Here is a 114999-nt window from a genome sequence, read left to right on the forward strand (position 1 = left end):
TCGGGCACACCACGGCACGGCGACGCTCGGGCACACCACGGCACGGCGACGCTCGGGCACACCACGGCACGGCGACGCTCGGGCACACCACGGCACGGCGACGCTCGGGCACACCACGGCACGATGGCGCTCGGGCACACCACGGCACGCCGGCGCTGGGACACGCCCCTGGGCGATGGCGCTGGAGCCTGCCCACGGTGGCACGTTTTGCCGTGTCGACCAAACGCGCCCCCGACCCCCTGCCCGGCGTACGCTTTCCCCGTGAGCAGCCAGCCGTCCCGCGCGCCCGAAGCCCCCGCACTCTCGCTGACCGAGCGCCGCAAGGCGGCGACCCAGCTCGACATCGCGCGCGCGGCCGCGGAGCTCTTCACGGAGTACGGTCCGGACGGCACCACGGCGGAGGACATCGCCCGCCGGGCCGGCGTGGGACTGCGCACCTTCTACCGCTACTTCCGCAACAAGCAGGACGCCGTGGGCCCGCTGCTCGCCGCCGGAGGCGACCGCTGGCGGGCGCTGCTCGCCGCGACGGAGCCGGGAACGGCGCTCCCGGAAGCGCTGGAGCGGGCGCTCGCGGAGGCGCTGTCCGCCCCCGACCCGCACGCGGCCGAACGGCTGGAGCAGACCCGCACCCTGCTGCGGGCAGCCGTCGGCGATCCCGCGCTGCGCGCCGTCTGGTACCGGGTGAACCAGGAGTCGGAGGAACGGCTGGTACCGGTGGTCGCCCTGCTGTCCGGCACCGGCGCGGACCCGCTGGAGACCCGGCTGACGGCCGCCGCGGCCACGGACGCGATCCGGATCGCCCTGGAGACCTGGGCGGCCACGGACGCGACGGCCGACGGACCGGGTTCACCCTCCGAGCTGGCGGTCCGCTGTCTGCGTCATCTCATCGGCGGCCCGCGCCCGTTGCCCGCCCGCGACGAGAACTGATCAGAGCGGGCGCCCCATCAGGACGTCGTCCACGTAGACCCCGTCCAGCAGGAACTCCCCGGGCAGGATCCCCTCGACGACGAACCCCTCGGACTCGTACAGCGTGCGTGCCGGGGTGTTGTGGCCGAGCACGCGCAGCGTGATGCGCCGGGCGCCCTGGCGGCCGGCCTCCTCGCGCGCCGCCCGCAGCAGCGCGCGGCCCACCCCGGCACCGCGCGCCTCGTCGGCCACGGCGAGTCCGAGGATCTGCCGGACGTGCGCGTTGCTGGCGAGCGGGGTCGGGAAGCCGAGCCGGATGTACCCGACCAGGCGGCCGTCGAGCTCGGCGACGAAATGATCCCGGGGGCCGAACCGCTCGCTGTAGAAGGGCTCGTACGGCGGCCGGGGGCGCGGCATGACGGCGTGCAGCGTGGACCAGGTGTCGCGGTCGAGCCGGCCGAGGGCGTCCTCGTCGTCGAGGGTGGCGGTGCGTATCCGCGGAGCAGCTGACATACCGGTCACTGTACTTCCGCCGCGCTGGGGCCCGTTCCGTGAAGTACGCGGCGGCGCGGGCAGGATGGACCCATGAGCGAATCACCGCTGCCCCCGGGTTCCCGCATCGTGATCGCCGGCGCGTCCGGCCTGATCGGCTCCGCACTGGCTCGTTCCCTGAGCGCCGAGGGACACGAGGTGGTCCGGCTCGTGCGCCGGGAGCCGCGGTCGGCGCACGAGGTCCGATGGGATCCGCAGCGGCAGCGGATCGACGCGGTCGGTCTCATCGGCTGTGCCGCGGTGGTCAATCTGGCGGGGGCCCCGGTAGCGGCGCGGCCCTGGACACGAACGTACAAGCGGATGATCCGGGACAGCCGGGTGCTCGGGACGGCGACGCTCGCGGAGGCGGTGGCGTCGCTCGACGAACCGCCACGCGTCTTCGTCAACGGGAGCGCGATCGGGTTCTACGGGGACACGGACGGCCGTGCGGTGGACGAGTCGGCGCCGCCCGGGGACGGGTTCCTGCCCTCGGTCTGCGTGGAGTGGGAGGAGGCGACGGCTCCCGCGCAGGAGGCGGGGGTGCGTACGGTGCTGCCCAGGACCGGGCTCGTGGTGGCCCGCGAGGGCGGGGCCTGGGCCAGGCTGATCCCGCTGTTCCGGGCCGGTGCCGGGGGGCGGATGGGGAACGGGCGCCAGTACTGGAGCTACATCGCCCTGCACGACGAGGTGGCCGCGATCCGGCATCTCATCGATACGGAGTCCCTGTCCGGGCCGGTGAACCTGACCGCCCCCGACCCGCTCACCAACGGCGAGATCACCGAGGCGATGGGCCGCGTGCTGCGCCGCCCGACCCTCCTCACCGCGCCCGCCCCGCTCCTGCGCCTCGCCCTGGGCGACATGGCCGAGGACATCCTGGGCAGCCAACGCGTCCTCCCCACCCGCCTCCTGGAGTCGGGCTTCACCTTCGCGTTCCCCTCGATCGAGGGAGCACTGCGCGCCACGCTGGACTGAGCGCCGGCCCTCCGGGGAACCCCGGAACACCTCCACCTCCCCCGCGGGGCGCAGTCGCCTCGGTGACGGGGACGGCCGGGGTGGGTGTGCCGCCTTCGGCGGGTTCGGCCGGCCCCGCCGGGCGGGTACATGCACCCCCCATGCTCCCGTGCACGGCCGCCGCGCGACTTCCCCCTCGGGTCCGCACCTCGCACCCTCGATCCGAACTCGGGTATCCCAGGAGCCTGTTGGGGGCATGACGTCCCCACCGGCCGCGCAACCTCGAGGAGGGGCACGTGCTAGAGCCCGCACGCCAAGCCGCGCACATGGCGGAGATCGCGGAAGACGTGGACGTCGTCGTCGTGGGAGCCGGTGTCGCCGGTCTCGCGGCCGCACGGCATCTGACCGGGGCGGGGCTGAGGACCGCCGTCCTGGAGGCCGCCCCCCATGTGGGCGGCCGTATGTCCACGGAGAAAATCGACGGCTTCCGGCTGGACCGGCTCGGCCGGCTCCTGTCCACCTCGTACCCGGAACTGCGCCACACCCCGGGCCTCGGCGCCCTCGTCCTGTGCCCGTTCTCCCCGGGCGTGCTGCTGCACAGCGACGGGCAGCGCCACCTCGCGGGCACGCCCGGCACTCCACGGAGCGCGAGGGGCGCACTCACCACCGCGCGCGCCCTCGCGAGCGCCCCCCGGCTGCCGCTGCCCCGGCCCGCACGCGGAACCACCCGTCCCGGACCGCTCGGCGGCCCCCTCGACCAGTCCCGTCTCAGCACGGCCCTCGCGCGTCTGGCCGCCACCCCGCCGGAGCGCCTGCTCGCCCGCCCCGACCTCACCGCGGCGCGGGCGCTGACCGCCCGGGGCCTCCCGCCCCGCACGGTCGACGCCTTCCTGCGCCCCCTCCTCGCCGCCCTGCTGTGCGACCCGGAGCTCCGGACGTCCAGCCGTAGCGCCGACCTCGCGCTGCACTCCTTCGCGACGGGCCGGCTGTGTCTGCCGGAGGGCGGCGCGGACGCGCTCCCCGAACTGCTCGCGGCCGCCCTTCCGCCCGGCACCGTGCACACCGGCGTCGAGGTCACCGCCGTCTCCACGACCCGCGTGACGACGAAGGACCACGGCGAACTCCGCTGCCGGGCCGTCCTGTTGGCGACCGGGGCGCGCGCCGCCGCCCAGTTCCTGCCCGGACTGCACGTCCCCGCCTTCCATCCGGTGACCGTTCTGCACCACACCACGGACGAACCCCCGCTCACCGAACCGGTGTTGCTCCTGGACGCCGACCGGAGCGGTCCGGTGGCGCACACGGCGGTCGCCAGCCAGGTCGACCCCACCCGGGCACCCGCGGGCCGCGCCCTGATCTCCTCGACCGTGCTGGGCACTCCGCCCGCCGCGGCCCATCTCGACGCGACGGTCCGCGCCCAACTGGCCCGCCTCTACGGCACCTCGACGTCCCGCTGGGAACTGCTGGCGGTCCATCACGAACCCGAGGCGGTCCCGGCGATGCCGCCACCGCACGATCCGCGCCGCCCCGTACGGCTGCTCGCGGGCCTGTACGTGTGCGGCGACCACCGGGACACGAGCACGGCGCAGGGCGCGCTGCACTCGGCCCGGCGGGCCGCCCACGCCCTCCTGACGGACCTGGACGTCCGCCCGGCCCCGTTAGCGGAGCCCCTGGAGTCCGCCGCCGCCTGACCCCGGGACCCGGGGCACAGGAACCGCGCGCCTCCCCGGTGCCGCCTGCCCACCGGGGAGACACCAACGCCGTTCCACGGAAGCCACGGAACCCACTCCCCGACGAACGGACCGGCCCTCCCGGCGGGTGAACCGGCCGTCCGTGGCGGGTGAACCGGCCCTCTTGGTCGGGTGGACCGGCCCTCCCTGGCGGGGCCACCGGCCCTCCCGGGCGGGGCCACCGGCCCTCCCGGTCGGGTGGACCGGCCCTCCCGGTCGGGTGGACCGGCCCTCCCGGTCGGGTGGACCGGCCCTCCCTGGCGGGGCCACCGGCCCTCCCGGCGGGCGGACCGGCCGTCCCGGGCAGGCCCACCAGCCCTCCCGGCCGGGCGGACCGGACCTCCCGGCAGGCCCACCGGCCCTCCCGGCGAACAGGTCGAGCCCCGGCCGGGCGGGCCGGGGCCCGGCGGACGGACAGGGCTCCTGCAACGGGCCGGACTCCCCCGAGGGACAGCTCGCCCCCCGCGGGAAGGACCGCGCCCCCGGGCGAGCGCATCGAGCTTCCCGGTCTCCGGTACCCCAGGCCGGAGACCGGGGACGCCCCGGCCCCGCTCAGTTCAGCGCGGCCACCTTGTCGCGATAGCCGCGCACGGGCGCGGCGTCCCTGTACGGTTCGAGCCGTTTCTCGAAGTCCCGTACGTACTCGACGGCCCGCGCCGACCGCATCTCCGCCGCCTGCCCCGCCGCCTCCGCGCCCAGCAGACAGGCCTGGTCGAGCTCTCCGAGCCCGAGCCGTGCCGAGGCGAGCACCACCCGGCAGAACAGCCGGCTCCGGGCGTAGCCGGGCGCCCTCAGTTGCAGCGAGCGTTCGGCGTGCTGCGCGGCGGCCCGGAACTGCTGAAGGTCCCGGTGGCAGTGCCCGAACTCGTCGGCGAGCTGCGCCTCGTCGAAGTACCGGGCCCACTGCGGGACTTCGTCGCCGGTCCGGGACGTCTCCAGCGCGCGTTCGGCCCGGACCAGGGAGGCCGTGCAGGCCCGCACCTCTCCGAGCACCCCGTGGCCGCGCGCCTCGACGGCGTGCAGCAGCGCCTGCACCACGTGCGGGCCCCCCGAGCCGAGGCCCTGCTGGGCGACCCGCGCGAGCTGCACGGCCTCGCGCCCGTGCCCGAGGTAGACGGCCTGCCGGCTCATCGTGATGAGCACGTACGAGCCGTACACCCGGTCGCCCGCGGCCTGCGCCAGGCGCAGCGCCTGGACGAAGTACCGCTGCGCGAGCCCGTGCGCGCCGATGTCGTACGACGTCCAGCCGGCGAGCCGGGTGAGGTCGGCGGCGGCGGCGAACAGGTGCCGGCCGGTCTGCTCCCCGTAGGTGCCGCGCAGCATCGGCTCGGCCTCGTGCTCCAGATAGCGGACCAGTGCCTGGCGGGCGTGGCCGCCGCCGTAGGCGTGGTCCAGGGCGCGGAAGAGCTCGCCGACCGAGCGGAGCGCGGCGATGTCCCCGCCGCTGACCCGCTGGCCGGGGCCCCGCTCGGTCCGGCCGCGCTGCCGGGCCGAGGGTCCCCCCTGCTCGGGCGGTGCCGTGAGCTTGGGCGACGCCGGGCGGCCCTGGGCGGGCACCCGGGAGGGCTGCTCGCCGCGGGAGACCCGGTCGTCGGCCCGGCCGATCAGCCAGTCCCGGCTGGGCACGACGAGCCCGGCCGGGGTGAAGGCGATCTTGCGGAGCTCGGCGTGGCTGCCGGAGTCCTTGCGCCACAGGCCGCTGACGATGTCCACGGCCTCCTCGGGGGTCGCGGCGAACTCCAGCCCCGCGTACACGGGTGCGCAGGCGTCGAGCCCGAGGTCCTGCGCGCTCAGACGCCGGCCGAGGCGCCGGGTGAAGACCTCGGCGATGAGCGCGGGAGTGGTCCCGCGGGGCTGCTGGCCCCGCAACCACCGGGTGACGGATGTCTTGTCGTATCTCAGGTCCAGTCCGTGTTCGAGCCCGAGCTGGTCCACGCGACGGGCGAGACCTGCGTTGGAGAACCCCGCTTCTGCGATGAGCGCGGCGAGCTGTCGATTGGGAGTGCGCTGCGCGGGTCGTTCCGTCATCTGCGGTGCGGTCTCCTGCCTTCGGGTCCCCAAGGGGCCGCGGGGCGGCGTGGAACGTGCTTGCGCCTCCCCCGAGGAGCCCTTGTGCCCGGATTGCCTGTGAGCAGCCCTTATGGCCTCGTGAACGGCGCGAATGTAGCGGAGCGTAAGCACCGCTTCGCACAGATCGACATTCATTCATCCGATCGTGTGAGGATTAGCTGTCGGGCTGACGCGGATCGGACGGACGTACAGTGGCGTGGGCGCGCCACGGACCTGGCGAAAGGTTCCTCCGCGTGCCCCGCACGGGGACCACCACGTGCCCGAGGAAGCTTCTAGGGAGGCGCTTGCCGTGAGTGAGTTGCGGTTCGTCCGCATGGGATTCGGTGCCGAGGCCGTCGAGTACCAGGAGGCCTGGGACGAGCAGCGCCGCGTGCACGCCGCCCGGTTCCTGGACGAGATCCCCGACACCTGTCTGCTCCTGGAGCACCCGCCGGTCTACACCGCGGGCCGGCGCACGGCGGACAACGAGCGGCCCCTGGACGGCACGCCCGTCATCGACGTGGACCGCGGCGGCAAGATCACCTGGCACGGTCCTGGCCAGTTGGTCGGCTACCCCATCCAGAAGCTCCCGCGCCCGGTGGACGTCGTAGCGCACGTACGCCGTCTGGAAGAGGCGCTCATCCGCACGTGCGCGGAGTTCGGCCTGGAGACGAGCCGGGTCGAGGGCCGCAGCGGCGTGTGGATCCTCGGGGACACCAAGGACCCCGCCGAGCGGCCCTCCGCGCTCGGGGGCCTCTCCCTGGACTTCGACCCCCGGCTGCAGGACGACGAGTTCGACCCGCGGCTCAACGGCCCGGAGTACGCCCCGTCCAACGCGGGCCAGCGCCGCGAGGACCGCAAGATCGCCGCGATCGGCATCCGCGTCGCCAAGGGCGTCACGATGCACGGCTTCGCCCTGAACGTGAACCCGGACAACGCCTGGTTCGACCGGATCATCCCGTGCGGCATCCGCGACGCGGGGGTCGCCTCCCTCGCGGGAGAGCTGGGCCGCGACGTGACCATCGCCGAGGTCCTCCCGGTGGCCGAGAAGCACCTCGGGGACGTCCTGGCGAACGCGGACCTGAAGCCGCGCGTCATCGAAGCCGCGCCGGCCTAGGACCCGCACCCCCACCGAGGGAAACCCCCGGGAATGCACCCCCGCTCCCGAAGGTTGCCCACCTCGGGGGCCGAGAACCGCACGGGCGTACCCTGGTGTACGCCGAAGAATCGAAGTTACAGGGAGCCGATGTGTCCGCAGTCGCACCCGACGGACGCAAGATGCTGCGCCTGGAGGTCCGGAACAGCCAGACCCCCATCGAGCGCAAGCCCGAGTGGATCAAGACCCGGGCGAAGATGGGCCCCGAGTACACGAAGATGCAGGCACTCGTGAAGAGCGAGGGCCTGCACACGGTCTGCCAGGAGGCGGGCTGTCCCAACATCTACGAATGCTGGGAAGACCGCGAGGCCACCTTCCTCATCGGCGGTGACCAGTGCACCCGGCGCTGCGACTTCTGCCAGATCGACACGGGCAAGCCCGAGGCGCTGGACCGTGACGAGCCGCGCCGGGTCGGTGAGTCCGTCGTCACGATGGACCTGAACTACGCCACCATCACCGGCGTCGCCCGCGACGACCTGGAGGACGGCGGCGCCTGGCTGTACGCCGAGACGGTCCGCCAGATCCACGCGCAGACCGCGGGCCGCGAGGCCGGCCGCACCAAGGTCGAACTGCTCGCCCCGGACTTCAACGCCGAACCCGAGCAGCTCGCCGAGGTCTTCTCCTCGCGCCCCGAGGTCTTCGCGCACAACGTGGAGACGGTCCCGCGGATCTTCAAGCGCATCCGTCCGGGCTTCCGCTACGAGCGCTCGCTCAAGGTCATCACCGAGGCGCGCGACTACGGTCTGGTCACGAAATCGAACCTGATCCTCGGCATGGGCGAGACCCGCGAAGAGGTCAGCGAGGCGCTCCAGCAGCTCCACGAAGCGGGCTGCGAGCTCATCACGATCACGCAGTACCTGCGCCCCTCCGTGCGCCACCACCCCGTGGAGCGCTGGGTCAAGCCGCACGAGTTCGTGGAGCTCAAGGAGGAGGCCGAGGAGATCGGCTTCTCCGGCGTCATGTCGGGCCCGCTGGTCCGCTCCTCGTACCGGGCCGGCCGCCTGTACCAGATGGCCGTCGAGAAGCGGGGAGCGTACGTCGCCTCCCAGGCGGTCTGATAGGCCGAACGGATCACGTTGCGAAACGAAAGCGGTGGCACCGAGTGCCACCGCTTTTGTGTGAATCCGGGCACAAGCGGCCTTGCTTTCACAAGGGGCCGTTCACATCCGCCTCGGCATCCGTGCAGTTGAAGACACCGTACGGCCCAGCTCAGCAAGAAGACCCGCCGTATCAAGGCTTCACTGGTGTTTGACCGGTCGGTCACGCCCTGGTAACACCAATCAGTGACCCTGGTCCTACGTCACGCACCGCCCCGTCCGAGCCGCCGATCCCGAGGGGGGACCTCCATCATGCAGGCCGCGCCCGTACGCGCCACCGCGATTCCGTCGTTCACCGATGCACTCCGTGCCGTCGAGTCGATCCTCATGAGCAGCGGGCAGCGCACCGCTCGCCGCAATGCCTGGACCTCCGTCCTGGAGGACCGCCGCCGGGCCAAGGACCGGTTCGAGGCGCAGCGCGTGCTGGAATCCGTCTCGCACTCCTGATCGACGCACTCCCGACCGCCGCTCCCCCGGTGCAGCGGTCCCGCCCGCCGGTACTGCCGTCGTCGGCGCGTCGCGGGCCACGTAGACTCGTGGCATGGCGAGGAAGGAACCCGCAGCGGACGCTGCGAACCCCGGGCGACTCAAGCAGATCGCTCAGACGTACAAAATGACCCGCAGGGCCGATTCCAAGATCGGTCTTGTACTCGCGGCTGTCGGAATTCTCACCCTCGGTGTCTTCCTCGCGATCGGCTTCTTGATCGGCCACCCCGTCTATCTCGGGATTCTCGGGCTTCTGCTCGCTTTCCTCGCGACGGCGGTCGTCTTCGGACGCAGGGCCGAGCGGGCCGCCTTCGGGCAGATGGAGGGCCAGCCCGGCGCGGCCGCGGCGGTGCTCGACAACATCGGCCGAGGCTGGACCACGACCCCGGCGGTGGCGATGAACCGCAGCCAGGACGTGGTGCACCGCGCGGTCGGCAAGGCCGGCATCGTGCTGGTCGCCGAGGGCAACCCGAACCGGGTGAAGAGCCTGCTGGCCGCCGAGAAGAAGAAGATGGCGCGGATCGTCTCGGACGTCCCGGTGCACGACATTCTCGTGGGCACCGGCGAGGGCCAGGTGGAGCTGAAGAAGCTCCGCACGACGATGCTGAAGCTGCCGCGCGTGCTCGCCGGCCCTCAGGTCACCGCGACCAACGACCGGCTGCGCGCCATGGGCGACCTGATGAGCAACATGCCGCTGCCGAAGGGCCCGATGCCCAAGGGCATGCGGATGCCGCGCGGCGGCCCGAAGGGCTGACCCTCCAGCTACGACCTTCTACGCGGTACTAGGCACTTGTACGACGATGGGGCGCCCGGAGATTCTCCGGGCGCCCCATCGTCGTCTTGGCGGATCCTTCCGCCCCATCGTCGTCGTAGGGAATCGTTCCGCCCCATCGTCGTAGCGGATCGCTCCGCGCCGCGGAAGCTCGTCCCGCTTCGCGGAGGATCGTTCCGCGCCGTCGCCGTGCGCCCTCGGGGCGTACGGGAGGGGCCCGGCGGGCGGTCGGACGCGTCAGATACGGACCTCGATCGTGCGGGCGAGACGGTCGTGCAGGCCGCGGCCGTCGCGGTCCCAGATCAGCGCCGGGACGGCCACGCACAGGAGCGCGGTCCGCGCCAGGACACGCAGCGGGTTCAGTCGGCCGCCGCCCTCGGGGACGACGCGCAGACCGAACAGACGCTTGCCCGGCGTGAAGCCGACGGTACCGACCGTGAGCAGGCCGAGAACGAAGAAGACGAGCAGGGCCCAGTTGCCCGTCGCCTGGTCGTAGCCGTCGGTGAGCAGCCCGTATGCGATCAAGAGGCACAGGCCCCAGTCGACGGCGAGGGCGCCCAGACGGCGGCCGGGGCGGGCGATCGAGCCCGGTCCGTGCTCCGGGAGACCGAGCTGTTCGCCCCGGTATCCGAAGTCGGCACCGGCTTCCTCCGCCGCCGCGCGGGGGCCGGAGAGCCACGATCCGATTGCTTGCCTGTTGTCCACCCGCCCACGGTACTGTGCCCGTTTTGCCATACGGACAGGAGGGGCCGGGACGACCCGGGTCGGTTAACTTGGGCGAAACAAATGGGTCACGCTTGAGAAATCCCCCGTCCCTATGGTCGGCTCCAGCGTGTGCCACCGCACTGGCCGCACGAACGAACTACCACCCCGGTCCACAGTGGGCGGGAGTAGGAGGAGCTGGATGTTCCAGAACGCCGACGAGGCCAAGAAGTTCATCGCGGACGAGGGCGTCAAGTTCGTCGATGTCCGCTTCTGCGACCTGCCGGGTGTGATGCAGCACTTCACGATTCCGGCCGAGGCCTTCGACCCCACCGAGGAACTCGCGTTCGACGGGTCCTCCATCCGCGGCTTCCAGGCCATCCACGAGTCCGACATGGCGCTCCGCGCCGACCTGTCCACCGCGCGCGTCGACCCCTTCCGCCGCGACAAGACGGTCAACATCAACTTCTTCATCCACGACCCGATCACGGGCGAGCAGTACTCCCGTGACCCGCGCAACGTGGCCAAGAAGGCCGAGGCCTACCTCGCCTCGACCGGTATCGCCGACACCGCGTACTTCGGTCCCGAGGCCGAGTTCTACGTGTTCGACAGCGTGCGCTTCAAGACCTCCGAGAACGAGGCCTTCTACCACATCGACTCCGAGGCCGGCGCCTGGAACACCGGTGCGGTCGAGGACAACCGTGGCTACAAGGTCCGCTACAAGGGCGGCTACTTCCCCACCCCGCCGGTCGACCACTTCGCCGACCTGCGTGCCGAGATCTCCCTGGAACTGGCCGCCTCCGGCCTCCAGGTCGAGCGCCAGCACCACGAGGTGGGCACCGCCGGCCAGGCCGAGATCAACTACAAGTTCAACACGCTGCTCGCCGCGGCCGACGACCTCCAGCTCTTCAAGTACATCGTGAAGAACGTCGCCTGGCGCAACGGCAAGACCGCGACCTTCATGCCGAAGCCGATCTTCGGTGACAACGGCTCGGGCATGCACGTCCACCAGTCCCTGTGGAGCAACGGCGACCCGCTGTTCTACGACGAGGCCGGCTACGCGGGCCTGTCGGACACCGCCCGCTTCTACATCGGCGGCATCCTCAAGCACGCCCCGTCGCTGCTCGCCTTCACCAACCCGACGGTGAACTCGTACCACCGCCTGGTCCCCGGCTTCGAGGCCCCGGTCAACCTGGTGTACTCGCAGCGCAACCGCTCCGCGGCCATGCGTATCCCGATCACCGGCTCGAACCCGAAGGCCAAGCGCGTCGAGTTCCGCGCGCCCGACTCCTCCGGCAACCCGTACCTGGCGTTCTCGGCCCTCCTGATGGCCGGCCTCGACGGCGTCAAGAACAAGATCGAGCCGGCCGAGCCGATCGACAAGGACCTCTACGAGCTGGCTCCCGAGGAGCACGCGGGCGTCGCCCAGGTCCCGACCTCGCTCCCGGCCGTCCTCGACCGCCTGGAGGCCGACCACGAGTTCCTGCTCGCGGGCGACGTCTTCACGTCGGACCTGATCGAGACGTGGATCGACTACAAGCGCACGAACGAGATCGCGCCGCTCCAGCTGCGTCCGCACCCGCACGAGTTCGAGCTCTACTTCGACGTGTAAGCCCGTCGCTGACGAGCGAGCCCGTCGCTCCAGCAGCACACCACCGGCCGTGCCCTTCCTCCGGGAGGGGCACGGCCGGTGCGCTTTCCCGGCGACGAGAACGCCGAGGCCGCTCCGGGTGCGTCCACTTCGCGGGGACGGTGCGTCCGCTCCGCGTAAGTAAGGGGTTCTTGACAGGGAAGTTCTTTGCCCACCGCGGGGCCGATCGGCACCTGTTCATGGGGAACCGCGGGCGCACAATGGAAAGCGGGACGAGTGCCTGACAGCGGGATGGTGCGAGATGCAGAGTCGATTCCGGAACGATCGGCAGCTGACCGTGCGGATGACGGTCACGCTGTTCCTGCTCGGATTGCTGTACGTGGCCTTCGTCGCCGCGCTGATCGTTCTGCTGAAGTCCTGGGTGCTCGTCGTCGTGATCGCGGCCGGGCTGCTCATCGCGCAGTACTGGTTCTCGGACCGGATCGCGCTGTACGCCATGCACGGGCGGATCGTGGAGCGGGAGGAGTATCCCCAGCTGCACGGCGTCGTCGACCGGCTGTGCGCCGTGGCCGACATGCCCAAGCCGCTCGTCGCCGTGTCCGACATCGACATGCCGAACGCGTTCGCGACGGGACGCAACGCCGATCACGCCGTGCTGTGCGTGACCACCGGGCTGCTGCGCCGCCTTGAGCCCGATGAGCTCGAAGGCGTCCTCGCGCACGAGCTGTCGCATGTGGCGCACAAGGACGTCGCCGTGATCACCGTGGCCTCGTTCCTGGGGGTGCTCGCCGGGCTGATCGTGCGGTTCGCCTTCTACTCGCAGCTCTTCGGCGGGCGGGGCCGCAAGGACCAGAACACCGTCGCCATCTTCATGGCGGTGATGGCGGTGTCCGCGGCCGTGTACGCCATCAGTTTCATGCTGATCAGGGCGCTCTCCCGGTACCGCGAGCTGGCCGCCGACCGTTCCGCGGCCCTGCTCACCGGCCGCCCCTCGGCGCTGGCGTCCGCGCTGACCAAGGTGACCGGGGACATCGGCCGCATCCCGACGAAGGACCTGCGGACCGCGCAGGCCTTCAACGCCTTCTACTTCACGCCGGCGCTCGGCGCCCAGCCGGGCATCGCCAACCTCTTCTCCACCCACCCGAGCCTGGAGCAGCGGCTCGAACAACTGGCCCGCATCTCCGTCGAGCTGGGCGAGCCCGCACTGCCGGACGCGAGCACCCCGACTCCCGGAGAGGCCGTCTGACCGCATGGGGTTCCTGGACATCCTGCTCGGCCGCAGCAAGCCCGCCGTACCCGACCTCGACCAGCTCTTCGGCCTGCCGTCGGCGGCCGTGACCCTCCAGGCGGCGGCCGGGTTCACCCCGACCGGCACGGGCGCGGTGTGCTTCTCGTCGGTCGAGGGCGCGGCCTTCGCCGAGGCGTACCAGGAGGCACAGGCCCTGCTCGACGCGGACAGCGGGCGGACGGGCTCGCCGGTGGAACTCAGCAAGGACGAGTACGGATACTCCTGGCTCGTCTCCCGTCGCGCACCCGACGACCTGCCGGCCCTGGTGAGCGACCTGCACGCGGTCAACACCTCCCTGGAGAGCACCGGCTTCGGACCCCAGCTGCTCTGCTCCGTGGTGGGTTTCAGGGACAACACCCAGCGACGGCTCGACCTGGTCTATCTCTACAAACGAGGAACCTTCTACCCCTTCTCGCCGCTCGGCGACGAAGGTGAGCGGCGCGACAACGCGCTGGAACTCCAGATCAAGGCGGCGCTCGTCGACGACCTGCGCATCGAGCAGGACCTCGCCCGCTGGTTCCCGATCTGGGGTGCCCCGGGACTGTGACGCCCCGGGGCTGGGGTCAGGACCGGGCAGGTCCTACTTCTGGCGTTCCTGGCGGCGGGTCTGGAGGGGGCGTTCGCGTCGGTAGCGGCGCTCCCATCTGGCCTGGCGGTCACGGCGGTCGCGGTACGCCCGGTAGCTGGTGTCCGGGCGGCCCCCGGCTCCGCCGGAGCCCGGAGCGGCGGAGCCCGAGGACCCCGCGGCGGACGCGCTCCCCCCGGTGCGGCCGTAGCGGACGTACAGGAAGAGCAGGACGATCGCCGCGAGCCACAGGGTGTGGTTGGAGAAGCCCATGACGACCAGGATCGCGGTCGCGGAGAAGATCAAGGTGCCCATGACGGGACTCCTTGTATGCGTGAGTGAAAAGGCCTTGACGGCTTTCTGGATGTGCCGGCGGGGCGCTGGGGGAGGCGGCCGTCCGGCGGTGCGTAGAGAGTAGCCCCGAGACCGCCAACTGATGCCCGTCCGGCGGAAACCGGTGTGCCGCCGCACCGGAACACGCCTTCAGCGTAGGGAGCGTGACCGACCGTACGCATCTGGATTTCTCCCGACTGCACCCAACCCCATATCGCTATAAAGTCGAACGGAATCGACATAAGGGGTGTCCCTCATGAGCAATCTGTTCGTCATCGCCTACGACGATGTCGCGACCGCGAGTCAGGTGCGCGACAAACTGTTCGAGCTGTCGAAGCAGCATCTCGTCGAGCTGGAGGACGCGGTCGTCGTCGAGCGGAGCGAGGACGGCAGGATCAAGCTGCACCAGGCGGTCAGCCACACGGCCGTCGGCGCGGCCGGGGGCGCGCTGTGGGGCGGGGTGATCGGGCTGCTCTTCCTGGCCCCGCTGCTCGGCGCGGCGGTGGGCGCGGCGGCCGGTGCCGCCGGTGGCGCCATCACGGACACGGGGATCGACGACAAGTTCATGAAGGATCTCAGCCAGAATCTGCGGCCGGGCGCCGCCGCGCTGTTCGTGCTGGTCAAGCAGGCGGCCGGGGACAAGGTGATCCCTCAGATCGCCGAGTTCGGCGGCCAGTTGGTGCAGACCTCGCTGAGCCAGGAGCAGGAGGACGCGCTGCGCCACGCGGTCGCCGCGGCGCGGGCGAAGACGGCCGGTGGCGCCGCGGCGCCGGAGACGGCCGGTTCGGCCGCACCGGCAGCGGGTGCGACGGCCGCTCCGGAAGCGGGCACGACGGCCACCCCCGGAACCGGCCCCGCGGCCACCCCTGGCACCGGCCCCGAAGCCACCCCCGGAGCCGGTGCCGCAGCCGCTTCCGGATCCGGCCCCGCGGCCGCCTCGCCGACGGTGAGCACCACGAAGCCGGACGCGAGCGGCGCTCCCGCCTCCTCCTGAGCCGACGGTCCCGCCGGTCGCCGGTCAACCACCCGTCCCGGAAACGGAGTCGGCCCAACACTCACGTCACCCGCATGACGTCCGGGTCGCGCCGCACCCACCCGGGGAGCGGCGCGACCCGCGTGCGCCATTGGGGAGATGCTCTCTTCCTGACTCGGCGACCGACGCGTCACGGCCGCCGTCGCCTGAACAGGTGTGACGGCGGCGGGAGTTCGGGGGACGGGGTGTCTCACACGCCGGGGGCCGCCGGGACCACGCCCGCGATCACTGCGGCGCCCAGTGCCGCGTGGTCGGTGGCGTTGCGGTCCGTGTAGCGCAGCGCGAACTCCGCGACGGCGCGGTCGAAGGTGTCGGCGCCGCCGAGATAGGCGGCGATGGCGACCCGGTCGCCGGAGCGGGCGTGCGCGCGGGCCAGGGCGGTGCCGCACAGCCGGGCGTAGGCGCGCAGTTCGCCCGGGCTCATGCCGGCGATGTCCGCGGACCCCTTCATGTCGTGCAGCTGGCGCCAGTAGAACGCCCGCCCCTCGGGGCCGGTCGTCCAGCCGAGGAAGATGTCTCCGGCGGCCTGCATCAGGCGCTGCCCCGCGACGACCCGGCGCCCGGGATGGACGTACGGGCCGCTGGGCAGATGCTCTTCGAGTACGGACCGTCCCGCCTGCTTGATCTGCAGGAACAGCGGGTCGTCGGCGTCGCGCCCGGCGAGCAGCACGATGAAGCAGCGGGTGCCGACACTGCCCACGCCGACGACCTTGCGGGCCGCGTCGACGAACCGGTAGCGGTCGAGGAGCAGGCGGCGTTCCTCGGGGAGCGTGGAGCGGTAGTCGCTGAAGATCTTGCGGAGCGAGGCCGTGTCGAGGGATCCGGCCGGTTCGAGCAGGGGCGGGTCGTGGACGATGCGGCGGCGTCCGTCGACGGTCTCGGTGAGTTTGCCGAGCGCCTGCAGGCTGGTGCGGCGGCGGGCCCGGGTGAGGGTCGCCTCGGCGCGCCGGCGCTGTCGCCCCGAGCGGACCAGCGGCAGCAGCAGATCGGCGTCGATGTGCTGGTACCAGACGGTCAGTTCGCCCTGCCGGGCCAGCCGTCGCACGACCTCGCGGTACTGGCCGGCGGCGGCCCGTGCCGCGCCGAAGACGTGCTCGTCCTTGTGCCCGTTCTCCCGGGCCGCGACCGCGACGCTGGCCGCGAGCCGTTTGACGTCCCACTCGAAGGGTCCGGGGAAGGTCTCGTCGAAGTCGTTGAGGTCGAAGAGCAGGGAGCGTTCCGGGGAGGCGTACAGGCCGAAGTTCAGCAGGTGGGCGTCGCCGCAGAGCTGGACGGTGAGCCCGGTGTGCGGCTGTGCGGCCAGGTCGGCCGCCATGACGGCGGCGGCCCCGCGCAGGAACGCGAGCGGTGACGCGGCCATCCGCGCGTACCGGATCGGCAGCAGTTCCGGCAGCCGGTCCCTGCCCTGTGTCTGCAGGAGGCCGACCGGGTCGGGGCGGTCGGCGGCGGGGATCCAGGTGCCGTGCGCGGAACGGGAGACCCGCTTGCGGGCGGCCCGGCCCCGGGCGGCGCGGTCCTCCGAGGTGGCCGTGACGCTGTTGCGGAGCACGGCGGTCAGTGCCTTACTGCGCGGGCGACAGTGGTCTTGACGTCGCCGGTGAGGGAACGGTTGCTGCGGGCGGTGGCGTCCTTGGAACCGTTCCCCGCGACGTCGTTCACCGTCACGGCGGTCGTGTCGAGGAGGTTGCCGCTCTGGTCGCGGAAGTCGACCTGGACGACGTACGACTTCGCCGAGGAGGTGGGGTTGGTGACGGTCACCTTGACCGTGGCGCGCCCGTCGGAGTCGGGGCTCGCGTTCCCGTCGATCTTCACCTCGTCCTTGGCGTCCGCGCCGCCCTTGAACTCGTCGAACTTCCGGCCGGCCTCGGCGGTCGCGGAGGCGAGGGCGTCACCCGCCTGGGTGGCGGCGGACGCGGCCTGCGAGACGGCGGAGGCGGCCTTGGAGGCGGCGGACGCGGCCTTGGAGGCGGTGTCGGAGGGGCTGCTGTCGTCCGAGCAGGCGGCGAGCTGCGTGGCCAGGGCCGCCACCACGAACACGGCCAGAATCAGTCGGACCGGTCCGCGTATGCCGTTCCTCTGATGCATCGTCTCTCCCCACGTGGTCCTGGTTCGCCTCCGGATCCCGCTTCCTCGCGGTGGCCCCAGTCAAGGGCGCGGGCGGGGCCGCCGCATGCCCGGCTACGTCGAACGGGTGAGTCTCGTCCTGCGACGGGCGGACGTTCGAGAGGATGAGGAGCGCGAAGCACGGAGCGCGGAGTACGAGGCGACCGGACGGAGGCGACGTGACGGGGAAGCCGCGGCACATCGGGGTGGCGGAGCGGCGGGCACGGCTCGGGCTGCGGCAGCGGCTCGTGGGCGCCGCGCGGGCGGCGACCCCCGAGGAGGTGGCGGACTCCCTGGTCGCGCTGCACGGCACCGACCCGGCGACGGTGTATCTGGCGGTGGGCGCGCGTCTCGCGGACGCCGGGGAGACGGTGGCGCAGGTCGACCGGGCGCTGTACGAGGACCGGTCACTCGTACGGATGCACGGCATGCGGCACACCGTGTTCGTCCTCCCCACCGGGCTGGCCGCCGTCGTGCACGCCTCGACGGGGCTCGACATCGCCGCGAAGGCCCGGGCCGGACTGGTCAAGGACATGGTCACCGGAAGCGACGGGCGGCTGACCCAGGCGTGGCTCGACGAGGTCGAGGCGTCCGCGCTCGCCGCGCTGGCCCGCCGCGGACAGGCCACGGTGAACGAACTCACCCGGGACGAGCCGCGGTTGAGGGAGCAGTTCGTCTACGGGGCCGGGAAGAGCTACGAGAGTCCGCAGACCGTGTCGTCGCGGCTGATGCGGGTGCTGGGCGTCGAGGGCCGGGTGGTGCGGGGGCGCCCGCTCGGGTCCTGGACGTCGAGCCAGTTCCGCTGGGCGGTCGCGCCGCCGCATCCCCCGCTCCCGCCCGCCGAGGCCAGGTCCGAGCTGCTGAGCCGCTGGCTCACGGCGTGCGGGCCCGCCACGGAGGCCGACCTGAAGTGGTGGACGGGGTGGAAGGTCACCGACGTACGGCGGACGCTGACCGCGATCGGGGCGGTGGCCGTCTCGCTGGACGACGGGCTCACGGGGTATGTGGCCGCGGGCGACGAGAACCCGGTGGACGGGCCGGTCGCGCCCTGGGCGGCCCTGCTGCCCGGCCTCGATCCGACGCCGATGAGCCGGCAGGAGCGGGACTGGTATCTCGACCCGTCCCTGCGGGCCGCCCTCTTCGACCGCAGCGGCAATGTCGGACCGACGGTGTGGTGGGACGGCCGGGTGGTCGGGGGGTGGGCGCAGCGGCCCGACGGTGAGATCGTCTGGCGGCTGCTGGGCACCGGGGGCGTCGGGCGCGAGGCGCGGGACGCGATCTCGGCGGAGGCCGGGCGCCTTCGGACGTGGGTGGGCCACACCCGCATCACTCCCCGCTTCCGGACGCCCCTGGAACGGGAGCTGTCGGCGGGGTGACGGCGTCGGTGCGGGAGCGGAGTCGCCGGCCGATCGACGACCGGCGCGAACGCCGGTCCCGGCGGCCCCGTGGATCCCGGTGCGGGGGTCGAGGTCGGCGCCGTCGCCGGGGTTGGTTCCGGGGTCACTGCCGAGACCGGTGCCGGACCCGGTGCCGACGCGCGACCCGTGGCCGGGTCGGGATCGGCGCCGTGCCGGAGTTGGGTCGGAGCCGGAGCCGAGGTCGAGGTCCGCGCCGGAGCCGAGGTCGGGTCCGCGCCGCGGCCGGTGCCGGGTGTGCCCCGCGGCGGGGCGGAATCACCCGGCACCGGTGGATCGGCGGCGCTCAGTTCCTCAGCGTGCGTACCTCATCAGCGCACGCACCATGTGGCACGTGGTGTCCGACGGCGGGTGGACGCCGATGAGTTGGGCGGTGCTGCGGATCTTCTCGTCGCGGGCCAGGTTCGGCACGTACACACCGGAGTCGAGCAGGGCGATGGCGAGTCGCATCGCCTTGAGCCGGCGGTTGTGGGTGACGTACCAGTCGCGGGGGCGCCCCGGCGGCAGCGGGCTCTTCTCCACGGGCTCGTACGGCAGGTCCAGCGGGACCGCCCTCTTGGATGTGGACTGGGTGGGCAGCGGCGTCAGTGCGGCAGCGGGCACAGGCATCCTCCTGTCGCGGTCAGGGGGCCGTCCGGACCGCCCGGCGACACCCTCGAACACTGCTTCTATTCTACCGCCGGGCACTGACAAAAGCCGCTGGCCACAAGGGCTTTGGGGGTGCCGTGACAGCAGGACACGGAGGTGTCTCCCGTAACGTGTGCGGCATGGAGATCTGGATCAACCCGGCCTGTTCGAAGTGCCGCGGCGCCATCAGTCTGCTCGACGCCGAGGGCGCCGAGTACACCGTCCGCCGCTATCTGGAGGACGTGCCCGACGAGGACGAGATCCGCGGCGTCCTCGACCGTCTCGGCCTCGAACCGTGGGACATCACGCGGACCGAGGAGGCCGACGCGAAGGAGCTGGGGCTCAAGGAGTGGGCGCGGGACGCCGGTTCACGGGACCGGTGGATCAAGGCGTTGTCGGAGCACCCGAAACTCATCCAGCGGCCGATCATCACCGCGAACGACGGGACGGCACTGATCGGCCGCACGGAGGAGGCGGTACGGGACGCGCTGTCCCGGTAGCGGGCGCCCGCAGGGTCGGTCCCATCCGGCCGGCTCAACTCCCGTGTGATCCAGGTTACTTAAGTGAATGCGGTAACCGTTGAGTAACCGCGTTCGGCATCTCGTACATAGCGGCGTAACGCCCCCCACCGCTCTGGAGGCGCGCATGTCGCGTAGGAGAAGGACTCTCAGCACCAAGAAGAAGATCGCTCTGCTGGTCAGCGCGGCGACCGTGGCGGGCGGCGGGGCCTTCGCCCTGGCCGCCACCTCGAACGCGGCGTCGGTGCAGACCGCTCAGACTTCGATCGCGTGCAAGGGCCTGGCCGTCGCGCTCGGCAACAACCAGGCGTTCATCGCGGACCAGCAGGCCCACCCGGACTCGCAGTCGGCGGCCAGGATCGCCAACCGCCAGGCCGTCATCGCACAGATCAAGGTTCAGCAGCAGGCTTCCGGCTGCGCTGTCGGGGAATCGGCTCAGGACTCCCAGACCGCTCAGCAGCCGGCCCAGTCCGCACCGGCCAAGGCCGCGCCCGCCCCGGCGGCCCCGGCGAAGACCGCCCCCGCGAACAACGCCGGCGCCGGCGCCGCCACCGGTCAGCAGGTCTGCACCGGTTCGACCGTCACGCTCTCCGGCGAGGCGGGCGCGCCGGCCGCGTCCAGCAACCAGTTCCCGGCCGGAACGAAGCTGAAGGTCACCAACCTGGACAACAACAAGTCCACGACCGTTCAGGTCACCTCGGTCTCCGGAAGCTGTGTCCTGCTGAACAACGCGGCCTTCGAACAGGTCCGCGAGCCGGGCAAGTTCCTCATCCGCAGGGCCCGTATCGAGAAGGTCGGATAAACGGGCGGACCCTACCGAAGGCCCTGCCGTCGCCGATCCCCTCCCGGTCGGAAGCGGCAGGGCTTTCCCATGGACGGGCCACCCTCGCCCGTACAGGCAACCGGGGCGGAACCGGGCCACATCCCCCGTACCGCTTCCACGCGCATCGCATACGAGCGGTCCCCCGCCGGGCCCCCGGGACCCGGCCGGGCGACGGGCCGGCCGATCGCGGTCGCGAACGATCACGCGTGGACGACCGCGAAGGTGCAGGTCGTGTGAGACCGAGCACACACAGCCCAGGTAACACGGGGTTCACATTCGGGCAACGCTCGGGAAATCGCTGGTTGACAGGCTGCCCGGCATATCAGCGGCGCCCCAGTGCCGCAGCGCCGCAGCACCCGCAAGTGCGATCAAGACCCACCCCGAAGGATGTGGCCCGTGAGCTTCAAGGCTGAGTACATCTGGATCGACGGCACCGAGCCGACGGCCAAGCTCCGTTCCAAGACGAAGATCCTGGCCGGCGACGCCAAGGGTGCCGAGCTGCCGATCTGGGGCTTCGACGGCTCCTCGACGAACCAGGCCGAGGGTCACGCCTCGGACCGCGTACTCAAGCCCGTGGCCAGCTTCCCGGACCCGATCCGCGGCGGCGACGACATCCTCGTCATGTGCGAGGTCCTCAACATCGACATGACGCCGCACGAGTCCAACACCCGTGCCGCGCTGGCCGAGGTCGCGGAGCAGTTCGCCGCGCAGGAGTCGATCTTCGGCATCGAGCAGGAGTACACCTTCTTCAAGGGCGCGCGTCCGCTCGGCTTCCCCGAGGGCGGTTTCCCGGCCGCGCAGGGCGGCTACTACTGCGGTGTCGGCGCGGACGAGATCTTCGGCCGTGACGTCGTCGAGGCGCACTTGGACAACTGTCTCAAGGCGGGCCTCGGCATCTCCGGCATCAACGCCGAGGTCATGCCCGGTCAGTGGGAGTTCCAGGTCGGCCCGCTGGCGCCGCTGGAGGTCTCGGACCAGCTGTGGGTCGCCCGCTGGCTGCTCTACCGCACCGCCGAGGACTTCGGCGTCTCCGCGACGCTGGACCCGAAGCCGGTGAAGGGCGACTGGAACGGCGCGGGCGCGCACACGAACTTCTCGACCAAGGCGATGCGCGAGGGCTACGACGCGATCATCACCGCGTGCGAGTCGCTCGGCGAGGGCTCCAAGCCGATGGACCACGTCAAGAACTACGGCGCCGGCATCGACGACCGTCTGACGGGCCTGCACGAGACCGCCCCGTGGAACGAGTACAGCTACGGCGTCTCCGACCGCGGTGCCTCGGTCCGCATCCCGTGGCAGGTCGAGAAGGACGGCAAGGGGTACATCGAGGACCGCCGCCCGAACGCGAACGTCGACCCGTACGTGGTGACGCGCCTCATCGTCGACACCTGCTGCACCGCTCTGGAGAAGGCCGGCCAGGTCTGATCCGCGCACACCCACGAAGGGGGCGCCCACCGAACCGGTGGGCGCCCCCTTCGGCGCATCCCGCGCCACCGGGACGTCCGCGCGCCGGAACGGCTCCCCCGGGACCACGATCCGCGTCCCGGGGCCGACTTGGCACAGGCGCCCGGTCGCACAGCGGTTCACACGGCCGGGTTCACGCCAAGGAAGTGTCCGGCCCTTGCCATGAGGCTGCTGCCGGGCCCCGGACTCTGCTTCAATAGGGTCATGGCCAGCTTCCGGAAGTGCGACGCGACGGGTCGCCATGACCTCGAGCCCTTCTGGCCCTCTCGTCAGCACCACGACTTCGACCGGGTGTGTTGTCGCGCGACAAACGCGCGGGCCCTCTAAAGCCGTACACCCCGGCCTTCGGCCAGCGCGCACGACGTACGTCCTCGACGGCCTCGACCACGAACTCGCGGTCGTCGACCTTCCCGACGAACTTCTCGCGCGAAAGAGCTGACCTCTCATGGCGACCACACGTTCCTTCTCCTCCGTCGCGACGGCCCCCACCCCCTCGACCGATCCCGGACGGCACCGACTGCGTGCCGTCGACCGGGACGAGGATTGGGGCCTCCCCCGCTCGAACCAAGTTGAGAGCTTGGGGACCGACGTCGCCGACTTCCTGCCGCCGGGTGCCACCTGGCTGCCCGCCCCCCAGCACGCGCTGCCGGTCCTGCCGGGGCAGCCGCCGATGATCGGCTACCTGGTCCTCGTACCGGCGGACCGGCAGCCCCTGTTGCCGGTCGCGCCGACGGGCCGGGCCGAACCCCCGGCCGCCACCGACGGCGGTGCCGAGAGTGCCGCCGACCCGCTGGTGCGCATCGACAGCGTGCGGCGCACCGCCGAGGTCGACGGGCGGGTGCTGGACCTCACCTACCTGGAGTTCGAGCTGCTCGCGCATCTCGTCCGGAATCCGCACCGGGTGCACACCCGCGACCAGTTGGTCTCCACGGTGTGGGGCTACGGGCACGTCGGAGACGGGCGGACCGTCGACGTCCATGTCGCCCGGCTGCGCCGCAAGCTCGGCGCCCAGCACCGGCTGGCGATCCAGACGGTGCGCCGGGTGGGGTACAAGTACACCCCGCCGACCGGCCGTTGACCCCTGCGAATCTCCTGTCGGCAGATTCGCGTTCCACCGGGTGGGCCGTCGGTGCAGAGTCGTCCGCATGACACGGAGACTTCTGATGCTGGGCGGTGCGGAGTTCGTGGGGCGCGCCGTCGTGGAGGCGGCGCTCGCCCGGGGGTGGGAGGTCACCGTCTTCCACCGCGGACTGCATGAACCCCCGTCCGGGGTGCGGTCGTTGCAGGGCGACCGCACCGCGCCGGACGGGCTCGCGGCGCTCGCCGACGGCACGGACACGTGGGACGCCGTCGTCGACACCTGGTCGGCGGCGCCGCGGGCCGTCCGGGAGGCGGCCCGTCTGCTGGCCGGGCGGGTGTCCCGCCATGTGTACGTGTCGAGCTGCTCGGTGTACGCGTGGCCCCGGCCGGCCGGGTACACCGAGGACGCCCCGCTGGTGGAAGGGGCGTCGGCCGGCGCGCACGCGACCGACTACGCCCGGGACAAACGGGGCGGGGAACTGGCCGCCGTCGAGGCCTTCGGCCCGGAACGTTCGCTGCTCGTGCGCTGCGGGCTGATCCTCGGGCCGTACGAGAACATCGGGCGGCTGCCGTGGTGGCTGAACCGGATCGCGGCGGGCGGTCCCGTGCTCGCTCCCGGGCCGCGCGATCTGCCGCTCCAGTACGTCGACGTCCGCGACCTCGCGCAGTGGACGCTCGGGGCGGTGGAGGCGGAACTCCACGGGGCGTACAACCTGGCCGGTCCCCCGGGGCACAGCACGATGGGGGCGCTGCTCGACGCGTGCGTGGAGGCGACCGGGGCGCGGGCCGAGCTCCGCTGGACCGACCCCGAGGTGGTGCTCGGCGCCGGGATCGAGCCGTGGACGCAGTTGCCGGTGTGGGTGCCGGCCGGGAGCGACCTTCATGCCGCGGTGTACTCGGGGGACGTCTCCCGGGCGGTGCGGACGGGCCTGCGGTGCCGGCCCGTCCAGGAGACCGTCGCGGGCACCTGGAGCTGGCTCGGGTCGCTCGGCGGTCCGGCACCCAGGCGCGCCGACCGCCCGGCGGTGGGACTGGATCCGGCGGTGGAGGCGAAGGTTCTCGGAATCTGAGCCCCCGGGAATTCCGGGTCCGGGCGTTCCGGCCGCCGTGGGAGTGGCGTCGGTCCGCCCGTCGGGGGATTCGGTTCGGCTACCGGTTCCCGTAGGCCGGCGGGCATCTTCCTGGCGCCTGCCGGTCGGGGCCGGCCGCTTCCGGCGTACGGCCTTGAGACTCCGCGACGGTCGGGGCCGATTCCGAACTTGGCTCCATGATCGGCGAGTTGGAGCCCGGTGTGAGCACCGGTCGACGCACGGCGACGACCCCATTCGGGCGGTCGCCTACTGAATATCAGTCAAAAAAGCGCCCTCAAACCTGAATAGCGAGATCAACTCTCGTGAATTCGCGGGCTTCTGGGACCATTGTGCCCGAATTGGCCTCAGGAACTTCTAATTTTTCTTCGGGACCCCTGAACACCTCACACACCTCCCGCGTATGGAAAGGAGCCGCTTCACTCCTGTCGGGCGCCTCGCTGCCCCGCAAGGAAGTCAGAGGAGTTCCATGGGACGCAACATTCGAAAACGCCGTTCGCCGCTGGCCGTTCGCGCGGTTGCCGCGTCGGCAGCGCTCGCGATCGGCGGGGGTGGCCTGGTCTGGGCGAATTTCTACGCCTCGGCACACGAGAGTCACTCGGCCGCCAACACCACCAAGGCCGCGACCGCGCAGGTCGCGACCATCACCTGTCCGGATGTCGGCCAGAAGCTGACCAACGTTCCGAACCAGGCGCGGGGCCAGGTCGACGGAGAGCTGGCGACGCTCGACCAGCAGATCACCGCCGCCTACCAGCGGCTCGCCACCACCCGTGACGCGCAGACGAGGGACGCGAGCTTCGTCCAGAACGCCATCCTCGGCCCGCTGAAGAACAACCGGTCGGTCATCATCGACCGGATCAAGCTGGAGATCAGCCGCGTCGGCGGAAAGGTTCCTGGCTGGCTCGACGGTCTCTCCACCTGCGCCGGACAGCCCGCCGACCAGACGAACGCCGGCGGACAGAACAACGGCGGCGCCGCCGCCAGCCCGTCCGCCAGTGCCAGCGCGGGTGCCGGTGCCGGTGCCGGTGCCGGTGCGTCCGCGAGTGCCAGCGCCCCTGCCGGTGGCGCGCAGGCCGGGAACGGCGGCCAGGGCGGGAACGGTCCGTTGGCGACCGACTTCGTCGACATCACGAAGGTCCAGCCGAACGTCACCGCCAAGGCCAAGGCCGGGGCGGCCGGTTCGACCGGTGTGTTCTCGACGGCCTGTGGTGTCAACGCGAACAAGAAGTTCAACACGGACAACGTGATCGTGGCGCCCGGTGTCACCAACGGTGCGCACCACCTGCACGACTACGTCGGCAACCAGTCGAACGACGCCTTCGCCACCAACGACACGCTCGCGGCGGCCCAGACGACCTGCGCCAACCAGGGGGACAAGTCGACGTACTACTGGCCGGTCGTGCGTGTCCAGAACGGTACGCAGGACTTCGACCAGAACAACCTGGGCGGCGGCAAGGAAGGCAACGTCGGCGCGATCCAGCAGGTGAGGCAGGCGCAGATCAAGTTCGTCGGCAGCCCGACCAGCAAGGTCGTCGCGATGCCGAAGTTCCTGCGCATCATCACCGGTGACGCGAAGACCACGACCAACGGTCTCGCCAACGCCAACGCCCACTGGAGCTGCACCGGCTTCGAGAACAAGGTGCAGCTGACGCAGCAGTACCCGATCTGCCCGCGGGGCAGCACCGTGGTCCGCACCTTCGCCTTCCAGAGCTGCTGGGACGGGGTGAACATCGACAGCGCGAACCACCGCACGCACGTGGCCTTCGCCGACGCCCAGGGCAACTGCGCCAACGGGTTCAAGGCGATCCCGCAGCTGACGATGCGCCTCGTCTACAACTTCCGGGCTCCGACCCTCACCAACGGGCAGATCAAGAACGCCTACGCGGTGGACGGTTTCCCGGAGCAGCTGCACAAGCCGGCCACCGACCACGACGACTTCATCAACGTCTTCGACGACAACCTGATGAACAAGATGGTCACCTGCATCAACAACGGCCAGCGTTGTAGGTAAGCCCCCATGAGGAAGCCGGTGGCGGGAACTCCCCGCCACCGGCTTTCTTTTGTGCCCTCATTGTGTTGTCTTGTGTCCTCACCCGCGTGGCCGCGCGGTCGGTCCCGCGGCCCGCGCGGTCAGCCGCTGTGCTCGTGACCGGAGTGCGAGGCGTGCGAGGCCCCTTCTTCGAGGGTTCCGCCGAGCCGGCCCCGCAGCGTCGTGACCATCTTCTGGTCCCCGACGGCGACCCACTTGGCACCCACGAGATACGAACCGCCGTAGTCCTTGGCCCCGTTGAGCCACTCGCGCTGGCCGCGGTCGGTGGCGAAGGTCGCCAGGATGAACTTGCCGGTGCTGATCTGGCAGACGCCCTGGCGGATCTCGTCCGCGTCGGTCTGGATGCTCGGCTTGCACTTCACCTCGGCGGCCAGGTCCTCCAGGCTGCCGGTCGCCGTGGGCGGGACGGTCTCCTTCGCCGCCGCGCCCTTGCCGTCCGATCCGCCGCCGCAGCCGGTCAGTGCCAGCAGAGCGGCCACGGCCGCCCCGGTCAGAAGCTTCCCGCGTGTCAACCTCATACGTTCCTCCGGTACCTGTCGGCGTTCACGCCGAGGAGAGCCCCGGCGAGGGCTCTGCCTTCGATACGGCTCCGGGCCGTCCCGTGCTCAATCGGCCGTCGTCACGGGTGGGGAACCCGGTACCGCCGGAGGTACGGCTGTGCGAGGGTGGCACCCGTGAACGAGGACTGGAAAGAGCGTACGGCGGCGGCCTGGGCCGGCTTCGACGACTACGAGGAGGAGCGGGCGGCGGACTTCCGGGCGGTGATCGACGCGCTGGTCGCCGAACTGCCCGCGGACAGCCCCCTCGGCCCCTTCGAGCAGGCCTGCGCCTGGGACTCGACGGGCCACTCCGACAAGGCCGTGCCCCTGTACCGGGAGGCGCTGGCCCGCGGTCTGAGCGGATACAACGGCCGGCGCGCGAAGATCCAGCTCTCCAGTTCGCTGCGGAACATCGGACAGGCGGACGAGGGCGTCAAGCTCCTCACCCCCGAGCTGGAAGCTCCCTCGGACGAGTTGGACGACGCGGTGCGGGCGTGTCTGGCGCTCTGTCTCGCCGACCTCGGCCGCGAACGCGAGGGCCTGTCCCTGGTGATCGGCGCCCTGGCTCCCCATCTGCCGCGCTACCAGCGGTCGATGGCGAACTACGCGCGCCTGCTCGTGGAGCCCGGGGAATCCGGGGACTGAGCCCTCGGCGGAGCCGGTGACCATCCATCGATTCGCTCGTTTTGCTGAACGTGCAGTCACAGGATGTAGCCCAGCGCCCAGCAGGCTCCGCCGGAGCGGTCGTCGACGTCGAGCAGGCCGAGGCCGCGCTCGTCGAGCACTACCCGCGATTGGTCCGGCTCGCCTATCTGGTGCTTCCGCCGAGCCTCGGCCGCAATCGCAGGGTGCTCACCGCGCACGCCCTCACCCAGCGCGCGCTGCCGCGGGGCCGGGCGTCGGGTGACGCGTCGGCGATCCCGGCCCAGCAGAGCGGCGGCGGCCGCGACGGCGACCCGGGCTACTCCTTCGTACGCCTCCAGGTGGTGCGGACGGCAATGGAGGCGGGGCTGCCGCTGAAGCGGCGTGCGTGGCCCAAGCGGTCCCAGCTCCCGCCCCTCCTCCCCCATGTGTGGGGTCTGCGGCTCTTCCCGCGCTCGGGCGGCGCCGACGAACTCGCCCTGGACCAGCGGCTGTCCGCGCTCTCGGGACCGGCCCGCGCCGCGTATGTGCTGCGCGGCCTGGAGAAGCTGCCCGACGCGCATCTGCGCAAGGTGCTGGCGGCGGCGGGCGTCGAGGACCCGGCCGCGGCGCTGAAGGAGGCCGCGGGCGTCGAGGCGCGGGACGCCCTGCTCGACTCCCCCGAGTTCGACCCCTGTTCGCTGCACGCCCGGCCCACCGACCTGATGCGGCGCAGGCAGCACATGAAGGCCGGGCTCGCCGCCACCGCCGCCGTGATCGTGTGCGGCGCGCTGATCGCACTGCCCGGCGACGGCTGGGGCCCGGACGGCGCCGCGGCCCCCTCCTACGCGCAGAACCCGGCCGCCGAGGCCGCCCTCGCCCCGGCACGGCTGGAGCGGGTGCCGGCCACGGCCTGGGAGTCCTCCGCGCGTACCGACTTCTCCGTGTGGCCCGCGCGCGGCAACCTCGTCCGGGACACCGCGCTGCTGCGTCGCGCGCTCGCCGTCTGGGCCCGGCCCGGCGAGTCCGTCCAGGTCGCGGCGACGCCCGACACGCCCACCGGCGCCCCGCCCGGACCACCCCAGCTGCTGTACGCGGGTGAGGTCGACCAGGCCCGCGTGGTGCTCCTCTACGACGGTCTGCGGATCGTGCGCTACGCCGAGCCGAGGGACGGCACGGCCCGCGCGGCCCTCGACTTCGCGCGGGCCGACGGGGCGAGCGGGGCCGAGGCGAGCGTGGTGCTGCTGAGCCGGGCCGACGGCAACGTCCGCTATCTGACGGCGCCGTGGGTGACCAAGGCCGCCGAACTCGACCTGCTGAAGCCCTCCGCCGGGGCGATGGACCTCACCCTGGCCGCGGACGGCGCCACCTCTCCCCTGGCCGGACCGCCGCGGACCGGCGCGTGCACCTCGTGGAACGTGCTCCAGATCAAGGACGGTTCGGGCACCCATCTGCTGACCGACCTCGGCGAGCTGCTCCCTGCCCACCTCACCGCGGGCCGGCCCGCCGCGCCCCAGGAGGCGGCGGGCGCCGAGAACCTGCGGGAGTGGGCGCCGTTCGGGTGCTCGCTGGCCTCCATGCGCTCGCAGGGCGTGCGGTCCGTGAACGCCTGGCAGTACGCGCGGCAGCCGCTGCCCGACGGGAGCGGATCGGCCGCGTGGGTGTGCACGCGCGCCGACACCTGGCGGGGCGGCGACACCCGGGTGCTGGCCCAGCTCCGCGTCCCGGGCGGAACCTACGGGGCGGTCGCCGCGAAGGCCGAGAACTCCCCGGCGTGCGGCTCCCGCGATCCGCACGTACTGGCCGGTGTGCTGTGGAAGTCGGGTGCCGGGGCCTGGTACCTCCTCGCGGCCGGCAGCAAGGACACGGCGTCGGTCGCCGCGACGGGCGGGGTGCGCGGGTCGGCGGAGGGGTCCCTGCTCACCGTACGGACGAAGCAGGGGGCGCGGGCCGAGCTGAAGGGCACCCTGGCGGACGGCCGGGGCATCACCGGGCTGCGCTGAGCACCCCCGCGCCTGTGGCCGATACACGGTGCCGGCACACATCGCGGGAGTCGGGCGCGGGATGCGCTCGCGGGAGTCCATCGCGGGACTCGGGTGCGCACCGTCGGCCGGACCGGCCCGAACCGGGTCGGATCCGGTCGGTAAGGTGTTCGCATGACAACCGGGGTACGCCGCAGGATGGGTGTCGAGGAGCGACGGCAGCAGTTGATCGGCGTCGCCCTCGAACTGTTCAGCCGACGCTCGCCCGACGAGGTCTCCATCGACGAGATAGCCGCGACCGCGGGCATCTCGCGACCGCTGGTGTACCACTACTTTCCGGGCAAACTCAGCCTGTACGAAGCGGCTTTGCAGCGTGCCGCCGATGATCTCGCGGGCCGGTTCGTGGAGTCCCGCGAAGGCCCCCTGGGGGCACGGCTGCTGCGGGTGATGCGCCGGTTCTTCGATTTCGTGGACGATCACGGACCCGGTTTCGCCGCGTTGATGCGCGGCGGCCCGGCCGTCGGTTCGTCGACCACCAACGCGCTCGTCGACGCCGTACGGCAGGCGGCGTACCTCCAGATCCTGTCGCATCTGGACGTCGAGAACCCGCCCGCCCGGCTGGAACTGGTGATCCGCTCCTGGATCTCGCTCGTCGAGTCGACCGCGCTGATCTGGCTGGACGGACGGCGGATTCCGCGCGGTGAGCTGGAGGTACAGCTCGTGCACGACTTCGCGGCCCTGGCCGCGGTGAGCGCCGCCTACGACCCTGAGGTCGCCGAGCTGCTGCGCAAGCGCCTCAGGGACGAGCCGGGCGACGGACCGTTCACCGACCTCGTCGTCCGGCTGCTCGCGCTCGCCTCGCCGCCGGAGTCCTAGGCAGGACTACGCCTCGAACTTGCGGTACGACGGGTCGAGGTCGCGTACCTCGGCCGAGGCGTGCAGCACCAGTCCCCCGGGCTGCTTCACATACGTCTTCAGCAGCTCCAGTACGGCCTCGGTCAGCTTCTCCTTGACCGCCTCGGTCCGCCCGGCGAGCAGACCGAGCGTGACGTGGACGACGGCGTGCCCGCCCGTGTCCGCGCCGACGACGGTGTCCTCGGTCCGGCGGAACTGCGTCTTGCACGCGCCGATCTTCGCGGCCGCCGTCTCGACCACCTCCGCGTGCAGGGCCAGGGCGAAGCCGTGCCGGTCGAAGGCGTCTTCGAGCGGCGCGGAGTAGTCGACGGTGATCTGCGGCATGAGCACTCCTGTTCCAGGGGACGGTCGTGGTCACCCTAGCCGCCGCGCGGGAGACCGGGACGACCCCGTGCCGGGCGCGTGGACGCCGGTGAGGGCGGCTCCGGATCCCGGCTCGAACTCCCGGTCTCCGGCTCCGCCCTCATCGGGTCAGCCCGCTGTCACGGTGTCCGGGTGAACACCGCCACCGTGCGGCCCGGAACGGCGAAGGTGCCCGTTCCCTCGGCGTAGGACGAGGACTTGACGACCGGGTCCGCGCCCGCCGCCTGCACCGGGTGCAGCCTGTATCCCGTCCCGGCCAGGGAGCCGACGGTCTGCTCCTGCTTGCCGGGGGTCGCGTTGAAGACGATCACGAGGTCGCCGAGGCGCACGGTGATCACCCCGGGGGTCTCGTCCTTCCCGGACAGCGGGAAGGAGAGCTTCGACTGCACCTGATCGGCCGTGGAGAGCGAGAAGACCTTCTCGGTCGAACGGATCCGCTGCAGGTCCTGGAAGGCGGCCGAAGTGCCGTCGATCTGGGCGCAGCCCACCTTGACGGAGGTCAACAGCGGGGTGGCATAAGGCCACTTGGAGGCGTTGTCGGCGGCCGGCGGCAGCCCGCGTCCGAAGCCGTTGCCGTCCTGGCAGTTCCAGTGGATGGCGTTGAACCAGTCACCGCTGTCGAAGGAGTTGCGGTCCAGGGATTTGGAGCGCAGCAGGTCGGAGCCGGCCTGGGAGAGGGACGGGCCCTGCGAGAGGGTGGCCGTCGCCATCGCCAGGACCTGCATCCGGGCCCGGTCGGCGGCGCTCGTCGTCGCGGGCAGCTTGTACGTCAACGCGTCGTACAGCGACTCGTTGTCGTGCGCGTCGGCGTAGGCGAGCGCGTCACCGGGCGCGGCCGCGTAGCCGGCGGGCTGGCCGTTGTAGTCGATCTCGGAGCCCTTGACCTCCTTGCCGGCGGAGTCGGTGAAGTGGAACGCGGCCAGGTTGCCGGTCAGGCCGACCTTGATCAGGTCCTGGTAGTGCAGCAGGCGGGCCTTCTGCTCGGCCGGAGTGCCGTTGCCGGTCGAGGAGTTGGGGTCGGTGTAGAGGCCCGAGGCGAAGCCCTGGACGCCGGGGTCGGAGTCGAAGGGGCTGCCGCCGCGTACGGCGTCACGGGCGCGGTCGGAGAAGGTCGCGATCCCCGTCCCCGCCATGTTCTTCTGGGTGGCCTGGACGAAACGGGCGTCGTCGGCGACCTCGCCGAAGTTCCAGCCCTCGCCGTACAGGATGATCTTCTTGCCGTCGACGCCGTCCTTCGCGAGGGTCAGCCCGTCGAGGGCCTTCCTGACCGCGAGGATGTTGGCCTTGGGCTGATGTCCCATGAGGTCGAAGCGGAAGCCGTCGACCTTGTACTCCTTGGCCCAGGTGACGATCGAGTCGACGACCAGCTTGCCCATCATGGCGTTCTCGGTGGCCGTGTTGGAGCAGCAGGTGGAGTTGGCGACGCTGCCGTCGGCGAGGAGCCGCTGGTAGTAGCCGGGGACGATCTTGTCGAGGACGCTGGTGTCGGCCTGGCCGCTCGCCGCGGTGTGGTTGTAGACCACGTCCATGACGACCCGAAGTCCGTCCTCGTTCAGGGACTTGACCATCTTGCGGAACTCGACCGTGCGGCCTGTGCCGTCGGGGTCGGTGGCGTAGGACCCCTCGGGGACCGTGTAGTGGTACGGGTCGTAGCCCCAGTTGTAGGCGTCCTTGGCGGCGGTCTTCGCCACGCACTCCTGCTGCTTCTGGGAGTCGGCGGCGTAGGAGGCGAGATCGCAGTCGGTGCTCTGCTGGTCGGCCTTCCTCTCGGGGATGGTGGCGATGTCGAACGCGGGCAGCAGGTGCACGTACGAGGTGCCGGACTTCGCCAGCTGCTTCAGGTGCTTGGAGCCGTCGCTGTTCTTGTCGGTGAAGGCGAGGTAGGTGCCCTTGTCCTTGGCGGGGACGGTCGTGTCCGCCACCGAGAAGTCCCGGATGTGCAGTTCCTGGATCTGCGCGTCCCGCAGCGGTACGGCCTTGGGCTTCTTGAGCGAGGACCAGCCGGACGGGGCCAGGGACTTGGCGTCGAGGTCGACGACCAGGCTGCGCCCCGAGTTCGCGGTCAGGGCCACCGAGTACGGGTCGGTCACCTTGTTGGTGACGATCTTCCGGACGGTCGGCGCCCACACCTTGACGACGTAGCGGTAGGGCTTGTTCGTCCAGGACTTCTTGCCGGTCACGGACCAGACGCCGGTGGCGTCGTTGCGCCGCATGGCGACGCTGGAGCCGTCGAGGTCGAGGTGCACCGACTGGGCGGTCGGGGCCCACACCGACAGGGTGGGAACGCCGTGGTGGAAGACCGGCCCGAGCTGTGCCTTCGTCGCGGGGTACAGGTCGTCGAGGACGCCGGCGATCTGCACGCCGGTCGCCGCGAGCACGGCGCCGTTCGCGGCACGTTGCGAGGCGACGAGCTGGCCGCCGAGCGCCGAACGCACCCGGTCGCGGTCACGCGGGTCCACGGACCAGGCGGTGTACGCCTTCAGATAGGGGAACTTCGCCTTCTGGGCGTCGGTGAGCGTGGTCTTCTCCAGCCGCAGCCAGCGCTCGTCGTCGCTGGTCAGCCCGCCGTCCTTGACGGCGATCGAGCCGTCGCGGGAGGAGAGGAGCTGGGTGGACACGGCGGCGTCGGAGCCGTTCCAGGCGACCGTGTCCCGGTCGATCCAGACCGCCTTGGAGGTGGTCAGGTCGAGCGCGGCCGCGCTGCCCGCGGGCTGCGGCAGCAGGTACTTCTCCTGGCCGTTCAGCAGCCACACCTCGTGGCCGTTCGCCGTGAGGTCGAGCGACTGGTCGGTGGGCAGGTCCTTGTCGTCGCCCTTGTGGAGGATGTAGCTGAGGCTGCCGGCGCCCTCGGCGAGCGGCACCTCGTAGACGGCTCCGTAGGCGTCGGTCCGTACCGGCTCCAGGGGCTTCGTCCAGTCCGTGGGCGTCGCGGCCCCGGTCCACACGTGCAGACCCCAGCCGGCGTAGTCGCCGTCGGCGCGGTGGTAGTGGATGACCGCCTTGGTCTTGTCCTGGGCGGGCAGGTCGGGCCGCTCGGTGAGGACGGTGTCCTTGCCCTGCTCGACCCAGACCTCGCCGGTCTTGGTGACGTCGATCGTGCGGTCGCTCGCGACGTCCTTGTTGCCGTCCTTGTCGATGACCAGGAAGCCCACGCTGGAGGCTCCGGGCTTCAGCTTTACGTAGGCGAAGGCGCCGTAGGCGTCCCGGCCGACGAAGTCGTGTCCGGCCGGCCAGGTGGTGGACTCGCCGTCGGCGATGTCGCCCCAGGCGTACAGACGCCAGTCGGTGTAGTCGCCGTCGGTGCGCTTGTAGTGGACGACCGCGTAGTCGCGCGAGGAGGCCGTCGGGATCTCCGCGGCGGGCGCGGTGCCGGTGACCGAGGCGGCCGTCGCGCTCGCCGTGTGTCCGGCCGAGTCGATGACAACGGCCTTGTAGCGCAGGGCGGTTCCGGCGGGTACGTCCTTGCCGATGGCCTGGGTGACCTTGTAAGGGGCGTGGTCGGCGGAGCCGAGGGTGTGCCAGGCGCCGTTGCCGGTCTGGGCGGCGAAGACGACCCGGTCGAGCTGTCCGCCGGTGACGTCCGCCGACAGGTCGACGGTGCCGGTGGCGCCCGCGTCGGGGGCCTTCAGCGTCAGCGTGGGCTTGGTGGCGGGGGCGGCGAGCCGGCCCGCGGCCTTGAGGACGATCGCGGAGCCGGCCGGGACGGTGACGGTGACCTTCTTGTCGGCATCGCTCTTCACCGAGGCGGAGGTTCCGTATACGGCGCGGAAGTCCATGTTCGCCGAGCCCGTCGCGAACGTGGCCGACTTCGCGTCGCCGGCGTTGTTCACGGCGACGACGTACTCGGTGCCGGTCTTCGCGTCCGTGCGGGAGAAGGCGTACACACCGGCGCCGTCCGCGGCGTACCGCTCCGTCTGGACTCCGTCGGTGAGGGCCGGGTTGTCCTTGCGCAGCTTGGAGAGAGCGCTGATCTCGGCGTAGAGCGGTGCGCTCGTGTCGTACGCGTCGCTCGCGTGCGTACGGTCGGTGCCGATCTCGTCGTCGTCGAGGTAGTCGGCGACCTTGGAGGCGAACATCGTCTGGCGGGCGTCCTTGTCACCGCCGGAACCGGTGAAGCCCTGCTCGTCGCCGTAGTAGACGACGGGGTTGCCACGGCTGAGGAACATCAGCTCGTTGGCCAGCTTGTCCTTCTTCAGCAGCTCGGCGTCGGTCGCCTTGGGGTTGTCCTGGTTCAGGAAGTACCCGATGCGCCCCATGTCGTGGTTGCCGAGGAAGGTGACCTGCTCGTAGGCGTTGGCCTTGTCGGTCGTGTACTTGTAGTCGTCCGCGAACAGCGACGCGAGCTTCTGCGCGCTGCCGCCCTGCGAGGCGTACGAGCGGGCCGCGTCCTGGAAGGGGAAGTCGAGGGTGGCGTCGAGGCGGCCCTGCGTGACGTACGGCGAGGTGATCGACGTGTCGGCGGAGTAGACCTCGCCGAACATGAAGAAGTTCCTGCGCCCGTGCTTGGCGGCGTACGCGTCGAGGGCGGTCGCCCACTGCGTCCAGAACTCCATGTTCACGTGCTTCACGGTGTCGATCCGGAAGCCGTCGATGCCGAAGTCCTTCACCCACCGCTCGTAGATCTTCTCCATGCCGCTGACGACCTCGGGACGCTCGGTCCACAGGTCGTCGAGGCCGGAGAAGTCGCCGTACGTGGTGGACTCACCGGCATAGGTGGAGTCGCCGCGGTTGGAGTACATCGTCGTGTCGTTGAGCCACGACGGGACCTTCACATTCTTCTTCGCGGCGGGAACCGTCGGCGTCCGGGGGAAGGAGCCGGTGCCCACGGAGGGGAACGCGTGGGTGCCGTCGGCGTAGTCCGCGTCGTCGAAGGGCTTCCCGTCCTTGGTCAGATACGGGAAGGCGCCCTTGGAGAGGTAGTTGTAGGACTGCTCCTTGTAGTCGACGACATCGGCCGTGTGGTTGGTGATGACGTCGAAGAAGACCTTCATGCCCTTGGCGTGGGCCTTGGAGATGAGGGTCGACAGGTCCTTGTTCGTGCCGAAGTGCGGGTCGACCTTGGTGAAGTCCGTGATCCAGTAGCCGTGGTAGCCGGCCGAGGCGTCCTTGCCGGTGCCCTGGACCGGCTGGTTCTTGAAGATCGGCGCCATCCAGATGGCGGTGGTGCCGAGGCCCTTGATGTAGTCGAGCCGCTTCGTCAGGCCCTTGAGGTCACCGCCCTGGTAGAAGCCCTTGTCGGTCGGGTCGTATCCGGTCGACAGGCGGGAACCGGTCAGTCCGCCCTTGTCGTTGGACGTGTCGCCGTTGGCGAAGCGGTCCGGCATGACGAAGTAGAACTGGTCACGGGTGGAGTCGTGTCGCGCCGGCTCGGCGGCGAGTTTCGCGTCCGACGGCGGTGCGGGCGGGGTCTGGGCCCGCGCCGCGATGGGTTGCGCAAGCGATACGGCCAGTGCGGCGGCGAGGACGGCTGCGCGCAGCCTGGGGCGGCCGATGCGGCGCGCCGCCCCTCTCGGTATCAGGTCCACAGTCGTGAACTCCTAGCGATTACGGCGTACTCGGGTCCGACCCCGCGCAGCGTTTCGGCCACGATGCCGAACGCCCGCGTGACCGTATCGCTCACGCAAGGTTTACAGCAAGAGTCTTGCAACGTGCGGAAAGACTTTTCAGCAGCTGGACTTGCCCGCATAGATGGCAAGTGCCGTGTTGGCACCCAGCGTGGCCGTGAACTGGCCTGAACTGTTCACCGTGATGCTGGTGTTGTTCTGGACGTTGCAGTACGTTCCCGCGGCGAGCGAGGTGCTGTACGTCCGGCTCAGCGAGGAGGTCTCGTGGTTGATGGCCACGAAGCCCTTGCTGCCGCGGCCGAAGGCGATGGCGTCACCGCCGTCGTCCCACCAGTTGCTGAGGGCCTGTCCGCGGGTGGTGTTGCGGAAGGCGACCATCGACTTGATCTCCGGCCAGGCGTGCTGGCACTTCCAGCCGTCCTGCCAACAGGCGTTGACGGTACCGCCGTTGGGCGGTCCGGCGTCCGCGTCGGACCACTCGTAGCCGGAGTTGATGTCGGGGGCGCCGTAGGGGTAGGCGAGCATGAAGACGTTGGCGAGGGTGTAGTTCGCCCCGTCCTTGTAGTTGAGCGTCGAGCCGTTGCGCTCGGTGTCGTGGTTGTCGACGAAGACGGCCGCGACCGAGCTGCTCATGTAGCCCCAGCCCTCGCCGTAGTTCTTCAGGTAGGCGAGGTTCTCGTTGTTGAAGACCCGCTTGAGGTCGTAGGCGTAGCGGAACTCCTGGACGTCGCCGTTGCCGGTGTACTCGGTGGGCTGGACGGCCTCGCCGGAGCCGTAGATGACCTCCTGCTTCCAGTAGACGGACGGGTTGCTCAGCCGGGACTTGATGTTGGCGAGGTCGGCCGCCGGGATGTGCTTGGCGGCGTCGATGCGGAACCCGTCGACGCCGTAGCCGAGCAGGGTGTTCATGTAGCCGGCGATGGTCGCCCGGACGTACTCCTCGCCGGTGTCCAGGTCGGCGAGGCCGACGAGTTCGCAGTTCTGGACGTTGGCGCGGTTGGTGTAGTCGCTGATGGTGGCCGTGCAGTCGTCCATGTCGGCGGACGAGTACAGGCCCGGGTAGTTGTACTTCGTGTACGAAGAGCCGCCGGTGCCGGTGCCGGATCCGGCGGACATGTGGTTGATGACGGTGTCCGTCACGACCTTCACACCGGCCGCGTGGCAGGTGCTGACCATGTTCTTGAAGGAGGTGGCGTCGCCGAGCCGGCCGGCGATCTTGTAGCTCACGGGCTGGTACGAGGTCCACCACTGCGAGCCCTGTATGTGCTCGGCGGGCGGGGACACCTGGACGTAGCCGTATCCGGCGGGGCCCAGCGTGTTGGTGCATTCCTTGGCGACCGAGTCGAATTTCCACTCGAACAGGACGGCGGTGACGTCCTTGGTGCCGGGCGGCGAGGCCACCGCGGAACCGGGGGGAACGGCCACCGAGACCGCCAGGCCCGCCACGAGGGCGAACGAGGCGGCAAGCGTTTTCCTTGCCATGTGTGGGTACTCCTGCACTTCGTCGTGCGGGTGGGGGGATCGGAACGTACCGCTTGCAGTCAAGTTTCAGCAAGATGTCGAAAGAACTTCCAACTCCCTTATTGACGAGCCCCCTTCAGTGGTCCCACGCTCCACACGGGTCGGCTCACCGCGCCCCGCGGCCGTGCTGACCGGATCCGGAGAGGAGCCGCACCCCCGATGGCCCTACGACGAAGAAGGGTTTCCCGGCTGCTGGTGACCGTCGCGCTGGCGCTCGGCGGACTGGCCGCGCTGCCCGCCCACCAGGCAGCGGCGGCGGACACCGGTGTCGCCAACGGCGATGTGATCGCCAACCTGTGGGAATGGAACTGGAAGTCGGTCGCGTCCGAGTGTACGAACGTCCTCGACCCGGCCGGGTACGGAGCGGTCCAGGTGGCCCCGCCCGCCGAGTCGCTGAAGCAGGCCGACTACTACTGGTGGGACGTCTATCAGCCCTACTCCTACAACCTGAACAGCCGCTTCGGCACCGCGGCGGGCTTCAAGGCCATGGTCGACACGTGTCACGCGGCCGGCATCAAGGTCTACACCGACGCGGTGATCAACCACACCGCCGCGCAGACCGGCACCGGCTACAACGGAACGGTCATCACCAACAAGTACGACACCCCGGACTACGACCCGGCCGACAGCGACGACTGCACCACGACGATCACCGACTGGACCAACCGCTATCAGGTGCAGCACTGCGAACTGCTCGGCCTGCCCGACCTGGACACCGCCGAGAGCAACGTCCGCTCGAAGATCACCGGTTTCCTCAACGCGCAGATCGACCTGGGCGTCGACGGCTTCCGGATCGACGCGGCCAAGCACATCGAGGCCGCCGACCTGAGCGCGATCGTCGCCGGACTGCACACCACGACCTCGGGCTCGGCGCCGTACATCACCCAGGAGGTCTATCCCGGCACCCCGCCCTCGACCGACGAGTACTACGGCACCGGTGACGTCCTCGACTTCACCTTCGCCTCGCAGATCAAGTCCCAGTTCCAGGGCGACATCGCCAACCTGTCGAGTTTCGGGAGCAGTTGGGGGCTTGCGGCCGAGGCGAACTCCAACACCTTCGTCACCAACCACGACACCGAGCGCAACGGCTACTCCCTCAGCTACAAGGACGGCGCCACCGCCGTGCTCGCCAACGTCTTCCAGCTGGCGCGCGGTTACGGCAGGCCGTCCGTGTACTCCGGCTGGACCTTCAGCCAGAGCGACCAGGCCCCGCCGAACTCGGGCGGCGGCTTCGTCACCGACACCGACTGCGCCTCCGGCTGGTACTGCCTCGACCGTGACACCGCTGTCTCCGGCATGATCGGCTGGCACAACGCGGCCGCCGGGTACTCCGTGGCCAACTGGCAGTCCCCCGCGTCCAACGTGATCGACTTCGGCCGGGGCGGCGCCGGGTTCGTGGCCATCAACAACAGCTCGGGCGCCAACACGTACACGTACACGACCGGTCTCGCGGACGGCACCTACCCGAACGTGATCGACGGCGGTGCCACCTCGGTCACGGTCACCGGCGGCAGGGCCTCCCTGACCGTGCCCGCCAAGGGCGCCGTCGCGTTCTACGACCCGGCCTACGTCTGCGCGGTCGACTGCGGTGGCGGCGGCGGTGGTGGCACCGATCCGGGCACGGTCACGGCGACCTTCGGCGAGTACGCGTCGACCGGCTCCGGGACGAACGTGTACGTGGTCGGTTCGGTGGCCGCTTTGGGCGCCTGGAACACGGCGAGCGCGGTCAAGCTGTCCTCGTCCGGCTATCCGGTCTGGAAGACGGACGTCTCGGTGCCGGCGAACAGCACGATCACGTACAAGTACATCAAGAAGGACTCCTCGGGGAACGTCACCTGGGAGTCCAACGCCAACCGGACCCTCACCACCGGCACGGCGGCCGTCGCGGCCGACAACTCCTGGAACGTGGCCGACGCCGACGCGACGGACCTGACCTTCGGAGTGACCGCGACCACCGTCTACGGCACCAACGTCTACGTCGTCGGATCGGTCCCCTCGCTCGGCTCCTGGAACACCGCCGACGCGATCCCGCTGTCCTCGGCGTCGTACCCGTACTGGGGCCGGCTGGTGATCGTGCCCAAGTCGACGTCGTTCACGTACAAGTACATCAAGAAGGACGCCTCGGGCGCGGTGACCTGGGAGTCCGGGGACAACCGGGCCTACACCACCGGCTCGGGCGCCGGGTACTCGGTCGGCGACACCTGGAAGTAAGGGGCCGCACACGGAAGCGGTGCTCCGGCCGTCAGGTTCCGGAGCACCGCTCTCGCACGGTCCGGGCCGGCCATCAGGTGAGGGGTGCTCCGGTGGTCAGGACCGGAGCACCCTTCACGCGTAGGCCGGGCCGGCCGACAGGCGAGCGGTGCTCCGGCGGTCAGGACCGGGGCACCGCTCACGTGTGGGTCAGACCGCCCACCACACGGTCGTGTCGGCGGGCAGCTTCGCCTCGCCGTCCTGCGACAGGCTCACCTCGGCGCTGGCGACGAGCACCCGGCCGTAGGCGGGGACGGTCACGGCCTCGCTGCCGGTGTTCGCGGTGCAGACGAACTCGCCGCGCTGGAAGGCGAGAACGCCCTCCGGAGCGGTCAGCCACGTAACGGCGTCACCCGCGCCGAGGTCGGCGCGCTCGCGCCGGACCGCGAGGGCGTCGCGGTACAGCTCAAGGGTGGAACCCTCCGCACCGGTCTGCGCCTCGACGCTCAGCTCGGCCCACTCGGCGGGCTGCGGCAACCAGCTGCCCCCGTCGCCGAAGCCGTACGACGAGCCGGCCCGGGTCCACGGGATCGGCACCCGGCAGCCGTCGCGGAAGCCGTCCTGGCCGGCGCCCCGGAAGAAGGCGGGGTCCTGGCGCACCTCGTCCGGCAGGTCGACGACGTCGGGCAGGCCGAGCTCCTCGCCCTGGTAGACGTAGGCGGAGCCGGGCAGGGCCAGCATCAGCAGGCTCGCCGCGCGGGCCCGGCGCAGACCGAGCGCGCGGTCGCCCGCGGTGCGGATCTGGGTGCCGAGGCCGGGCTCGTTGGCGAACCGGGTGGCGTGCCGGGTCACGTCGTGGTTGGACAGCACCCAGGTGGAGGGGGCGCCGACCGGGCGCATCGCGTCGAGCGTGCGGTCGATCACCGAGCGCAGCTCGGCCGCGTCCCAATGGGTGCCCAGGTACTGGAAGTTGAAGGCCTGGTGCAGCTCGTCGGGGCGCACGTAGTTGGCGGTGCGCTCGATCGTCGGGGTCCACGCCTCGGCGACGAAGATGCGCTCGCCGGAGTACTCGTCGAGGATCGTGCGCCACTGCCGGTAGATGTCGTGCACGCCGTCCTGGTCGAAGAACGGCATGACATCGTTGCCCAGCAGTTTCAGCTGGTCATGGTCGCCGAGGTCGGGCAGGCCCGCCGCCTTGACCATGCCGTGCGCGACGTCGATACGGAACCCGTCGACGCCCATGTCCAGCCAGAACCGCAGGATCGAGCGGAACTCGTCGCCCACGGCCGGGTGTTCCCAGTTGAAGTCGGGCTGCTCGGGCGCGAAGAGATGCAGGTACCACTCGCCGGCGGTGCCGTCCGGCTCGGTGACCCGGGTCCAGGCCGGGCCGCCGAAGATGGACTCCCAGTCGTTGGGCGGCAGTTCGCCGTTCTCGCCCTTGCCCGGCTTGAAGTGGTAGCGGTCGCGCAGCGAGGAGCCGGGGCCCTCGCGCAGCGCGCGCTTGAACCACTCGTGCTGGTCCGAGGAGTGGTTGGGCACGAGGTCGACGATGATCCGCAGGCCCAGGCCGTGGGCGTCACGGATCAGGGCGTCGGCGTCCAGCAGGTTGCCGAACATCGGGTCGACCGCCCGGTAGTCCGCCACGTCGTAGCCGGCGTCGGCCTGCGGCGAGGCGTAGAAGGGGCTGAGCCACACGGCGTCCACGCCGAGGTCGCGCAGGTACGGGAGTCGGGAACGTACGCCCTCCAGGTCGCCCATGCCGTCGCCGTTGCTGTCGGCGAAGCTGCGCGGATAGACCTGGTAGATCACCGCGTCGCGCCACCAGTCGCGATGCGCGGCGACGGTGGCGAGAACGGAGTTCGGGGCCTGGTCGGCGGAGTGCTGGCTCATGGCGTCCTTGATGCGATGAGGGTCCCCGTGTCCGAGCGCGGTCGGGCGTGGGGAGGAATTCGGCTGTGGGGGCAGACCCCTGCTCACGCGAGGCCGGGAGCACGGGGCGAGAGGCTTCGGGGCGAGAGTGTCGGGGCGAGAGATGTCGGGGCAGAGGAATGAGGCGGCCGCGGTACCGGCGGGGTCGGATGGGCACCGCGGCCGCCACCCGCGCGCTTGGAGCGCGCGGGAGTCTTCGGGCGTTCTGGGGGCGTCCTCGCGGATCAGCCCTTCGTGCCGCCCGCGGTGAGTCCGGTCACCAGGTTCTTCTGCACCAGGTAGAAGAAGAGGGAGACGGGTATCGCGACCAGCACGGCGGTGGCCGCCATGAGGTTGCGCTGCGCGTCGTGCTCGCTGACGAAGCTCTGGAGTCCGACGGCGAAGGTGTACTTCGAGTCGTCCAGCATGAACGTCGAGGCGAAGGCGACCTCGCCGAACGCGGTGATGAAGTTGTAGAAGGCGGCCACCGCGAGGCCCGGCTTGGCGAGCGGCAGGATCAGCCGGAAGAAGGTGCCGAAGGGGCTCAGTCCGTCGACGCGGCCGGCCTCGTCGATCTCGAACGGAATGGTGTCGAAGTAGCCCTTGAGCAGCCAGGCGCTGTACGGCACCGCCGTCGAGCAGTAGACGAGGATCAGGCCGAAGTACGAGTCGATGAGCTGGAGGTCCGAGAGGATCTGGTACATCGGCACGATCAGCACGGCGATCGGGAACATCTGGGTGACCAGCAGGACCCACATGAACTTCTTGTAGCCGGGGAAGCGCATGCGTGAGACCGCGTAGCCGGTGGTGGCGGCGACCATCACGCCGATCACCGTGGTGCCGAGCGACACGATGAGCGAACTCTTCATCCACTCGAAGAAGTTCGTGTGCTGGAGCACGAAGGAGTAGTTGCCGAACGTCATCGTGTGCCAGATGCGTCCGGGGTGCAGGTAGTCGTCCTCGCCCGGTCCGAGGGACAGGAAGACGAGCCAGGCGATCGGGAACAGCGCGACCAGGCTCGCGAAGGTCAGGATGCCGTGGGAGGCGAGGCTGCCCGCGAGGCCGCGTTGACCGCGCTTGCGCGCCGGGCGGGGCTGCTCGTCGTTACCGGGAGCCTGCTCGGCCGGAGGCGTCTGAAGTGTGGTGGTGCTCATGGAGACTCCTGCCTCAGATCGCGAGCTGCTGGTCATTGCGGTTCAGCCAGCGGCGGTAGAAGGAGGTGAAGACGATCAGGATGGCCAGCAGCAGCATGCCGTAGGCCGCCGACTGGGCGAAGTCACGCGGCTGCTGTCCGAAGCCGAGGTAGTAGGCCCAGGTGACGAGGATCTGCGCGTCCGGCGCGGTGTTGCCGAACAGCAGGAAGATCACGGCGAACTGGTTGAAGGTCCAGATGATGCCGAGGAGCACGACGGTGGAGCTGACCGAACGCAGGCCCGGGAGGGTCACGTAGCGGAACTGCTGCCAGGCGTTCGCACCGTCCATCTCGGCGGCCTCGTACAGCGTGCCGTCGATGGACTGCAGTCCGCCGAGCAGCGAGACCATCATGAACGGCACACCGCACCAGGTGTTGACCATGATGGCGGCGAAGCGCTGCCAGAAGGTGTCCTCCAGCCAGGCCGGTGCCGGCAGGTGCACCGCGTGGAGCATCGAGTCGATGATCCCGCCGTCCGCGAGCATGAAGCGCCAGCCGAAGACGGTCACGAAGGTCGGCACGGCCCACGGCAGCACCAGGATCAGCCGGTAGAACGTACGGCCGCGCAGCTTCTGGTTGAGCAGCAGCGCGAGACCCAGGCCGATGCAGTAGTGCAGGGCGACACAGATGACGGTCCAGGCGATGGTCCAGATGAAGTGCGACCAGAAGCGGTCGTACGACGTCGGACCCCACAGGATGTCCTTGTAGTTGTCCAGGCCTATGAACTTGTAGGTGGCGTCGATGTGGTTGACGCCGATCGTGCGGGCCGAGTTGAGGCTGTTGGCGTCCGTGAGCGTCAGGTAGAGGCCCCGAACCAGCGGATAGAGCACCAATCCGCCGAGTACGACGACGACCGGGGCGATCATCGCGTACGCGTACCAGTACTTCTGGTACGAGTGCTTGAGACGCTGCATCCGGCCGGGACGCGGTGCTCGGTCACCGCGGCGCTTGCCGGTCGCGCGGTCGATGGCGACTGTCATGGTTCGACACCTTCTGCAAGATCAGGAGTTGGGCGCACACAACCGGTGGCCGCCGGTTCCGTTTCCCCTGTCGGGGTCCCCCGGGCCCGACCGAAGTCGGGCCGGGGAAGGATCCGGCGGCCACACGGGCTCACTTGCTGAAGTCCGGCACCAGCTTGGCGATGGCCAGCTCGACGTTGCTCAGACCCTTGTCCAGGGACTCCTTGCCACCGGCGATCTTGGGCAGCTCGGTGTCCAGCGGGCCCCACAGCGAGCTGTACTCGGGCAGCGCCGGGCGCGGCTGGGCGGCGGAGAGGACCGTGCCGTAGCCGGCGATGCCCGGGTCGGCCTTGACGGCGTCGGTGTAGGCGTCGTCACGCGTCGGCAGCGTGGAGTTCTTCAGCGCGATGGTGGCCTGGGACTTCGCCGAGGTCATGAAGTTGACGAACTTCAGCGACGCGGCCTGGTGGGCCTTGTCCGAGCCGGCGTAGACCGAGAGGTTGTGGCCGCCGGTCGGGGCGCCCGCCTTGCCGGTGGAGCCGGCCGGGACGGTGGCGATACCGAGGTTCGCCTTGTCCGAGAACGCCGAACCCTTGTAGAAGTTCGTGATCTCCCAGGGACCCTGGACGATCGCGGCGACCTTGCCGTTGACGAACGCGTCCTGGATGTGGGCGTAGGCGTCGGCGGTGGTGTCCGCCTTGTGCAGGCCCTTGCCGGCGAACAGGCCCAGCCAGGTGCCGTACGCCTTCTTCGCGGCGGGGGAGTTGACCGTGATCTTCTTGGCGGCGGCGTCGACGGTGTCGGTGCCCTCGCCGTAGAGGAAGTTCTGCGCGTAGTAGGCCTGGGTCGAGCCCCAGTAGCCGTCGACGCCGGTCTTGCCCTTGATGGTGGCCGCGTCCTTCTTCAGGTCGCTCCAGGTCTTGGGCGCCTCGGTGATGCCGGCCTTCTGGAACAGCGCCTTGTTGTAGACGAGCGCCAGGGTGTCCGTGACGAGCGGCACACCGTAGGTCTTGCCGTCGTACTTGGCCTGCTCGATCAGGTTGGGCTTGAACTTGGCCTGGTCCGCGAGGGCGGCGGTGCCGTCCAGCGGCAGGAAGTAGCCCTTCTTGGCGAAGGCGGGGGTCCAGCCGACCTCGGAGCGCAGGATGTCCGGGGCGCCGGAGGCACCGGCGGCCGTGTCGAACTTGTTCTGCGCCTGGTCGAAGGGCACGTTGACGTACTTGACCTTGATGTTCTTGTTGGCGGCCTCGAACTGCTTGACCAAGGCCTGGTACGTCGGCGCCTCATTGGTGGCGTTGGACGTGTCCCACCACGTGATGGTGACGGGCCCACTGGCCTTGTCGCTGCTGTCACTGCCGCTGCCGCCGCAGGCCGTCGCCGCGAGGGCGAAAGACGCCACCAGCGCACTGGCCGCTATGCCACGCCGCATGAGTTCTCCTTGAGGGTGAAAGCCCGAGTGGGCGGGGAATCGGTCCCGCCCGATTCCCCTGCCGACTTGCCGACTGCGCCGTTGCGTCCGCCGGGCGACGTGAACGTAACAGCGTTGTAAGCGGCGCGAAAGACCTTGCAGCAAAAAAGTGCAAGAACTGGCGACAGTTACGCCGCCGTGACCTCGCGGCAGCCGTCCCGAAACCCTGCTACCAGGCCGATCAGCAGACATCCGGGCCTCTGTGCAAGACTCTGCAAGCTCTTGCCACGGGTGTCGCGTACGGGGATCATCAGCCCGTCAGCGCCTTGCAGGAGCCACCCCTTCCCGCGCGGAGCACGCACGGGACACCGAGCCGACCAGAACACGAGGGAGCGCGATGACGCAGCAGCCCGGAGCGGGCCGATCAACCGCCCGCACACGGCGTCTGGTTGGTGGGCAGGGTGAGATGCGACCGGTACAGTCCAATCCTGTGACCACACGGCTTGCCGACATCGCAGCCCAGGCGGGGGTCAGTGAGGCGACGGTCAGTCGCGTCCTGAACGGGAAGCCGGGCGTCGCCGCGACCACGCGCCAGTCCGTCCTGGCCGCGCTCGACGTCCTGGGCTACGAGCGCCCGGTGCGCCTGCGGCAGCGCAGCGAGGGCCTGGTGGGCCTCATAACCCCCGAGCTGGAGAACCCGATATTCCCTGCCCTCGCGCAGGTCATCGGGCAGGCCCTGACACGCCAGGGCTACACCCCCGTCCTCGCGACCCAGACTCCGGGCGGCTCCACCGAGGACGAGCTGACCGAGATGCTGGTCGACCGTGGCGTCGCCGGCATCATCTTCGTCTCCGGTCTGCACGCCGACACCTCGGCCGATATGCAGCGGTACGAGCAACTGCGCGGCCGGGGTGTCCCGTTCGTCCTGGTCGACGGCTTCTCGCCGAAGGTGCAGGCGCCGTTCATCTCGCCGGACGACCGCGCGGCGATGGCCCTCGCGGTCACCCACCTCGCCTCGCTCGGGCACACCCATATCGGGCTCGCCCTCGGCCCCAAGCGGTTCGTGCCGGTGCAGCGCAAGATCGAGGGCTTCGTGCGCACGATGCAGGAGCAGCTCGGCCTCGCCCCCGCCGACGTCGAGGAGCGACTGGTCCAGCACTCGCTGTACACGCTGGAGGGCGGTCAGGCCGCCGCGAGCGCGCTCATGGACCGTGACTGCACGGCGATCGTCTGTGCCAGCGACATGATGGCGCTCGGCGCGATACGGGCGGCACGCCAGCGCGGCCTGGAGGTCCCCACGGACATCTCGGTCGTGGGCTTCGACGACTCGCCGCTGATCGCCTTCACCGACCCGCCGCTCACGACGGTCCGCAAGCCGGTGCCCGCGATGGGCCAGGCCGCGGTGCGCACGCTGCTGGAGGAGATCGGCGGCACGCCCGCGCCGCACAGCGAATTCGTCTTCATGCCGGAACTGGTGGTGCGTGGTTCGACCGCTTCGGCGCCCGGGGAGCGGAATCGTCCCTGAGTAGGAGGACAAGAGGGGCTTTCGGACTCCCCAGGGCGTAGAACGTGCGGCCAGGAACCGACCGAGGGATGATCGGTGAGTTGAGGCTTTTCTGGCAGACTCTGTGCCTATGGGTGAAACACCGTGACGACACTGGAAGGCCGGGACAAGGCCACTCCACAACCCGTCGCGGAGGAGAAGGCGGGTAACAAAGTCCTGCGTCGGATGCGGGCCCCGCGTCGCCCCCGCCTCTGGTTCGAAGTCCTGATCATCGCCATGAGTTACTGGACGTACTCGCTGATCCGGAACGCGGTTCCGGAGCAGAGACGCGAAGCGCTGCGCAACGCGGACTGGATCTGGCGGATGGAGCACCACCTCGGTCTCGCGGTCGAGGAGTCCGTCAACCACGCGGTGAACTCGGTCGGCTGGCTGATCATCGGGATGAACTACTACTACGCGACCCTGCACTTCGTGGTGACGCTGAGTGTGCTGATCTGGCTGTACCGCTGTCATCCCGGCCGCTATGCGGCGGCCCGTCTCGCGCTCTTCGCCACCACGGCGGTGGCCCTCGTCGGCTACTACCTCTTCCCGCTCGCGCCACCCCGTCTGATGACCGGCGGCAACTTCGTCGACACGGTCATGGTCCACGAGACCTGGGGCTCGATGGCCTCCGGCGATCTCAAACACATGTCCAACCAGTACGCCGCGATGCCCTCCATGCACATCGGCTGGTCCGTGTGGTGCGGCCTGACCGTCTTCGCGCTGGCCTCGGCCCCCTGGGCCCGCATCCTCGGCGTCCTCTACCCGGCGGCCACACTCGTGGTCATCGTCGCCACCGCCAACCACTTCTGGCTGGACGCGGTGGGCGGCCTGCTCTGCCTCGCCTTCGGCTTCCTGGTGGCCCGCCTGTGGTACGGAGCGCTGCCGTACGCGCTGCCGCAATGGGTCCCCGGGACCCGCGGGACACCGGCCCTGCCGGCGAAACCCTGAACGAGCCGAACGAGCCGAATGACGCCCTGGTAGTCACGGACGGTGACCGTCAGGGCGTCTCTCGCGCTCCGTAGAACAGTTCGTCCACCACCGCCCGGGCCCGCCGGGTGGTGCGCCGGTAGTCGTCGAGCATGTCTCCGACGTGCCCCGGGTCGTACCCCAGGTAGCGGCCCACGGCGGCGAGCTCGCGCCCGTCCGAGGGGAAGGTGTCGCCGGCCCTGCCCCGTACGAGCATCACCGCGTTCCGTACGCGCGTGGCCAGGACCCAGGCCTCGTCCAGCGTCGCCGCGTCCTCCGTGGACAGCAGCTCCGCCGCGCACGCGGCGGCCAGCGCCTCCCGGGTCCGGGTCGTCCGCAGGCCCGGCTCGACCCAGCCGTGCTGGAGCTGGATGAGCTGGACCGTCCACTCCACGTCGGACAGACCGCCGCGCCCGAGCTTGGTGTGCAGGGTGGGGTCGGCGCCGCGCGGCATCCGCTCCGACTCCATCCGGGCCTTCAGCCGCCGGATCTCCCGTACGGCCTCGTCGCCCAGCCCCTCCGCCGGATACCGCAGCGGATCGACCAGCTCGATGAACCGGCTCCCGAGATCGGTGTCCCCCGCCACGACCTCCGCGCGCAGCAGCGCCTGCGACTCCCACACCAGCGACCAGCGCCGGTAGTACGCCTCGTACGACTTCAGGGTCCGTACCAGCGGCCCGGACTTCCCCTCGGGGCGCAGGTCCGCGTCGATCAGCAGCGGCGGATCCGCGCTGGGGAGCTGGAGCAGCCGCCGCATCTCGGACACCACGGCGTTCGCGGCCCGTGACGCCTCCTGCTCGTCGACGCCCTCGCGGGGTTCGTGCACGAAGAGCACGTCCGCGTCGGAGCCGTAGCCGAGCTCGTGGCCCCCGAAGCGGCCCATCCCGATCACCGCGAACCGGGTGGGCAGGGTGTCGCCCCAGCCGTCCCGGACCACGGCCCGCAGGGTTCCCGCGATCGTCGCCGCCGTCAGATCCGACACCGCCGCGCCGACGAGGTCGACGAGCGCCCCCTGATCGGCGACGGCCGGCGTCTCCTCGGTCCCGTAGGAGGCGACGATGTCGGTCGCGGCGGTACGGAACAGCTCCCGCCGCCGCACGCCGCGCGCGGCGGTCACCGCCTGCTGTCCGCCGTCGGCCCGCCGCACCGCGGCGAGGATCTCCTGCTCCAGATGGTCCCGGCCGCGCGGTTCGAGGCCGCCGCTCTCCCCGTCGCCCAGCAGGGCCACCGCCTCCGGAGCGCGCATCAGCAGGTCGGGGGCGAGCCGGCCCGCCGAGAGCACCCGCGCGAGGTTCTCCGCTGCGGCGCCCTCGTCCCTCAACAGCCGTAGATACCAAGGGGTCTTGCCGAGCGCGTCCGACACCTTCCGGAAGTTGAGCAGGCCGGCGTCGGGGTCGGCGGAGTCCGCGAACCAGCCCAACAGCACGGGGAGCAGGGTCCGTTGGATCGCGGCCTTGCGGCTGACCCCGGACGCCAGCGCCTCCAGATGGCGCCGGGCGCTGGCCGGATCGGCGTAGCCGAGTGCGACGAGCCGCTCCCGGGCCGCCCCGGGGCTCAACCGGGTCTCCCCCGGCGCCAGTTGGGCGACCGCGTCGAGCAACGGCCGGTAGAACAGCTTCTCGTGCAGCCGCCGCACCATGGCCGCGTGCCGCTTCCACTCCCGGTTCAGCTCCTTGACCGGGTCGACGCGCAGTCCGAGCGACCGCCCGATCCGGCGCAGATCGGCCTCGTCCTCCGGCACCAGATGGGTGCGCCGCAGCCGGAAGAGCTGTATGCGGTGTTCCATCGACCGCAGGAAACGGTAGGCGTCGTCGAGCTGTACGGCGTCGGCGCGTCCCACGTATCCGCCCGCGGCGAGCGCCTTCAGGGCGTCCAGGGTCGTACCGCTGCGCAGCGAGGTGTCGGCCCGGCCGTGCACCAACTGCAGGAGCTGTACGGCGAATTCGACGTCCCGGAGCCCTCCGGGGCCGAGCTTGAGCTCCCGCTCGATCTCGGAGGCCGGAATGTTCTCGACGACCCGGCGCCGCATCTTCTGCACGTCGGCGACGAAGTTCTCCCGCTCGGCGGCGTGCCACACCAGCGGGGCCAGGGTGGCGACGTACTCCTCGCCCAGCTCCAGGTCCCCGGCCACCGGGCGGGCCTTGAGCAGCGCCTGGAACTCCCAGGTCTTGGCCCACCGCTGGTAGTAGGCGAGATGACTGGCGAGCGTGCGCACGAGGGGGCCGTTGCGGCCCTCGGGGCGCAGATTGGCGTCGACCGGCCAGATGCTGCCCTCGACGGTCGTCTCGGAGCAGATCCGCATCATGTGCGAGGCGAGCCGGGTGGCCGCCTGCACGGCCTTGCGCTCGTCGGCCCCTTCGACGCCCTCCCCCACGAAGATCACGTCGACGTCGGACACGTAGTTCAGTTCGTGTCCGCCGCACTTGCCCATCGCGACGACCGCGAGCCGGCACAGCGCGTCGTCGTCGGGCGCGGCGACCCTGGCTATGGCGAGCGCGGCGCGCAGGGTCGCGGTGGCGAGGTCGGCGAGTTCGGCGGCGGTCTGGGCGAGGTCGATGGTGCCGCACACGTCGCGCGCGGCGATGGAGAGCAGGCAGCGGCGGTAGGCGACACGCAGCGAGACGGGGTCCGTCGCGTGCGCCAGCCCGCGTTCGAACTCCGGGACCCCGGGATGCAGGTCCCGCGCCTCGTAGGTGACGAGGGCCTGCCAGTCGTGCGGGTGCCGGGCGAGATGGTCGCCGAGCGCGGCGGAGGCGCCGAGCACGCCGAGCAGCCGGTCCCGCAGCGGCTTGGCCGCGATCAGCGTGTCGAGGAGTTCCCGCCGGGGGGAGTGCTCGTCCTGTGCCTCGACGATCCGGACGAGGCCGAGCAGCGCGAGGTCCGGGTCGGCGGTGGCGCCCAGCGCGTCCAGGAGGACCGGGTCGGATCGTATGGGTGCCAGTTCGGGCCCCTCCAGGAGGCGCTCGGCGGCCGACGGATCGGTGAAGCCGTGCCGCAGCAGCCGCGTGAAGGTACTGCTCCTGCGCCCCGGCGCCGTCATCCCGGCCTCCTGTCGATCGACGTCGTACGCCCGGTCCCGTCCAGCACACCTGGTCCCGTCCCGTACACCTGGCCCCGTTCCGTACCTCTGGTCCGATCAAGGTCGTACGCGCTTGAGCGTAACCCCGGTCCGCCCGGTGGCGCCCCGTGCCGACAACCGCGCGAGGCGGTACAAAGGACGGGGAGGCAGTAGTTCATCGGCTCTTCATCCCGCCGGTTGAGGGATGTGAGCGCGGGGAATGTTGGCGTGTGCATGCTCTGTCCGCACCGCCACCGTCGCCTTCCCCCCACCGGAGGTCTGAAGTGTCCGGCAGAAACGTGTACACCCGCAGTCGTGCCGTCGTGGCATCCGCCCTCGCCTTCACCGCGGCCGCGGTCGGGCTGTGGACCGGGTTCGCCGGCTCGGCCCCCGCGCACGCCGCGGCAGCGGTCCCGACCCCGGACCACGTCGTGGTCGTGGTCTTCGAGAACCACGCCTACAGCCAGGTGATCGGCTCCTCCAGCGCCCCGTACATCAACTCGCTCAGGACCGGCGGGGCCAACCTCTCCCAGTCCTTCGCCGAGACCCATCCGAGCCAGCCCAACTACTTCGCCCTGTTCTCCGGCTCCACGCAAGGGATCACGGACGACAGCTGCTACACGCCCGGCTTCTCCTCCGCCGCGAACCTGGCCTCCGAGCTGATCGCCGCGGGCAGGACCTGGGGCAGCTACAACGAGACCCTGCCCAGCCAGGGTTCGACCACGTGCAGCAGCGGGAACTACGCGCGTAAGCACAACCCGTGGTTCGGCTTCAGCAACGTACCGACGTCCAGCGCCAAGACGTTCGCCCAGTTCCCGACGGACTACACGACGCTCCCGCAGGTCTCCTTCGTCGTCCCGAACCTGTGCAGCGACATGCACGACTGCTCGGTGTCCACCGGTGACACCTGGCTGAAGACCAACCTGAGCGCCTACGCCACCTGGGCCAAGGCCCACAACAGCCTGCTCGTCGTCACCTTCGACGAGGACAACCGGCTCGCCGGCAACAACATCCCGACGGTGCTGTACGGCCAGCAGGTGACTCCGGGGTCCTCGTCCACCACCACCTACAACCACTACGACCTGCTGCGCACGCTGGAGGACATGCACGGCCTCACGCACGCCGGCAACGCGGCCTCCGGCAAGGACATCACGGGCATCTGGACGTCCTGACATGTACGTAGCGGACAGCCGCGCCAGTACTCCGGCGGCGTCCGCGGAAAGCGCCGCCCGGCCACGAGCCGGGCGGCGCCTCGCCGCGGTCGCGCCCACGGTGCTGGCACTCGGCACGGTCAGCCTGGTCACCGACGTCTCCTCGGAGATGGTGACGGCCGTCCTGCCCCTGTACCTGGTGACGGGCCTCGGCCTGTCCCCCCTCGGCTTCGGACTCCTCGACGGGATCTACAACGGCTTCTCGGCGCTGGTCCGCCTGGTCGGAGGGCATCTCGCCGACCGGGGCGGCGGCCGCCACAAGTGGGTGGCGGGTGCCGGATACGCCCTCTCCGCCGCCTGCAAACCGCTGCTCCTGGTGGCACAGACCCTGACTCCCATCGGCCTGGTCCTCGCCGCCGACCGCACCGGCAAGGGCCTGCGCACGGCCCCGCGCGACGCCCTGATCTCCCTGTCGAGCACTCCGGAGACCCGGGGCCGCGCCTTCGGCGTCCATCGCGCGATGGACACGGCGGGCGCCCTGCTGGGCCCGCTGGCCGCCTTCCTGATCCTGCGGGCGACCGTCGACGGCTACGACGCGGTGTTCATGGTGAGCTTCTGCGTCGCCGTCGTGGGCGTCCTGGTCCTGGTGCTGTTCGTGCCGGGGCGTACGGCCGCGCGGTCCACCCGTACGGCTGTGCCGGACGAGCCGGCCGCGCCCGCCGCCCCCGCCGCGCCGCGCCCCACCCTGCGCGCCGCCCTCGCCCTCCTGCGCCGCCCGGAGCTGCGCGGTATCGCGCTCTGCGCGCTGCTGCTCGGCCTCGCCACGGTCAGCGACTCGTTCATGTTCCTGCTGCTCCAGCACAGGCTGGGGGTGCCGGACCGCTGGTTCGCGCTGCTGCCCATCGGCACGGCCGCCGCGTTCCTGCTGCTGGCCGTCCCGCTCGGCCGGCTCGCGGACCGGGTGGGCCGCTGGCGGGTGTTCCTGGCAGGGCACGGCGCCCTGCTCCTCGCGTACGGCCTGCTGCTCACGTCCTGGCACGGCACGGCGCTGCCGTTCGCCGTCCTGTTCCTGCACGGCGGCTTCTACGCGGCGACCGACGGTGTGCTCATGGCCGCGGCCTCGGACAACGTGCCCGAGGAACTGCGGTCGTCCGGGCTCGCCCTGGTCCAGACGGGTCAGGCGCTGGCCCGTTTCGTCTGCTCGCTCGCCTTCGGCGCGGCCTGGACGGCCTGGGGCGACCGTACGGCGCTCATGGCGTCGGCCGTGGCGCTCGCCCTGTGCGCCCTGTTCTCGACGATCCTGCGCCCCGTCCGCCGCACCCCCTCAGAAGGCCTGGTATGACGCTGCGAACCCGCATCCTGGTCCTGGTCTGCGCCCTGGTCGTCCTGGCGGGCGTCGCGACGGCCTCCGTGCTGCACGCCTCGGCCCGCGCGGAGCGCCGGAACCAGGCCCAGCCGGGCGGCCCGCGGATCACCGCGGGGCCCGTCTCCCTGACCGACTCCCGGCGGCTGGTGTTCCGCAACATGGCGTGGGGCCCGCACCGCGACGAGCTGACGTCCGTCCCGGCGTCCGACCCCTCGGGCCCGCGCACCGCGTCCAAGGTCAAGTGCCTCCGTTTCTACGCCGCTTCGGGCACCGGGGTGTGCCTCCAGGCGGTGCACGGCGCGGTCCAGGACACCTACCGGGCGGTGATCCTCGACGCCGGTCTGCGGGTGCGGGCCCACTACGACGTGCCCGGCATCCCGTCCCGCGCCCGTGTCTCGCCCAGCGGACGGTACGCGGCCTGGACGGCGTTCGTGGGCGGCGACTCGTACGCGGGGACGAACTTCTCGACCCGGGCGGCGATCGTCGACACCCGCACGGGGAAGCTGACGTCGTCCCTGGAGGAGTACCGCGTGGTGATGGACGGCAGGACGTACCACGCGGCCGACACCAACTTCTGGGGCGTGACGTTCGCGGGCGACGACCGCACGTTCTACGCCACGATGGCCACGCACGGCGCGACCCACCTGGTCCGCGGCGACCTGGCCGCCCGCACCGTCACCGCCCTGCACACGAACGTCGAGTGCCCGTCCCTCTCCCCCGACGGCACCCGGATCGCGTACAAGAAGCGCGTCAAGGGCCTTCCCAAGGACGCCCCCTGGCATCTGTACGTCCTCGATCTGCGCACCGGGCGCGAGACCCCGCTCGCCGAGCCCCGCAGTGTCGACGACCAGGTGGTCTGGCGCGACGACCACACCCTCGTCTACGCCCTCCCCGGCGACTACGGGGCGGACCTGTGGACCCTCCCGTCCGACGGCACCGGAAAGCCACGGCGCATCAGCACGGCGGCGGTGTCTCCCGCGTACGTGCGCCGGTGAGTCACCCGGGTGTCCGCCGCGCCGACGCCGGCCCGCGGCGCCGATCGCCCGGGAAGGTACGCCGTTCGCGTACACCCCGAGCCCCGTCCGCAGGTTCTGAGCACGGCTCCCGCTCCGACCGTGGTTGAGTCGCCGGTATGACAAAGAGTGACGCCACGGCTCTGTTCGGCAACCGCTTCCTGACCCTGCCCGCTCCCTCGGAGACCTTCCCCGAGGAGGGCATGGCCGCGACGGACGCGATGAGGCTCGTGGATGTGGATCTCGCCATGGAGGGTGACCCGCAGCGCAACCTCGCCACGTTCGTCACCACGTGGATGGAGCCGGAGGCGCAACGGCTGATCGCCGAGAATCTCCACCGCAATTTCATCGACCACGCGGAGTACCCGATCTCCGCCGAGATCGAGCAGCGTTGCGTGCGCATGCTCGCCGACCTCTTCAACGCGCCGGGCAGGACGACCGGATGCCGGACCCAGGGCTCGTCCGAGGCGATCATGCTCGGGGCGCTGTCGCTGAAGTGGAAGTGGCGACAGCGTCGGCAGGCGGCCAAACTGTCGGTCGACCGACCCAACCTGGTCTTCGGCGGGGACGTCCACGTCGTGTGGGAGAAGTTCTGCCGCTACTTCGACGTCGAGCCGCGGATCGTGCCGCTCGCCGAGGGCAAGTACACGATCGGCCCGGAGGACGTGGAGCCTCACCTCGACGAGAACACGATCGGTGTCGTCGCGGTCCTCGGCACCACGTTCACCGGCCACAAGGACGACGTCGTCGGGATCGACAAGCTCCTGCGGGACGTCCGCGAGAAGCGGGACCTCGACATCCCGATCCACGTCGACGGAGCCAGCGGCGCCTTCGTGTGGCCCTTCCTCTACCCGGACTCGAAATGGGACTTCCGGCTCGAACAGGTCCGCTCCATCAACGTCTCGGGACACAAGTACGGCCTGGTCTACCCCGGCATCGGCTGGCTGGTCTTCCGCGAGGAGTCCGACCTGCCCAAGGACCTCGTGTTCGAGGAGAACTACCTGGGCAAGACCGACTCGACGTTCACGCTGAACTTCTCCACCGGCGCGTCGATGGTGCTCGCGCAGTACTACAACTTCGTCCGGCTCGGTCGCCAGGGCTACACCTACGTCATGAAGATGCTGCAGCAGAACGCCCACGTACTGGCGGACAACCTGCGCGACAGCGGCCGCTTCGAAGTGATCGGGAGCGACCTCGAACAACTGCCGCTGGTCGCCTTCCGTCTCGCCGGCCAGCACGCCTACGACGAGTCCGACGTCGCCTGGCAGCTCTCGGCCGAGCGCGGCTGGATGGTGCCGGCGTACACGCTCCCGCCCAACGCGGAGCGGGTGAAGATCATGCGTGCCCTGGTCAAGGAGACCCTGAGCCGCGAGCAGATCGACCGCCTGAGCCAGGACATCACCGACGCGTGTCGCACTCTGGACGCCAAGGGTGCGACCCACGGGATCGAGCGGGCCCAGGTCAAGCGCGGCACCGGCTACTGACGCCCGCGACGGGCGCCCAGGGTCGGGCCGGCGGCGTTGTCCACCGGCCTGCGCGGATCCCGGCAGCGATTCCGGGGCGGACGACCCACAGACGGCCCAGGGGTCGTGAGAACAGCCGCGGGGCCCACGGTCATCGACCGTGGGCCCCGCGTACCGCGTCACGCAAAGCGGCGCCGACCCGCGCTACAGCACCGGCAGGTTCTTCCGCAGCTCGAAGGCGGTGACCTCGGAGCGGTACTCCTCCCACTCCGCCTTCTTGTTGCGCAGGAACTTGTTCGGCGCCGAACGGCCCTCGAACGATCCACGCCGAGGTGGCCCTGACCTGCGATCAAGCGGCCGTCCACGGTCGTTGTTGGTCACTGCTGGCCGCCCTTCGACGGCCCACAGACGGCCCAAGTCACGGCCCAAGCTGGGTACGTCGATCGGGCTGCTGTCACGGCGCGTTGGCCGACACCAACCTGTTTCAGTTGTGAATGCTCCTGGATTGGTGCGCGACTGAGACCGCTGCCGCATCATCGCCGGAGACTGTGGCCCTCGCCCGAAGCGACTTGGACGGAGATTCCACGGGGGCCGGGCCCCGCCGAGGTGAACCTACGTAGATGTGTGGGTGCCCGCCGATGTCTGTCGGCGTTGTCTGCAGCAACACTTTCGGGGTACTACCACTACGGCCATTCGGCGATGACGGTACGCGACCCTCAGCGCGTGAAGCGCAGAACGCGTTCAGAGAGGCTTCGATATGGCGGCAACCGAAAAGGAGCTCAACCGCCTCAAATCTTCGATCGATATCCGAAGAGACTCCGTTATTTTACCCGTCCCACACCAAACCTTACGCTTTTCAATCAACCGCTCATCCAATATCACTGGCACATATTTCGGCATCCCGAACGGCGGCACACTGCCCAGCGTGAATCCTGTTAGCTCCTCCACGTGAGATTGCGTTGCCGCAATAACACAGCGCCTAGGTTTCCCAAGGTATCGAGCAACCCTACCAAAATCCAACTTGCGGTCAGCCGGGATCCCGAACAGATAAAGCTGCGGATGCAGATCGTCCCGTTTCGGGTCATCGGAAACCGCCACAAGGATAGATTTAACGAGCTCACCCCGATCGGCTTGTATGGTTCGCTCAACTTCCTCCATGTTTCTAACGGGGGCGTGATGGCGAAAGTCATGGGGAATGTTATGGCGGTTAAGTAGCCTGACCACCAACTCATACCCGTTCACCTCCGGCTTGCACTGCGGTCGCCCTTCCCGCCGCCCGACAGCAACAATATAGGGGCCAGCAGCTATGTCGAGATTTCCCGCCAAAAGTTGATCTACGTTTGTGCAAAGCTTGCGGGCTTCCGATTCGGCAAACAGCTCTTGCGGGAACAGAGAAGATAGCGTCGGGAAGGTCGTTAGACTCAAAATCCTGAAGTTTCCTTCTATCTTTCGCTTGATTTCCCGAATCGCGTACGCGCGCGCCGCGACAACGTACTCTTCACCACTAAAATCAACGCGTAGAGCATCTTCGCCATCCGTCGCTCGCGCCGCTAGCGCCGGACGCCATTGCAGATTAAGCTCGTTCACCAGAGCGGCAGAATTATAGAACGAAAAGATGGCGACGCCTTGAGGCTTTAGCAATCTTTTTACGATGCGAAGAAATTCCTCCACGTTTTGCACGAAGCTTCCCATCCCGAATGCCGAATTAACAAGCGACGCACAGCCCGCGGGTAGATCAAGTGGATCCATCTCAACATCTCGGACCTCAAATAGGACATTGCCAATTGCTCCCCTGATCTTCTTCCGTGTAGCCACTTCGATCATTTTCGGAGAGAAGTCGTATGCGTAAACTTGATCAAAGCGCTTAGCCAGCACAAATGTGTCACGTCCTGTGCCACACCCCAGATCCACAGCCAGATCGTGATCGGGTGCCTCACGAGACCACTGATCGAGCACTTGGATCTCATAATTCATATAGCTACCGGTTGCGAAATTCGCTTCTGCATAAATTTCATCATATTGACCGGCGACCGCTTCGGACAGCTTCAGGTGTTCGGCGCGTCCTGTTTCCCAGTCCATGCTCGCCACTCCTGAATATCAGCCATCGAGTCGATGTCATCCCTTGTCAGGAAGCTTTATCGCGGCAAGTCGCGCACCTGCTTTGACGCCAAAATCACTCAAAGGACGAGGATCAAAAGGTGTACGCATGTGTTCACGGGCCCACAAAGAACCCATATCTCGCAACCGTTCCCCATTCGCGTCTTTCAGAATCCACGCATCGCCGTAGGTGAATGGCCTGACGTGTGGACTTATCTGCACGTAGAGCTGATTCAATAGGGTCGAGACTGCAGTTTCTTCCTCTATTGGAAGAAATACGCCTGCTGTCTCTCCGGGCACTATTTGGGAAATGTCCACAGTAACGCTGGATTGCGCCACTCTGTCTTCCGTGAGTTTTACAGCGTGATCAACAAGGTTTTCCAGCTCCCTAAGCCCACCGGAACTTGCCTGCGACCACGCCAGACGTGCACCGTTTTCAGCACTCATTCGCGTAGCTTGAGACAGGGTTTCCTTGCTGTACGCAGAATACTTACGCATAGCCTCCGCTAGATCGTTCAAGGTGGCGTGCTGAGTGTAAGAATCCGGAGGAACAAGAATTAGTGGATTACTCTTGAGGATGTGAAAAAAACCAAGGGCGATTGCGGCAATGAACACGATGGCGAATGCGGAGAACATGCCTTGAATCCAACCGCTCGTCACAATTGCCGCTGTCGTGACAAGCACTTCCCCCAAGCCGATAAGCAACGCTATTACGCCGCTCGGCCCGCGCGCTGCGGCTGCAATCCTGCCCGACTCGTCCGACATTTTGCACCGCCCTGTAAAGCGATTGCGCTTAGATCTATACTATGGCGTACTGCCCGAGCTCGCATGTGGGAGAGACAGGAGAAGTTGAGGCGTTAATTTCTGTCCTACAAACTTGACGCTTCGTTAAAATCCTTGAAACGGACTGCCCGAGCTGCGAATCACTTCTCTGGCATCAGGCATCTGATCGCTTTGCTCGCGGCGGATGGCAGCCGGTCTGGAACGGGGGCAGCAGGAGCGCAGGCCGGGCTGGCACCCTCACCGTGCTTGTAGAGCGGAGCAAGCAGCCTTGCTGCCGCAGAGAAGGTCTATCGCGCCGCTTCCGATACGAGTCGGCTCGTGAACCCTGTCTGTCCATGTCCGCCACCGTTGATGTCAAGCCTTGACGTCAACTGGAGCCCTGCCCAGGGCCAGTAGGTGCGAACTGGCGGCAAGCAACTCCGGGTACGGCTCTGCCATGCGCGCCGCCTCCATCGCTGAGGCAATCAGCTCGTCTGTGGGCCCCTCGCCCGGCTGTTGTTCGACCGCTTTCACGAGCGACCATGCGGGCCCCTCGATCCCGAAAACCTGCACGTCCGTCAACCCGGACGCCACCAACTCCGCCACAAGCTCTTCAGCGCGGTGGAAGTAGGACAAGGTGAACCCTCGTACACCGTCATAGACGGCCGTCTCAAGGATCTTGGAGACAGAGTCACGAATCCGCTCGGTGTGCAGGTGAGCGTATGTGACGTGCTCAAAGAGCGACGCGTAACGGTTGATTGCAGCCGCCGCAACCAGTCCGCCCGGCTTCACCACGCGGCAGGCTTCCGCCAGCGCCCTACGCCGATCATCGGGGTCAGGCAGGTGATACAGGGGCCCAAGGAGCTGCACAACGTCGAAACTGTCGTCCGGCTCACGCAGATCGCGAGCGTCTCCCACGATCGCCGAGCACACGGCTGCCGCGCTCTCGACATGACGGGGCACGGGGTCCACGAGCGTGACGTCGTAACCGTCCTTCACAAGCCATTCAGCGTGAACCCCGGTCCCTCCGCCCACGTCGAGTACGCGCGCCGGCGCGGGGGGCAAGAAGCGTCGGAGAAGCTCTTGAGTCCTGACCAACTCCATACGTCCGTCTGCCGAGCTACGCAGGCGGCTGTCCTCGTTCACTGTCTCGCCGTAGAACCGCATCACAGAGGGTGCCAATTCGAGATTCGACATGGTCGCAGTATCGTGTGTACCGGTGGACCAGTCCAGCACGCGGAGTAGGGGAAGCCATGGCCGTCCTGAAGTACGAAGAGATCGCCGAGTCTCTGCGCGCCCGCATCGCTGCTGGTGAGTTCGCCCCTGGTGCCACCATCCCCTCCGGCCGCGACCTGGCCGAGCAGTGGGACGTGTCACGGGCCACCGCCATCAAGGCCGTGGACGTGTTGCGCAACGACGGTGTGGTGGTGGCCAAGCAGGGCACCGGTTTCGTCGTTACGGAGACGCCCGTGGCGCGCCCTGCCGGCGCCCGCCGAGCTGGGTCGGCGCGCATCTTGGGCGGCATGCCGTTCCTTCGCGTCGGTACGCCCGACTGGGCGGAGCCTCCCGCCCGCGTCGCCGTCGCACTCGGGATCTCCCCCGGAGTGCTGGCTCTCCGACGCATCCGGGTCCTCCAACTCCCGGACGGAACCCCGAATAGCTGCGTGGAGGCCTGGTTTCCTCCGGAGATCGCGGAGGCCGCACCTCGCCTCGCCGACACCGCTCCCATCGCCGAGGGCACGACACGCTACGTCCGTCGGCAGACCGGACGGTTCCCGGCCGAGGGAGTGGACATCACCACCGTGCGCCTCGCTACGGACACGGAGGCGGAGCGCTTGAACGTAGCGACGGCCACCCCGGTCGCCGTGCTCCTCCATACGGCACACGACGAGGAAGGTCGTCCGCTGGTCTGCGAGGAAGGTGTCACTCCCTCCTCGCTCTTCGAGCAGGTGGACACCTACGTCATGTAGGCACCCCCAAACCAAGCTGGACCGGTCCGCCGGTCCAGCTTTTTTGATGCCTCGTCACGTCGATTGACCTGCTCAAACTCCACCCATCGCCATCCAACTCTATTTTCATCGCTTGACTGGACCGGTCCACCGGTCCAGTCTGTTGATGCGGCGCCACTCCTCCTCAGTGAGGAGCGGCGCCGGATAGGGCGGCCACGCTGCAAGACCGCCCGCTAAGGCCAGGCAGAACAGGGTTTCGGCCCGTACTGGCGAGGTGGCCCGGTGACCGCGAGCAACGGCCGGAGTGTGGGGACACAGGTCCCCCTTGCAGTGCTTCTCCCTCTTCCACGCAGACCCGATCTGCCCGACCAGCAGGAGTTTTGATGCGTCAACGAAAGCGTGGGGCGCCGCCGAGACGGACCGGCCGGCAGACGCCAGTAGACGCTTCCCGGTCCTTGTTCTCCCTGGCTTCGCAGCGCTGACGCTGTGGCCGGTTGCCTCTCCCGCCCGTCCGGCCAGTGCATCGCGTGCTGGTCGTACGGACGGGAGTGCGGGGAGCCGGATCTACCGACTTCAACGGCGCGCGGCCCGGTGCTGTAACACCGGGCCGCTGTTCGGGCCGTTCCCTGCGTGAGAGGAACACGACCCAATGAGTCCCATCGTCACTGTTCAGGAAGCTGTTACCGCGTTCGCCGACTTCATGGAGCCCACGGACGCGGAGCTGGACGCGATCGAGCTGGAGATGCCGCTGATCCTGGCGGACGTCGACCTGATCGACGCGCAGATCATCGCCATGGACCACGCCCCCAACGACGTCGACACCCGCCGGGTGCGCCGGGCCCTGGCCCGCGTCCTCGCCGAACGGGCCAAGCTGACCAACCGCACGGCCGGCACGTCCCTGGCGGGGGGTGCGGCATGAGCACGATCCTCACGTTGGACGCGCTGTCGGCTCCACTGCGGGCGCTGCGGCTGCTGGCGGTCGACTTCCCGGACCTGCCGGCCCCGGTGGTCGACCTCACCGCGATCTACCCGGACCGACTGTCCCTGTCCGTGCACGCCATGCAGGGCGGGTTCACCGCGTTCGAGGCGTGGCGGACGGCGCTCGGTATCGCCCCGGACGCGGTCGACTTCCATGTGCAGTGCGACCACCGCACCGGCGTGCTGAGTGCACAGACGAAGTACGGCGGCGCGGACATCGAGCTGACCGGCTACACGCAGGTGCCCGACAGGGCGGGGGTGGCGTGATGGCCCGTCCGACCGCTCTGCCCGCCGTGGCCGTGACGGCGGTGTCTTTGGTTCTCACCCTGGCCGTGGTGGTGATGTGGCTGGGTTCGGCGATGCCGTGGCCGGTCGCGCTGGTGGTCGGTCTGGGTATCGACGGGGGCTGGTTGGCCACCCTCGCCTACGAACGGCGCCTCGCCGCGCAGGGCGACCACTCCAACGCGGTGACGGCGGTCGGCTGGTCGTTCGGCCTGCTCGCCACCGGTGTCCTGGTCGCCCACGCGCTGACCGCCGAGGCGGACACGGGCGCGTGGCTGGCGGTGGCGTGGCTGCCGCTCGCGGCGAAGGCGCTGTGGCTGGTCCACGGGTTGTGGGAGCGGACCGCACTCACCCCGAACGCACTGACCGCCATCACCGGTATCCAGCAGGAAGCCCGTGACGAAGCGGCCGTGGCGCGTGCCCGGCTGCGGGCCGAAGCCACGACGGAGGAGACCCGGCTGACGGCCGTGACGCAGGCCGGCGCGCGCGTCGCACGCGTCCAGGCCACAACCGCCAAACGGCTCTCCGACGCGTGGTCGACGCTGGAAGCGGCCCGGACCGGCGAGGACACGGGCAGGGCCTTGACCAGCGTGACGACCCGCGTCACGCCCGACGTCACGCCGCGATGGGAACTCCCCGTCTGGGGGCCGACAGCACCGCTGACAGCCCTGGAATCCGGGCCCGCTCTCACGGACGCCGAGCTTGACGCGGTCGTGGACGAGATCCGTACCAGCCGTGTTCCCGCCCTGTCCTACCGGGAGATGGCGACCCGCTTCCGTACGGCCGGCCACTCCGCATCCGAGGTCCGCCTGCGGGCGGCGTGGAAGCGCGTGGCGTAATGGGCGCGTTGCCGGTGTTCCGGTGGCGCCTCGCCCCGGACGGCTACGCCACCCGGCGCCAACTCCGGGCGCGCGGCCTACGACCCGGCGGACAGGCCGTGGCGGCGCAGCTCGAACGGCCGCGCCGCCGTCGTGGACCGCTGGTCGCCTACCTGTACCGGATCGACCTCGCTCGACCGGTGCGGCCGATGACGGCCGCGAAGTGGGCGGCGCTGGCCAAGGCCAACGCCGCCCGCCGCACCTGCCCGGAGTGCCGCCGTGATGCGGGCTACGTCATCCCCGACTCGCTCGGGACCTGCGTGCCCTGCGCCGGCCCGCGTCGGTGAGACCGCAAGGAAACACCAGCTCAGTCCAGAGAGTGAATCCAACCCAGCAGGTGCCCGACGCGCAGTCCTGCACGCACGACGTGCAGGGCGAAGCGCAGGCCGAACCGCTCGGCCGCAAAGGCAGCAAGCATCACCGCGAACGCTGCCTGGACCGCATGCCCGGGCGAGCAGAACAAACGGGGTATTCGCCGCGGGCTCTGCGACAACGGTTCCTCGCACCTGAGGCACTTGCGGGCACCGCTCTTTCGGGCGCTCTGCGCCTCAGTTTCCCCACCCATGCGCGCGACTTTAGCGCCCCCACCACCGCCAAACGATCAGTGCTGCGCATGAACACCCCTCCCACGTCTAGGAGTTCACCTGTGGCCGGCACCACTGCTCCGAGCACCATCGACTACGCGTGGCACGCCTGGGTGACCGTCCCCGGCGACGGACGCGCCTTCGCCCACGGCACCGTCACCGTCCCCGCCGCCTTCTGCTGGGACCGCGTCACCCGCGAAGTCGCGGCCTGGCTCGGGTCCCAGGGCACGACGGGCCGTCTCGCCGACATCCACCTCATCCTCGCCCCGCACGCCGGAAGGACGGTCTGACGATGGGAAAGCCCGACACCCGTCGCCTTGACCGTGCGATCCGCGAGACGAACCGCAAGCTCGAAGCCGTCCGCCGGGGCGAACTGTGGCCGCTGACCGGCTCGGAGCGCCGCACGATGCTCGCCGCGCTCGCCGGCGGCTCCTACCGGGTCATGCGTGGCAAGAGCACCGGCCGCGCGGACAACCGGATCGACTCCGTCTCCACCTCCGCCGAGACCCGGCTGATCGCGGAGATGACCGCGTTGCAGATCGAGCGTCAGCGCATCGTCACCGAGGCCGCCCGCGCCAAGGCCGCCAAGAAGTCCTCGGGCTGGTGGTAACGCGCACCGCGCCGCCCGCCCGCACCGCACTCACCCCTTCACTTTCACCCCGACCCGGGGCAGTCAGGAGTCTGTTTCACCATGAGTGAGAAGGTCGTTCACCTGCACAAGAGCACCGAACCGGCTGCCGAGCCGGTCATCGTGACCACGCTGACCGTGGTCCCCGAACCGGCACCTGCCGCACCGGTCCCGCTGTGGATCCGTTCGGGTCGCGCGGTCAAGACCGTGGTCACGCACGAGACGACCAAGACCACCGCCCGCGCCGTCGCCCGGCACACCCTCTACGTCGCCGGCGGCGCGAGGATCGCGGCGAAGCGGACGTGGGACGGTCGGACCGCCTCTCGCTACGAGCGGATGTTCCGTGCCGCCGAAGCCGCGGGGAACCACGAGATGGCCTCGGAGTGGGAGGAGCGCGGGCAGCACTTCCGCGAGGCCCGCCACCGCCGCCGCATGGACCTGCTCCACTCACCCGTAGACGCCGCCAAGGGCGTTGCGGTCGGCGCCGGCATGGGCATCGGATCGTTGATCGCCCTCGGGGTCGTGATGGCGGTCGCGACGAAGGACGTCACGCACGTCGTCACGCCTTTGATGGCCACCGTGGAGTTCATCAACCTGCTGATCAGCATCGTTCAGGTGGTGTGGGGACCGGCCCTCGCGATCGGCCCGTTCCTCGCCCTACTCGCCCTGTGGGCAGTCGGCAGCAAGCAGCAGGCCGCACCCGCGTGGGCGCTGCCCGACAACGTCCGCAGTAGTGAGGGCGAGCCGATCACGCCCTCGATCGTGGTCAAGGCAATGCGTGACCTGGGAGTGCCCGCGCTCCGCAACGCGATCAAGGAGATGGGCGACGCCGGCGCGTCGATGCTCGGTCCGATCCGGATCGCGGGATGCGGTGTCGAGGTCGACGTCTCGCTCCCGTCGGGTGTGGCGACGAACGAGGTGCAGGGCAAGCGGCGCAAGCTCGCCGAGAACCTGACCCGGCACGAGCACGAGGTATTCATCACGATCCCCGAGGCCGCGCGCACGGTCCGGCTGTGGATCGCGGACTCCGGGGCGCTCGATGAGCCGATCGGCCCGTCTCCGCTGGTCACGGACACCACGGTGACCGCGAACTACAAGACCGGGAAGGCCCCGTGGGGTCAGGATCTGCGCGGGGACGCGGCAGAGCTAAGCCTCTACCAGCGCCACCTCTTGATCACTGGCCGGTCGAATCAGGGCAAGACTGCCGCGCTGCGGTCCCTGGCTCTGTGGCTGGCGCTGGACCCCTCGGTTCAGTTCTGGATCGCTGACCTCAAGGGTGTTGGTGACTGGAGCATGTTCAACGGCATCGCCGACGTGCTGATCGAGGGCCCTTCCGACGGGCACGTGATCCAGGCGACCGAGATGGTCGAGGACGCCGAACGCGAGATGAACCGCCGCATTCAGGAGCGTCTCGCTGACCCGCACGTCAAGTTCCCGCCACTGATCGTCAATGTGGACGAGGCGCAGAAGGCGTTCATGTGCCCGTCGGTCGATGAGCAGCGCAGGCCCTACGGCGGCTCGAAGGCCACCTCCCGGTACTTCATGGCAGTCCGCAGCATCCACAACCAGGGCCGTGCGGTCGACGTGCTGATGTGGCAGGGCACGCAGGACCCGACCGATCAGAACCTGCCCAAGATGGTCCGCGAGGGCGCCCACACCCGTGCCTCCCTCGTGCTCGGCTCCGAGTCGCAGGCCAAGATGGCGCTCGGCGACAAGGCGGTCGAGGACGGTGCGGCCCCGCACATGCTCCGCCAGGGGCTGGACAAGGGCACCCTCGTGGTCGCCTCCGACGGCATCGACATGCCCACGGGGCAGTCGTCCATCACGGTCCGCACCCACTTCATCGACGACGAACCCGCAATGGAGATCGCCGACCGTGCCCGCGCCCTGCGGGACGGGGTCACCACCCTGCACGCCGTTGAGCGAGGCGAGGACCGCGACCCGCTCGCGGACATCTTCACCGTCGTCGGAGACGCGGAACGCTCGCACACCCAGGACATCCTCAAGCGGCTCGGGATCTTCGACGAGGACGCCTACGGCGACTGGTCGTTCATCGACCTCAAGCGCGTGCTGGAGTCCGCCGGGGTCGAGCCGTACAAGTCGCACGGCCGCATGGTCGTCCGCCGCGACGACGTCGCCCGCGCCCTCGCCGACCGCGACACCGACGGTTCCGCTTCAGCCTCCCAGTAGCGGGGAGGCGCACCCTCCCGGTCCGGGGAGGCGGGGAGAACTCCCCAACCGCCTCCCCGAACCGCCTCCCCCACGTTGATCAGCGAAAACGCTGCTTCGGGGAGGCGGGGAGACCTCGCAGCTCAGACCCCGAAACCCCCTCCACAGGCCACTCCCAAGGGTGTGCCCTCGCCTCCCTAACCGAGCACCGGAAGGATTCCGCATGTACCCCGAACAGTCCGCCTACCTGCCCGCAGAGCGGGCCGTGACCGTCCATCAGCCACAGCCCCTCGCGCCCTACGACCCGGCCCCGACGGTGGCGCTGGACCCGTACGGCGAGCGTCAGCCCGTGGTGTGGGTGCCCGACGCCTACGGCCGCCTGGTCCCCATGCCCAAGCACCTCGCCCCCGCCCCGGTCCTCGCCCCCGAGCCGCGCGACCTGACCCCGCTCCCGCTCCTGGACCCCGTCGCCCAGCGCTTCATGGGCGCCGGACTCGGGGGCGGCGCCCTCGCCGCCGGCCTCGGCTACGGCGTGGGCGAGGTCGTCAGCGCCGCCGCCGGAATCAGCGGCGGAGCCCTCGTGTGGGTCGCCGTCATCGTCCTCGCCCTGCGCACCCCCTCCCGCGCCATCAGCGGCGCCAAGGGCAGCACGGTCAACATCCGCAAGGCCGTCATCAAGCGCAGCCATTTCCACGGCTGAACCCCCGGAGAGGAAACCCGTGTTCGAGATCCGCGTCATCTGCGCCCCGCAGGACACCGAACGTGTCGTCGCCGCACTCGACAGCACCTTCACCACCGGCACCGTGAGCGTCCACCCCACCCGAGACGGCCACCGGAACCGCCTCTACGCCAGGGCCGAGCACCAGCCCGAGACCGCCACCGGCGTCATGCCGTGGACCCACGTGCGCACGGTGGTCGCGTGGCTGGACGCCACCAACGGCACCAACGCGCACGAGACCGGCATGCGCCTGCTCAAGGTCACCGAAGAGACCGGAGAAGTCGCCCAGGCCTACATCGGCATGCAGGGCCAGAACCCCCGCAAGGGCTTCACCCACAGCCCCGGCGACGTCGCCACCGAACTGTGCGACGTGATCCTCGCCGCCATGGTCGCCCTGCACGAATTCGACGACGACCCCGCCGCCCTGCTCAACACGATCGCCGCACACCGCCACAACCGCCTCGCGGACCTGATCGAGAACGAGCCCAGCACCACCCGCCGCTAGCTACGCCAAGGGCGGTCCCCGTCTCGCCAAAGTCCGGGACCGCCCCTGCCAACCAGTCCGCAACAGACCTGTTGGAGGTCACCCAGCATGCCCCATCACACCCGATCCGCGCTGCTGCACGCCGCGCTGGACGCCGCCGCGTGCGGCTGGCCCGTCATCCCCCTGCACCCGCGCTGCAAGGTCCCCGCCCTGCACGGCGAACGCCGCTGCCCGCGTACCGGCGACTGCGCCGAGGGACACCGCACGTTCGAGCAGCGCGCCACCACCGACCCCGCCCGCATCGAACGCTGCTGGGCCACCGGCCCGTTCAACGTCGGCATCGCCACCGGCCCTGCCGGCCTGCTGGTCGTCGACCTCGACACCCTCAAGCCCAAAGACGAAGAGGGCACGCCTGACGGCGCGGCGAACTTCACGGCGCTCTGCGAGCGCGCCGGACAGGCCCTGCCCACCACCCGCCGCATCCGGACCCCCAGCGGCGGAGAACACCTGTACTTCACCGCCCCTCCCGGCGTCCGCTTCACCAACACCACCGGCACCCTCACCCCCAAGGTCGACACCCGCGCCTGGGGCGGACAGGTCGTCGCCCCCGGCAGCCAGACATCACACGGCCCGTACACGCTCCTGGACGACTCGCCCGTGGCAGACCTGCCCGCATGGCTCCAACAAGCCCTGACGGCCACTCGGAAGCGCGTCACAGTGCCAGTCCTGCCCGTTCCCACCCGCGACACCAGCCGGTACGCGACCGCGGTCCTGCAACGCGAGGTAGCGGCCGTGGCCACCACCCCCGAGGGCGGACGACAGGCCGAACTCCTGCGCGCCGTACGGGCGGTGGGCCGGTTCGTAGCCTGGGGCGACCTCGACCGCACCACCGTAGAAGCGGCTTTTACCTGCGGGGGCGAGTCCACGGGACTGCCGCCGGCCGAGTGCCGCGCCACCATCCGCAAGGCCCTGGACTACTCCATCCGCACCGCCTGGCCCCGGGAGACGGCATGACCGCCCCCCAACCCCGCCCCGCAGGTAAAAGCACCACACCCACCCCCAACCCGCCCCGCCCCGCCGAACCAGCGCTGCCCCCGACGGCCGTGGGCGAGCCGAAGGGCGTCGCCGAAGGCGTCCTCATTGCTGTTCGCCCTGACCTGTCACCCGGCGCCGGTCCGTACCCGGTCGCGTGGCTCACCATCTGTGCCCCGCGCGACGCCATCCCGACCGCCACCTCGAAGTGCCTGTGCGGCAGGGATCGCAGGGCGGTCGGCAGGTCTCGCGTCCTGGCCCTGATCGCCGAGCACACCGACCACCGCGGGGAATGTCCGCTCCGCACTCCCCAGGAAGGGAGGACGGCCGCATGACGAACCACTCGGACGCCGACCCCCAGACCGAGGAACTGCCCCCGCCCTCCCATCCCATGGCCGTGGGCCGCCGGCTGCTGCCCGACTGGGAGACCGAGGACGGGCAACTCGTCTACCGGCGCTGGCGCGCGTCCTGGATTCGCTGGAACGGCACCTGCTGGCGCGAGATCGACGAAGCTCAGGTACGCAAAGCCATGTACGAGCGCCTTGAGTACGCCCTCTACGTCGGGCTCAACAAGAAGGGTGAGCCGGAACCGCATCCGTGGGCCCCCACGAAACCGAAGATCAGCAACCTGCTCGACGCCCTCGGATCCATCACCCTGCTGCCCACTGACCTGGACGCCCCCGCATGGCTCGACGGCGCGGGCGCGAGCGAGCAGGGCGACGGGCCGATCGTGGCGTGCGAGAACGGCCTGCTGCGCATCCGCGACCGCGCGCTGCTGCCGCACAGCCCCGGATTCTTCAACCTCGTCTCCGTCCCCTTCACCTACGACCCCACCGCCGTCGCACCGACGTGGGAACACTTCCTGGCGCAGCTCTGGCCCAATGACCCCGACGCCATCCACGCCGTACAGGAATGGTTCGGCTACGTCCTGTCCGGCCGTACCGACCAGCAGAAGATCCTGCTCATGGTCGGCCCCACGCGTTCCGGCAAAGGCACCATTGCCCGCGTCCTCAAAGAGTTGGTCGGCAAGGAGAACCTTGCCGGGCCCACCCTCGCCGGACTCGGCACCAACTTCGGCCTGTCCACGCTCGTCGGCAAGCCCCTCGCGGTCATCTCGGACGCCCGGCTGTCCGGCAACGACAACAGCCAGGTCGTGGAACGGTTGTTGACGATCTCCGGTGAGGACACGATCGACGTCGATCGCAAATACCGCGCCGTGTGGACCGGCAAGCTGCCCACCCGGCTGATGATCCTGTCCAACGAACTCCCGCAGTTCGGCGACTCCTCCGGGGTCATCGCCAAACGGTTCGTGCTGCTCAACATGACGGTGTCGTGGCTGGGCAAGGAAGACCCGACCCTCATGGACAAGCTCGTTGCGGAGATGCCCGGCATCCTCAACTGGGCACTGGAAGGCCTCGCCCGCCTCCAGCGAACGGGCCGGATCACCGAACCCAAGTCCAGCCGCGAAGCCGTCACCACCATGCAGGACACCGCATCACCCACCAGCGCGTTCGTCCGCGAACGCTGCACCACCGGACCCGCATGCAGCGTGCCCGTGGACACGCTGTGGACGGTCTGGCGCGAGTGGGCCGAGGACAACGGCGTCCGCCCCGGAACCAAGCAGGTGTTCGGCCGCAACCTGCTCTCCGTGGTCCCCCAGCTCAACCGCACACGCCCCCGCGACGCCTACGGGCAGCAGGTGGCCATCTACAGCGGGATCACTCTCAACCAACGCGAACCACATCTGCCTGAGTCGTGACTCATCGCGACTCAGGGACCCGCCAACCCGGTCTGAGTCGCGATGAGTCGCGACTCAGACCAATGTGATTCCAACTGTGGAGGACGTCTGTGAGCCCGCTCCCCCTCCCTTCGGAGACTGATCCCCGCGCCATCCTCCGGGGTGGCCTTCCGGACCGGTACCTCGAGCCCGAGGACATCGCCGTGATCTTCGGCGTGTCCTTGGAAACCGTCTACCAGTGGCGCAAGAAGCGCACCGGACCGCCCGGATTCCGCATCGGCAAGCACCTTCGATACGACCCCGCCGACGTCCGCGCCTACGTCACCGAACGAAAGACCGCCGACCAGGCCGTCGCCTGACCCCGCGCGACACCGCATCGCTTCCCAAGGGAGGGCCACACCGTGGCCCTCCCTTCCGCATGCCCAGAAGGGAACGCCACCGCATGGCAGGCCACATCCAAGACCGCTGGTTCAAGACCGAGACCAACGCCGCGGGCAGGACCGTCCGTGTGAAGAGTGAACGCCACGGGTCCGGCCTCCGCTACCGCGCCCGATACATCGGCCCCGACGGAACCGAGAAGTCGAAAAGCTTCCTCGACGGGCAAAAGCGTCTCGCCGAGAAGTGGCTGACGAAGATCGAAGCCGACATGGACAGCGGCCGGTACATCGACCCGAACGCCGGCCGGACTACCTTCCGGCAGTACGCCGAGAGGTGGCTTGCGGCACAGACAACGGAGATGACCACACGCGAGTCCGTAGACGTGCAGCTCCGCCGTCACGCCATTCCCTACATGGGATCGCGCCCCCTCGGTTCGTTCAAGCCCGAGCACATCCGCGATTGGCTCAGTGAGTTGGAGCGCGCCGTACCCGCGTCCTCGTACCGCCGAGTCATCTACGCGAGCGTGTCGGCCGTATTCACCGCAGCAGTGGACGACGACCACCTGCACCGGAACCCGTGCAAGGCCAGCACTGTGCGTGCTCCGGCTCCAAACCAGCGCCGGGTGTCTCCGTGGACAGCGGAGCGTACGTTCGCCGTGCGTGCCGCCCTGCCGTGGCGATATCGGGCAGCGGTCGATCTCGGTGCCGGCTGCGGCCTGCGCCAGGGGGAAATCTTCGGGCTCCCCGCGGACGAAATCCGCTTTGACACCGGCTGGCTGCACATCGGCTATCAGGTCAAGGTCGCTGGTGGAAAGCTCGTCTTCGCCCCGCCCAAGCGCGACAAGGAGCGGGACGTACCGCTACCGAACCGGGTCGCTCACACGCTCAAGGCCCACATGGACGCGCATCCGCCGGTGGAGGTCACCCTGCCGTGGCTTCGTCCGGACGGTGACCCCATGACGAAGCGTCTGCTGTTCCTGCGCACCGACGGGAACGGCGCTGTTAGGCGCACGGACTTCAACGTCCGCTACTGGAAGCCCGCGCTCGTCGCCGCCGGCGTCATCCCCGCCCCCGAACCAGGTGACCGCTTCCAGGCGGCACGAGAGCACGGGATGCACGCACTGAGGCACTTCTACGCGTCCGTGCTCCTGGACGCCGGCGAGAACGTTAAGGCGTTGAGTAGCTACCTGGGGCACACGGACCCTGGCTTCACGCTCCGGGTCTACACGCACCTGCTGCCGAGCAGCGAAGGCCGCGCCCGGCGGGCCGTAGACAGCCTGTACGACGGCACCGTTTCCGGGGCGGACGGCCCACAGACGGCCCAGGGGCAGTGAGGACAGCCGCGGGGCCCACGGTCACCGACCGTGGGCCCCGCGTACTGGACGCCAAAAAATGCCTCTGACCTGCGCCTACAGCACCGGCAGGTTCTTCCGCAGCTCGAAGGCGGTGACCTCGGAGCGGTACTCCTCCCACTCCGCCTTCTTGTTGCGCAGGAAGAAGTCGAAGACGTGCTCGCCGAGGGTCTCGGCGACGAGTTCGCTGCGCTGCATGAGGTTCAGCGCCTCGCCGAGGTTCTGCGGGAGGGGCTCGATGCCCATGGCCCGGCGCTCGCCGTCCGAGAGGGCCCAGACGTCGTCGTCGGCGCCCGGCGGGAGCTCGTAGCCCTCCTCGATGCCCTTCAGGCCCGCGGCCAGGAGCAGCGCGTACGCGAGGTACGGGTTCGCGCCCGAGTCGATCGAGCGGACCTCGACGCGCGCCGAGCCGGTCTTGCCGGGCTTGTACATGGGCACGCGGACGAGCGCGGAGCGGTTGTTGTGGCCCCAGCAGATGTACGAGGGGGCCTCGCCGCCGGCGCCCGCGGTGCGCTCGGAGCCGCCCCAGATGCGCTTGTAGGAGTTGACCCACTGGTTGGTGACGGCGGAGATCTCTCCGGCGTGCTTCAGGAGGCCGGCGATGAAGGAGCGGCCGACCTTGGAGAGCTGGTACTCCGAGCCGGACTCGTAGAACGCGTTGCGGTCGCCCTCGAAGAGGGAGAGGTGCGTGTGCATACCGCTGCCCGGGTACTCCGAGAACGGCTTCGGCATGAAGGTGGCCTGGACACCCTGCTCCAGCGCGACCTGCTTCATGATCAGCCGGAAGGTCATGATGTTGTCGGCCGTGGAGAGCGCGTCGGCGTAGCGCAGGTCGATCTCCTGCTGGCCGGGGGCGCCCTCGTGGTGGCTGAACTCGACCGAGATGCCCATCGACTCCAGCATGGTGATGGCCTGACGCCGGAAGTCCTGGCCGACGTTCTGCGGGGTGTGGTCGAAGTAGCCGGAATAGTCGGCGGGGGTGGGCCGCGAGCCGTCCAGCGGGCGGTCCTTCAGCAGGAAGAACTCGATCTCGGGGTGGGTGTAGAAGGTGAAGCCCAGATCCGAGGTCCTGGCGAGGGCGCGCTTGAGGACATAGCGCGGGTCCGCGAAGGACGGGGAGCCGTCCGGCATGAGGATGTCGCAGAACATCCGGGCCGTGCCGGGGGCCTCGGCGCGCCAGGGCAGCACCTGGAAGGTGGACGGGTCCGGCTTGGCGATCATGTCCGACTCGTACACGCGGGCGAAGCCCTCGATGGCCGAGCCGTCGAAGCCGATGCCCTCGTCGAAGGCCTGTTCCAGCTCCGCCGGGGCCACTGCCACCGACTTGAGGAAGCCGAGCACGTCCGTGAACCACAGACGTACAAACCGGATGTCACGCTCCTCCAGCGTCCGGAGCACGAACTCCTGCTGCTTGTCCATCTTCCGCTTCCACCCATCCTTGCTGGTCAGGCCGCCTGCTCCCACGCCTCGAAGACGATCGGCGCACCTGAGCATCCCACCACAACACCATTTCATGCGCGTTGCGGACCATGATCGGCCGGGCGACCTCGGTCTGAACGCCTCGCGTACGGCAGGTGTCCTGCTCTGTCACACATACTGCCTGCTCACAGGCGCCCCCGTAAGGGCCGGCCTGAACTCTCTCGCCCCACGGGCTTTAATTTGCATCTCAGATGCAAGTTTTATTAGTGTGCGATGCAGACAGGGCGCAACCCACCGTTCCCGCCCCGGCTTTGAGGAGTCCTGATGCTGTCCGAACAATCCGCCTCCACCGTGCGCGCGACCCTTCCCGTGGTCGGCGCCGCCATCGGTGAGATCACCGGGCGTTTCTACGCCGGACTGTTCACCGCCCACCCCGAGCTGCTCCGCGACCTGTTCAACCGCGGCAACCAGGCCGCGGGAACCCAGCGTCAGGCCCTGGCGGGATCCATCGCCGCCTTCGCCACCTATCTGGTCGAACACCCCGACGAGCGGCCCGACGCGATGCTGAGCCGCATCGCCCACAAGCACGCCTCCCTCGGCGTCTCGCCCGAGCAGTACAAGGTCGTGCACGAGCACCTCTTCGCCGCCATCGTCGACGTGCTCGGCGACGCGGTCACCGCGGAGGTCGCAGCCGCCTGGGACGAGGTCTACTGGCTCATGGCGAACGCCCTGATCGCCCTCGAGAAGCGGCTGTACGACGAGAACGCGGACGACGGGGCCCTGCACCCGTGGGTGGTCACCGAGCGCGTCGAGGAGACCGCCGACGTCGCCACCTTCCGGATCCGCCCGGCCGACGGCGGAGCCCTGCCGGACTTCCGCGCGGGCCAGTACGTCTCCGTCGGCGTCGAACTCCCGGACGGCGCCCGCCAGATACGTCAGTACAGCCTCTCCAGCGCGCCCGGCTCCCCGGTGCGCCAGATCAGCGTCAAGCGGGTCCGCGCGGAGGAGAACGCCGGCGCGACCAGCCCCGAGGGCGAGGTCTCCAACCATCTGCACGCGCACGTCCGCGAGGGCAGCGTCCTCGAGGTCTCCGCGCCGTACGGCGACCTGGTCCTCGACGACACGGACGCCCCGCTCCTCCTCGCCTCCGCGGGCATCGGCGTCACCCCGGTGATCGCCATGCTGGAGCAACTGACGATCACCGGCCACAAGGCCCCCGTCACCGTCGTGCACGCCGACCGCTCCCCCGCCGAGCACGCGCTGCGCGCGGACCACGAGGCGTTCGCGGGCAAGCTCGCCGACGCGGAGACCCACTTCTGGTACGAGCAGGCCGAGCCGGGCCACCCCGCCGAGCGGACCGGTCTGGTCGACCTCTCCGGAGTGACCGTGCGGCCGGGCACGCACGCCTACCTGTGCGGTCCGCTGCCCTTCATGCGCGCGGTACGGACCCAGCTCCTCGCCAAGGGCGTGCCCGCCTCCGACATCCACTACGAGGTGTTCGGACCGGACCTCTGGCTGGCCCAGGCGTAGGACCTGTCGGGCGGCTCCCGGGACACCCGGCAGCCACGGGGTCCGGCACGCACCGGACCCCGCTCACCCGGCACGCACGGGCACCAGCGCGGGACGCGTACGGGCAACCGGACCGCTAAGGCCTGCGGGTGATGCCGAGCAGCACGGGCCCGGTCGGCTCGGCGACCACGTCGGCGATGGTCAGCGGGTCCAGAGAGGCGTAGAAGGCTTCCTGGGCCCGCCTCAGCGCACCCCGCAGCCGGCACGCGGAGACGAGCGGGCACGGCGTGGCCCCCTCGCACTCGACGACGTCGCCCTCCCCCTCGAAGGAGCGCACGATCGCGCCGACGGACTCCCCGCGCCCCTTCTCGGTGAGCGTGAGACCGCCTCCCCTGCCGCGCCGGGCATCGAGCAGTCCGAGGTGCTGGAGTTCGGCGACGACCTTGGCGGTGTGCGTGTAAGGGACCCGCATGTCGTCCGCGACCTCGCGCGTGGTGGGCGACGAGTCGCCGACGACGGCCAGTCGCATCAGAACACGAAGGGCCAGGTCGGTGGATCGCAGCAGCCGCATACCCGACAGCGTAGGTAATGCGCATCTGCGGTTCAAATTCTCCGGCCGGTCTCCCGCCGGACACCCCTTCGGCCCGGCCGCGGTCGCCGGGCACCCGGCCCCGGTCACCCTTTCTTCCCCTTTCTTCGGCCAATCCGCTGCCCTACCCGCCGACGCCCCGTCCTTCCCGATTACGATCGGCGGACCCGCCCGTCCCATCCCCATAAGGACTCACCATGGGTTCCGCCAAGAACACCAGCACCGGATCGCGCAAGGCACGCATCGAGGAGCTGCGCCGTGCCGAGCGCGCCCGTGAGCGGCGCAACCGGATCCTCGTGATCGCGGCCAGTACGGTCGTCGCCGCCGGTCTCGTCGTCGGCGGTGTCGCGCTCGTCCACGCGCAGTCGGACGACGGCAAGAAGAGCACGGCGAGCGACTCGAAGGCGGCGTCGGGGCACTTCGTCACGGGCGCGGACGGTGTGAAGACCTGGAAGGGCACGCTGACGCGCAACCACGTCGCGAAGACCGTCACGTACCCGATGGAGCCGCCGGTCGGCGGTGACCACAACCAGGTCTGGATGAACTGCAACGGCGACGTCTACGCCAAGGCGGTCAACAACATGAACGCCGTGCACTCCCTGGAGCACGGGGCGGTCTGGGTGACGTACAACAGCAAGGCGTCCGACGCCGATGTGAAGGCGCTCGCGGCGAAGGTCAAGAAGACCCCCTACACGCTGATGAGCCCGGTCGAGGACCAGAAGGACCCGATCATGCTCAGCGCCTGGGGCAAGCAGCGCACGGTGACCGGCGCGAGCGACAAGAACGTCGACGCGTTCTTCGCCGACTTCGTGCAGGGCAAGCAGACGCCCGAGCCGGGCGCGGCCTGCACCAACGGTCTGTCCCAGTGAGGCACATCGGGTGGATCGCGGGCACCGCGGCGGCCGTGCTCGTCGCGGCGGGGGCGATCACGTACGCGGTCGCCGCCGGCGACGACTCCGGGACGCGGGCACCGGCCGCGGACTCGGCGGACGCGGGCTTCGCCCGGGACATGGCGGTCCACCACCAGCAGGCCGTCGAGATGTCGTACATCGTGCGGGACCGCACCAAGGACGTGGAGGTACGGCGTCTCGCCTACGACATCGCGCAGACGCAGGCCAACCAGCGCGGCATGCTGCTCGGCTGGCTCGACCTGTGGGAGCTGCCGAAGGTGTCCGCGGACGCGCCGATGACCTGGATGGGCATGGGTGACATGGCGTCCGGCAAGGACGGCTCGCTGATGCCGGGCATGGCCACCGACACCGAGATGAAGCGGCTCGGCACGCTCAACGGGAAGCAGGCCGAGGTCTTCTACCTCCAGCTGATGACCGACCACCACAAGGGCGGTATCCACATGGCCGAGGGCTGTGTCGCCAAGTGCACCGTCGGCGTGGAGAAGCGCCTCGCGCAGGGCATGGTCGACGCCCAGCAGTCGGAGATCAAGATGATGGCCGACCTGCTGAAGGAGCGCGGCGCGAAGGCGCGCGACTAGAACCTGTCGCTCAAGTCGCAGAAGGGCCGCGGCGCTCGGGGCGCGGGAAGGCGACGGCGCCGTAGCCGTGTGGGAGCGCGACGGCCGGCGGACGGGACTGCGGAAACGGGTCCGGGGCAGCGCCCCGGACCCGTTCACCCCCTCCGCCGTATGGTCAACTGCGCCAGTCCGTAGCGCACTTCAGGCTGACGTCGGTCGGTACGAGCCGTTCCATCGAGCCGGGCCGCCCGTGGGTGACGGCGAGCTGGGCCTGGTTCAGGTAGCCGATGAAGAGCTGGGTGTGGGCGGGCATGGCCGCCGGGTCGTAGATGAAGACGACGGTGCCGTCGGCCCGCCGCTCCCGCTTCACGACCTTGTCGACCCCCGCTCCCGAGCCGTGCCGGTCGACCCGGGTGTGGTCGTCCGGGCCCTTGCAGAACACCCCGGTCTTCACGAGGACGGGGAATCCCGCCTTGCGCAGCGCCTTCTGGAGTCCCGCCGGGTTCTTGAAGTACTGCTCCTTGGTCCAGGTCACCGCGACCGTGCCGTCCGACCGCTTGGCGACGGTGAACGCCACGGCCTCGGTGCTCCCGCCCGTGGGCGGCGCGGTGGACGGGTGGCCGTAACCCGGCGCGCCGAGCGCGAGGCCCACGGCCGCCGTGACGCCCACGGCCGCGGAGGCCACCTGCCGGCGCCGCCGCCGGACCGCGCGGCCCTCGGCCACGATCCGCTCGACGGGCACCGCCATGGTGATGTCGTCGAGGGACCCCCTCAGAGCGTCCAGGACGTCCCTGTCGCCGTCGGTTCCGTTCATGATCCTGCCTCCGGTGTGTCGAGGGTGACGAGATGGCCGCGGAGTGTCCCGACGGCCCGTGCCAGATGGGCGGTCACGGTTCCGGGAGCGATCCCGAGCGTCTTCGCCGTGGTCGCGGTGTCGAGGTCGAGGAAGACCCGCAGGGCGACGACCTCCCGCTGTCTGCGCGGCAGTTCGCGCAGTACGGCCAGCAGCGCGGGGTCGAGCCCCGCGCCGCCGGACTCCACGGCCGCCTCCCGCCCGTCGTGGTCGCCGAGCGCGACCTCGTGCCGGCGCCGACGCCACCACGAGATACGGGTGTTGAGCGCCGTCCGGACGATCCACGCGCGGGGAGCGGGATGGCCGCGGACCCGGGGCCAGGCCGCCCAGGCCCTGGAGAAGGCCTCGGCCACCAGGTCCTCGGCGAGCTGCCGGTCGCCCACCGCGGCGAGGACCGCCCGCAGGCAGACGTCCCGTCCGCTCCGGTAGAACTCTTCGAACTCCAGCTCCTTCACACCCCCAACACGCCGCGGGGACTCGATCCGCTTACAGAAGCCGGGCACCTCTTTACAGCGCCCGGAACGGGACCGAGGGAAAACCCTTGACTATGAGCAAGGGCCCCTTCCAAATCGTCCCAAATGATCGCCAATCGCGGCCACTTGGTCTTTCCTTGGCTTTTCCATTCCCCTGACATGAACCGTTCACCGAAAGAGTGACCCCCATCTGTGATCCATTCCTCACGCTCTGACAGGGAGTGAGGCTCTCGCGTGGATCACCGACCAACCACTACATGCGACGAACCGCATCGCAGGGGGTTCTATGAGATCCAACCGCGCCACCGCGCGCGCCGGAGTGAGCATGGCGGCGACACTGCCTCTGCTCGCCGGTGCGCTGGCGCTCGGCATACCCGCGGCACACGCCACGGACGGCCCGAGCCGGGACACCCTCACGGGCACCAGGCCCGCGTGGGCGACGGCGAAGGCGGACAAGGGAGCGGCGTCCGACAGCTCCCAGCTCTCGGCCCGGGTGTACTTCGCCGGCCGGGACGCCAAGGGTCTGGCGGCATACGCCAGGTCCGTGTCCGACCCGCACTCGGCTTCGTACGGGAAATACCTCAGCGCCAAGAAGGCGCAGGCACGTTTCGGCGCCACCAAGGCCCAGGTCACCGCGGTGACCGACTGGCTCAAGTCGGCGGGCCTGAAGGTCACCGGAACGACGCAGCACTACGTCTCGGTGACCGGCGACGTTGCCGCCGCCGAGAAGGCGTTCAGCACGCAGCTGCACAACTACACCAAGGGCAACAAGACTTACCGGGCGCCGTCGAAGACGGCTTCCGCGCCCGCCGCCCTGAACGGCGCCGTCCTGACCGTCACCGGCCTGGACAACGCTCCGCACAAGGCGCAGCACGCTGATCAACTGCCGGGTCCGGACGCGGTGTTCAAGAACTCCGGGCCGTTCTCCTCGTACTACGGCTCGAACACCGCGAGCACCCTGCCGGACGCCTACGGGAAGAAGATCCCGTACGCGATCCAGGGGTACACCGGCAAGCAGCTGCGCGCGGCGTACGGAGCGGGCAAGCGCACCGGCAAGAACGTGCGCGTCGCCATCACGGACGCGTTCGCCTCGCCGACCATCGCCTTCGACGCGGCGACCTACGCCGGGAAGCACGGCGACGCCGCGTACTCCAGCGGTCAGCTCCGTCAGGTGCTGCCCGACACGTACACGAAGACCGAGGAGTGCGGAGCGTCCGGCTGGTACGGCGAGGAGACCCTCGACGTCGAGGCCGTGCACGCCGTCGCGCCGGGCGCGAGCATCACGTACGTGGGTGCCGCGTCCTGCTACGACGACGACCTGCTCGCCTCGCTCAACAAGATCGTCGACGGGCACCTGGCCGACATCGTCTCCAACTCGTGGGGCGACATCGAGGCCAACCAGACCCCGGACCTGGCTGCCGCCTACGACCAGACCTTCCAGTTCGGCGCGGTCGAGGGCATCGGCTTCTACTTCTCCTCCGGTGACAACGGTGACGAGGTCGCCAACACCGGTACGAAGCAGGTCGACACCCCGGCCAACTCGGCGTGGGTGACGGCGGTCGGCGGTACCTCGCTGGCGGTCGGCAAGGGCGACAAGTACCTGTGGGAGACCGGCTGGGGCACCGAGAAGGCCACGCTGTCCACGGACGGCAAGAGCTGGACCGGGTTCCCGGGCGCGTTCACCTCGGGTGCGGGCGGTGGCACCAGCAAGACCGTGGCGGAGCCCTTCTACCAGAAGGGTGTCGTCCCGAACGCGCTGGCCAAGGCCAACAACGCCGCGGGTAACCGGGTCGTCCCGGACATCTCGGCGATCGCCGACCCCAACACCGGTTTCAAGGTCGGCCAGACGCAGACCTTCCCGGACGGGTCGGAGCAGTACAGCGAGTACCGGATCGGCGGCACCTCGCTGGCCGCTCCGGTGATCGCGGCCGTCCAGGCGCTCGCCCAGGAGGCGCGCGGCGGCAAGGCGATCGGTTTCGCCAACCCGTCGATCTACTCCAAGTTCGGCTCGAAGGCGTACCACGACGTCACGGACAACCCCACGGGCTCCGGACTCGCCGTGGCGCGCGTCGACTTCGTGAACGGCTTCGACGCCTCGGGCGGTCAGGCTGTCTCCGTCCGCAGCCTCGGCAAGGACAGCTCGCTGTCGGCCGTGAAGGGCTACGACGACGTCACCGGTGTGGGCTCCCCCGCCCCGGGCTACGTCGACTCGTTCAGCCGCCGCTGACCGGCGTTTGACGGACGATGCGCCCGCCTCCCCGGTGGAGGCGGGCGCATCGCGCGTTCTCCGCCGTGGGAGGCGGCCGCCACACACCCCGCGCCACCCCATCGCGTCGCTCTGACGATTACACTGGCCGGGTGCCTCCACTGAACTTCCGGTCGCTCTATCAGCACGGCTTCGCGCGCGTCGCCGCCTGCACGGGCCACACCGTCATCGCGGACCCGTACGCCAACGCCGAGGCGGTCCTGCGCCAGGCGCGCCGGTGCGCCGGTGAGGGTGTCGCCGTCGCCGTCTTCCCGGAGATGGGGCTGTGCGGCTACTCGATCGAGGACCTGCTGCTCCAGGACGCGCTGCTCGACCAGGTCGAGGAGGCGCTCCGAACCGTGGTGACGGGGTCGGCGGAACTCCTGCCGGTCCTGGTCGTGGGCGCCCCGCTGCGCCACCGCAACCGGGTCTACAACTGCGCGGTGACCGTGCACCGCGGCCGGATCCTCGGTGTCGTACCCAAGTCGTACCCGCCGAACTACCGGGAGTTCTACGAACGCCGGCAGATCGCGGCGGGCGACGACGAGCGCGGCGGCACGATCCGGATCGGCGGGGAGTCGGTGCCGTTCGGCGTGGACCTGCTGTTCGCCGCCGAGGACGTGCCGGGCCTGGTGCTGCACACGGAGATCTGCGAGGACATGTGGGTGCCGGTGCCGCCGAGCGCCGAGGCGGCCCTGGCGGGCGCCACCGTCCTCGCCAACCTCTCCGGCAGCCCGATCACCGTCGGCCGGGCCGAGGACCGCAAGCTGATGTGCCGTTCGGCGTCCTCACGCTGCATCGCCGCGTACGTCTACGCGGCGGCCGGACTGGGCGAGTCGACCACCGACCTGTCCTGGGACGGCCAGACCATGATCTACGAGAACGGGACGCTGCTGGCCGAGTCCGACCGCTTCCCGCTCGACGACCAGTTCGCCGTGGCGGACGTCGACCTCGACCTGCTGCGGCAGGAACGGAGCCGGACGGGCAGTTTCGACGACAACCGGCGCACCCACGCCGCCCGCACCGCCGACTTCCGTACGCTGTCGTTCCGGCTCGACCCGCCGACCGGCGACCTGGGTCTGCGGCGCCGTATCGAGCGCTTCCCGTTCGTGCCCGCGGACCCCGACCGGCTGGCCCAGGACTGCTACGAGGCGTACAACATCCAGGTCACGGGGCTTCAGCAGCGGCTCGCGGCGATCGGCGGCCCGAAGGTGGTCATCGGGGTGTCCGGCGGTCTCGACTCCACGCACGCGCTGATCGTCGCCGCCCGCGCGATGGACCGGGCGGGCCGCCCGCGCGGCGACATCCTCGCCTTCACCCTGCCCGGCTTCGCCACCAGCGACCACACCAAGGGCAACGCGCACGAGCTGATGCGCTCCCTCGGCGTCACCGCGGCCGAGCTGGACATCACGCCGACCGCCCGGCTGATGCTGGCGGAGATGGACCACCCCTTCGCCTCCGGCGAGCCCGTGTACGACGTCACCTTCGAGAACGTGCAGGCCGGACTGCGCACCGACTACCTGTTCCGGCTCGCCAACCAGCGCGACGGCATCGTGCTCGGCACCGGTGACCTGTCGGAGCTGGCGCTCGGCTGGTCCACGTACGGCGTGGGCGACCAGATGAGTCACTACAACGTCAACTCGGGTGTGCCGAAGACGCTCATCCAGCATCTGATCCGCTGGGTCATCGGCAGCCACCAGTTCGGCGAGGACACCGACCGGACGCTCGCCGCGATCCTCGACACGGAGATCAGCCCGGAGCTCGTACCGGGCGAGGAGATGCAGTCCACCGAGTCGAAGATCGGCCCGTACGCGCTGCACGACTTCACCCTCTTCCACGTGCTGCGCTACGGCTTCAGGCCGTCGAAGATCGCCTTCCTGGCCTGGCACGCGTGGCACGACCCGGACGCGGGCGCCTGGCCGCCGGGCTTCCCCGAGGCCGAGCGGGTCGCGTACGACCTGCCGGAGATCCGGCGCTGGCTGGAGGTGTTCTGCCGCCGCTTCTTCGGTTTCGCGCAGTTCAAGCGCTCGGCCATGCCGAACGGGCCGAAGGTCTCGGCCGGTGGTTCGCTCTCGCCGCGCGGCGACTGGCGCGCGCCGTCCGACAGTTCGGCCCGTGTCTGGCTGCGCGACCTGGCCCGCTTCGACCCCCCGGAGACCGAGGCCTGACCTCCCGCGGGGGACGGCCGACCTCCCCGGAGAGGCCGACTTCCCTGGGAACCGCTGAGCTGCCCGGAGAACGACTGACTTCACCGGGCACGGCTGACTCCCGTGGGGACGTCCGCCCTCTTCGGGACGGCTGACTTCTTCGGGGTCCGAGGGCTGGCCCGGGGACCGAAGGCTGACTCCTGCGGGGGAAGGTTGGCCTTCCCCCGAGGTCCACCGACCTTCGCAGGGGACGGCTGACTTTCTCGGGAACGGCCGACCTCCCCGGATGCGGCCCCTGGCCGGTGCTACGTGCTGCCGGCCGCGCGGGGCGAGCCGGTGCGGCAGCCCGGCGGGGTGGCTCACCCGGCCGGGAGGCGGCGCCGCCCGGGGACACCGCCGTCAGGCGACGCCGTCAGGCGTCCTCACCGGTGCGCGTGTTCCGTGGGCGCCGGCAGGTGGGTGGCGACGAGGCGGCCGGGTGCCCCCGCGACCGCCGCCGCGCGGCGGCGGTCGACCGAGTACGCCGCTCCGGCGACCGCCAGGCCGAGCACGGCGAGGGCGGCTCCGGCGAGCGCCGGGGAGGTGGCGCCGAAGCCCGCCGCCAGGGCGAGCCCGCCGATCCACGCGCCGCCCGCGTTGGCGAGGTTGAACGCCGCCTGGTTGGCGGAGGACGCGAGGGAGGGCGCGGCGGCGGCCTTCTCCATGACCATGAGTTGGAGGGGCGAGCCGGTGACGAAGGCGGCCGTGCCGAGCAGCACCACCGCCAGGGCCGCGCTCCACTCCGTACGCATCAGCACCGGGAAGGCGGCCAGCACGACCACCAGCGAGGCGAGGCCGCCGAACAGGGTGCGGCGCATCGCGTGGTCCGCGAGGCGCCCGCCCAGCAGGTTGCCCGCCGTCGCGCCGACCCCGAAGAGCGCCAGCAGCGGTGTGACGCTGCCCTCGGCGTATCCGGCCGCGTCCGTGAGCATCGGCGTGATGTAGCTGTACGCGGAGAAGAGGGCGGCGAAGCCCGCGACCGTGGTCCCGAGGGCGAGCCAGACGGGCAGCGGGCGCAGGGCGGCGAGTTCGCCGCGCAGGCCGCCGGCGGGAGTGTGCGCGGGGGTGTGCGGGATCAGCAGGACCAGCGAGGCGATGGCGGCCACGCCGATCAGGCTCACCCCGAGGAAGGTGGCCCGCCAGCCCAGGTGCTGCCCCACGAGGGTGGCGGCCGGAACACCGGCGATGTTCGCGACGGTCAGGCCGAGGAACATCAGCGACACGGAGCGGGCCTTGCGCTCGGGGGCGACCAGGCCGGTGGCGACGACGGCGCCGACGCCGAAGAAGGCGCCGTGCGGCAGACCGCTCAGGAAGCGGGCGGCGAGCAGCCAGTTCTGGTCGGGGGCGAGGGCGGACAGCGCGTTGCCGGCGACGAAGAGACCCATCAGGGCGATGAGGACCTTGCGGCGGGACATCCGGGCGGTGGCCGCGGCGAGCAGCGGGGCGCCGATGACGACGCCGAGCGCGTACGCGGAGACCAGATGTCCGGCGGCCGGGATGGATATGTGCAGGTCGTCGGCGACGTCGGGCAGCAGGCCCATCATGGCGAACTCGGTGGTGCCGATGCCGAAGGCGCCCACGGCGAGGGCGAGCAGGGCCAGAGGCATGAGGGGCCTTTCCAAGGAGCGGGGACGAGCGGGGCTCCGTACGCGCGCGGGCGGCGTGCGGGAACACCCGCGGGCACGGACACGCCCGCGCACAGCCGTGTGCGCGGGTCGCGGATCACAGGTCGAACGTTCATTAAGTTCAGCCGGTGAACAAAGTATGCCCGGTCCAGTATTCCAGGAGATGGAGAGCGCGATTCCAGGAGGTTAAGACGCGCCGGCGCCGACCTTGACGCGGGCCGCGACGGGGTCGATCAGCTCGACGTCGTCGGCGTGCTCGCGGTGCGCCCGGACGTCCCAGCCGGGACCCGAGGACACCGTGGAGCTCGGGATCGTGCCCCTCGGCGCGTCTCTGAAGATCCCGCCGGGCGGGGGCTTCTGGGGTCTACGACGAACATCAGGTCGTCGTGGAGAACTGGCACGCCGAGCTCTGGCTCGACGACGCCGACAGCGTCGCGACTCACCTCAAGGTCTGGCGCACCCTCCGCGAGTCAGCCGTCTTCGGCACCGACGCCCAGAACCTGATCAGCCGTGCGCGCCGGGACCTCGACGTCACCGGGCAACACACTTAGGTCGCGCCGGCCAGGTCGTGGGCATAGGTGACGTCGCGTGCGAGGAGAGTCTTGTAGAGGACCTCGGCACGCTGACCCGCGCGGGCAGCCTGCTCGGCCTGGCCGCACGCGCTCGCCGCGCCCCGCAACACGGCCAGCGCGACGACGAGCGAGGCCTGGATCTGCTGCGGTCGATCGGCGTAGCGACTCAGGTGCCGAACCGAGCGGTCGGCCAGGTCACGGGCGGGTTCCGTTTCACCGCTCTCGGCGAGCAGCCGCGCCCGCCAGGCCATCAGCAGTCCATGCGCCGGCCCGTACCGGCCGGGGTCCTCGGCCTCGGCCGCACGTATCCGCTCGAGGGCGACGACGGCGCGCGCGTCGGTCGGCGGCAGATCGTCGGCGCCCATGCCCACGTCACGCGCCGCGCGCAGAAACGCCCGGCGGGGCACGACAGTCGGCGCATCGGCCGCCCGTGAGGCGGGTGCGGCGGGCGGCGGGCGGCGAAACCCGTCGCGTTCGGCCTGGAGCGCGCGTATCAGCTCCGCATACCGTGGTCCTTCGCCGGCCACCGGACCGAGCAGGGCGATCGCCTCGTCGAGCGCGGCCACAGCCTCCCGCAACTGCCCGCCGACCGTCTGCAAGCGGCTGAGCACCTGGAGCGTTCGGGCCACCTCGGCGACTTCGAACACGCCGTCGCGCAGATGGCCGCGCAGCACGTCGAGTACCCCATGACATGCCGTGACCGTGTCGGCCAGCGCCTGCTCCGCCGCGGCGTCCCACAGGCCCTTGATGCGCTGCTCGGCCATCGTGTCGGCGGTGGCGGCCAGCGGGAAGACCATCAGCCGTGCCCGGGCCTGGCGCCCGCGCGCGCCGTACGCCTGGCCGGCGGCGATCGCGGCTGTCTCGTACACCTGCGCCGCGTCTGCGTGCCGACCTGCCGAACCCAGCGCGGGCACCAGCATCCCGGCCCACATACCCACGTCCCCGACGACATCGTCGAACAGCACGGCATCGCCGCGCGCCGCGTCGAGCATCTCGACGCACAACGACCAGCAGCGCAGCGCCGTGCGCTCGACGCCGTCGCGCTCGGCGGGCATCGCGAACGTCGACAGCCGCCGCCACAAGGCCCGCGCCAGGCGCCGCCGGTTCGGCAGCGCGCCGTCCAGCTCCAGCAACCGTTCCGCGGCCTCAACCGCCCGCAGGGCCGCGTCGGCCGCCTCCGGCGTGACCGGCCCCCGTCGCAGCGCCACCTCGTCGGCCAGGTCGCTCAACCCGTCCACAGCCGGCCCGGTCGGCACACCCGGCTCGCCCGCGTCCCTCCGTCTGAACCGCATCGACCATGGTTACCGCACATGGCCGGCGGACATCAGGCCGAAACTCGCCGAGTCGAGCACGACCGGGCGCGCGGCCGGGCGAATGCCGCCCGAACCAGGCACGGGCTCCAGGTGAGCAAAGCCTGCCGGGCCCCGTATTCCAGAAGATGGAGAACGGTTCCAGGAGGTCAAGACGCGCCGGCGCCGACCTTGACGCGGGCCGCGATGGGGAGGTGGTCGCTGCCGGTCGCGGGCAGGGTCCACGAGGTCACCGGGTCGATGCCCTTGACCATGATCTGGTCGATCCGGGCCATCGGGAACGACGCCGGCCAGCTGAACCCGAAGCCGCTGCCCACCGCGCCCTGCGTGGAACGCATCTGCGCGGTGACCGCGTTCAGGGCCCGGTCGTTCATCGTGCCGTTGAGGTCACCGAGCAGGACGACCTGCTTCAGCGGCTCGCCGGCGATCGCCTCACCCAGCGCGTCCGCGCTCTTGTCACGCTGCCGTGCGGTGAACCCGGCCTCCATCTTCACGCGCACCGAGGGCAGATGGGCCACGAACACCGCGACCCGGCCGGCCGGCGCCGACACGGTCGCGCGCATGGCACGCGTCCAGCCCAGCTTGATGTCCACCGGCCGGATGTCACTGAGCGGGTACTTGCTCCACAGCCCGACCGTGCCCTGCACCGAGTGGTACTTGTACGTCGCCGCGAGCGCCCTCTCGTACACCGGGACCGCCGAGGCCGTCAGCTCCTCCAGGGCGAGCACGTCGGCGCCGGAGGCGGCCACGTCACGGGCGGTGCCGGACGGGTCCGGGTTTCCGGCGTTGACGTTGTGGGTGGCGACGGTCAGATCGCCGCCGCCGCCGGTCTTGTCGGTGAGCAGTCCGCCGAAGAGGTTCAGCCAGACCACGCCGGTCAGCAGTACGGCGATCAGGGCGACGGCGGACTTCCGCACGAAGGCGAGGACCAGCAGGACCGGGATGAACACCCCGAGCCACGGCAGGAACGTCTCGGTGAGGCTGCCGAGGTTGCCGATCCGGTTCGGGATCCGCCCGTGCGTCAGCATCACCAGCGCGAGCAGCAGGGCCACGGCGGCGAGGACCAGCCCGCGCCGCCAGATGCCGCGGTCGCCGCGCCAGCCGTCGAGCAGGCGCCGGAGCCGGGACTCTCTGCGCTCCGGCCCCTGGCCGTCGCTGCCCGTCTCCGTCATATACGCCTGCGCCATACCGTCGCCTCACAAACTGCCGTGCGCACCGTCTGCCCCTCGACTACGACCCTAGGGGATGTCCGGTGTCGTTCTCGCCGTCCATGACGGCCGTACAGGCAAGGGGACGTTCAACTTCACGTCCGGAGTTCCGCATCCTGGCACGCGATGTGCCCTCTGTGACGAAACGCGCACATTCGCCCCGTCAGAAACAGGTCGTGTCACGGCCGGACGGGGCGCAGGCCCTCCAGCAGCGTGTCGACGATCTGTTCGGCGAGGCCCTCGGGAAGTTCGGTGTCCGGGCGCATGACGGAGCGGACGAGCATCGGGCCGACGAACATGTCGTTGAGCAGTTCGATGTCGACGTCGTCGCGGAGTTCGCCGTTCTCCTGTCCGCGGCGCAGTACCTCGTAACCCAGCTGGCGTCTGGGGGCTACGACCGTGGCGTCGTACGCGGCCCACAGTTTGGGGCTGCTCTTCATCTGGGCGTAGACGTTGTGCAGGATCGCCGAGGAGCGGCTGACCAGGCCGCGCCTGCGCAGCGACTCCAGCAGGGCGACGAGGTCCTCGCGCATGGAGACGCCGGGGAGTTCGGGGTCCGTGGGCTCGGCGCCGCGCAGCACGTCGACGAAGAGCTCTTCCTTGCCGCTCCAGCGGCGGTAGATCGTCGCCTTGCCGACGCCGGCGGTGCGCGCGAGGCGCTCGATGGAGATGTCCGCGAGCGGAACCCCGTCCTCCAGGAGCTTCATCACGCCCTCGACGATGGCGCGCTCCACCGCCTCGCTGCGGGGACGTCCCCGGCCGGGGCACCCTTGCCTGTCTCCGCTGTCCGCGAGGCTCACGTCGAACTCCGTTCCCGTCGTTGACCAGGTGTCATTCTCCCCCGCGTACGGCGACGGCGGGCACCCGGTCACGGGTGCCCACAGTCGCGTACGTCGATATATCAGTCCTGCGCGAGGTCGGCCGTCACCAACTCGGCCTCCTCCTTGCCCTCCTGCGGGGCCGCCGGACGGCCCGGCAGGAACAGCGCGACGACCACCGCGCCGATGACCGCGACACCCGTGCCGCACAGGGCGGTGACGTGCATGGCGTGCAGGAACGCGTCGTTCGCCGGGGTGACGAGGGCCCTGCCCTGCGGGCCGAGCTTGGCGGCGACGCCGAGGGTGGCCTCGATGGACTCGCCCGCGGTGTGCCGCAGCGGGGCCGGGACGAGGCCGAGCTTGCCGTCGATGCCGTTGCGGTAGGCCGTGGAGAGCACGGAACCGAGGACGGCGATACCGAGGGCGCCGCCGACCTGGCGGAAGGTGTTGCTCAGCGCGGACGCGGAACCGGCCTTCTCGCGCGGCAGCGCCTGCATGATGACGACGCTGGTCGGGGTCATGATGTGCGCCATGCCGGTGCCCATCAGGAAGAAGATGACCTCGAGGATCCAGATCGGGGTGTCCGCCTCCAGCGTGGCGAACGCGGCCAGCATCGCGGCGATGAGCACCAGGCCGGCCGTGCAGGTGGCGCGGTTGCCGAAACGGTCCACGACCAGCCGGGCGCGCGGCGCGAAGATGATCTGGGCCACGGCCAGCGGCAGCATCAACAGGCCGGTCTGCAGCGGCGAGTAGCCCCGCACGCTCTGCGTGTAGAACACCGAGAAGAAGGTCACGCCCATGAGCGCGAAGAAGACCAGCGCGATGGCCGACATCGCCGCCGAGAAGACCTTGTTCTTGAAGTACGTGACGTCGATCGACGGGTGGTCGCTGCGCTTCTCGAACCACACGAAGCCGATGAGGACGACGAGACCGGCACCGAACGTCGCGAGGACCCGCGGGTCGGTGAAGTCGGCGAGCTGGCCGCCCTTGATGATGCCGTAGACGAGCAGGACGAGCCCGATGATGGAGAGGACCACTCCGACCGGGTCCAGACGGCCCGGGCTCGGGTCGCGGGAGTCGGGGACCAGCCAGATCATCAGGCCGATCGCCAGGATCACGATCGGTACGTTGATCAGGAAGACCGAGCCCCACCAGAAGTGGTCGAGCAGGACTCCGCCGGTGATCGGGCCGATCGCGATGGCGAGGCCGACGCCGCCGGCCCAGATGCCGATGGCCTTGGGCTGCTCGTCCCGCTCGAAGACGTTCATCAGGACGGCGAGGGTGGCGGGCATCACGAAGGCCGCGCCGAGACCCATCAGCGCGCGGAACGCGATGAGCTGGGCCGGCGAGCCGGACTCGGCGGCCAGCGCGGAACCGATGCCGAAGACGGCGAGACCGGCGAGCAGCACCTTCTTGCGGCCGAGCCGGTCACCGAGAAGGCCCGCGGTGAACAGGAGTCCGGCGAAGACGAGGGTGTAGGCGTTGATGGCCCACTCCAGCTCACCCTGGGTCGCGCCGAGCCCGGTGGGCGCCGGGGTCGAGATCGTCTTGATCGCGACGTTCAGGATGGAGTTGTCGAGCACCACGATCAGCAGGCTGAGCATGAGCGCCCCGAGGATCGCCCAGCGGCGCCGGTGCACCGCCTCGGGTACCCGTCGGTCGAGCGGAGGAGCGGAAGTTGTCATGACGACCACCCTAAGGTCATTTCGATACGACACCGTCTCGTATCGGAAATACTTTACGCAGAACTTACGAAGGACCCGGCTCTCCGGCCGGAGACGCTCGTCCGGCCGGGCGCGCCCCCGTCGCGGACACTCGGCCGAACGGGCGGGCGTGGTGTGAGCAACACCGATCCTTCGGGGCCGGTCTAGCCGCGCGTAGCACGAGGTGCCACCATGGAGGTGATCCGGGGACGCCGTCAGGGTGCCTCGAGATGACAGAAGGAGCAGTTGCGATGACGCAGCTTTCCGCTGCCCCGAAGCAGCCTGCGGAGGGTGCCCTCAAGGCCACCGACAGCGGCAGGGCGCTGTACGGAGGCAAGATCACCCGCCGTATCACGGTGCGCGACATCACCGCCGCCAAGGAACGCGGCGAGAAGTGGCCCATGCTCACCGCCTACGACGCGATGACCGCGTCCGTCTTCGACGAGGCCGGCATCCCGGTCATGCTCGTCGGCGACTCGGCGGGCAACTGCCACCTGGGGTACGAGACGACCGTCCCCGTCACCATGGACGAGATGACCATGCTGTCCGCCGCGGTCGTACGGGGCACCAGTCGCGCCCTGATCGTCGGCGACCTGCCCTTCGGGTCCTACCAGGAGGGTCCGGTACAGGCGCTGCGCTCGGCGACCCGGCTGGTCAAGGAGGCCGGGGTGGGCGCGGTGAAGCTGGAGGGCGGCGAGCGCTCGCACCGCCAGATCGAGCTGCTGGTGGAGTCGGGCATCCCGGTGATGGCGCACATCGGCCTGACCCCGCAGTCCGTGAACGCCATGGGTTATCGCGTCCAGGGCCGGGGCGAGGAAGCCGCGCAGCAACTCCTGCGGGACGCCAAGGCCGTCCAGGACGCGGGCGCGTTCGCCGTCGTCCTCGAACTGGTCCCGGCCGAGCTCGCCGCCGAGGTCACGCGCACCCTGCACATCCCGACCGTCGGTATCGGCGCGGGCCCCGAGACCGACGCGCAGGTCCTGGTGTGGACCGACATGCTCGGTCTGACCGGCGGCAAGGTGCCGAAGTTCGTCAAGCAGTACGCCGACCTCCGCAGCGTCATGGGCGACGCCGCGAAGGCGTTCGCCGAGGACGTGGTCGGCGGGACGTTCCCGCTGGAGGAGCACTCCGTCCGCTAGACCCCGCGCCCACCGAGGCCGCCGAAGTCCCCGGGACCTCGGCGCCCTCGCGGCCACCAGGGCCTCGGAGCCATCCCGGCCCCTGCGCCACGACGACCCCCGAGCCACTGCGGCACCAGAGGCAACCCGCCGATCTTCCCCCGTCGGCGGGTTGTCGCCTTTCCGGATCCTCTCCCTGCCCTCTCCGCGCCCTTTCCACGTCCCGTCGGCGTCCCGTCGGCGTCCCGTCGGCGTCCCGTCGGCGTCCCGTCGGCGTCCCGTCGGCGTCCCGTCGGCCGACTGTCGGCGACCTATCGGTAGCAGTCGGGTCCTGTAGGCGTCCTGTCGGTCGTCTGTCGGTGGCGGCTGGCACCTTGATGGACATGACGCGAATCGACAACACGCCCCGACAAGCTGCGACCGGCCGCAGTGCCGTCACCGTACGGGGGCTGGTCAAGCACTACGGCGAGACCAAGGCACTGGACGGTGTCGACCTGGAAGTACGCGAGGGCACCGTCCTCGGAGTACTGGGCCCCAACGGCGCCGGCAAGACCACCCTCGTCCGCTGCCTGTCCACTCTCATCACCCCCGACGCCGGACAGGCCACGGTCGCCGGTTACGACGTGCTGAGGCAGCCCCGGCAGCTCCGCCGGGTGATAGGCCTCACCGGTCAGTACGCCTCGGTCGACGAGAAGCTCCCCGGCTGGGAGAACCTCTACATGATCGGGCGGCTGCTCGACCTGCCCCGCAAGGACGCCCGCCGGCGGGCCGACGAGCTCCTGGAGCGCTTCTCCCTCACCGAGGCCGCCAAGCGCCCGGCGTCGACGTACTCCGGTGGTATGCGCCGTCGGCTCGACCTCGCCGCCTCGATGATCGGCAGCCCGACCGTGCTGTTCCTGGACGAGCCGACGACCGGCCTCGACCCGCGCACCCGCAACGAGGTGTGGCAGGAGGTCAAGCGCATGGTCGCCGACGGCGTCACCGTGCTGCTCACCACCCAGTACATGGAGGAGGCCGAGCAACTGGCCTCCGAGCTGACGGTCATCGACCGCGGCAAGGTCATCGCCAGCGGCCGGATCGACGAGCTGAAGGCACGCGTCGGCGGCCGGACGCTGCGGATCCGCCCGGTGGACCCGCTGCAACTGCGCCCGCTGGCAGCCATGTTCGACGAACTGGGGCTCACCGGCCTCGCCACCACGCTCGTGGACAGCGAGACCGGCAGCGTGCTGGTCCCGATCCTCAGCGACGAGCAACTCACCGCCGTGGTGGGCGCGGTCACCGCGCGAGGCATCACGATCGCCTCCATCTCCACCGAACTTCCCAGTCTGGACGAGGTGTTCCTCTCCCTCACCGGCCACAAGGCCAGTGCCCCGCAGGACGCCACGCCCGCCAACTCCCGCGAGGAGGTCGCCGTATGAGCGCCGCCACCGTCACCCCGCCCGACGTCGTCTCCGACGCGCCGATCCCGCTGCGCTCCCATCTGCGCCACACCGGCGCGCTGATCCGCCGCAACCTGCTGTGGATCCGCCAGGACCCGGAGTCGATGTTCGACGCCATCCTGTTCCCGGTCATCTTCACGCTGCTGTTCGTCTACGTCTTCGGCGGCTCCATCGGGCAGTCGCTCGGCGGCGGGCAGCAGGCGTACGTGCAGTACGTCGTGCCCGGCCTGATGGCCATGATGGGCATGAACATGGCCCAGGGAGTGGGCACCGGCTTCAACACCGACTTCAACTCCGGTGTCATGGACCGGTTCCGGTCCCTGCCGATCGGGCGCGGCTCGGTGCTGTTCGCCAAGATCGCGGTGGAAGTGATGCGGATGCTCATCGCCACCGCGGTCCTCATGGTCGTCGGTGTCCTGGTCGGCTTCGACATCACCAACTGGCCCGGTCTGTTCGCCTCCGTGGGTCTGTCCGCACTCTTCGGCTCGGCCCTGATGTGGGTGTTCCTCACCCTCGGCGTGATCATGAAGAGCGCGCAGTCCGTGCAGGCGATGGGCTTCCTGGTGCTGATGCCGCTCCAGTTCGGATCGTCGATCTTCGCGCCGACCAAGTCGATGCCGGGCTGGCTGCAGAACTTCACCGCGTACAACCCGCTCTCCGCCCTGGCGGACGCCGCGCGCGGGCTGATGGTGGGCGGCCCTGTCGCGCACGGCCTGTGGGTGACGCTGGGCTGGTCGTTCGCCCTGACCGTGGTGATGGCACCCGTCGCCATTCACAAGTTCCGTACCAAGAGCTGACGTTCGGCCCGGGTCCCGCGCACCGGGACCATCGGGCGCCGGTTCGCGTCCGCGCCTCAGATGAGGGCGGCGGCCTCCTCCACGGAGAGGCCGCCGCCCTCCGCGTATGCCGCCTCGTACACCCCGTCGTCGAGCAGGGCCCGCACGCCCGTCTCGGCCTGTGCGCGCACCTCCACCTCCATGGGACCGGCGAAGTGGCCCGGCGGCAGCAGCGCGTCCGCGGCACCCAGCAGCCGGGCCGCGTCCCGGGCCCGACCGCCGCCGCCCACACCGGTGAGGGCGATGGCGGCCGTGGTCAGATGGGCGGAGGGCATGTGCGGCGCGATCATCCGCGACAGCCGGTCGGTGGACCGTTCCAGCGCCAGACGCGCCTTGCCCAGGGCGCTTTCGCTCCGCCCGTCGATCGCGTCCAGCCAGGCTTCGATGCCGAGCATGAACCCGTCGAAGAGGACGAAGGAGCCGGCCCCGAAGTCCTGGCGGAGCAGGCGTATCTGCTCGCGCGCCTCGGAGACCCGGCCACTGCGGCCGAGCCAGGTCGCGAGCAGGAGGTGGGCCGCCGGCATGGCCTCGTTGTGGGCACCGTGTCCGTTCGCCAGGACCTCGCGCATCATCCGCTCGCCTCGCTCGGGGTCCCCCAGCTCGATGTACATGCTGCCGAGCCGGACGTTGAGCACCGCCGTCTGGGCCCGCGCCCCCAGCCGCTCGGCGTATTTCTCCGCCTCCGTGTAGTCCGCGGCGGCGGACTCGAAGTCGCCCTTGCGTTCATGGGCCTCGCCGCGTGCGGAGAGCGACTCGGCGGCGCCCCACGCGTCACCGATGCGCCCGAAGATCTCCAGTGCCTCGTCGGCGTCCACGGTGGCGTCGCCCGCCATGTCGGTGCGGTTGGCGAGGATGTTGGCGCGCATCTGGAGGGCGGTGGCCAACTCCCAGTCGTAGCCGAGTTCGCGGCAGGTGTTGACCGTCTCGTTGACCACCTCGGTGAACCGTTCCATCGTGCCGGTGAGCAGCACCGCGTAGAACCAGAGGTAGCCGGGAGTACGGCAGGTCTGCGGCATGCCCGGCTCGTAGGTCGCGCCGATGACACGGAGCTTCTCCTGCGCCTCCGGGGTCTGCCAGGCCCCCATGTCCATGTCCATATAGGCGAGATGGATGAGGTGGACACCGCGCCGGGCCTCTTCGAGGACCTCCTCGCGCATCGGCGGCGGGAAGTCCGTACAGCGCTCGTACAGCGCGGCGGCCGGGCGCACGGGCGGTGCGAAGGGGTCGGGTCCGAGGTCCATCACCTCGTGGGACCAGTTCCGGGCGTCGAGACGCTGGTCGCGGATCTGCCAGTACCAGGCCAGCGAGAGGACCATGCACAGCGCCTCCTGCTCGTCGCGTTCGGTGACCGCGTGCCGCAGGGCGGTGCGCAGGTTCTCGTACTCGCGCTCGATGAGGTCGATCCCGGAACGCTGCTCGGGGCCGCGCAGGAGGGGGTCGGTGGTGCGGGCGAGTTCGCGGTAGTACGTGAGGTGGGCGCGCTCGGTGGCGTGGCGGGCGCCGGACTCGTCGAGGCGTTCCCTCGCGTACTCGGCGACGGTCTCCAGGAGCCGGTAGCGCATCTGCGTCTCGCCGTCGCCCGAAGGGGCCGCGACGACAAGGGACTTGTCGACGAGCGAGCCGAGGACGTCCAGCGCGGCCGGGCCGCAGACGGCCTCGGCGGCGGCGAGGTCGCAGCCGCCCGCGAAGACGGACAGCCGCCGCAGGGCGTCCCGTTCGGCCTCGTCGAGCAGGTCCCAGGACCAGTCGACGACGGCGCGCAGGGTCTGCTGCCGGGGCAGCACGGTGCGGCTGCCCGAGGTGAGCAGCCGGAACCGGTCGTCGAGCCGGTCGGCGATCTGGCGCGGGGTGAGCATCCGCAGCCGGGCGGCGGCGAGTTCGATGGCGAGCGGGAGGCCGTCGAGGCGCCGGCAGATCTCCGCGGCCGCCTCGGGGTCGTCCTCGACGCGGAAGCCGGGCCGGGCCGCGGCTCCCCGGTCGGCGAGCAGCCGCAGCGCGACGGGCTCCGGCAGCGGATCCACCGGGCGCAGCAACTCCCCCGGTACGCCGAGGGGTTCACGGCTGGTGGCGAGCACGGTCAGTCCCGGGCAGCGCTCCAGCAGCGCCTCGGCGAGATGCGCGGCCGCGTCGACGACATGCTCGCAGTTGTCGAGGACGATCAGCATGCGGCGCTTGGCGCAGTGTTCGGCGAGCCGGGTGAGCGGGTCGTCGTGCCGGTCGGCCACGGCCCGCATCTCCTCGGCGCCGGCTCCGCGCAGTACGGTCTCGCGGGCGCCGACGGCGGTGAGTACGGCCTCGGGCACGGCCTTCGGGTCGTCCACCGGGGCCAGTTCGGCCAGCCACACCCCGTCCCGCAGGGTGGGGGCCAGGGCCTCGGCCGCCTCCTGCGACAACCGGGTCTTGCCCGCGCCGCCGGGCCCGAGCAGGGTGACGAGCCGGGCCGCCGCGAGATCGCCCCGGATGGCATCGATGTCCTTCTCCCGTCCGACGAAGGAGGTGAGCCGGGCACGGAGGTTGCCGGGCGGCGGTGACGCGGGGCGGGCACCGACGGCGGACTCCGCTCCCGGGACGTGGGCGGTCTCGCCTTCGGCGGGGGCTGCGACGCCCCGGGAACGGTGACCGGCGGCCGTCCGTGCGACAGCGGCACCTGAGACGCCGGCGCCCGTGCCCTCGGCCGGGGCTGCGGTGTGCGCACCACGGGCGGGCGCGCCTTCGGCGGAGGCGGACGCGGAGGCTCGGGCGGCGCCGGGAGCCGGGGTCGGGGTGGCGGCCGGGTCCGGGTCCGGGGCGGACGCCGGTCCCGCGGCCGGGTGGGTGTGCGTTCCGGCGTCGGCACGCACGTCCACCCGGCCGCGGACTCCGGACCGCTCCCGGGGTCCGGCCAGCAGGTCCGCGTGCAGGGAGCGCAGTTCGGGACCCGGGTCCGAGCCCAGGCGGTCGGCGAGCAGCGCGCGGACGGATTCGTAGGCGGCGAGGGCCTCGGCGGGCCGGCCCGCGTCGCGCAGCGCGCGCAGCCTCAGGACGTGCAGCGGTTCGTCGAGCGGATGCAGATCGCAGAGAGCGGTGAGTTCGGGCAGGGCCTGTTCGGCGTGGCCGAGGGCGAGGGCCGCGGCGAGGCGGGCGCGCCGGACGTCGAGACGGCGGGTCTCCCAGCGGGCCGACTCGGCGGCGCGGTCCGGAAGATCGGCGAGGGCCGGGCCGTGCCACAGCGCGAGGGCGTCCTCCAGGACGGCGGCCGCCTTGGCGGGGTCGCCGTCGGCGAGGGCGCGGGTGCCCTCCCCCGCGAGCCGCTCGAAACGGTGCAGGTCGACGTCGTCGGACGCCGCCGCAAGCCGGTAGCCGCCTTCGACCGACTCCACCGCGTCCGCGCCGAGCGCCCTGCGCAGCCGCCCGACCAGCGCCTGCAGCGCGCCGGGCGCGTCAGCGGGCGGGTCGCCGTCCCACACCTCGTCGACCAGCACGCCGGCGGAAACGGTCCGTCCCGGCCGCAGCGCGAGGACGGTCAGCAGGGCACGCAGCCGCGCCCCGCCGACCGGGACGGGCGTGCCGTCGGGGCGGAGTGCCTGGGTGGTGCCGAGGATGCGATAGCGCACGGGGTCCATTGTCTCTGCTGATGTCTCTGCCGACGTCAGGTGCGGGGGCCGGGTGGGCCGGGTTCGGCGAGGGCTCCGGCCCGGCCCTCACCGGACCGCTCGGGGCTGTCCACCGCCTGCGACGACCGCGAGGCGGGCGCCGGTTCCCCGGTACGCGAGCCGGGGCGGCCTTCACGAAGGCCTGATGCACGCACCAGGTGGATCGTACGGACCGTACCGGCCGTCGCCGCCGGTCCGCGCGGGACTCCCTCCTTCGTTGCATCCCCCCACCCTCCCCGGAACCAATGGCCGTTGGCGAGACGTTTTCGGCATGAGCCCGGTACGGTCGGGCAGGCCCGAACACACGGGTATCAGCCCAGCCAGTCCAGGGAGCACCATGACCACCGCCGCGACCCGCCGCAGCGACCGGAGGATCAGCCCCGTCTTCGTCGGGATCGTGGCCGTCATGGCGGTGACCGGCTGGGCGACCTGGACCGGTTTCGCCGAGCAGCCCGGTGTGGGCGTGTTCCTCTTCGTGACGGCCGCGTGGGTCGTCTCGCTCTGTCTCCACGAGTACGCGCACGCGCGCACCGCCCTGCACAGCGGCGACATCTCGATCGGCGCCAAGGGCTACCTGACCCTGAACCCGCTGAAGTACACCCATGCCCTGCTGAGCATCGTGCTGCCGGTGCTCTTCGTGATCATGGGCGGCATCGGGCTCCCCGGCGGCGCGGTCTTCATCGAGCGGAACCGCATCCAGGGCCGCTGGAAGCACAGCCTGATCTCGGCGGCGGGCCCGCTGACGAACGTCCTGTTCGCCGTCGTGTGCACGGCCCCGTTCTGGCTGCACGCGCTGGACGGGGTGCCGCGGGACTTCCAGTTCGCGCTGGCGTTCCTCGCACTGCTCCAGGTCACGGCCGCGATCCTGAACTTCCTGCCGGTCCCGGGCCTGGACGGCTACGGCGTGATCGAGCCCTGGCTGTCGTACGGCGTCAAGCGCCAGGTCGAGCCGTTCGCTCCGTTCGGCCTGCTCGCCGTGTTCGCGGTGCTGTGGATCCCGTCGGTGAACACGGCCTTCTTCGACGTGATCCACTCGATCCTGAACAGTCTGGGGATCAACGAGGTCCAGACGTACTGCGGTCAGGAGTTCTACCGCTTCTGGCAGGGCACCAACGAGTTCTGCACGGTCAGCTGACGGTCCTGCCCCGCCGCGCGTAGTACCAGGTCATGTTCGACGACAGGCCCGCCAGCAGCACCCACACGATGCCGAGCCAGCTCCCCTGGACGAACGAGACGACGGCCGCGGCCACGGAGAGGACACAGACGGCGAGGGCGTAGAGGGCGAGGCGGGGCATGGGGTCGGCTCCTGTCGGGGGGACACTGCTTTTCGACCAGTGTCCCCCACCCGACCTATACGTCCGTCACCCGCAGGCCGGCGTGTGCCTTGTAGCGGCGGTTCACCGAGATCAGGTTGGCGACCAGGGCCTCGACCTGATGGGCGTTGCGCAGCCGGCCGGAGAACACGCCCCGCATACCGGGGATGCGGCCCGCGAGGGCCTGGACGATCTCGACGTCGGCCCGCTCCTCGCCGAGGACCATCACATCGGTGTCGATCTCCTCGATCTCCGGGTCCGCGAGCAGCACGGCGGAGAGGTGGTGGAAGGCCGCGGTGACACGCGAGCCCGGCAGCAGGGCGGCGGCCTGTTCGGCGGCGCTGCCCTCCTCCGGCTTCAGCGCGTACGCGCCCTGCTTGTCGAAGCCGAGCGGGTTGACGCAGTCGACGACCAGCTTTCCGGTCAGTTCCTCGCGCAGCGATTCGAGGGTCTTGCCGTGGCCCTCCCACGGCACGGCGACGATCACGATGTCGCTGCGCCGCGCGGTCTCCGCGTTGTCGGCTCCCTCCACACCGTTGCCGAGCTCCTCGGCGGCGCTCCGCGCGCGGTCGGCGGCACGCGAGCCGATGATCACCTTCTGTCCCGCCCTGGCGAGGCGGTAGGCGAGGCCCTTGCCCTGCGGACCGGTGCCACCGAGCACGCCGACGACGAGTCCCGACACGTCGGGCAGGTCCCAGGGGTCCTTGGCGGGGGCCTTCTGTGCACTGTCAGTAGAGGTCATGGACCGACTTTACGTGCGCGGGTCGCGGCCTCGCGCCTCAGGTGGCCGAGCCCGCCGGGTGAGTACGGTCACCCGAGCGCGGTCACCGGAACGCGCCGGAAGGTGATCGTCTCGTACGCGCCGAAGTCGCCCGTCTCATAGAGGAGTCCGACGGTCGTGGTGTCGACGCGGACGAGATCGGAGTACGCGGCGGGCAGCCCGTCCACCGTGTACACCGGCCGCCAGGTGGTGCCGCCGTCGGCCGAGGCACGGACTGTCATCAGGGCGCGGAACGCCGGGTCCGCGGGCCCGGAGTACAGGAGCAGGTCCGGGTCGCGGAGCTGGAGCAGGCTGCCCTGGACGACGGGCGTGACCAGACCGGCCTGCGGGCGGAACGGCTTGACGAGGGTTCTGCCGCCGTCGAGGGAGTGGGCGTCGGCGCGGTTGCCGGGCGACGGGGAGTCGTTGCGGGTGTTGAAGTAGACGCGGCCGTCGAGGAGTTCGGCGGCGGTGGTCTCGTTGGCGTTGATGTAGCCGTTGGTGTTCTCGTCGATGTAGCCGAGGTACCAGGTCGCGCCGCGGTCGTCGCTGAGCAGACAGTGGCCGCTGTTGTACTTCGCCTCGGTGCCGTTGTCCGTGCCCGTGGGCGGCAGCGTGTGGTTGGCGGGGACGACGACCCGGCCGGAGCCGAGCTGGAGGGCGTGCCCCGGCGTGGTGGCGTACCACCGCCAGCCCGCCTTCTTCACCTGCCCGGTGATCTCCTTGGGAGCCGACCAGGTGAGCCCGTCGTCGTCGCTGTGCTGCACCCACACGCGCCGCCCGTCGGCCGCCTTCACCTTGCCGCGCAGCAGGGCGTCCTCGGAGGCGGTCGCCGCGCTGCGGATGTGTACGAGCAGGACGCGGCCGGTGTCGAGGGTGACGGGCGCGGGGTTGCCGGCGAGGTCGGCCCCGTTCTTCGCGACGACCTGGAGCGGGCCCCAGGTCCGGCCGCCGTCCGCGGACCGCTTGAGCACGATGTCGATGTGGCCGTGGTCGTTCGCGGAGCCGACCCTGCCCTCGCAGAAGGCCAGCAGTGTGCCGGTGCGGGTGGCGACGACGGCGGGGATCCGGTAGCTGGCGTAGCCCTCGCGCCCGGCCCGGAAGGGCACGCTCATCCCGGCGCTGGTGCCCGTCTCCGTAGCCGTGTCCGCCTCCGTACCCGTGCCCGGCTCCGTGTCCGTGCCGGTGCTGGGCGCTGCGCTCGACTGTGTCATGGCCGGGCTCCCTGCTGCGGTTGCTGGTGGGGTCGGTGGTGTGGACTTCTGCCCAACTTGGGCGAATTCGTGGTGAACTCCGGGTCACGAGTGGCTGGTTGCGGCAGGATGCGGTCATGGATGCCGTACGGGTCGCGTTGCTGCGCGAAGTGCTTGCCGGGACCGAATGGCTGGGGGCGACACGGCGGTTCGGGGGAACGCTGCGAGGGTCCGTGGTGTCGTACGGCGGCGGGTTGCTGCTGGTCGGTTCGGAGGAGTACGAGCCCTGGCACCTCGCGGCGCACCTGGTGGACGAGGCGGCCTGGTCGGGGACGCCGGAGCTGTCGCCGACCCTGGTGCGGCACGAGGCGCGCGAGTCGGATCCGGCTCATCTGGCGGTGGGGCTCGGGCGGATCGAGGCGGCCCGGCGCGGGGAGACGCTGCTCGTGGTGGCGCCGGACGCTCCCGGGGCCGCCCTGCTGGAGCGGGTGCACGACGCCCGGCGGGCCGGGGCGACCGTACTGGCCCTGTCCCGGGGGGACGGCGAACTGCCCGCGCTGGCCCACGAGTCGCTCGCGGTGCCGCCGGATCCCGAGCTCGACCTCGACACCGTGCAGCATCTGGTCAGCGCGGCGGCCGGGGAGAACGCGCTGCCCTCCTCCCGGGGCCGCCACCGCTTCCGCGACCGCCTGTCCCGCATCGCCGACCAACTGACGGCCCCGCCGTCGTACCGCTGGTAGTGGCGCCGGCGGGGGAAACCTCCCGCCGGTGGTGTCCGAAACCAGGTCCGAAGCGGGCCCCGGCGCCGTAACCCAGGTCCGAAGCGGCCCCGGCGCCGTAACCCAGGTCCGAAGCGGACGTCGGCGCCGTAGACCAGGTCCGAAGCGGGCGTCGGCGCCGCAAAAACCAGTTGCCCCGCGTGCTCGGGCCGCCGAGCATGGCCCGACGTGAGTGATGACCTGCCCTCCTCCCGGCTGCGCGGACTGCTGCCCGATCTCGCGCCCTGGCGGACCTCCGCCGACTTCCGGCGGCTGTGGGTGGCGGGGCTCGTCACCAACTTCGGGAGCTTTCTGACGTTCGTCGCGCTGCCGGTGCAGATGAAGGTGCTCACCGGGTCGGCGGCGGCGGTCGGGGCGATCGGCGCCGTGGAACTGATCCCGATGGTGGTCTTCGGGCTGTACGGCGGTGCCCTCGCCGACGCCCTGGACAAGCGGAAGCTGATCGTCTGGACGGAGACCGGTCAGGGCCTGCTGTGCGCCGCCCTGCTCGTCGACGCGACCGTACCGCACCCCGCGGTGTGGCCCCTGTACGTGGTCGCCGCGTTCTCCGCCGCGCTCGGCTCGGTCCAGCGCCCTGCGATGGACTCGCTCACCCCGCGGATCGTGGCGCACGAACACCTGACGGCCGCGGGCGCGCTCAACTCGCTGCGCTGGACGGTGGGTGGTGTCGCCGGCCCGGCGCTGGCGGGCGTGGTCGTGGCGTACGCCGGACTGGGCTGGGCCTACGCGGTCGACCTGGTGACCTTCGCCGTGTCGGTGGCCATGATGGCGGGGATCGCCGCGTCACCCGCCTCGCACGAGGCGGCGAAACCGTCGCTGCGGTCCATCGCCGAGGGCGCGCGCTACGCGTGGAGCCGCAAGGAGCTCCTGGGTACGTACGCGGTCGACCTCGCGGCGATGTTCTTCGCGATGCCGCTCGCGGTACTGCCGTTCCTCGCGGACGACCTGCACGCCCCCTGGTCGCTGGGGCTGATGTACGCGACCATCCCCGCCGGCTCGCTGCTCGTCAGCCTCACCAGCGGGTGGACCTCGCGCGTGCACCGGCACGGGCGGACGGTGGCGCTCGCGGCGGCCTGCTGGGGGCTCGCGGTGGCCGGCGCCGGCCTGGTGCACGACGTCTGGCTGGTGCTGCTCTTCCTCGTCCTCGCGGGCGCCTGCGACATGATCAGCGGAATCTTCCGTGCCGCCATCTGGAACCGGACGATCCCGGACGAGCTGCGCGGGCGGCTCGCCGGGATCGAGCTGCTGTCGTACTCCATCGGGCCCCAGCTCGGCCAGGTGCGGTCCGGCGGGATGGCCGCGCTGACGGGCGTACGGGCATCGGTCTGGGCCGGTGGCGCGCTCTGCGTCGGAGCGGTGGGGCTGCTCGCCGTCGGCCTCCCGAAGCTGATGTCGTACGACGACCGTACGAACGAGCACGCGCTGCGGATGCGCTCCGCGCGAGCCGAGGACTTCCCGCCCGCGCCCCCGGTGACCGCGTCCTGACGCGACCGGTACGGCCACTCGGCGGACGACCCGGGTCCGGGGCCACCGACCGTCACCCCCGGAGCCGGGCACCTCGGCCCTCTCGGGCGCCCGGTAGCTCAGTCGTCCTCGGTGCCCGGCGCCTTGCCCGAGGCGTCGTGCCACTTCGGGTCCGTCTCCCATTCGAGGTTCCGCTCCCGCGCGATGTCCATCGCGTGTTCGGCCTCCTCGCGGGTGGCGTACGGACCGAAGCGGTCCTTGGCCGGGCACTCCGGGCCCTCCTCGACCTTCTTGTGCTCCAGGCAGTAGTACCACTCGCCGGGCTTGCCGACCGTCCGCTTCTTGAACAGGGCCATCACCAGCTCCTTTCGCCTAGGACATGTTCCCCCATGCCCGCTGGTTAGACTCGCTGCCATGTCTGGCCAGTCGCTGCTCGTACCAGGGGAGCTTTCTCCCACCCGTCCCGTGCCGGGAAACATCAGGCGTCCCGAGTACGTGGGGAAGCCCGCCCCCACGCCGTACACCGGACCGGAGGTGCAGACGCCCGAGACGATCGAGGCGATGCGGATCGCCGGGCGGATCGCCGCGCAGGCGATGGCCGAGGCCGCGAAGCTCATCGCGCCGGGTGTGACCACGGACGAGTTGGACCGGGTGGCGCACGCGTACATGTGCGACCACGGCGCCTACCCGTCGACCCTCGGCTACCGCGGCTTCCCCAAGTCGCTGTGCACCTCGCTCAACGAGGTCATCTGCCACGGCATCCCCGACTCCACGGTCCTGCGCGACGGGGACATCATCAACCTCGACGTGACCGCGTACATCGGCGGTGTGCACGGGGACAACAACGCGACCTACCTGGTCGGCGCCGTCGACGAGGAGTCGAGGCTCCTCGTGGAGCGGACCCGGGAGTCCCTCGACCGCGCGATCAAGGCGGTCAGGCCGGGGCGCCAGATCAACATCATCGGGCGCGTCATCGAGTCGTACGCGAAGCGCTTCGGATACGGGGTCGTCCGGGACTTCACCGGGCACGGGATCAACTCGTCGTTCCACTCCGGGCTGATCGTCCCGCACTACGACAACCCGCACGCGACCACCGTCATGCAGCCCGGGATGACCTTCACCATCGAGCCCATGCTCACGCTCGGCACGCACGAGTACGACATGTGGGACGACGGGTGGACCGTCGTGACGAAGGACCGCAAGCGCACGGCGCAGTTCGAGCACACCCTCGTCGTCACCGAGACCGGCGCGGAGATCCTGACCCTGCCGTAGCCGTCCGGAGTCCCCGAGCCCTCTGAACCCTCTGAGCCCGCCCTGTCCACAGGGCGGGTTTCTTCATTTGACGTCCTCCCCCTCTTAAAAGAGGGGGATTCCAACCCAGAGGGGTTGAGGTTCACGGGCGTTCGGACGGCTTGTGGCCGTTGTCGCCCCTCCGGCACCGGCTGTTCGCCGGGGGCGGGGGATCCCGCCCTGTCCTGCCGCGACGTTGACTGCTGCGTTCTCATCGGCGTTGCAGGTGAAGCCGCAGGAGGAATGCACCACCACCGAGCGGCCCATGACCTGCCTGCCGGTCTTCGCATTTAGTTCTGGTGAGCCGTCCGGACCGAACTCCGGGACCCGGTCGGTGCCGATGACGCGGAAGCCCTCGTGCGTGTGTTTCCTGCGCCAGGTCGGCTCACCGAACCCGGAGGTGAAGCGGGCTGTCCTGGCTGTGGCGAAGTCCTTCAGGGCCTGCTGCTGCACATCCGCGTTCCCGGCCGCCAGCCACGGGTTGTCGCGCCGGGCCCCGGTCAGCTGACGGCACTGCTCCGCAAAGCCGGGCGCAGAGCTGCGGCCGGGCCGCCAGTGCGCGTGCTGCTCCACCGCCAGGTTCCACACGTACCGGGCGTGCGCACAGTGGCCGAGCATGATGCCCGCCTGCGCGTTCGTCGGGTACAGCCGGAAACGTGACATGCCGCGAACCTAGCCACCCCTGTTCCCCTCCCGCACGCGTCTTCGGCCGTACTCACCCGTGAGAGTGACCGACACGTCCCCTTTTCCAGGGCGGCCTTCGGCCGCGGAGCCCCAGGCCCACCGTCACCACCACCTGCCGCAGGCCGGCCCCGGCACCACACCTTCCGCAACGCCGGATCGCCCTGACGGTGGTCCGGCTTTCCCGCTCCCGCACGCGGGAGCGGGCATTCAACCCGGCCCTGAAGGACCGGGCACCCTGCCCGAAAGCAAGGTGGACGCGATCGGGAATCGGGGTACGGTTTTACCGACAGGATGTCGGGAAGACTGCTGACTTAGGTAAGCCTAACCATAGAAGATTTGGCCGGCCCGGCAACGGCTCCCGCCGCAGCCCGGCAACGGCTCCCGCCCTTCCTCATCGGCTCCGGAGGCCCCATGAACGCGTCGGACACGTCGGACACGATGAGCACGCCGGACACCGCGAGCACGGCGGGCACACCCTTCTCGACGCTCATCCGCACCGCGTCGCACGAGCAGCACACCGAGGCGGAGACGTCGACGTTCATGAGCGACCTGCTCGGCGGCCGGCTCGGCGTCGAGGCGTACGCGCGCTACACCGAGCAACTGTGGTTCGTGTACGAGGCGTTGGAGGCGGAGACCGGGCGACTGGCCGCCGATCCGGTGGCCGGGCCCTTCCTGCGGCCCGAACTCCTGCGCCGCACCGCTCTGGAGCGCGACCTCGCCCATCTCCGGGGCCCGGACTGGCGCGGCACGCTCACGGCGCTGCCCGCGACCCGCGCGTACGCGGACCGGGTCACGCGGTGCGCCCGCGAGTGGCCTGGTGGCTATGTCGCCCACCACTACACCCGGTACCTCGGGGACCTCTCCGGTGGCCAGATCATTCGCGGCAGGGCGGAGCAGACCTGGGGCTTCAGCCGCAAGGGCGACGGCGTCCGCTTCTATGTCTTCGAGGACATCGCCAACCCGGCCGCGTTCAAGCGGAGTTATCGCGAACTGCTGGACGGGGTCCGGGCCGACGATCTGGAGAAGCGGCGGATCGTGACGGAGTGCAAGCGGGCGTTCGCCCTGAACACCGGGGTGTTCAGGGCCCTCGGCGAGGAGTTCCCGCTGACCGCATGATCATCCGAACCCCGGGCCCGGCCCGGGGTTCACCCCTGGACGCCGCCCCGCCGCCCTCCGGGAAGGCACATGGCGTGCGGGCCGGTGGGGGCGCGCCGGCCGGTTGGGGCCGAGCCGGCCGGTGATGGCCGTGCGCCGGTGGTGGCCGTGCGCCGGTGGTGGCCGTGCGGCCAGTTGGGGCCGAGCCGGTCGGTGATGGCCGTGCGGCCAGTTGGAGCCGTGCGGGTCGATTGGGGCCGTGCCGACCGGTGGTGGCCGTGCGCGAGTGACTGGCCGCGCGGCCAGTTGGGGCCGTGCGGGTCGGTGATGGCCGCGCGGCCAGTTGGAGCCGTGCCGGCCAGTGAAGGCCGTGCGCCGGTGGTGGCCGTGCGCGAGTGATGGCCGTGCGGCCAGTTGGGGCCATGCGGGTCGGCTGGGGCCACGCCGGCCGGTGGTGGGCGGGCGGGCCGGCTGGGGCCGCGCCGGCCGGTGGTGAGCGGGCGGGCCGGCCGGTTGGGGCCGTGTGGGCGGCTTCCCCGCGCAGGTGGGCGGTGCCGTGTGGGCGGCTTCCCCGTGCACCTGGGGGGCGTGGTTTCGCGCCCCGCCCTCGTGTCCCTGGCCTGGTTCTCAGCGTTCCAGGTGGACCCGGCCGCCCACCTCGACCCAGTCGTTCGGCTGGGGGGCCGTGAGGATCTGGGACCCGGCTCCCTGGGTGATGTTGAGGGCCCGGCCGAGCTCCTGGGTCAGCAGCAGCGCCGCCGCCCCGGTGGCCTCGTCCTCCTCGATGCCGTCGTTCCGGCCGGGGAAAGCACGCGCCCGCACCCGGCCGCCGGCCTCGTCCTGCCAGGCCCAGGCGTAGATCCACTCCCCGGACGGCGGCACGGCCAGCGCGTCGACCTCGGCCGCGGACCCGTACCGCCGGAGGGTTCGCGGCGGCGCCCACTCGGCCCGTGCCTCGATCCAGCTGAACTCGCCGTCCAGCCGGACCCCCACCACACCGGCGGGTGTGACCAGCTCGGGCACGTCGAGCAGCCAGCCCACCCCGACGCACGGGTGTCCCGCGAACGGCAGCCGCAGCGTGGGGGTGTAGATGTCGATGACCCCGCGCTCGGGGTCGTCGACGAACACGGTCTCGCTGAAGCCGAGCTTCGCGGCGAACTCCTGCCGTTCCGCGCGGTCCGGCATCACCGAGCCCTCGCGCACGACACCGAGCTCATTGCCATACCCGCCGCCTGGTCCGCAGAAGACCCGCAGCACGTCGTAGTCAGTCACTCCGGCATTCAAACACCATCCGCGCGATCGGTGCCCCGCAGGACCGGGCCACCCCTCGCGGGCACCAAGGAGTTGGCGCCCGGGAGGGGGGCGGGAAAGGGCGCACGCCGGTGACACGGTGGTCGTGGTGTCGCACGATCCGGGTCCGGCGGCGGCCTACGCGCACCGGGTCGCGCTTCTGTGCGCCGGTCGTGTCGCGACCGGCGGCCGACCGGCCGCGGCCTTCACCGAGCGACTGCCGACCGACGCCCACCGGCACCCCGTTGAGGTATCTCCCGCACCCCAGGACCGGGGCCGCGCCGATCGCCCCCAAGCGGAAGGCTTGACCTCCCCTTGACCTTTCCATGGGGCCTGTTTTGAGTCATCGTGATCAAGCCGTTCCTGTGCGACATCCATGAGAGCTGAATCACCGCACGGGTGGGTATCAGTGAGGCAAGCCTCAGATAAGTTAGGCCAGCCTCACCATGCCGAACGCGCCCCGCCGTGCGGCTTGTCCGACTTCTTTTGGAGCCTGAATGCGAGCCGTCCGACTCTCCGTCGTCACCGCTGCCGCCACCGCGGCCGCCTTGGCCGCTGTCACGGGTTGCACCCAGAAGAGCGACGCGAAGAACGGCGACGCGATTCAGGTGACGGCCAGCGACACCGCGTGCAAGGTGTCGACGAAGGAGTTCCCCGCGGGGCACGTCCAGTTCGACATCGAGAACAAGGGCTCCAAGGTCACCGAGGTCTACCTGCTGTTCCCGGACGACCGGATCGTCAGCGAGCGCGAGAACATAGGTCCCGGCACCAAGCAGCGGGTCACCGCGGAGGTGAAGGCCGGCGCCTACACGCTCGTCTGCAAGCCCGGGATGAAGGGCAAGGGCATCCGCGAGGCGGTCAAGGTCACCGGCGGGAACGTCGCCAAGCGCGACCCGCGCCTCGACAAGGCCGTCGCCGACTACCGCGCGTGGGCGCAGGGCGAGGCCGACGCCACGATCCCGAAGGTGAAGACGTTCGCCGACGCCGTCAAGGCCGGCGACCTCGAGGCCGCCAAGAAGGCGTACGCCCCCTCGCGTGTGGGCTGGGAGAGCACCGAGCCGATCGCCGAGTCGTTCGGTGACATCGACCCCAAGACCGACACCCGTGCGGACGGCCTGGAGAAGGGCCAGAAGTGGACCGGCTGGCACGCGCTGGAGAAGGCCCTCTGGCAGGACAAGCAGACCGGCGCCGAGCAGAAGGCCCTCGCCGACCAGCTCGTCACCGACCTGACCGACTGGCAGAAGCGCATCGGCAAGGCCGAGATCACCCCGACCTCCATGGCCAACGGCGCCAAGGAGCTGCTCGACGAGGTCGCCACCGGCAAGGTCACCGGTGAGGAGGACCGCTACTCGCACACCGACCTCAGCGACTTCAAGGGCAACGTCGACGGCGCGCAGAAGGCGTACGAGCTGCTCAAGCCGGTGGCCGCGGAGAACGACGCGGCACTGACGACGGAGCTCGACAAGCAGTTCACCGCGCTGAACAAGCTGCTCGACAAGTACCGGACGGACAAGACCTCGGACGGCTTCGTGTCGTACGACACGGTCGGCAAGGCCGACCGCAAGGAGCTCTCGGACGCGGTCAACGCGCTCGCCGAGCCCCTTTCCAAGCTCGCCGCCGCCGTCGTGAAGTAGGAGCTACGCCATGACGGACAACTCGAACAGCACGAACAGCACGGACACCCCGGTCGGCGCGGACAGGGCTGAGGGCAACGGCGCCACGCAGGCCACCGGGTCCACCCGCAACGGCTCCGCGCCTACCCGGCGTTCGCTGATCGGCTGGGGCGGTGCCGGGCTCGCGCTCGGTGCCGCCGCGGCCGGGGGCGCGGTCGCGATGACCCGCGCCGGCAACGACGTCGACCCGGCCGCCGCCGACACGGGCGCCGCTGTCGCCTTCCACGGAGCGCACCAGGCGGGCATCGCCACTCCGGTCCAGGACCGGCTGCACTTCGCCGCGTTCGACGTGAAGACGGACGACCGCGCCGAGTTCGTCCAGCTCCTCAAGGACTGGACGCAGGCCGCCGCCCGGATGACCGCCGGACACACGGTCGGCGAGGGCGCGTACGGCGGTCTGGCCGAGGCGCCGCCGGACGACACCGGCGAGGCCCTGGGGCTCAAGCCCTCCCGGCTGACGCTGACGATCGGCTTCGGTCCGTCGCTGTTCGGGAAGTTCGCTCTGGCGGACCGGCGGCCGGAGGCGCTCGTCGACCTCCCGGAGTTCCCCGGCGACAACCTGGACAAGGCCCGCAGCAACGGCGACCTGTGCATCCAGGCCTGCGCCGACGACCCGCAGGTGGCGGTGCACGCCATCCGCAACCTGGCCCGTATCGGCTTCGGCAAGGTCGCCATCCGCTGGTCGCAGCTCGGCTTCGGCAAGACGTCGTCGACGACCCCGGACGCGCAGACCCCGCGCAACCTGATGGGCTTCAAGGACGGCACCCGCAACATCGCGGGCACCGAGACCGCGCGGCTGGAAAAGTTCGTGTGGGCCGACGGGAAGGACGGCGGCACGAACGCGTCCTGGATGACCGGCGGTTCCTACCTCGTCGCCCGGCGCATCCGGATGAACATCGAGACGTGGGACCGTACTTCGCTCCAGGAGCAGGAGGACGTCTTCGGCCGCGACAAGGGCGAGGGCGCTCCCGCCGGCAAGGCCAAGGAGCACGACAAGCCGTTCCTGCAGGCCATGAAGCCCGACGCGCACGTCCGGCTCGCGCACCCCGACTCCAACCACGGCGTGACGATCCTGCGCCGCGGCTACTCCTTCACGGACGGCACGGACGGTCTCGGCCGCCTCGAAGCGGGCCTGTTCTTCCTCGCGTACCAGCGGGACGTGCGCGAGGGGTTCATCCCCCTGCAGCGCAGCCTGTCGCGCTCCGACGCGCTCAACGAGTACATCCAGCACGTGAGTTCGGCGGTCTTCGCCGTCCCGCCCGGCGTCCGGGACAAGGACGACTGGTGGGGCCGGACGCTGTTCTCCAAGGAGGCGTAACCGTGTTCAGCAACTACCTGATCGGTCTCCGCGAGGGACTGGAAGCCAGCCTCGTCGTCTGCATCCTCATCGCCTACCTGGTGAAGACGGAGCGCAGGGACGCCCTGAGGCCGATCTGGATCGGCATCGGCGTCGCGATCACCGTGGCGCTCGGTTTCGGCTGCGCCCTCGAATTCGGCTCCCAGGAGATGACGTTCCAGGCGCAGGAGGGGCTCGGCGGTTCGCTGTCGGTCCTGGCCGTGGGCCTGGTGACGTGGATGGTCTTCTGGATGCGGCGCACGGCCCGGCACCTGAAGTCCGAGCTGCACGGCAGGCTGGACGCGGCCCTCGCCATGGGAACGGGCGCGCTGGTCGCGACGGCGTTCCTGGCGGTCGGCCGGGAGGGCCTGGAGACGGCCCTGTTCGTGTGGGCGTCGGTGCACGCCGCCAGTGACGGCACGCCCCGCCCGCTGATCGGCGTGGCGCTGGGCCTGGCCACCGCGGTCTTCCTCGGCTGGCTCTTCTACCGTGGCGCGCTGAAGATCAACCTCGCCAAGTTCTTCACCTGGACCGGCGGCATGCTGGTCGTCGTCGCCGCGGGCGTGCTCGCGTACGGCATCCACGACCTGCAGGAGGCCGACTTCGTCCCGGGCCTGACGCATCTGGCCTTCGACATCAGCGGCACGATCGACCCGACGAGCTGGTACGGCACCCTGCTGAAGGGCGTCTTCAACTTCCAGCCCGACCCGACCGTCCTTCAGGTCACGGTGTGGGCGCTGTACTTGGTCCCGACCCTCACGATCTTCCTCGCCCCGGTAGGGTTCGCCTCCGGGAAGGGGAAGGTGAAGGCACCTGATGAGCAGGGATCGCACGGGTCGCAGCCCACGAAGGCCTCGTAGGCTCAGCCGTTTCGCGCTGGGTCGTTTCGCCCTGGGCCGTTTCGCGCTCGCGACGGCGACGGTGACCGTCCTGTCCTCGGCGGCGAGCGGCTGCGTGGTGGTGCACGGCGAGCGCGAGGTCGTACCGGCCGCGACCCGCGACGAAGCCGCCCGCGCGCTCAAGGACTTCACCGTCGCCTACAACAAGGCGGACGCGACGTACGACCGTTCCGACGACGCGGAACGGGTGGCCGGTCCGCTCGCGGCCATCGACGGCGCCAAGCTGAAGGCCGGGCACAAGAACAACCCGGCCGGGAATCCGGCGCATTCGGCGCTGGAGTTCGGCGATGCCGAGTTCTCGATCCCCGCGAAAGCGGGCTGGCCGCGCTGGTTCGTGGCGAACGCGACGGCCAACAAGGGCGCGCCGGGCAGCCGTTGGCTGCTCGTCTTCACCCGGGGCAGCGCCGACGAGCTGTGGCAGGCCTCGTACCTCACGGTCCTCGGGGCCGGTGACGTGCCGAAGTTCGTGAAGGACGGCGGCGGCTGGGCACAGCCGGTCACGGCCGACGACCCGGCGCTCGCGATCGAGCCGGAGAAGCTCGGCCAGTCGTACGCGGCCTATCTGAAGGCCGGCGGGAACGCCTTCGCCGCCGGTGTCCACACCTCGCAGTGGCGGGCCCAGCGCGAGAAGTTCGCCAGCAAGCCCGGCCTCGCCCGGCAGTACATCGACCAGCCGCTGACCTCGGGCGACTACGCGCCGGTGGGTCTGCGCACCGCGGACGGCGGGGCGCTGGTGTTCTTCGCCACGCACCGGTACGAGAAGGAGACCGCCGCCGAGGGCACCGGGATCCCTTCCCCCGGCACGGACGTGCAGGCCTTGACGACCGGCGAGATCAAGCAGTCCCTGACCCTGGAGTTCGTCTCCAACCAGGTCGTCCTGGACCCGCTGAAGGGTTCCGGCGCGGGCCAGGTGTCCGTCCTCGGACGGATCGAGGGGCTGACGGGAGCCGAGGGCGAGTAGCCCGGCGCGCAGCCGTGGATCCGGCACTCGCGCTCCCGGCACATCCGTACATCCGGCGCACGCACGCACAGCGCACTCGGTGCATCCGGCGCACGCGCTCGCCGCGCGGCCCTCACGGGCGCCGGCCGGGTGGGTCTCAGCCCCGGTGGGGCCAGGCGGCGAGCTGGTCCGCGCCGTTCTCACCGGCGTAGCGGGCGCATTCGTCGGTCAGGATCTCCAGGAGCGTGAGCGGGTCTGGCAGCGGATGCTCGGGGCCGCGCACCCAGTCGACGCTCAGACCGCCGGGCAGCTGGGCCGGCGGCACGAGGACGTACGAACCGCGGCAGTGCCAGCGGAAGCCGGGGTGCTCGTCCATCGTCTCGGGGTGGCAGTCCAGCTCGCAGGGCCACCACTCGTCCTCGTCCTCGGGCGTACCGCGGGTGAGGGTGAAGAAGAGCATGCGTCCGTCGCCGGTCTCCGCGACGGGTCCCACCTCGATGTCGGAGGCGAGCAGGCGCTCCAGCGCCTCGCGCCCGGCGTCCAGCGGCACGTCCAGGACGTCGTGCACCATGCCGGTGGCGGTGATGAAGTTCGCCTTCGGCTGGTGCCGGGCCCAGCGCTCGATCTGCGCGCGGTCGGTGGTCGACTGCGTCTGCCAGGCGAAGGAGACGGGGTGGCGCGCGGGGGTGGGGCAGCCGACGCGGTCACAGGAACAGCGGTAGCCGGACGGATACGCGGCCTGCGCGAGCGGCAGCCCCGCTGCGGCGGCGGCGAGCAGCAGGGCCTCGCGCCCGCCGGCGGATGTCTCCGCGGGGGCTTTGGGCCGGCGTCCGCGCAGCCACTTCGAGATCCTGCCCTGCGTGCCGGAGCGGCGGCCGAACTCTGCGCTCATCTATCCCCTCGCCTCGCCGTAGTGCACTCGTCCTTGCCCCATGGTCCCACCATCCTGCGCCCCGGGTGGCCGGAGCCGACAACCGGGGTAGGTGGGGCGATGCGTTCCGCTGACCCTGATCAGGTGTTATTGCATGATCTAAGGGGATTTCTTCGCCAAAGGCGGATCGTCTGATCGCCGACTCCGGCTCGGGCGTCGATGCCCTCGATCATGGTCTCCGGGTGGCCGCCCTCGCCGACCGGCGCGAGGACGGGCGGAGGGCGTCCGCCCGGCGGGGTGCGGGTTCGGTGGACACGAACCGCACGCCTCCCGCTCCGGGAGCCGCTCGCACCGCACCATGAGCAGCAACTGCCCCTGCGGTTGCGTAAGGAGTCTTCCTTGCACCCTGTTCGTCGTGTCACACCCCGGCGTTACCTCATGTGCCCACCGGTGCACTTCGACGTCACGTACGCGATCAATCCCTGGATGGACCCCGCCAAGCCGGTCGACGTGCCGCTCGCCCTCACCCAGTGGGAGGACCTGCGGGACCGCTACCGCTCCCTCGGCCACACGGTCGAGGAGCTCTCCCCCCGTCCGGGCCTGCCGGACATGGTCTACGCGGCGAACGGCGCGACGGTCGTGGACGGCCGGGTGCTGGGTGCCCGGTTCGCGTACCCGCAGCGCGAGGCGGAGGCGGAGGCGCATCTGGAGTGGTTCCGCGCCGGCGGCTTCGGGCAGATCCGCGAACCGGCGCACGTCAACGAGGGCGAGGGCGACTTCGTCGTCACGGGGTCGTATCTGCTCGCGGGCCGCGGCTTTCGCGCGAGCCCGCTCTCGCACGGGGAGGCACAGGAGTTCTTCGGCCGTCCGGTGATCGGCCTGGACCTGGTCGACCCGCGCTACTACCACCTGGACACGGCCCTCGCCGTCCTCGACGACGGCACGGACGACGTCATGTACTACCCGCCGGCGTTCTCCCCCGGCAGCCGCGAGGTCCTGCGCCGGCTGTTCCCGGACGCGCTGACCGCCACGGCCGAGGACGCCGCCGCGCTGGGCCTCAACGCGGTCTCGGACGGTCTGCACGTGCTGCTGCCGCAGGAGGCGACCGGCCTCTTCGACCCGCTCCGGGAGCGCGGCTTCGTACCCGTCGGCGTCGACCTCGGCGAGCTCCTCAAGGGCGGCGGAAGTGTGAAGTGCTGCACCCAGGAGCTGCGGGGCTGAACCGGGAGGCTACGGCGCGTCCCGGGGCGGCGGCCAGGCGTCGCCCCACTCCGCGTCGCGGGCCGCCTTGTACAGCGGGCCGTGGCGCTTGGTCACCGTCTCCCGGCGCAGCGCCTCGTCCGGCTCGCACAGGTCGAGCAGGACCTGCCCCTTGCGGATCTGCGGCTTGCGCACGATCCGGGAGGGCGCCGGGGCGGGCGGGAAGCGGGTCGCGGCGACATAGCTGAACTTCTCGTCCTCGTAGGGCAGGGAACCGCCCTTGACCTGGCGGTGCAGGGAGGAACGGGCGACCCGTGCGGAGAAGTGGCACCAGTCCTGGCCGGGGACGATGGGGCAGGCCGCGCTGTGCGGACAGGGCGCGGCGACATGGAATCCGGCGCCGATCAGCCGCTCGCGGGCGGCGAGGACCCGGGTGTAGCCGTCGGGGGTGCCGGGCTCGATGATCACGACGGCCTGGGCGGCGCTCGCGGCGGCGTCCACGACCGAGGCGCGGTCGGCGTCGGTGAGCTCGCCGAGAACGTAGGAGACGGTGACGAGATCAGTGCTCTCGATGGTGAGCGCCGCTCCGATACGAGAGCGCTGCCACGCGGCGCCCTCCAGCTCCGGGTTGGCGGCGGCGATCTCCCGGCCGAGCGCGAGGGCGGGCTCGGCCCAGTCGAGCACGGTGACGGGGCGGGTGCCCTCCCAGGTCGCGTTCACCGCCCAGGTGGCGGCGCCGGTGCCGCCGCCGACGTCCACATGGCTCCCCGGCGCCCAGCCGGGCACCGCGTCCGCGAACGCCTCCAGCGCCGCGCACACCGCCTCGAACGTCGCGGGCATCCGGTACGCGGCGTACGCGGCCACGTCCGAGCGGTCCCGGAGGATCGGGGTGTGGGTCGGGGTGGTCCCCCGGTAGTTCACGATCAGCCGCTCGACCGCCTGCGCGGCGGTTTTCGGCGGCAGACCGTCGAGGAGCCCGGCGAGGGCGCCGCGCAGGGTGTCGGCGGGGGATACGGGGACGTTCACGACCCGATTCTCTCAGGCGTCCCACACGGCCCGCGCCCACGAGACGGTCGCACGGGCGCCCCGCATCGTCCGTGC

Annotated in this window: 97 protein-coding genes and 2 pseudogenes; 61 read left to right on the forward strand and 38 right to left on the reverse strand. The window is 70.4% G+C overall.

The annotated features are described in order from the left end of the window. Nucleotides 1-261: 261 nt before the first annotated feature. Nucleotides 262-927 (forward strand): TetR family transcriptional regulator, encoded by a 666-nt coding sequence (locus tag ACIQRL_RS02370; protein WP_401325907.1) that lies wholly within the window; start codon nt 262-264, stop codon nt 925-927. Here ACIQRL_RS02370 and ACIQRL_RS02375 read toward each other — a convergent pair whose 3' ends face one another. Continuing rightward, nucleotides 928-1419 (reverse strand): GNAT family N-acetyltransferase, encoded by a 492-nt coding sequence (locus ACIQRL_RS02375; RefSeq protein WP_401325910.1) that lies wholly within the window; start codon nt 1417-1419, stop codon nt 928-930. A 72-nt stretch (nt 1420-1491) separates the two neighbouring features. Here ACIQRL_RS02375 and ACIQRL_RS02380 point away from each other — a divergent pair, with 72 nt between their 5' ends. Both ACIQRL_RS02380 and ACIQRL_RS02385 read left to right on the forward strand, forming a co-directional pair. Beyond that, nucleotides 1492-2409 carry a TIGR01777 family oxidoreductase gene (locus tag ACIQRL_RS02380; protein WP_401325913.1) on the forward strand — a complete coding sequence of 306 codons (918 nt, stop codon included), beginning with the start codon at nt 1492-1494 and terminating at the stop codon, nt 2407-2409. Nucleotides 2410-2714: 305 nt separating this feature from the next. After that, nucleotides 2715-4076, forward strand: a complete 1362-nt coding sequence (locus tag ACIQRL_RS02385) for an NAD(P)/FAD-dependent oxidoreductase (protein WP_401328025.1) — start codon at nt 2715-2717, stop codon at nt 4074-4076. 591 nt (nt 4077-4667) lie between these two features. Here the strand turns inward: ACIQRL_RS02385 and ACIQRL_RS02390 are convergent. Further along, a complete protein-coding gene (locus ACIQRL_RS02390; RefSeq protein WP_401325915.1) occupies nt 4668-6143 on the reverse strand; it encodes a regulator in 1476 nt (491 codons plus the stop codon). Nucleotides 6144-6474: 331 nt separating this feature from the next. Between ACIQRL_RS02390 and lipB the strand changes: the two genes are divergently transcribed. The 4 genes from lipB to ACIQRL_RS02410 all read left to right on the forward strand — a co-directional run bounded on the left by lipB (nt 6475) and on the right by ACIQRL_RS02410 (nt 9657). Next, entirely contained in the window at nt 6475-7281 is an 807-nt protein-coding gene (lipB, locus tag ACIQRL_RS02395; protein ID WP_401325918.1) for a lipoyl(octanoyl) transferase LipB, read from the forward strand. 131 nt (nt 7282-7412) lie between these two features. Then, entirely contained in the window at nt 7413-8378 is a 966-nt protein-coding gene (lipA, locus tag ACIQRL_RS02400) for a lipoyl synthase (RefSeq protein WP_401325920.1), read from the forward strand. A 291-nt stretch (nt 8379-8669) separates the two neighbouring features. Beyond that, nucleotides 8670-8864 carry a hypothetical protein gene (locus ACIQRL_RS02405; protein WP_328555926.1) on the forward strand — a complete coding sequence of 65 codons (195 nt, stop codon included), beginning with the start codon at nt 8670-8672 and terminating at the stop codon, nt 8862-8864. Nucleotides 8865-8958: 94 nt separating this feature from the next. Continuing rightward, complete coding sequence (locus ACIQRL_RS02410; protein ID WP_401325924.1) at nt 8959-9657, forward strand: DUF4191 domain-containing protein; 699 nt, start codon at nt 8959-8961, stop codon at nt 9655-9657. A gap of 255 nt (nt 9658-9912) precedes the next feature. Here ACIQRL_RS02410 and ACIQRL_RS02415 read toward each other — a convergent pair whose 3' ends face one another. Further along, complete coding sequence (locus ACIQRL_RS02415) at nt 9913-10380, reverse strand: RDD family protein (RefSeq protein ID WP_401325926.1); 468 nt, start codon at nt 10378-10380, stop codon at nt 9913-9915. Between the two features lie 199 nt (nt 10381-10579). On the opposite strand from ACIQRL_RS02415, the gene glnA (ACIQRL_RS02420) reads away from it, so the two are divergent. From glnA (ACIQRL_RS02420) to ACIQRL_RS02430, 3 genes are all read left to right on the forward strand, one after another. Next, nucleotides 10580-11989, forward strand: coding sequence for a type I glutamate--ammonia ligase (gene glnA, locus ACIQRL_RS02420; RefSeq protein ID WP_401325928.1), 1410 nt, complete (start codon nt 10580-10582; stop codon nt 11987-11989). A gap of 280 nt (nt 11990-12269) precedes the next feature. Then, a complete protein-coding gene (gene htpX, locus ACIQRL_RS02425) occupies nt 12270-13214 on the forward strand; it encodes a zinc metalloprotease HtpX (RefSeq protein WP_401325931.1) in 945 nt (314 codons plus the stop codon). A gap of 4 nt (nt 13215-13218) precedes the next feature. Further along, nucleotides 13219-13803 carry a hypothetical protein gene (locus ACIQRL_RS02430; protein WP_401325933.1) on the forward strand — a complete coding sequence of 195 codons (585 nt, stop codon included), beginning with the start codon at nt 13219-13221 and terminating at the stop codon, nt 13801-13803. A 33-nt stretch (nt 13804-13836) separates the two neighbouring features. Here the strand turns inward: ACIQRL_RS02430 and ACIQRL_RS02435 are convergent, their stop codons facing one another. After that, nucleotides 13837-14136: a hypothetical protein gene (locus ACIQRL_RS02435; RefSeq protein WP_401325936.1), complete on the reverse strand. Its 300-nt coding sequence runs from the start codon at nt 14134-14136 to the stop codon at nt 13837-13839. A 274-nt stretch (nt 14137-14410) separates the two neighbouring features. On the opposite strand from ACIQRL_RS02435, the gene ACIQRL_RS02440 reads away from it, so the two are divergent. Continuing rightward, entirely contained in the window at nt 14411-15148 is a 738-nt protein-coding gene (locus ACIQRL_RS02440; RefSeq protein ID WP_401325939.1) for a DUF1269 domain-containing protein, read from the forward strand. A gap of 229 nt (nt 15149-15377) precedes the next feature. Here ACIQRL_RS02440 and ACIQRL_RS02445 read toward each other — a convergent pair whose 3' ends face one another. Next, a complete protein-coding gene (locus ACIQRL_RS02445) occupies nt 15378-16736 on the reverse strand; it encodes a DUF2252 domain-containing protein (RefSeq protein WP_401325941.1) in 1359 nt (452 codons plus the stop codon). Between the two features lie 5 nt (nt 16737-16741). Continuing rightward, complete coding sequence (locus tag ACIQRL_RS02450; protein WP_401325944.1) at nt 16742-17272, reverse strand: hypothetical protein; 531 nt, start codon at nt 17270-17272, stop codon at nt 16742-16744. 197 nt (nt 17273-17469) lie between these two features. On the opposite strand from ACIQRL_RS02450, the gene ACIQRL_RS02455 reads away from it, so the two are divergent. Continuing rightward, the gene (locus ACIQRL_RS02455) at nt 17470-18666 is read left to right on the forward strand and encodes a winged helix DNA-binding domain-containing protein (RefSeq protein WP_401325947.1); all 1197 of its coding nucleotides are present in this window, start codon (nt 17470-17472) and stop codon (nt 18664-18666) included. Between the two features lie 333 nt (nt 18667-18999). On the opposite strand, the gene ACIQRL_RS02460 is transcribed toward ACIQRL_RS02455, so the two are convergent. After that, nucleotides 19000-19308: a hypothetical protein gene (locus ACIQRL_RS02460; RefSeq protein ID WP_401325950.1), complete on the reverse strand. Its 309-nt coding sequence runs from the start codon at nt 19306-19308 to the stop codon at nt 19000-19002. 164 nt (nt 19309-19472) lie between these two features. On the opposite strand from ACIQRL_RS02460, the gene ACIQRL_RS02465 reads away from it, so the two are divergent. The 6 genes from ACIQRL_RS02465 to ACIQRL_RS02490 all read left to right on the forward strand — a co-directional run bounded on the left by ACIQRL_RS02465 (nt 19473) and on the right by ACIQRL_RS02490 (nt 26316). Then, nucleotides 19473-19832, forward strand: coding sequence for an arsenate reductase family protein (locus ACIQRL_RS02465; protein ID WP_401325953.1), 360 nt, complete (start codon nt 19473-19475; stop codon nt 19830-19832). Between the two features lie 145 nt (nt 19833-19977). Further along, nucleotides 19978-20652 carry a hypothetical protein gene (locus ACIQRL_RS02470; RefSeq protein WP_401325955.1) on the forward strand — a complete coding sequence of 225 codons (675 nt, stop codon included), beginning with the start codon at nt 19978-19980 and terminating at the stop codon, nt 20650-20652. 417 nt (nt 20653-21069) lie between these two features. Further along, a complete protein-coding gene (glnII, locus tag ACIQRL_RS02475; RefSeq protein WP_401325957.1) occupies nt 21070-22098 on the forward strand; it encodes a glutamine synthetase in 1029 nt (342 codons plus the stop codon). Nucleotides 22099-22582: 484 nt separating this feature from the next. After that, complete coding sequence (locus ACIQRL_RS02480; RefSeq protein ID WP_401325959.1) at nt 22583-23215, forward strand: winged helix-turn-helix domain-containing protein; 633 nt, start codon at nt 22583-22585, stop codon at nt 23213-23215. Nucleotides 23216-23282: 67 nt separating this feature from the next. Next, nucleotides 23283-24287, forward strand: a complete 1005-nt coding sequence (locus ACIQRL_RS02485; protein ID WP_401325961.1) for an NAD-dependent epimerase/dehydratase family protein — start codon at nt 23283-23285, stop codon at nt 24285-24287. A gap of 487 nt (nt 24288-24774) precedes the next feature. Continuing rightward, nucleotides 24775-26316: a DUF1996 domain-containing protein gene (locus ACIQRL_RS02490; RefSeq protein ID WP_401325964.1), complete on the forward strand. Its 1542-nt coding sequence runs from the start codon at nt 24775-24777 to the stop codon at nt 26314-26316. A gap of 119 nt (nt 26317-26435) precedes the next feature. Here ACIQRL_RS02490 and ACIQRL_RS02495 read toward each other — a convergent pair whose 3' ends face one another. Then, on the reverse strand, nt 26436-26873 hold the full coding sequence (locus ACIQRL_RS02495) for a hypothetical protein (RefSeq protein ID WP_401325966.1): 438 nt from the start codon (nt 26871-26873) through the stop codon (nt 26436-26438). A 156-nt stretch (nt 26874-27029) separates the two neighbouring features. On the opposite strand from ACIQRL_RS02495, the gene ACIQRL_RS02500 reads away from it, so the two are divergent. The 3 genes from ACIQRL_RS02500 to ACIQRL_RS02510 all read left to right on the forward strand — a co-directional run bounded on the left by ACIQRL_RS02500 (nt 27030) and on the right by ACIQRL_RS02510 (nt 30373). Then, nucleotides 27030-27539, forward strand: a complete 510-nt coding sequence (locus tag ACIQRL_RS02500) for a tetratricopeptide repeat protein (protein WP_401325969.1) — start codon at nt 27030-27032, stop codon at nt 27537-27539. 50 nt (nt 27540-27589) lie between these two features. After that, nucleotides 27590-29518, forward strand: a complete 1929-nt coding sequence (locus tag ACIQRL_RS02505) for a hypothetical protein (RefSeq protein WP_401325972.1) — start codon at nt 27590-27592, stop codon at nt 29516-29518. A gap of 153 nt (nt 29519-29671) precedes the next feature. Continuing rightward, nucleotides 29672-30373 (forward strand): TetR/AcrR family transcriptional regulator, encoded by a 702-nt coding sequence (locus ACIQRL_RS02510; RefSeq protein WP_401325974.1) that lies wholly within the window; start codon nt 29672-29674, stop codon nt 30371-30373. 6 nt (nt 30374-30379) lie between these two features. Here the strand turns inward: ACIQRL_RS02510 and ACIQRL_RS02515 are convergent, their stop codons facing one another. The 3 genes from ACIQRL_RS02515 to ACIQRL_RS02525 form a co-directional block, all read right to left on the reverse strand. Continuing rightward, nucleotides 30380-30736: a 5-carboxymethyl-2-hydroxymuconate Delta-isomerase gene (locus ACIQRL_RS02515; RefSeq protein ID WP_401325976.1), complete on the reverse strand. Its 357-nt coding sequence runs from the start codon at nt 30734-30736 to the stop codon at nt 30380-30382. A 158-nt stretch (nt 30737-30894) separates the two neighbouring features. Next, complete coding sequence (gene pulA / locus ACIQRL_RS02520; RefSeq protein WP_401325979.1) at nt 30895-36300, reverse strand: pullulanase-type alpha-1,6-glucosidase; 5406 nt, start codon at nt 36298-36300, stop codon at nt 30895-30897. Between the two features lie 138 nt (nt 36301-36438). Next, entirely contained in the window at nt 36439-37821 is a 1383-nt protein-coding gene (locus tag ACIQRL_RS02525) for an alpha-amylase family protein (RefSeq protein ID WP_401325981.1), read from the reverse strand. A gap of 198 nt (nt 37822-38019) precedes the next feature. Between ACIQRL_RS02525 and ACIQRL_RS02530 the strand changes: the two genes are divergently transcribed. Further along, nucleotides 38020-40071, forward strand: coding sequence for a carbohydrate-binding module family 20 domain-containing protein (locus tag ACIQRL_RS02530; protein WP_401325983.1), 2052 nt, complete (start codon nt 38020-38022; stop codon nt 40069-40071). Nucleotides 40072-40260: 189 nt separating this feature from the next. Here the strand turns inward: ACIQRL_RS02530 and ACIQRL_RS02535 are convergent, their stop codons facing one another. From ACIQRL_RS02535 to ACIQRL_RS02550, 4 genes are all read right to left on the reverse strand, one after another. Then, nucleotides 40261-41940 carry a glycoside hydrolase family 13 protein gene (locus ACIQRL_RS02535; RefSeq protein WP_401325986.1) on the reverse strand — a complete coding sequence of 560 codons (1680 nt, stop codon included), beginning with the start codon at nt 41938-41940 and terminating at the stop codon, nt 40261-40263. Nucleotides 41941-42203: 263 nt separating this feature from the next. Further along, entirely contained in the window at nt 42204-43112 is a 909-nt protein-coding gene (locus ACIQRL_RS02540) for a sugar ABC transporter permease (RefSeq protein ID WP_401325989.1), read from the reverse strand. Nucleotides 43113-43125: 13 nt separating this feature from the next. Then, entirely contained in the window at nt 43126-44130 is a 1005-nt protein-coding gene (locus ACIQRL_RS02545) for a carbohydrate ABC transporter permease (protein ID WP_401325992.1), read from the reverse strand. 130 nt (nt 44131-44260) lie between these two features. Beyond that, nucleotides 44261-45538, reverse strand: a complete 1278-nt coding sequence (locus tag ACIQRL_RS02550; protein ID WP_328555897.1) for an extracellular solute-binding protein — start codon at nt 45536-45538, stop codon at nt 44261-44263. A 469-nt stretch (nt 45539-46007) separates the two neighbouring features. On the opposite strand from ACIQRL_RS02550, the gene ACIQRL_RS02555 reads away from it, so the two are divergent. Both ACIQRL_RS02555 and ACIQRL_RS02560 read left to right on the forward strand, forming a co-directional pair. After that, entirely contained in the window at nt 46008-47042 is a 1035-nt protein-coding gene (locus ACIQRL_RS02555; protein ID WP_401325996.1) for a LacI family DNA-binding transcriptional regulator, read from the forward strand. A 132-nt stretch (nt 47043-47174) separates the two neighbouring features. Then, complete coding sequence (locus ACIQRL_RS02560; RefSeq protein WP_401328026.1) at nt 47175-48011, forward strand: phosphatase PAP2 family protein; 837 nt, start codon at nt 47175-47177, stop codon at nt 48009-48011. Between the two features lie 49 nt (nt 48012-48060). Here the strand turns inward: ACIQRL_RS02560 and ACIQRL_RS02565 are convergent, their stop codons facing one another. After that, entirely contained in the window at nt 48061-51069 is a 3009-nt protein-coding gene (locus ACIQRL_RS02565) for a bifunctional [glutamine synthetase] adenylyltransferase/[glutamine synthetase]-adenylyl-L-tyrosine phosphorylase (RefSeq protein WP_401325999.1), read from the reverse strand. Nucleotides 51070-51371: 302 nt separating this feature from the next. On the opposite strand from ACIQRL_RS02565, the gene ACIQRL_RS02570 reads away from it, so the two are divergent. The 4 genes from ACIQRL_RS02570 (at nt 51372) to ACIQRL_RS02585 (ending at nt 56101) form a co-directional block, all read left to right on the forward strand. Further along, complete coding sequence (locus ACIQRL_RS02570; RefSeq protein ID WP_401326002.1) at nt 51372-52259, forward strand: alkaline phosphatase family protein; 888 nt, start codon at nt 51372-51374, stop codon at nt 52257-52259. A 1-nt stretch (nt 52260) separates the two neighbouring features. Continuing rightward, nucleotides 52261-53580 (forward strand): MFS transporter, encoded by a 1320-nt coding sequence (locus ACIQRL_RS02575; RefSeq protein WP_401326005.1) that lies wholly within the window; start codon nt 52261-52263, stop codon nt 53578-53580. Further along, the gene (locus ACIQRL_RS02580; RefSeq protein ID WP_401326007.1) at nt 53577-54599 is read left to right on the forward strand and encodes a TolB family protein; all 1023 of its coding nucleotides are present in this window, start codon (nt 53577-53579) and stop codon (nt 54597-54599) included. The genes ACIQRL_RS02575 and ACIQRL_RS02580 overlap by 4 nt, the downstream gene beginning before the upstream one ends. A gap of 137 nt (nt 54600-54736) precedes the next feature. Beyond that, nucleotides 54737-56101 (forward strand): glutamate decarboxylase, encoded by a 1365-nt coding sequence (locus tag ACIQRL_RS02585; RefSeq protein ID WP_401326010.1) that lies wholly within the window; start codon nt 54737-54739, stop codon nt 56099-56101. A 183-nt stretch (nt 56102-56284) separates the two neighbouring features. Here the strand turns inward: ACIQRL_RS02585 and ACIQRL_RS02590 are convergent. From ACIQRL_RS02590 to ACIQRL_RS02605, 4 genes and pseudogenes are all read right to left on the reverse strand, one after another. Then, a pseudogene (locus tag ACIQRL_RS02590) lies at nt 56285-56371 on the reverse strand (glutamine synthetase); the annotation flags it as partial. 450 nt (nt 56372-56821) lie between these two features. After that, entirely contained in the window at nt 56822-58159 is a 1338-nt protein-coding gene (locus ACIQRL_RS02595; RefSeq protein WP_401326013.1) for a YbaK/EbsC family protein, read from the reverse strand. A gap of 36 nt (nt 58160-58195) precedes the next feature. Continuing rightward, nucleotides 58196-58942 (reverse strand): hypothetical protein, encoded by a 747-nt coding sequence (locus tag ACIQRL_RS02600; RefSeq protein WP_401326016.1) that lies wholly within the window; start codon nt 58940-58942, stop codon nt 58196-58198. Nucleotides 58943-59314: 372 nt separating this feature from the next. Then, nucleotides 59315-60136, reverse strand: coding sequence for a class I SAM-dependent methyltransferase (locus ACIQRL_RS02605; protein ID WP_401326019.1), 822 nt, complete (start codon nt 60134-60136; stop codon nt 59315-59317). A gap of 56 nt (nt 60137-60192) precedes the next feature. Here ACIQRL_RS02605 and ACIQRL_RS02610 point away from each other — a divergent pair, with 56 nt between their 5' ends. From ACIQRL_RS02610 to ACIQRL_RS02675, 14 genes are all read left to right on the forward strand, one after another. Next, on the forward strand, nt 60193-60909 hold the full coding sequence (locus ACIQRL_RS02610; RefSeq protein WP_401326022.1) for a GntR family transcriptional regulator: 717 nt from the start codon (nt 60193-60195) through the stop codon (nt 60907-60909). Nucleotides 60910-61537: 628 nt separating this feature from the next. Then, nucleotides 61538-61807, forward strand: a complete 270-nt coding sequence (locus ACIQRL_RS02615) for a DUF6284 family protein (protein ID WP_401326024.1) — start codon at nt 61538-61540, stop codon at nt 61805-61807. Then, nucleotides 61804-62133, forward strand: a complete 330-nt coding sequence (locus tag ACIQRL_RS02620; RefSeq protein WP_401326026.1) for a hypothetical protein — start codon at nt 61804-61806, stop codon at nt 62131-62133. The genes ACIQRL_RS02615 and ACIQRL_RS02620 overlap by 4 nt, the downstream gene beginning before the upstream one ends. Next, on the forward strand, nt 62133-62987 hold the full coding sequence (locus ACIQRL_RS02625) for a protein spdB (RefSeq protein ID WP_401326029.1): 855 nt from the start codon (nt 62133-62135) through the stop codon (nt 62985-62987). The genes ACIQRL_RS02620 and ACIQRL_RS02625 overlap by 1 nt, the downstream gene beginning before the upstream one ends. After that, entirely contained in the window at nt 62987-63313 is a 327-nt protein-coding gene (locus tag ACIQRL_RS02630; protein WP_401326032.1) for an RRQRL motif-containing zinc-binding protein, read from the forward strand. Before ACIQRL_RS02625 ends, ACIQRL_RS02630 begins: the two co-directional genes overlap by 1 nt. Nucleotides 63314-63672: 359 nt before the next feature. Further along, entirely contained in the window at nt 63673-63900 is a 228-nt protein-coding gene (locus tag ACIQRL_RS02635) for a hypothetical protein (protein WP_401326034.1), read from the forward strand. Between the two features lie 2 nt (nt 63901-63902). Beyond that, nucleotides 63903-64220, forward strand: a complete 318-nt coding sequence (locus ACIQRL_RS02640) for a hypothetical protein (RefSeq protein ID WP_401326037.1) — start codon at nt 63903-63905, stop codon at nt 64218-64220. A gap of 81 nt (nt 64221-64301) precedes the next feature. After that, nucleotides 64302-66428: an FtsK/SpoIIIE domain-containing protein gene (locus tag ACIQRL_RS02645; RefSeq protein WP_401326039.1), complete on the forward strand. Its 2127-nt coding sequence runs from the start codon at nt 64302-64304 to the stop codon at nt 66426-66428. A 202-nt stretch (nt 66429-66630) separates the two neighbouring features. Beyond that, nucleotides 66631-67107: a hypothetical protein gene (locus ACIQRL_RS02650; RefSeq protein WP_401326042.1), complete on the forward strand. Its 477-nt coding sequence runs from the start codon at nt 66631-66633 to the stop codon at nt 67105-67107. Nucleotides 67108-67126: 19 nt separating this feature from the next. Further along, nucleotides 67127-67630, forward strand: coding sequence for a MazG-like family protein (locus ACIQRL_RS02655; RefSeq protein WP_401326044.1), 504 nt, complete (start codon nt 67127-67129; stop codon nt 67628-67630). 87 nt (nt 67631-67717) lie between these two features. Further along, nucleotides 67718-68623: a bifunctional DNA primase/polymerase gene (locus ACIQRL_RS02660; RefSeq protein ID WP_401326047.1), complete on the forward strand. Its 906-nt coding sequence runs from the start codon at nt 67718-67720 to the stop codon at nt 68621-68623. Between the two features lie 349 nt (nt 68624-68972). Beyond that, a complete protein-coding gene (locus ACIQRL_RS02665) occupies nt 68973-70400 on the forward strand; it encodes a phage/plasmid primase, P4 family (RefSeq protein ID WP_401326049.1) in 1428 nt (475 codons plus the stop codon). A gap of 89 nt (nt 70401-70489) precedes the next feature. Then, nucleotides 70490-70738: a helix-turn-helix transcriptional regulator gene (locus ACIQRL_RS02670; protein WP_401326052.1), complete on the forward strand. Its 249-nt coding sequence runs from the start codon at nt 70490-70492 to the stop codon at nt 70736-70738. An 83-nt stretch (nt 70739-70821) separates the two neighbouring features. Continuing rightward, nucleotides 70822-72090 carry a tyrosine-type recombinase/integrase gene (locus ACIQRL_RS02675; protein ID WP_401326055.1) on the forward strand — a complete coding sequence of 423 codons (1269 nt, stop codon included), beginning with the start codon at nt 70822-70824 and terminating at the stop codon, nt 72088-72090. A 75-nt stretch (nt 72091-72165) separates the two neighbouring features. Here ACIQRL_RS02675 and glnA (ACIQRL_RS02680) read toward each other — a convergent pair whose 3' ends face one another. After that, nucleotides 72166-73527 carry a type I glutamate--ammonia ligase gene (gene glnA / locus ACIQRL_RS02680; protein WP_401326058.1) on the reverse strand — a complete coding sequence of 454 codons (1362 nt, stop codon included), beginning with the start codon at nt 73525-73527 and terminating at the stop codon, nt 72166-72168. A 324-nt stretch (nt 73528-73851) separates the two neighbouring features. Between glnA (ACIQRL_RS02680) and ACIQRL_RS02685 the strand changes: the two genes are divergently transcribed. Further along, nucleotides 73852-75057, forward strand: coding sequence for a globin domain-containing protein (locus tag ACIQRL_RS02685; RefSeq protein WP_401326061.1), 1206 nt, complete (start codon nt 73852-73854; stop codon nt 75055-75057). A 115-nt stretch (nt 75058-75172) separates the two neighbouring features. Here ACIQRL_RS02685 and ACIQRL_RS02690 read toward each other — a convergent pair whose 3' ends face one another. Beyond that, complete coding sequence (locus tag ACIQRL_RS02690) at nt 75173-75607, reverse strand: RrF2 family transcriptional regulator (protein WP_401326063.1); 435 nt, start codon at nt 75605-75607, stop codon at nt 75173-75175. A gap of 215 nt (nt 75608-75822) precedes the next feature. Here ACIQRL_RS02690 and ACIQRL_RS02695 point away from each other — a divergent pair, with 215 nt between their 5' ends. Both ACIQRL_RS02695 and ACIQRL_RS02700 read left to right on the forward strand, forming a co-directional pair. Next, nucleotides 75823-76494 carry a DUF3105 domain-containing protein gene (locus ACIQRL_RS02695; protein ID WP_401326066.1) on the forward strand — a complete coding sequence of 224 codons (672 nt, stop codon included), beginning with the start codon at nt 75823-75825 and terminating at the stop codon, nt 76492-76494. Beyond that, the gene (locus ACIQRL_RS02700) at nt 76491-77114 is read left to right on the forward strand and encodes a DUF305 domain-containing protein (RefSeq protein ID WP_401326068.1); all 624 of its coding nucleotides are present in this window, start codon (nt 76491-76493) and stop codon (nt 77112-77114) included. Before ACIQRL_RS02695 ends, ACIQRL_RS02700 begins: the two co-directional genes overlap by 4 nt. Before the next feature lie 154 nt (nt 77115-77268). Here the strand turns inward: ACIQRL_RS02700 and ACIQRL_RS02705 are convergent, their stop codons facing one another. Together ACIQRL_RS02705 and ACIQRL_RS02710 are read right to left on the reverse strand one after the other, a co-directional pair. Beyond that, nucleotides 77269-77907, reverse strand: a complete 639-nt coding sequence (locus tag ACIQRL_RS02705; RefSeq protein WP_401326069.1) for a hypothetical protein — start codon at nt 77905-77907, stop codon at nt 77269-77271. Then, nucleotides 77904-78401, reverse strand: coding sequence for a SigE family RNA polymerase sigma factor (locus tag ACIQRL_RS02710; protein WP_401326072.1), 498 nt, complete (start codon nt 78399-78401; stop codon nt 77904-77906). Before ACIQRL_RS02710 ends, ACIQRL_RS02705 begins: the two co-directional genes overlap by 4 nt. Nucleotides 78402-78705: 304 nt before the next feature. Here ACIQRL_RS02710 and ACIQRL_RS02715 point away from each other — a divergent pair, with 304 nt between their 5' ends. Both ACIQRL_RS02715 and ACIQRL_RS02720 read left to right on the forward strand, forming a co-directional pair. After that, a complete protein-coding gene (locus ACIQRL_RS02715) occupies nt 78706-80646 on the forward strand; it encodes a protease pro-enzyme activation domain-containing protein (RefSeq protein WP_401326075.1) in 1941 nt (646 codons plus the stop codon). 140 nt (nt 80647-80786) lie between these two features. Continuing rightward, nucleotides 80787-82832, forward strand: a complete 2046-nt coding sequence (locus ACIQRL_RS02720; protein WP_401328029.1) for an NAD(+) synthase — start codon at nt 80787-80789, stop codon at nt 82830-82832. 401 nt (nt 82833-83233) lie between these two features. Here the strand turns inward: ACIQRL_RS02720 and ACIQRL_RS02725 are convergent, their stop codons facing one another. Then, nucleotides 83234-84457: an MFS transporter gene (locus ACIQRL_RS02725; protein ID WP_401326078.1), complete on the reverse strand. Its 1224-nt coding sequence runs from the start codon at nt 84455-84457 to the stop codon at nt 83234-83236. Nucleotides 84458-84767: 310 nt separating this feature from the next. On the opposite strand from ACIQRL_RS02725, the pseudogene ACIQRL_RS02730 reads away from it, so the two are divergent. After that, nucleotides 84768-85026: pseudogene (locus ACIQRL_RS02730) on the forward strand (Scr1 family TA system antitoxin-like transcriptional regulator); the annotation flags it as partial. Here ACIQRL_RS02730 and ACIQRL_RS02735 read toward each other — a convergent pair. The 4 genes from ACIQRL_RS02735 to ACIQRL_RS02750 all read right to left on the reverse strand — a co-directional run bounded on the left by ACIQRL_RS02735 (nt 85023) and on the right by ACIQRL_RS02750 (nt 90068). Continuing rightward, nucleotides 85023-86285, reverse strand: coding sequence for a hypothetical protein (locus ACIQRL_RS02735; RefSeq protein WP_401326081.1), 1263 nt, complete (start codon nt 86283-86285; stop codon nt 85023-85025). The pseudogene ACIQRL_RS02730 and the gene ACIQRL_RS02735 sit on opposite strands and share 4 nt — an antisense overlap. A gap of 221 nt (nt 86286-86506) precedes the next feature. Further along, nucleotides 86507-87544: an endonuclease/exonuclease/phosphatase family protein gene (locus tag ACIQRL_RS02740; RefSeq protein ID WP_401326084.1), complete on the reverse strand. Its 1038-nt coding sequence runs from the start codon at nt 87542-87544 to the stop codon at nt 86507-86509. Nucleotides 87545-87744: 200 nt separating this feature from the next. Continuing rightward, a complete protein-coding gene (locus ACIQRL_RS02745) occupies nt 87745-88365 on the reverse strand; it encodes a TetR/AcrR family transcriptional regulator (RefSeq protein WP_401326087.1) in 621 nt (206 codons plus the stop codon). 101 nt (nt 88366-88466) lie between these two features. Further along, nucleotides 88467-90068 (reverse strand): MFS transporter, encoded by a 1602-nt coding sequence (locus ACIQRL_RS02750; protein ID WP_401326090.1) that lies wholly within the window; start codon nt 90066-90068, stop codon nt 88467-88469. Between the two features lie 269 nt (nt 90069-90337). Between ACIQRL_RS02750 and panB the strand changes: the two genes are divergently transcribed. From panB to ACIQRL_RS02765, 3 genes are all read left to right on the forward strand, one after another. After that, the gene (gene panB, locus ACIQRL_RS02755) at nt 90338-91225 is read left to right on the forward strand and encodes a 3-methyl-2-oxobutanoate hydroxymethyltransferase (protein WP_401326093.1); all 888 of its coding nucleotides are present in this window, start codon (nt 90338-90340) and stop codon (nt 91223-91225) included. Nucleotides 91226-91587: 362 nt separating this feature from the next. Further along, the gene (locus ACIQRL_RS02760) at nt 91588-92622 is read left to right on the forward strand and encodes an ATP-binding cassette domain-containing protein (protein ID WP_401326095.1); all 1035 of its coding nucleotides are present in this window, start codon (nt 91588-91590) and stop codon (nt 92620-92622) included. Beyond that, on the forward strand, nt 92619-93440 hold the full coding sequence (locus tag ACIQRL_RS02765; protein WP_261709340.1) for an ABC transporter permease: 822 nt from the start codon (nt 92619-92621) through the stop codon (nt 93438-93440). The genes ACIQRL_RS02760 and ACIQRL_RS02765 overlap by 4 nt, the downstream gene beginning before the upstream one ends. Nucleotides 93441-93496: 56 nt before the next feature. Here ACIQRL_RS02765 and ACIQRL_RS02770 read toward each other — a convergent pair whose 3' ends face one another. Next, entirely contained in the window at nt 93497-97081 is a 3585-nt protein-coding gene (locus tag ACIQRL_RS02770) for an AfsR/SARP family transcriptional regulator (RefSeq protein WP_401326098.1), read from the reverse strand. Between the two features lie 367 nt (nt 97082-97448). Between ACIQRL_RS02770 and ACIQRL_RS02775 the strand changes: the two genes are divergently transcribed. Beyond that, entirely contained in the window at nt 97449-98246 is a 798-nt protein-coding gene (locus ACIQRL_RS02775) for a site-2 protease family protein (protein WP_401326101.1), read from the forward strand. On the opposite strand, the gene ACIQRL_RS02780 is transcribed toward ACIQRL_RS02775, so the two are convergent. The 3 genes from ACIQRL_RS02780 to ACIQRL_RS02790 all read right to left on the reverse strand — a co-directional run bounded on the left by ACIQRL_RS02780 (nt 98239) and on the right by ACIQRL_RS02790 (nt 100299). Continuing rightward, the gene (locus tag ACIQRL_RS02780) at nt 98239-98406 is read right to left on the reverse strand and encodes a hypothetical protein (RefSeq protein WP_401326104.1); all 168 of its coding nucleotides are present in this window, start codon (nt 98404-98406) and stop codon (nt 98239-98241) included. The genes ACIQRL_RS02775 and ACIQRL_RS02780 overlap by 8 nt on opposite strands. A 55-nt stretch (nt 98407-98461) precedes the next feature. Next, nucleotides 98462-99166, reverse strand: coding sequence for an NADPH-dependent F420 reductase (npdG, locus tag ACIQRL_RS02785; RefSeq protein WP_401326107.1), 705 nt, complete (start codon nt 99164-99166; stop codon nt 98462-98464). 68 nt (nt 99167-99234) lie between these two features. Continuing rightward, the gene (locus ACIQRL_RS02790) at nt 99235-100299 is read right to left on the reverse strand and encodes an exo-alpha-sialidase (protein ID WP_401328031.1); all 1065 of its coding nucleotides are present in this window, start codon (nt 100297-100299) and stop codon (nt 99235-99237) included. A 215-nt stretch (nt 100300-100514) separates the two neighbouring features. On the opposite strand from ACIQRL_RS02790, the gene ACIQRL_RS02795 reads away from it, so the two are divergent. Together ACIQRL_RS02795 and ACIQRL_RS02800 are read left to right on the forward strand one after the other, a co-directional pair. Next, nucleotides 100515-101117: a hypothetical protein gene (locus ACIQRL_RS02795; RefSeq protein WP_401326109.1), complete on the forward strand. Its 603-nt coding sequence runs from the start codon at nt 100515-100517 to the stop codon at nt 101115-101117. 207 nt (nt 101118-101324) lie between these two features. Next, nucleotides 101325-102641 (forward strand): MFS transporter, encoded by a 1317-nt coding sequence (locus tag ACIQRL_RS02800; protein ID WP_401326112.1) that lies wholly within the window; start codon nt 101325-101327, stop codon nt 102639-102641. 98 nt (nt 102642-102739) lie between these two features. On the opposite strand, the gene ACIQRL_RS02805 is transcribed toward ACIQRL_RS02800, so the two are convergent. Then, the gene (locus tag ACIQRL_RS02805; protein WP_401326115.1) at nt 102740-102976 is read right to left on the reverse strand and encodes a hypothetical protein; all 237 of its coding nucleotides are present in this window, start codon (nt 102974-102976) and stop codon (nt 102740-102742) included. Nucleotides 102977-103034: 58 nt separating this feature from the next. Between ACIQRL_RS02805 and map the strand changes: the two genes are divergently transcribed. Further along, entirely contained in the window at nt 103035-103892 is an 858-nt protein-coding gene (map, locus tag ACIQRL_RS02810) for a type I methionyl aminopeptidase (RefSeq protein ID WP_401326118.1), read from the forward strand. 84 nt (nt 103893-103976) lie between these two features. Here map and ACIQRL_RS02815 read toward each other — a convergent pair whose 3' ends face one another. Then, on the reverse strand, nt 103977-104573 hold the full coding sequence (locus ACIQRL_RS02815) for a helix-turn-helix domain-containing protein (RefSeq protein WP_401326121.1): 597 nt from the start codon (nt 104571-104573) through the stop codon (nt 103977-103979). 459 nt (nt 104574-105032) lie between these two features. Here ACIQRL_RS02815 and ACIQRL_RS02820 point away from each other — a divergent pair, with 459 nt between their 5' ends. Beyond that, nucleotides 105033-105710: a heme oxygenase (biliverdin-producing) gene (locus ACIQRL_RS02820; protein WP_401328034.1), complete on the forward strand. Its 678-nt coding sequence runs from the start codon at nt 105033-105035 to the stop codon at nt 105708-105710. 606 nt (nt 105711-106316) lie between these two features. Here ACIQRL_RS02820 and ACIQRL_RS02825 read toward each other — a convergent pair. Continuing rightward, nucleotides 106317-106961 carry a PhzF family phenazine biosynthesis protein gene (locus tag ACIQRL_RS02825; protein WP_401326124.1) on the reverse strand — a complete coding sequence of 215 codons (645 nt, stop codon included), beginning with the start codon at nt 106959-106961 and terminating at the stop codon, nt 106317-106319. Nucleotides 106962-107476: 515 nt separating this feature from the next. Here ACIQRL_RS02825 and efeO point away from each other — a divergent pair. From efeO to ACIQRL_RS02845, 4 genes are read left to right on the forward strand one after another with little or no spacing between them, the layout of a single operon-like run. Continuing rightward, complete coding sequence (gene efeO, locus ACIQRL_RS02830) at nt 107477-108613, forward strand: iron uptake system protein EfeO (RefSeq protein WP_401326127.1); 1137 nt, start codon at nt 107477-107479, stop codon at nt 108611-108613. Between the two features lie 10 nt (nt 108614-108623). Further along, nucleotides 108624-109970, forward strand: coding sequence for an iron uptake transporter deferrochelatase/peroxidase subunit (gene efeB / locus ACIQRL_RS02835; RefSeq protein ID WP_401326130.1), 1347 nt, complete (start codon nt 108624-108626; stop codon nt 109968-109970). 2 nt (nt 109971-109972) lie between these two features. Next, complete coding sequence (gene efeU, locus ACIQRL_RS02840; RefSeq protein ID WP_401326133.1) at nt 109973-110848, forward strand: iron uptake transporter permease EfeU; 876 nt, start codon at nt 109973-109975, stop codon at nt 110846-110848. Then, complete coding sequence (locus ACIQRL_RS02845) at nt 110805-111848, forward strand: hypothetical protein (RefSeq protein WP_401326136.1); 1044 nt, start codon at nt 110805-110807, stop codon at nt 111846-111848. Before efeU ends, ACIQRL_RS02845 begins: the two co-directional genes overlap by 44 nt. Before the next feature lie 136 nt (nt 111849-111984). Here the strand turns inward: ACIQRL_RS02845 and ACIQRL_RS02850 are convergent, their stop codons facing one another. Next, nucleotides 111985-112719: a bifunctional DNA primase/polymerase gene (locus tag ACIQRL_RS02850; protein ID WP_401326139.1), complete on the reverse strand. Its 735-nt coding sequence runs from the start codon at nt 112717-112719 to the stop codon at nt 111985-111987. A gap of 378 nt (nt 112720-113097) precedes the next feature. On the opposite strand from ACIQRL_RS02850, the gene ddaH reads away from it, so the two are divergent. After that, the gene (ddaH, locus tag ACIQRL_RS02855) at nt 113098-113919 is read left to right on the forward strand and encodes a dimethylargininase (RefSeq protein ID WP_401326142.1); all 822 of its coding nucleotides are present in this window, start codon (nt 113098-113100) and stop codon (nt 113917-113919) included. Between the two features lie 9 nt (nt 113920-113928). On the opposite strand, the gene ACIQRL_RS02860 is transcribed toward ddaH, so the two are convergent. Then, nucleotides 113929-114924: a small ribosomal subunit Rsm22 family protein gene (locus tag ACIQRL_RS02860; RefSeq protein ID WP_401326145.1), complete on the reverse strand. Its 996-nt coding sequence runs from the start codon at nt 114922-114924 to the stop codon at nt 113929-113931. Nucleotides 114925-114999: the final 75 nt, after the last annotated feature.

It is taken from the genome of Streptomyces sp. NPDC091209 (assembly GCF_044757755.1).
Classification (GTDB): domain Bacteria; phylum Actinomycetota; class Actinomycetes; order Streptomycetales; family Streptomycetaceae; genus Streptomyces.

Coding starts and splice junctions, on each gene's coding strand:
- ACIQRL_RS02375 (WP_401325910.1), bottom strand. CDS start 1,419: ATGTCAGCTGCTCCGCGGATACGCACCGCCACCCTCGACGACGAGGAC.
- ACIQRL_RS02380 (WP_401325913.1), top strand. CDS start 1,492: ATGAGCGAATCACCGCTGCCCCCGGGTTCCCGCATCGTGATCGCCGGC.
- ACIQRL_RS02385 (WP_401328025.1), top strand. CDS start 2,715: ATGGCGGAGATCGCGGAAGACGTGGACGTCGTCGTCGTGGGAGCCGGT.
- ACIQRL_RS02390 (WP_401325915.1), bottom strand. CDS start 6,143: ATGACGGAACGACCCGCGCAGCGCACTCCCAATCGACAGCTCGCCGCG.
- ACIQRL_RS02405 (WP_328555926.1), top strand. CDS start 8,670: ATGCAGGCCGCGCCCGTACGCGCCACCGCGATTCCGTCGTTCACCGAT.
- ACIQRL_RS02410 (WP_401325924.1), top strand. CDS start 8,959: ATGGCGAGGAAGGAACCCGCAGCGGACGCTGCGAACCCCGGGCGACTC.
- glnA (WP_401325928.1), top strand. CDS start 10,580: ATGTTCCAGAACGCCGACGAGGCCAAGAAGTTCATCGCGGACGAGGGC.
- htpX (WP_401325931.1), top strand. CDS start 12,270: ATGCAGAGTCGATTCCGGAACGATCGGCAGCTGACCGTGCGGATGACG.
- ACIQRL_RS02430 (WP_401325933.1), top strand. CDS start 13,219: ATGGGGTTCCTGGACATCCTGCTCGGCCGCAGCAAGCCCGCCGTACCC.
- ACIQRL_RS02435 (WP_401325936.1), bottom strand. CDS start 14,136: ATGGGCACCTTGATCTTCTCCGCGACCGCGATCCTGGTCGTCATGGGC.
- ACIQRL_RS02440 (WP_401325939.1), top strand. CDS start 14,411: ATGAGCAATCTGTTCGTCATCGCCTACGACGATGTCGCGACCGCGAGT.
- ACIQRL_RS02450 (WP_401325944.1), bottom strand. CDS start 17,272: ATGCATCAGAGGAACGGCATACGCGGACCGGTCCGACTGATTCTGGCC.
- ACIQRL_RS02465 (WP_401325953.1), top strand. CDS start 19,473: ATGGAGATCTGGATCAACCCGGCCTGTTCGAAGTGCCGCGGCGCCATC.
- ACIQRL_RS02470 (WP_401325955.1), top strand. CDS start 19,978: ATGTCGCGTAGGAGAAGGACTCTCAGCACCAAGAAGAAGATCGCTCTG.
- ACIQRL_RS02480 (WP_401325959.1), top strand. CDS start 22,583: ATGGCGACCACACGTTCCTTCTCCTCCGTCGCGACGGCCCCCACCCCC.
- ACIQRL_RS02485 (WP_401325961.1), top strand. CDS start 23,283: ATGACACGGAGACTTCTGATGCTGGGCGGTGCGGAGTTCGTGGGGCGC.
- ACIQRL_RS02490 (WP_401325964.1), top strand. CDS start 24,775: ATGGGACGCAACATTCGAAAACGCCGTTCGCCGCTGGCCGTTCGCGCG.
- ACIQRL_RS02495 (WP_401325966.1), bottom strand. CDS start 26,873: ATGAGGTTGACACGCGGGAAGCTTCTGACCGGGGCGGCCGTGGCCGCT.
- ACIQRL_RS02510 (WP_401325974.1), top strand. CDS start 29,672: ATGACAACCGGGGTACGCCGCAGGATGGGTGTCGAGGAGCGACGGCAG.
- ACIQRL_RS02515 (WP_401325976.1), bottom strand. CDS start 30,736: ATGCCGCAGATCACCGTCGACTACTCCGCGCCGCTCGAAGACGCCTTC.
- ACIQRL_RS02525 (WP_401325981.1), bottom strand. CDS start 37,821: ATGGCAAGGAAAACGCTTGCCGCCTCGTTCGCCCTCGTGGCGGGCCTG.
- ACIQRL_RS02530 (WP_401325983.1), top strand. CDS start 38,020: ATGGCCCTACGACGAAGAAGGGTTTCCCGGCTGCTGGTGACCGTCGCG.
- ACIQRL_RS02535 (WP_401325986.1), bottom strand. CDS start 41,940: ATGAGCCAGCACTCCGCCGACCAGGCCCCGAACTCCGTTCTCGCCACC.
- ACIQRL_RS02540 (WP_401325989.1), bottom strand. CDS start 43,112: ATGAGCACCACCACACTTCAGACGCCTCCGGCCGAGCAGGCTCCCGGT.
- ACIQRL_RS02545 (WP_401325992.1), bottom strand. CDS start 44,130: ATGACAGTCGCCATCGACCGCGCGACCGGCAAGCGCCGCGGTGACCGA.
- ACIQRL_RS02550 (WP_328555897.1), bottom strand. CDS start 45,538: ATGCGGCGTGGCATAGCGGCCAGTGCGCTGGTGGCGTCTTTCGCCCTC.
- ACIQRL_RS02565 (WP_401325999.1), bottom strand. CDS start 51,069: ATGACGGCGCCGGGGCGCAGGAGCAGTACCTTCACGCGGCTGCTGCGG.
- ACIQRL_RS02575 (WP_401326005.1), top strand. CDS start 52,261: ATGTACGTAGCGGACAGCCGCGCCAGTACTCCGGCGGCGTCCGCGGAA.
- ACIQRL_RS02580 (WP_401326007.1), top strand. CDS start 53,577: ATGACGCTGCGAACCCGCATCCTGGTCCTGGTCTGCGCCCTGGTCGTC.
- ACIQRL_RS02585 (WP_401326010.1), top strand. CDS start 54,737: ATGACAAAGAGTGACGCCACGGCTCTGTTCGGCAACCGCTTCCTGACC.
- ACIQRL_RS02595 (WP_401326013.1), bottom strand. CDS start 58,159: ATGGACTGGGAAACAGGACGCGCCGAACACCTGAAGCTGTCCGAAGCG.
- ACIQRL_RS02600 (WP_401326016.1), bottom strand. CDS start 58,942: ATGTCGGACGAGTCGGGCAGGATTGCAGCCGCAGCGCGCGGGCCGAGC.
- ACIQRL_RS02605 (WP_401326019.1), bottom strand. CDS start 60,136: ATGTCGAATCTCGAATTGGCACCCTCTGTGATGCGGTTCTACGGCGAG.
- ACIQRL_RS02610 (WP_401326022.1), top strand. CDS start 60,193: ATGGCCGTCCTGAAGTACGAAGAGATCGCCGAGTCTCTGCGCGCCCGC.
- ACIQRL_RS02615 (WP_401326024.1), top strand. CDS start 61,538: ATGAGTCCCATCGTCACTGTTCAGGAAGCTGTTACCGCGTTCGCCGAC.
- ACIQRL_RS02620 (WP_401326026.1), top strand. CDS start 61,804: ATGAGCACGATCCTCACGTTGGACGCGCTGTCGGCTCCACTGCGGGCG.
- ACIQRL_RS02625 (WP_401326029.1), top strand. CDS start 62,133: ATGGCCCGTCCGACCGCTCTGCCCGCCGTGGCCGTGACGGCGGTGTCT.
- ACIQRL_RS02630 (WP_401326032.1), top strand. CDS start 62,987: ATGGGCGCGTTGCCGGTGTTCCGGTGGCGCCTCGCCCCGGACGGCTAC.
- ACIQRL_RS02640 (WP_401326037.1), top strand. CDS start 63,903: ATGGGAAAGCCCGACACCCGTCGCCTTGACCGTGCGATCCGCGAGACG.
- ACIQRL_RS02645 (WP_401326039.1), top strand. CDS start 64,302: ATGAGTGAGAAGGTCGTTCACCTGCACAAGAGCACCGAACCGGCTGCC.
- ACIQRL_RS02650 (WP_401326042.1), top strand. CDS start 66,631: ATGTACCCCGAACAGTCCGCCTACCTGCCCGCAGAGCGGGCCGTGACC.
- ACIQRL_RS02660 (WP_401326047.1), top strand. CDS start 67,718: ATGCCCCATCACACCCGATCCGCGCTGCTGCACGCCGCGCTGGACGCC.
- ACIQRL_RS02665 (WP_401326049.1), top strand. CDS start 68,973: ATGACGAACCACTCGGACGCCGACCCCCAGACCGAGGAACTGCCCCCG.
- ACIQRL_RS02675 (WP_401326055.1), top strand. CDS start 70,822: ATGGCAGGCCACATCCAAGACCGCTGGTTCAAGACCGAGACCAACGCC.
- glnA (WP_401326058.1), bottom strand. CDS start 73,527: ATGGACAAGCAGCAGGAGTTCGTGCTCCGGACGCTGGAGGAGCGTGAC.
- ACIQRL_RS02685 (WP_401326061.1), top strand. CDS start 73,852: ATGCTGTCCGAACAATCCGCCTCCACCGTGCGCGCGACCCTTCCCGTG.
- ACIQRL_RS02690 (WP_401326063.1), bottom strand. CDS start 75,607: ATGCGGCTGCTGCGATCCACCGACCTGGCCCTTCGTGTTCTGATGCGA.
- ACIQRL_RS02695 (WP_401326066.1), top strand. CDS start 75,823: ATGGGTTCCGCCAAGAACACCAGCACCGGATCGCGCAAGGCACGCATC.
- ACIQRL_RS02705 (WP_401326069.1), bottom strand. CDS start 77,907: ATGAACGGAACCGACGGCGACAGGGACGTCCTGGACGCTCTGAGGGGG.
- ACIQRL_RS02715 (WP_401326075.1), top strand. CDS start 78,706: ATGAGATCCAACCGCGCCACCGCGCGCGCCGGAGTGAGCATGGCGGCG.
- ACIQRL_RS02725 (WP_401326078.1), bottom strand. CDS start 84,457: ATGCCTCTGGCCCTGCTCGCCCTCGCCGTGGGCGCCTTCGGCATCGGC.
- ACIQRL_RS02740 (WP_401326084.1), bottom strand. CDS start 87,544: ATGGCGCAGGCGTATATGACGGAGACGGGCAGCGACGGCCAGGGGCCG.
- ACIQRL_RS02750 (WP_401326090.1), bottom strand. CDS start 90,068: ATGACAACTTCCGCTCCTCCGCTCGACCGACGGGTACCCGAGGCGGTG.
- panB (WP_401326093.1), top strand. CDS start 90,338: ATGACGCAGCTTTCCGCTGCCCCGAAGCAGCCTGCGGAGGGTGCCCTC.
- ACIQRL_RS02760 (WP_401326095.1), top strand. CDS start 91,588: ATGACGCGAATCGACAACACGCCCCGACAAGCTGCGACCGGCCGCAGT.
- ACIQRL_RS02765 (WP_261709340.1), top strand. CDS start 92,619: ATGAGCGCCGCCACCGTCACCCCGCCCGACGTCGTCTCCGACGCGCCG.
- ACIQRL_RS02770 (WP_401326098.1), bottom strand. CDS start 97,081: ATGGACCCCGTGCGCTATCGCATCCTCGGCACCACCCAGGCACTCCGC.
- ACIQRL_RS02775 (WP_401326101.1), top strand. CDS start 97,449: ATGACCACCGCCGCGACCCGCCGCAGCGACCGGAGGATCAGCCCCGTC.
- ACIQRL_RS02780 (WP_401326104.1), bottom strand. CDS start 98,406: ATGCCCCGCCTCGCCCTCTACGCCCTCGCCGTCTGTGTCCTCTCCGTG.
- npdG (WP_401326107.1), bottom strand. CDS start 99,166: ATGACCTCTACTGACAGTGCACAGAAGGCCCCCGCCAAGGACCCCTGG.
- ACIQRL_RS02790 (WP_401328031.1), bottom strand. CDS start 100,299: ATGAGCGTGCCCTTCCGGGCCGGGCGCGAGGGCTACGCCAGCTACCGG.
- ACIQRL_RS02795 (WP_401326109.1), top strand. CDS start 100,515: ATGGATGCCGTACGGGTCGCGTTGCTGCGCGAAGTGCTTGCCGGGACC.
- ACIQRL_RS02805 (WP_401326115.1), bottom strand. CDS start 102,976: ATGGCCCTGTTCAAGAAGCGGACGGTCGGCAAGCCCGGCGAGTGGTAC.
- map (WP_401326118.1), top strand. CDS start 103,035: ATGTCTGGCCAGTCGCTGCTCGTACCAGGGGAGCTTTCTCCCACCCGT.
- ACIQRL_RS02815 (WP_401326121.1), bottom strand. CDS start 104,573: ATGTCACGTTTCCGGCTGTACCCGACGAACGCGCAGGCGGGCATCATG.
- ACIQRL_RS02820 (WP_401328034.1), top strand. CDS start 105,033: ATGAGCACGCCGGACACCGCGAGCACGGCGGGCACACCCTTCTCGACG.
- efeO (WP_401326127.1), top strand. CDS start 107,477: ATGCGAGCCGTCCGACTCTCCGTCGTCACCGCTGCCGCCACCGCGGCC.
- efeB (WP_401326130.1), top strand. CDS start 108,624: ATGACGGACAACTCGAACAGCACGAACAGCACGGACACCCCGGTCGGC.
- ACIQRL_RS02845 (WP_401326136.1), top strand. CDS start 110,805: ATGAGCAGGGATCGCACGGGTCGCAGCCCACGAAGGCCTCGTAGGCTC.
- ACIQRL_RS02850 (WP_401326139.1), bottom strand. CDS start 112,719: ATGAGCGCAGAGTTCGGCCGCCGCTCCGGCACGCAGGGCAGGATCTCG.